Source organism: Pseudomonas sp. Leaf48, assembly GCF_001421885.1.
Taxonomy (GTDB): Bacteria; Pseudomonadota; Gammaproteobacteria; order Pseudomonadales; family Pseudomonadaceae; genus Aquipseudomonas.
This window is the reverse complement of the sequence record NZ_LMLH01000012.1, coordinates 56,630-171,972: the sequence shown is the minus strand read 5'-3', so window position 1 is coordinate 171,972 and position 115,343 is coordinate 56,630. Positions and strand designations below refer to the sequence as shown.

The window sequence follows — 115,343 nt, the reverse complement described above, 5'->3', positions numbered from 1 at the left end:
ATACAGGTTGCCTGGCCGCTGGCCAACGAGGTGGAGTGCATGTTGGCGGCGCGCTTGCCCTGGCGTGTGAAGTCCATGAACTCGAAGTTATGGCAGTTGCGACACTCCCGCGAATCGTTGGCCTTGAGCCGTGCCCACTCGTGTTCGGCCAGCTCCCGGCGCATGTCCAGGAACTTGTCCCGGGTGCTGATAGTGCCGAACAGCTTACCCCAGACCTCCTTGGAAGCCTGCATCTTGCGGGCGATCTTGTGCGTCCACTCGTGAGGGACGTGACAGTCCGGGCACGTGGCGCGCACGCCCGAACGGTTGGTGTAGTGGATGGTTTCCTGCAACTCGACGAAAACGTTGTCGCGCATTTCATGGCAGGACGTGCAGAACTGCTCGGTGTTGGTCGCTTCCAGCGCGGTGTTGAATCCACCCCAGAAAATCACCCCGGCGATAAACCCGCCGAGGGTCAGAAAACCCAGGCTGTAATGCACGCTGGGCCGACGCAGCACACCCCAATAATCCTTGAACAAGGCAAGCAAAGATTTCATGGCCTCTCCTCAAGGTTTCGGCTGCTGGTGTATTTCATCTTGCAAGACCTGGTCGATGTTCTTGAAGCTGTTGTTCACCAGTGGCTTCACATCCTTTTGCGGCACGTGACACTGGTTGCAGAAGTAGCGGCGCGGCGACACCGCCGCCAGAGCCTGGCCGTCACGGTCCATGTAGTGAGTGATGCTGATCATCGGCGCCTGGGTACGCGCACTGTTGGCGCGACTGTGGCAGGTCAGGCACTTATTGCTGTTCATGTCGATGGCATACCCGCGAATACTGTGGGGTATGGTGGGCGGTTGCTCGGGGTAATTGCGCTCACGCTTGAGGTCCTTGTTCTCGTCTTCTGCGATAGGCGGTGCCGGCAGCTCCTGGGTCAGGGTCCCGCCGGCTCTGCGACCATCCGGTGCCGGTGCATCCAGGGGGTAAGCGGGCTCTGCGGCAAATGTCGTGGGCAGCCACGTCAGCAGCACGACAAGAAAGGACAGCGAACGATAATTCATGAAAGCTCTCCTTATGCCGTCGCGATCAACTCAATCCTGATCGCGCATTTCTTGTAATCGGTCTGTTTTGAGATCGGGTCCGTTGCATCAAGCGTGACTTTGTTGATCAGCTTGTTGGCATCGAAAAACGGCACGAACACCAGGCCTTGGGGCGGCTTGTTGCGCCCCCGGGTTTCAATCCGCGCACGCATCTCGCCGCGCCGACTGATCAGCTTCACTTCGCTGCCACGCCGGGCATTCAAGGCCCTGGCATCGGCCGGGTGCATGTAGACCAGCGCATCGGGGATCGCTTTATGGAGCTCCTCGACACGCTGGGTCATGGTCCCGGTGTGCCAATGTTCAAGCACCCGACCGGTGCTCAGCCAGAACGGGAAGTCCGCGTCCGGGGCTTCTGCAGGAGGCTCGTAAGGCAGTGCGAAGATGATCGCTCTCTTGTCGGGGTAGCCGTAGAACTGCACGCCACTGCCCTTCTCGACATACGGGTCGTAGCCTTCGCGGAAGCGCCAGAGCGTTTCCTTGCCTTCGACGACGGGCCAGCGCAAGCCGCGCTCGGAGTGATAACGATCAAAAGGCGCCAGGTCATGACCATGTCCACGGCCGAACTGGGCATATTCTTCGAACAGGCCTTTTTGCAGGTAGAAACCGAAATCCCGGGCCTCGTCGTTCTGGTAGCCCTGCGCCATTTGTTCCACCGGGAACTGATCGACCTGGCCATTCTTGAACAGCACCTCATACAGGGTCTTGCCCTGGTATTGCGGTGAACTGGCCAACAGCTCCTGCGGCCAGACTTCGTCGGTTTTAAAGCGTTTGGAAAACTCGACCAATTGCCAGAGGTCCGACTTGGCGTCACCCGGCGCCGAGACCAGTTGATGCCAGAACTGCGTACGCCGCTCTGCGTTGCCGTACGCGCCCTCTTTCTCCACCCACATTGCCGTTGGCAAAATCAGATCGGCCGCCTGTGCCGAGACGGTGGGATACACATCCGACACCACCACGAAGTTCTCCGGGTTGCGCCAACCCGGCAATACTTCCTGCATGATGTTGGGCCCGGCCTGCATGTTATTGCTGGCCATGGTCCAGTACACATTGAGCACGCCGTCCTTGAGCATGCGACTTTGCTGCACGGCGTGGAACCCGACCTTTTCCTTGATGGTGCCCGCCGGGAGTTTCCAGATTTTTTCCGCGGTGGCGCGGTGCGCCGGGTTGGTGACCACCAGGTCGGCCGGCAAGCGATGGGAGAACGTGCCCACTTCACGTGCCGTCCCGCAGGCCGAAGGCTGGCCCGTCAGGGAGAACGGACTGTTGCCAGGCTCGCTGATTTTCCCGGTCAGCAGGTGGATGTTGTAGATCAGGTTGTTGGCCCAAACACCGCGGGTGTGCTGGTTGAAACCCATGGTCCAGAACGAAACCACCTTGCGCTTGGGGTCGGCGTACAGTTCGGCCAATGCCTTGAGGCGCTCGGCTGGTACGCCGGTTTCCTTCGCGGTGCGCTCAAGGGTGTAGGGCTTTACGAAAGCAGCGAACTGCTCGAAGTCGATGTCGGTCCAGGTGTTCGCCTTGTCGGCATTCTTGGCTTTCATCTCCAGCGGATTATCGGCACGCAAACCGTAGCCGATGTCATCGGTGCCTTTGGCGAACTTGGTGTGTTTGCTGACGAAGTCTTTGTTGACCGAACCGCTTTCAATGATGTGATTGGCGATGTAATTGAGAATGAGCAGGTCCGTCTGCGGCTTGAACACCATCGGAATGTCGGCCAGTTCAAAACTGCGGTGTTCGAACGTAGAGAGCACCGCCACTTTCACATTCGGCTGGCTCAACCGCCGATCGGTCACCCGACTCCAAAGAATCGGATGCATTTCCGCCATGTTTGAACCCCACAAGACGAACGCATCGGTGACCTCGATATCGTCATAACAACCCATTGGCTCATCGATACCAAAAGTGCGCATGAACCCCATGACCGCCGAGGCCATGCAATGGCGTGCATTGGGGTCGATGTTGTTGGAGCGAAACCCCGCCTTCATCAACTTGTTAGCCGCGTAGCCTTCCCAGACCGTCCACTGTCCGGAACCGAACATGGCGACGGATTCCCCGCCCTTGTTCTTCAGCGCCTCCTTGTACTTCAACTCCATTACATCGAACGCCTGTTCCCAGGACACCGGGTGAAACTCGCCTTGTTTGTCATATTGCCCATTGGTCATGCGTAACAGCGGCTGGGTCAGCCGATCCACGCCGTACATGATCTTGGATAAAAAGTAGCCTTTGACGCAGTTCAACCCGCGATTGACCTCGGCTTTTACGTCACCGTGGGTTGCAACAACCTTATTGTCCTTGGTCGCCACCATGACGCTGCAACCGGTGCCGCAAAATCGACAGGGCGCTTTGTTCCAGTCCAGGGTCGCCATGTCTTGTTCGGTGATCAGGTTGCTGGCAGAGGTAAACACCGGGAGGCCCGCAGCGGCAGCCGCGATCCCGGCCGCCTGGACTTTGACAAACTCTCGCCGCGTCATAGGCATGTGCTTTCTCCCGTTATATCGAGAATCTCGTGATAAACCAGGGCCGCATTGAGCACGCCTGGCAAGCGATTGATCTGGTCGATTCGCTGAAGAATCTGGCTTTCGTGTTCGGTTTCCAGCACTACCACCAATTTGCCGGCGGGGCTTTCCTGGTGAAGCTCGACGCCCGTGAGCAAACGCAGGTTGGCTTTCACTGCTTCGAACAGGGCCGGACGGGCATGTACTACCAGACTGGCAATGTGCAGCGTCTTTTCCATGACCCGGACTCTCTGCTGAATTAGAGATAGATGACGATCAGTTTCAGTTTGGGGGGCCTGGCGGACCGAGGAGCATTTGCAGAAACCAGACGAAAAAGCCGTAACCACCGACTATCGCCACCGATAACAGTGGAAACAGGACGATGATCAGGAAATAGAACAGGCGAGTTTCTTTGCGAACTCGCCGGGTAGAGTCATCCATTGATGACATGGTCAGCGCTCCTGCCAAACGTTGAGAAGAGCATAGATGGCCTATTGGGTAACTTCCATGATTTGGATCAATGGCAGGGGGTAACTGCTTAAATAGGAACTGGAATCACTAGTGAATCACTAGCATCTAGTAACAGCTCTTAATTAAATATTTCCTCAACGCTCAAGTTTGCCTATTTCATATTCGCGCAACTTGTTGGCAATCGTTGTATGAGAGACGCCCAGTCGCTTGCCGAGCAAGCGGCTACTGGCATGTTCCGAATACAGCCGTTCCAGCACCGCCTTCTCGAAACGCCCGACGATCTCGTCCAACCCACCGTCCAGGGAAAAATCGCCAAGGGGCTGGCGCACACCATAATCCGGCAAACGAATGTGCTCGGCCTTGACCGTGCCGCCGTCGCACAGGGAAACCGCCTGGAACAACACGTTCTCCAGCTGCCGCACGTTACCTGGCCAGTGGTAGTGACTGAGCCGCTCCATGGCCGCCGGGGCGAGCTTGGGCAGCGGGCAGCCAATCTGCCGGCTGGCCTGGTCGAGGAAGTGCTCGACCAGAGGTGGCAAACCGTCGAGGCACTCGCGCAACGGTGGGATGTGCAGCGACAACACGTTCAAACGGTGATACAGGTCCTGACGAAACTCGCCCCGGGCGCACAATTCGGACAGGTCGACCTGGGTCGCGCAGATCACGCGCACATCGAGGTAGACCTCTTCATCACTGCCCACCCGACGGAAGCAACCGTCCTGCAGGAAGCGCAGCAATTTCACCTGCAGGCGCGGGCTCATTTCCCCCACGCCATCGAGAAACAGTGTGCCGCCCGCCGTCAGCTCAAGCAGCCCGAGCTTGCCTTCGGCACGCGCGCCCTCGAAGGCACCAGGCCCGTATCCGAACAGCTCGGTCTCGGCCATGGACTCCGGCAGTCCGGCGCAATTGAGCGCCATCAAGGGTGACTGTCCGCGCGGGCTGGCCAGATGACAGGCGCGCGCGAGCAATTCCTTGCCGGTGCCGGTTTCGCCTTCTATCAATAGCGGCGCATCCAGCGGTGCCATCCGCCGCGCCTCGCGCACCACTGCGGCCATGACTTTCGAACTCTGAAAAATACTGTCGAAGCCGCGCAGCTCCTGCTTGCGCACGTTATAAATGCGCTCGCCGACGCGGTCGGCACGGTGCAAGGTCAGCACCGCACCCGCCATGGCTTCGCTGTCGTCATGCTCTGACTGCAGTGGCGCGATATCGGCGAGAAACACATCGCCCCTGACCTTGACCCGCAGCCCGTTGATCCGCGATTTATTGGCGCGCACCAGCTCCGGCAAATCGAAATCCTCGGCATAACGCGACAAGGGAATCCCCGGCACTTCGTCGACCCGCACCCCGAGCAGTTGCGCCGCCGCACGGTTAGCCGCAACGATGGAGCCGCCCATGTCGATCGACAGCACCGGAAACTCCAGGGCGCCGAGCAGCGCATTGAGCTCCATGTGTCGGCGTTCGCTGGGCATCAGGCCTACGCGCTTGACGCCGAAGACCCCGGCGATCGCTTCGAACTTGGGGCGCAACGCCTGAAACTGGATGTTGATCAGGTTCGGGCAATGCAGATAGATGGCGTTGCCATGCTCTCCGCCCACCTCGCCGCGAGCGACATTGATGCCGTATTCCACCAGCAGGTTGAGAATGTCGCGCAGGATGCCGATGCGGTTCTGGCAGTGGACTTTGATACGCATATGAAAGACCCGAAAAAGCGGTGATGGAGTTGATGCCTGGCGCAGCCCCCTGTGGGAGCGGGCTTGCTCGCGAAGGCTTAGACGCAGCCAACATTGATGTATCAGACAGACCGCTTTCGCGAGCAAGCCCGCTCCCACAGGGGGCGGCGGCGCCTTTGAGGCGGAGATTTCTGCAGAAGCACCCAAATAGTCGTCAAGATTATGTGACAGACAAAGCGTTTTTCAAACTAGAAACACTCAATAGCTGCGCGACCCCGGCCGCTTCGTAACGAAAACTTTACAAATATCAGCGAATTTTCCTACGCACACCACGAATCACCTGCTGCAACAACGCAATCCTTGGGGTATTCCTAGGTCCATAGCAGCACATAACAAGAACGAAATCCCCTAGCAGGAGAGCAGCATGAAGCAGACGCAATACGTGGCTCGCGAGCCCGATGCGCATGGTTTTATCGACTACCCCGCCGAAGAACACGCGGTGTGGAACACGCTGATCACTCGTCAACTGAAAGTGATCGAAGGGCGTGCGTGCCAGGAATACCTGGACGGTATCGAAAAACTCGGTCTGCCCCACGACCGCATTCCTCAACTCGGCGAAATCAACAAAGTCCTCGGTGAAACCACCGGCTGGCAGGTTGCCCGGGTACCGGCACTGATTCCCTTCCAGACTTTCTTCGAATTGCTGGCCAGCAAGCAGTTTCCAGTGGCGACCTTTATTCGTACCCGCCAAGAGCTGGATTACCTGCAGGAACCGGATATTTTCCACGAGATTTTTGGCCACTGCCCGCTGCTGACCAACCCGTGGTTCGCCGAGTTCACCCACACCTACGGCAAACTGGGTCTGAAGGCCTCCAAAGAGGAGCGCGTCTACCTGGCGCGCCTGTACTGGATGACCATCGAGTTCGGCCTGGTCGATACCCCGCAAGGCCAGCGCATCTACGGCGGCGGCATTCTGTCTTCACCGAAAGAAACCGTGTACTGCCTCTCGGACGAGCCTGAGCATCAGGCGTTCAATCCGCTGGAATGCATGCGCACGCCCTATCGCATCGACATCCTGCAGCCGTTGTATTTCGTTCTGCCGAACCTCAAGCGCCTGTTCGACCTGGCCCACGAAGACATCATGGGCATGGTCAAGCAAGCGATGCAGATGGGTCTGCACGCACCTAAATTTCCGCCAAAACCAAAAGCGGCGTGATCCGCTGCTTTTAAAATCAAGTGAACCTGTCAGGAACCGACGCTTTGCTTTAGCGTGGTGTTACTGATGGCCGATTTCCCATTATTAGATTTCAGGAAAACATCATGTCCACATTGAACCAAGCCCATTGCGAAGCCTGCCGCGCCGACGCCCCTCAAGTGAGCGACGAAGAACTGCCGGTACTGATCAAACAGATCCCGGACTGGAACATCGAAGTGCGCGATGGCGTGATGCAGCTCGAAAAGGTTTTTCTGTTCAAGAATTTCAAGCACGCGCTGGCGTTCACCAACGCCGTCGGTGAAATCTCCGAGGCCGAAGGTCACCACCCGGGCCTGCTGACCGAGTGGGGCAAAGTCACCGTCACCTGGTGGAGCCACTCGATCAAGGGCCTGCACCGCAACGACTTCATCATGGCCGCGCGCACCGACGAAGTGGCCAAGGACGCCGAGGGCCGCAAATAATGCATTTCGACGCCATCGGTCGAGTACCTGGCGACCCGATTCTGGGGTTGATGGAGGCGTATGCGCAGGACACAAACCCGCGCAAGTTTGACCTTGGCGTGGGCGTCTACAAAGACGCCCTGGGCCTGACGCCGATTCCCCAGGCGGTGAAGATTGCCGAACAGCGTCTGGTTGATCGTCAGGCCACCAAGACCTACATCGGCGGTCACGGAGAGCCGGCGTTTGGCAAAGTCATCAATGCGTTGGTGCTTGGCGCCGACTCTGCGCTGATCGCCGAACAACGGGCCGGCGCCACCCAGACGCCGGGCGGTACCGGTGCGCTGCGCCTGAGCGCGGATTTCATCGCCCAGTGCCTGCCGGGGCGTGGTGTGTGGCTGAGCAATCCGACCTGGCCGATTCACGAAACCATTTTCGCCACGGCCGGGCTCAAGGTTAACCACTACCCCTATGTCGGCAGTGACAACCGCCTCGACGTTGAAGCCATGCTGGCAGCGCTCAACGAAGCGCCCAAAGGCGATGTGGTGTTGCTGCACGCCTGCTGCCACAACCCGACCGGTTTCGATTTGTCCCATGACGACTGGCGCCGGGTGCTGGAAGTGGTGCGCCATCGGGATCTGGTGCCGCTGATCGACTTCGCGTACCAGGGTTTCGGCGATGGCCTGGAACAGGACGCCTGGTCGACCCGGTTGTTCGCCGCCGAACTACCGGAAGTGCTGATCACCAGTTCCTGCTCGAAGAATTTCGGGCTCTACCGTGATCGCACCGGCGCATTGATTGTCTGCGCGAAAACCGCCGAGAAACTGCTGGATATCCGCAGCCAACTAGCCAACATCGCCCGCAACCTGTGGTCGACGCCGCCGGATCACGGGGCTGCGGTAGTCGCAACCATCCTCGGCGACCCGGAGCTGAAAAGTCTCTGGGCTGACGAAGTGGAAGCCATGCGCTTGCGTATCGCCCAATTGCGCAGCGGTCTGGTCGAAGCACTGGAACCTCACGGCTTGCGCGAGCGCTTTGCGCATATTGGTGTGCAGCGCGGAATGTTCTCCTACACCGGTTTGTCGCCGGAGCAGGTCAAACAGCTGCGCGATCATCACAGCGTGTACATGGTCGGCACTGGCCGTGCAAACGTGGCCGGGATAGATGCGACGCGCCTGGATCTGCTGGCCGAAGCAATCGCCGAAGTCTGCAAGTAATTTAAAGCACTGGCCGCCCCCCTGTGGCGAGGGGGCTTGCCCCCGTTGGGCTGCTCAGCAGCCCCACATCCAGCAGCCGATACCTGTCGGGTAAAACGGCGGCCGCTTCGCGACCGAACGGGGGCAAGCCCCCTCGCCACAGTGGGTGAGCGTTGCTCCTGCTGACCTGTCTAGACAATCCCATCCGTCGAAACTAATGGATATAAAAGTCCGTTTGTCATTTTTACTGCTGTATCCTGCCCATGCTTTTTTCAAAGCGCGGATCTACCAGATCTATCAACAGACTTAGCGAGGAGCGCGACTATGCACGAGATCCCTAATCTCCCCTTCCCAAGCCTGCACGAAACTGAGCAGACAACCACGCAACAAGCCGGCGCCCAACAGCCCGAGCCGAAACAAGCCACTGACAGTCGCCAGGCTGACAGCGAAGACTGAGTAACGCGCCGTACAGACCGTGTGGAAAGCGCTAACATGCGCTTTCCACACTGCCTGAACCATGAGCCCTACCATGACCGAAGACTTCAGCGAAGCTCAAGCCAGCGCTCTGATCGGCACCGCCGAGAAAATGATCGAGATCTGGAATCGCCTCTCCCCTGAGAAACAAGCCGCATTGCTCGCACGTTTCGGCACTGAAGAAAATGCCCTGGCCGCCCTGGTCACCACGCAACTGGTCGCTCCCGCCAAACCCGACTGATGCCATCCGGTAAATAGTTATACTTTTGCACGACCGGTAAGCGTTCACGCCGTTATCATAAGCAGCCTATCTATCCTGCTGTCCCGTGGACCTTTACCCATGTCAGAAACCCGGCGCCCCCTGGCGGTCACGCTGCAAGTCGTCTCCATCGTCCTGTTCACCTTTATCGGTTACCTGAATATCGGCATTCCCCTGGCTGTACTGCCAGGCTACGTCCACAGCGACCTGGGTTTCGGTGCGGTGATCGCTGGCCTTGTGATCAGCGTGCAATACCTGGCCACCCTGCTCAGCCGCCCGTATGCCGGGAAAATCATCGACAACAAGGGCAGCAAGCTGGCGGTGATGTATGGCCTGGCCGGTTGCGGCCTGAGCGGTGTGTTCATGCTGCTGTCAGCCTGGACCCAAAGCTTGCCGACCCTGAGCCTGATCAGCCTGCTGATTGGCCGCCTGGTATTGGGCAGCGCGGAAAGCCTGGTGGGCTCGGGCTCGATCGGCTGGGGCATCGGCAGGGTTGGCGCGGCGAATACCGCCAAAGTCATCTCCTGGAACGGGATCGCCAGCTACGGTGCACTGGCCGTGGGCGCGCCTTTGGGCGTGCTGATCGTCCATCAACTGGGCTTGTGGAGCATGGGCGTGAGCATTGTCTTGCTGGCCGTGCTCGGCCTGCTGCTGGCCTGGCCGAAAACCGCCGCACCGATCGTGGCCGGTGAACGCCTGCCGTTCATGCACGTGCTCGGGCGGGTCTTCCCCCACGGTTGCGGCCTGGCCCTGGGTTCCATCGGATTTGGCACCATCGCCACTTTCATCACCCTGTATTACGCCACTCAACACTGGGACAACGCGGTGCTGTGCCTGAGCCTGTTCGGCGCCAGTTTTATCGGCGCGCGCCTGCTGTTCGGCAGCCTGATCAACCGCCTCGGCGGCTTTCGCGTCGCCATTGCCTGCCTGTCAGTGGAAACCCTGGGACTGCTGTTGCTGTGGCTGGCACCGGACGCGCATTGGGCGCTGGCGGGCGCGGCGCTGAGCGGTTTCGGCTTTTCGCTGGTGTTTCCGGCGCTGGGGGTGGAAGCCGTCAACCTGGTCCCGGCCTCCAGCCGTGGTGCCGCCGTCGGCGCGTACTCGCTGTTCATCGACTTGTCGCTGGGGATCACCGGGCCACTGGCCGGGGCCATTGCAGCCGGGTTCGGTTTCGCTTCGATCTTCCTGTTCGCCGCCCTCGCCGCGTTTTGCGGCTTGATGCTGAGCGTATATCTGTACCGACAGGCGCCAAGCCAGCGTGAAGCGCGCGCGTCGCGCTAGAAGTCGACCTTGCCGCGCCCGGCCTTGATATTGCCGCGCTTGCTCTTGGATTCGAGCCTGCGGGTCTTCGAGCCGAGGGTCGGCTTGGTCGGACGGCGTTTTTTCTCGACCTTGGTGGCGCTGAGAATCAGCTCGGTCAGCCGCTCCAGGGCATCGGCCCGGTTCTGCTCCTGGGTCCGATATTGCTGGGCCTTGATGATCAGCACCCCTTCGCTGGTGATGCGACTGTCACGCAGCGCCAGCAGGCGCTCCTTGTAGAACTCGGGCAAGGACGAGGCCGGAATATCGAAACGCAGGTGCACGGCGCTGGAGACCTTGTTGACGTTCTGCCCACCGGCGCCCTGGGCGCGAATGGCGGTCAACTCGATCTCGGCATCGGGCAGATGCACGTTGTTGGAAATCACCAGCATGGAAAAGCGTCCGTATTCAGAGCGTGCAGGATACCGCGAATGGCCTAACGTTGATGCAGACCGATGTGGGAGCGGGCTTGCTCGCGAATGCAGAGTGTCAGTCGACTTGAACGCTGGGGGTTAAACCGCTTTCGCGAGCAAGCCCGCTGCCACAGGGTTATGCATGTATCCCATAAATGACAAACCCGGCACATGGCCGGGTTTGTCGTTTATGCATCAAGCGTTACTTGGCGATGGCAGCCGAAGTCTGCAACGCACGCTCTGCACTGCGCTTGTTCTTGAACCAGTAGCAGACCCACATGAATACCAGCCACACCGGAATCGCGTACACCGATGTCTGGATCCCCGGAATCAGCAGCATCACGCCAAGGATGAACAACACGAACACCAGGCAGACGTAGTTGCCGTACGGGTACCACAGGGCCTTGAACAGCGGCGTCTGTTTGGTCTTGTTCATGTGCTGGCGGAACTTGAAGTGCGAGTAGCTGATCATCGCCCAGTTGATCACCAGGGTAGCCACCACCAGCGACATCAACAGTTCCAGCGCGCTGTGCGGGATCAGGTAGTTCAGCAACACCGCGATCAGGGTCACGGCAGCCGAGGCCAGGATCGAACGCACCGGCACGCCGCGCTTGTCGATCTTCGCCAACGCTTTCGGCGCGTCGCCCTGCTCGGCCATGCCCAGGAGCATCCGGCTGTTGCAGTAGGTGCCGCTGTTGTACACCGACAAGGCAGCGGTCAGGACCACGAAGTTGAGGATGTGCGCGGCGGTGTTGCTGCCCAGCATCGAGAACACTTGCACGAACGGGCTGCCGCTATAGGAATCACCGGAGGCGTTCAGGGTGGCCAGCAAGCTGTCCCACGGGGTCAACGACAGCAGGATGACCAGGGCACCGATGTAGAAAATCAGAATCCGGTAGATCACCTGGTTGATGGCTTTGGGGATCACGGTTTTCGGCTTGTCAGCTTCGGCAGCGGTGAAACCGAGCATTTCCAGGCCACCAAAGGAAAACATGATGAAAGCCATGGCCATCACCAGCCCCGAGACACCGTTGGGGAAGAAACCACCGTGGGACCAAAGGTTGCTGACCGCTGCCTGCGGGCCGCCATTGCCGCTGACCAGCAGGTAGCTGCCCAGTGCAATCATGCCGACGATCGCCACGACCTTGATGATCGCGAACCAGAACTCGGCCTCGCCAAAGACTTTGACGTTCGCCAGGTTGACCAAGTTGATCAGCACGAAGAAAGCCGCTGCGGAGGCCCAGGTCGGGATATCCGGCGCCCAGTAATGGATGTATTTGCCGACCGCGGTCAGTTCGGACATGCCCACCAGAATGTACAGAATCCAGCAGTTCCAGCCCGACAGGAAGCCGGCGAAACCGCCCCAGTACTTGTGCGCGAAGTGGCTGAAGGAACCGGCCACCGGATCTTCGACGATCATTTCGCCCAGCTGGCGCATGATCAGGAAGGCGATGAAGCCGCAGATGGCGTAGCCGAGGATCATCGACGGGCCGGCGGATTTCAGTACCCCGGCCGAGCCGAGGAACAGGCCGGTACCGATCGCGCCACCGAGGGCGATCAATTGAATGTGGCGATTTTTCAGGCCGCGTTTCAGCTCACCTGATTGCGAGTTTTGGCCAGTCATTAAAGGGGCCTCACGTTCAACGTATTTACAACGGTCATGCGTCACCTGTTTGTTTTTATCTGTGACGAAATCGAACCCGACGCGCTCGTGACGCGACGGAGTGAAAAAGGCGGATAGCCTCGATGTTTGCGCAGGTGCGCAGGAGGTCACAGGTAAAACGCGGCGCATTGTACACCGGTAACCCCCTGCTGCCAGAGCCGCTGGATCAGCGTATCTGTTACCGGGATTGCCTGTGTCCGCCACGAGAGGCTCGGGCGGCTGCAAAAACTGAGTCTGACCCTTGCGGATCATGGACGGCGACGCCAGAAAACACGCGCCCCGAAGAGAGATTTAGATAGGTAACGGCGTTCATTGCGCCTCCTTTTTGTTATGCACCTGCACGACAGGCATGACGCGCATGACACCTTGCATGGAGCGGGGAAACAAGCGGGTTAGAGCGGCGGGAGATGGACGCAAGACAATGAAGCGTAAGAGTTTTCTTACAGTATTGAGTGGTCGGCGAATTCATGGGGTTAATCAGTGAATTTCGTCATGAATTATTTACAGTATGTAATTTTGGCTTTCCACTTCAGGATCTCTGGTGCTGCGACTGGCGCTTTCGCGAGCAAGCCCGCTCCCACCGGAGACCTGGTCGGCACGGATAAATGCGATCCACTGTGGGAGCGGGCTTGCTCGCGAAGGCGCCCTCAAAAACACTACCGGACTAAAACCAGCCCAAAAAAAACGCCAACCCGAAGGTTGGCGTTTTTCATCAAGCGCTTACCGATTACTCTGGCTTGCGACGACCAAAGCCCGGACGCTGGCCGGAACCTGCCGGTGCGCCACGACGGCTGCCCGACGGCTTGTCACCGTCGACCAGCTTGATCCCCGGACGCTTCGGCGCAGGCTTGGCCGGACGCTTGGTGTCGGCTGGACGATCCGCCACTGGCGTGCCACGACCTTCACCACGCTCGGTACGGCCATTGGCCGGACGCGGCGTACGCGGGCCGCGCTCACCGTCTTGACGGGCCGCTGGCTTGCGACCCGGGCGCTCGCCTTCGATCTGCGGCTCACGGTTTGCACGTGGCGCGGCAGGAGCGCCGGCAGCCGGACGCAGGGTGCGCACGCGCTCGGTCTTGGCCATTGGACGCGACGACTTGCGCTGCATCCGGTCAAGCTTGTCTTTGCTCTTGGCGTTCATCTGCGGCATCGCGACCGGCGTCAGGCCGACCTCGGCACTCAGAATGTCGACTTCGTACTGGCTCATTTCGCGCCAGCGGCCCATCGGCAGGTCGGAGTTGAGGAACACCGGGCCGAAACGCACGCGCTTCAGGCGGCTGACCACCAGGCCCTGGGATTCCCACAGGCGACGAACTTCGCGGTTACGACCTTCCATCACCACGCAGTGATACCAGTGGTTGAAACCTTCACCACCTGGCGCCTGCTTGATGTCGGTGAACTTGGCCGGGCCGTCTTCGAGGACCACGCCGGCTTTGAGGCGCTCGATCATCTCGTCATCGACTTCGCCACGCACACGTACCGCGTATTCACGGTCCATTTCGTAGGAAGGGTGCATCAGGCGGTTGGCCAGTTCACCGTCGGTGGTGAACATCAGCAGACCGGTGGTGTTGATGTCGAGGCGACCGATGTTGATCCAGCGGCCTTCTTTCGGCTTTGGCATCTTGTCGAACACGGTCGGGCGGCCTTCCGGGTCGACGCGGGTGCAGATTTCGCCGTCGGGCTTGTTGTACATGATCACGCGGCGCACCGACTCGGCAGCCTCTTCGCGCTTGATCACCTTGCCATCGATGGTGATGGCGTCGTGCATGTCGACGCGCTGGCCAAGGGTGGCGTCTTTGCCGTTGACCTTGATGCGGCCGTGGCTGATCCAGGCTTCCACGTCACGGCGCGAGCCGACGCCGATACGGGCGAGGACTTTCTGCAGCTTTTCGCCTGCTGGGCCGATTTCCTGGTCGTCTTTCTGGTCGTTGATACTCATCTGGGCACCTCCCGGTGTGGTCTGAAAACTGGGTACTTGGGCGAAGGGATCGCCGAAGGGTCGCGAATCATACGCTCATGCGGGCGTTTGCGCATCAGAGACTAGTTGATCAAACGGGACTTAACGGTTTTTCCGCCGACCGGTGATCGTGATGGCCAATCACATCCCCTGGGTGCGGGCTTGCTCGCGAAGAGGCCGTGCCAGTCGCCATCGTCGCTGACTGACCCACCGCATTCGCGAGCAAGCCCGCTCCCACAGGGATCTTCTAAGCCGCAAACATTGCAATCAGTCTTCGAACTGGCGGCGTTCGGCTTCGATGGCTTCGGCGAGTGCCAGGGCTTCAGCCTCTTCATCGCTTAGCTCTGGTTTGGGCTGTTCAAGAGCAGCAACAGCAGCGAGCAGTTTTTCTCGGGCCTCGGCCACGCCAAGGATGTCGTCTTCTGGCTCTGGCTCTGGCTCGTTTTCAAGTTCCGGCTCGGCCTCGATTGGCGCAACCCCGGCTTCCGGCTGAATATCAGCACGCTCCGAATCCGCTCCGGACTCCACCCCATCACGCAACAAATCATCGAAATCGGTCTTGATCCCCTCCTCCATGCTGTCCAGTTCCAGCAACAGCGTATGGAAACTGGTTTCTTCCTTGGGCTCTTCCGGTTCGGCGCTGGCGTCCGCCAATTCTTGCAGCGCTGCCGGCACCGGCGCGTCGTCGAAATCGAGCACCGGATCAGGCTCCAACTCGCGCAGTTCGGCCAGCGGCGGCAGATCGTCGAGGTTTTTCAGGTTGAAGTGATCGAGAAACGCCTTGGTGGTGGCAAACATCGCCGGTTTGCCGGGCACATCGCGGTAGCCGACGATGCGGATCCATTCGCGCTCCATCAGGGTTTTGACGATGTTGCTGTTGACCGCCACACCGCGCACGTCTTCGATCTCGCCCCGGGTGATCGGTTGGCGATAGGCAATCAGGGCCATGGTTTCGAGCATGGCGCGCGAATATCGCTGCGGGCGCTCCTCCCACAGGCGTCCGACCCAGGGTGAAAACTTCTCGCGAATCTGCAGGCGATAACCCGAGGCCACCTCCTTGAGTTCAAAAGCGCGGCCATCGCAGGACTTGGCCAGAATCGTCAGGGCCTTCTTGAAAACCGGCGGCTCCGGCCGTTCGCCTTCTTCGAAGAGTTCGAACAGGCTTTCCAGGGATTGCGGCTTTCCCGAGGCCAACAGAAAGGCTTCAAGCAATGGCGCCAGCTCGCGGGGTTCAGTCAGGTTCATGATTCAACTCGTTATTCGGCTCGGGCTCGCACATGGATCGCCGCGAACGGCTCATTCTGCACCAGTTCGACCAGGGATTCCTTGACCAGCTCGAGGACCGCCATGAAGGTGACCACCACCCCCAGCCGCCCCTCTTCAGCGGTGAACAGCTCGACGAAGGGCACAAAACCGCCGCCCTTGAGCCGCTCCAGCACGTCACTCATGCGTTCGCGCGTCGACAGTGCCTCGCGGCTGACCTGATGGCTTTCAAACATGTCGCCACGGCGCAGTACCTCGGCCATGGACAGCAACAGTTCGGACAGACGTACATCCGGCAACAGCTTGCGCACCCGGGCTTCGGGGGCATCGAGCTTGGGCACCACCACGTCGCGACCAACCCGGCTCAGGCCATCAATGCCTTCGGCAGCGGCCTTGAAGCGCTCGTATTCCTGCAAGCGGCGGATCAATTCGGCGCGCGGGTCGTCCTCTTCTTCCTCGACGGTTTCGGCCCGGGGCAGCAGCATGCGCGACTTGATCTCGGCCAGCATCGCGGCCATCACCAGGTACTCGGCGGCCAGCTCCAGGCGCACCGACTGCATCAGCTCGACATAGCCCATGTACTGACGGGTGATTTCCGCCACCGGGATGTCGAGGATATTGATGTTCTGTTTGCGGATCAGATACAGCAGCAAGTCCAGCGGGCCTTCGAAGGCTTCGAGAAACACCTCCAGCGCATCCGGCGGGATGTACAGGTCCAGCGGCATTTCCAGGACTGCCTGGCCATAGACCATGGCGAAGGGCAGCTCTTGCTGGGCTCCGGCCTGACTGTCGACGGGTTCTACTGCGGACATCTAGGCCTCGGCCATGAACGGCGCAGGGTCGCCGCAACCGACGCGAATCACTTCCGGCTCGCCATCGGCGAGGTTGATCACGGTGGACGCCTTGATCCCGCCGTAACCGCCGTCGATGATCAGGTCGACCTGATGTTCGAGCAACTGACGCATCTCGTACGGGTCCGTCAGCGGCTCGCTATCACCGGGCAGGATCAGGGTCACGCTCATCAGCGGTTCGCCGAGCTGTTCGAGCAGCGCCAGGGCAATTGGATGGCTTGGCACCCGCAGGCCGATGGTGCGTTTTTTCGGGTGCAGCAACAGCCGCGGGACTTCGCGGGTGGCGTTGAGAATGAAGGTGTAGGGGCCAGGCAGGTGAGCCTTGAGCAAGCGAAAGGTGCCGGTGTCGATCTTGGCGAACAACCCCAGTTGCGACAGGTCGCTGCAAATCAGCGTGAAGTTGTGCTTTTCATCCAGCCCGCGCAAACGGCGCACGCGATCCACGGCGTTCTTGTCGCCGATCTGGCAACCAATGGCGTAGGAAGAGTCGGTGGGATAAATCACCACCCCGCCGTTGCGGATGATCTCAACCGCCTGTTTGATCAGGCGCGCTTGCGGGTTTTCCGGATGAATCTGGAAAAATTGACTCACATTCTCTACCTGTTCAGACGGCGGCAATAATTGGGTCATGTTTGAATCGACACCACAAAGGTGGCAGATCCTCCGGGAGCGGGCGGTATTCACCGATCTCCGACCAGCCCCCTGGGCCATGAAAATCACTGCCGGCGCTGACCAGCAGACCGAACTCGCGAGCAAGAATGGCCAGGCTGCCCACTTGCTCGGCGGGCTGATGGCCATTGACCACTTCGATCGCGTGGCCCCCTGCTTGAATATAGTCGGCAATCAGGCGGCGACGCTTGCTGCGAGTGAAATCGTAATGCCACGGGTGCGCCAGGCTGACCCAGGCTTTCGCCGCGCGCAGGGTTTCGACGGTTTCCTCCAGGGTCGGCCAGTGCTGCTTGACGTCGCCCAGTTTGCCGGCACCCAGCCATTTGCGGAACGCTTCGGCGCGATCCTTGACGAAACCTTCACGCACCATCCAGTCGGCGAAGTGCGGGCGCGCCGGTGCATTTCCACTGTCGCCCAGCGCCTGCTGGATCTGTCGGGCGCCGTCGAGCGCACCCGGCATGCCCTTGAGCGCCAGTTTGCGGCTTATCTCTTCCGACCGTAGCCAGCGGCCATCGTGCAATTTGCCGATTGCCTCGACCAACGGTTCGGCGTTGACGTCAAAACCGTAACCCAGCACATGGATGGTCGCGCCGCCCCAGGTGCAGGACAGTTCGACGCCGTTGACCAGTTGCATCCCCAGCCCGATCGCGGCGCAGCGCGCCTCGGCAAGGCCTTCCAGGGTGTCGTGATCGGTCAAGGCCAGGACTCGCACGCCTTTCTCGAACGCACGCGCAACCAGTACCGCAGGCGCCAAGGCGCCGTCGGAGGCCGTGCTATGGCAGTGCAAATCAACATTCACGGGGCTTTGTAACCTCAAATCAGCTGGCGCTATCGCGCGCCCATATGTTTGTTATTATGCCGACACATCCTGCTTCTGGCTGCCACTGTGAAACAATTCATCGATTTCATCCCGCTCCTGCTGTTTTTCATCGTTTTCAAAACCGATCCACGCGTCGTCGACATTGCCGGTCACGAGGTCACTGTAGGCGGTATCTACAGTGCCACGGCGATGCTCATCATCAGCTCACTGGTGGTCTACGGCGCCCTGTTCTTCAAGCAGCGCAAGCTGGAGAAGAGCCAGTGGCTGACCCTCATCGCCTGCCTGGTCTTCGGTAGCCTGACCCTGGCGTTCCACAGCGAGACTTTCCTGAAATGGAAAGCCCCGGTGGTCAACTGGCTGTTTGCCCTGGGCTTCATCGGCAGTCACTTCATCGGTGATCAACTGCTGATCAAGCGCATCATGGGCCACGCCCTGACCCTGCCGGAGCCGGTGTGGACGCGCCTGAACATCGCCTGGATCGTGTTTTTCCTGTTTTGCGGTGCCGCCAATCTGTTCGTCGCGTTCACCTTCCAGAGCTACTGGGTCGACTTCAAGGTCTTCGGCAGCCTGGGCATGACCCTGCTGTTCCTGATCGGCCAGGGCATCTACCTGTCCCGTCATCTGCACGATAGCGAAACCACCACGCCAAAAACCGAGGACTGACATGCTTTACGCAATTATTGCCACAGACGTCGCCAACTCCCTGGAAGCCCGCCTGGCCGCACGACCTGCGCACCTTGAGCGTCTGCAGGTTCTCAAGGGCGAAGGCCGCATTGTACTGGCCGGCCCGCACCCGGCGGTCGACAGCAATGATCCAGGCGCAGCGGGTTTCACCGGCAGCCTGATCGTTGCCGAGTTCGATTCCCTGAGCGCCGCAAAGGACTGGGCCGACGCCGACCCGTATATCGCTGCAGGCGTCTACGCCAATGTTCTGGTCAAGCCGTTCAAGCAAGTCCTGCCGTAATTTTTCCCCTCGCGATGAACCTTATGGGTTCATCGCGCTCTCAATCGCTCATCATTCCCGTTTGCCGGCCGACAAACTGCCCAATACTTGTATTGGAACCAGGAGTCGCGATGCGCAAAGGTCCGTTGTGTCTGATGTTGGTCACGTTGTCGGTCGTGGCGCCCGCCCACGGTGAAGAAAGCGACGAAGGCGGCAATTCAACGCCGCTGTCTCTGAGCGCTGGCAGCCAGATCAACGAGTTGCAACAGCGCTTGAAAGAAAGCGAACGGCAACGAGAAGATCTGAGCAAACAATTGCAAACTGCCGATGGTGAACGTGAAAGCGCCCTGCTGGCCCGGTTGCGCCAGGACAATCAGCGCCTGAAACTGCAACTCAAGGAAATCCAGGCCAGCAACCCGTTGCCACGCTTGTTGACCGACCAGCAACAATGGTTCGTCATCGGCGCCGCAGTAGCACTGACAGCTCTGCTGTGCGGTATTTTCGCCAGTGGGGCCAATCGAAGACGTCGACAATGGCTAAATTGAGTGAGTCATGAGCGAGCTGTTACTTATTGATGATGACCAGGAGCTGTGCGAGCTTCTGGTCACCTGGCTGAGCCAGGAAGGTTTTCAGGTACGCGCCTGCCATGACGGCCAGAGCGCCCGTCGGGCGCTGGCCGAAACCTCCCCGGCGGCGGTGGTGCTGGATGTGATGCTGCCCGATGGCAGCGGCCTGGAACTGCTCAAGCAACTGCGCAGCGATCACCCGGACTTGCCGGTGTTGATGCTTTCCGCCCGGGGCGAACCCCTGGACCGTATCCTCGGCCTGGAACTTGGTGCCGACGATTACCTGGCAAAACCCTGCGACCCGCGGGAACTGACCGCTCGCTTGCGTGCGGTGCTGCGCCGCAGTCACCCCGCGGCGGTGTCCAGCCAGATCGAACTGGGCGACTTGTGCTTCAGCCCGGTGCGCGGCGTAGTCAGTATCGACAACCAGGAATTCACCCTCACCGTCTCCGAAAGCCGTATTCTGGAAGCTTTGCTCAAGCAGCCCGGCGAGCCCCTGGACAAACAGGAACTGGCGCAAATCGCCCTCGGCCGCAAGCTGACCCTGTACGACCGCAGCCTGGACATGCACGTCAGCAACCTGCGCAAAAAGATCGGCCCGCACCCTGACGGGCGTGCGCGTATCGTCGCCTTGCGTAGCCGTGGTTACTACTACAGCCTCTAAAACCTGAGTCTGACACTACGCGGTCCCTACAGGATTCGTCAGTTTTGTCAGCTCGATGGAAAGCCGTCTTTACCTAAGCTTTACGCTTCGCTGACCGCGGCTGACCTTGATCTGCGTAATCTGAACTCATCCGGAACGTACCGGGAATGAGACAAGGAGATACACCATGCGCAAGACTCTTATCGCTCTGATGTTCGCTGCTGCCCTGCCGACCGTTGCCATGGCCATGCCTGAAGGCGCGGGCCCGATGGATGGTGCGCACCACGGCGGTCAGATGCACGGCATGCACGGTAAAGGCCCGTACAGCCAACTGGACCTGAGCCGCGAACAGCGCGAGCAGATCCGCAAGATCATGGGCGAGCAGATGCATGAGCGTAAGCAACTGGTCGACAAGTACCTGGAAAAACTCTCGCCGGCCGACCAGAAAGCCCTGAAAGACGAGATGGCGGCCAAGCACCAGAAAGCCGAAGCCGACGTCCGTGCCCTGTTGAAACCGGATCAACAGAAGAAATTCGACGAAATCCAGAAAAAACGGGCTGAACGTCGCGCAGAATGGGCCGAATTCAAAGCGTGGAAAGCGCAACAGCCGCAAAAAGCGCAATAATGCGTTGATCCCGGACCCAATGGTCGATAACCGTTGGGTCTGATGCCACTCAATCAAAATGTGGGAGCGGGCTTGCTCGCGAAAGCGGAGTATCTGGCAGTAATGATGTCGCCTGACACTCCGCTTTCGCGAGCAAGCCCGCTCCCACATGGATTTGGGTCAGATTGATAGTGGTTAGCCGTCTGTCTTTATTCGAGGATTTTCTGTGCGTTCACTGTTCTGGCGAATCCTGGCCAGCTTCTGGCTGGCCATCGCTCTGGTCGCAGGGCTTTCCATACTGCTCGGGCACATGCTCAACCAGGACGCGTGGATCCTCAGTCGCCACCCCGGCCTCAACACCCTGGCCGAACAATGGACGCAAACCTATGAATCCCAGGGCGAGGAAGCCGCCCAGGCCATTCTTGAGCAGCGCAAGCGCGATTATCACTTCGACGTTCAGGTGCTCAACGAAAGCGGTGACCCGGTGGTGCGCGGCACCTTCCCACGGCGCGCTGCGGCATTTGAAGCCAGGCAGAACAGCGACGACCGGCGCCTGCCATGGCGGCGTCTGACCGATGAGTACACCAGCGAAAAAACCGGTGACACCTACCTGCTGATCTATCGCATCCGCCATCCGGAACTGGATGCATGGCACCGTGAAAGCCTGCTGTGGCCGCTCAGTGCACTTGGGATCGCCTTGGTGGTACTGACCCTGTTCAGTCTGCTGGTGACCTTTTCCATCACCCGCCCGCTCAGCCGCCTGCGCGGTGCGGTGCACGACCTCGGGCAAACCACCTATCAACAGAACAGTCTGGTCAAACTGGCCAGTCGCCGGGACGAGTTCGGCGTCCTGGCCAACGACTTCAACCGCATGGGCGCACGCCTGCAAAGTCTGATCGGCAGCCAGCGGCAATTGCTGCGCGATGTGTCCCATGAACTGCGCTCGCCCCTCGCCCGTCTGCGCATTGCCCTGGCCCTGGCGGAACGGGCCGGTCCGCAGGAACGGGAACAACTCTGGCCGCGCCTGACCCGCGAATGCGACCGGCTGGAGGCGCTGATCAGCGAAATCCTGGTGCTGGCACGGGTCGATTCCGATAATGCCAGTGCTGAACCGGTCGACCTCAATGCGCTGCTGGGCAACCTGCAAAAGGATTCACAACTGAGTTCGCCGGAGCAAAGCGTCGAACTGAAGGCCGAGCCGCAGCTGAATCTCACCGGCTGGCCGACCATGATTGAGCGGGCGGTCGACAACCTGCTGCGCAACGCCCAGCGCTTCAACCCGGTGGGGCAGGCAATCGAGATGCAGGCTTCGCGGCAGGGCGAGCGAATTGTGGTCAGCGTGCGCGACCATGGGCCTGGCGTCGGGAAAGAGTATTTGAATCAACTAGGGGAGCCGTTCTATCGCGCCCCCGGCCAGACAACCGCAGGGCATGGCCTGGGCCTGGCCATCGCCCGGCGGGCGGCGGAGCGCCATGGCGGCAGCCTGGTGCTGGCCAATCATTCGGAAGGCGGCTTCATCGCCAGCCTGGAGTTGCCATTGGTACCCGGCACTATCGTTTAACCCTGATCCCTTGTGGGAGCGGGCTTGCTCGCGAATGCGGTGCGTCAGCCGCATTCATCGTTATCTGACACACCGCATTCGCGAGCATGCCCGCTCCCACAGGGAATTGTGGGCTTAGCGACTACCTGGCCAGGCGCTGACAAACTCGGCCAGATCAACCTTCTCCGCCACCCGCGGTTCTTTCTGCGGCGTGCCAAGGTACAGAAACGCAATCACCTCTTCCCCTTCGGCCAGTCCCAACCCCTTGGCCACGTGCGGCGAATAGGCCAGATCACCCGTACGCCACACCGCTCCGATACCCTGCGCATAGGCGGCCAGCAAAATCCCGTGGGCCGCACAGCCGGCTGCCAACAGTTGCTCGGACTTCGGATACTTGACGTGCTCCTGCACCCGCGCGATCACGACCACCACCAGCGGTGCCCGCAGAGGGCCGTTTCGCGCCTTGTCGATCGCCGCTTCAGTGACTTCGCCGTCCTGCAACTTCGCCGCTTCGGCGAGCAACTCGCCCATTTGCTCGCGCGCTGCACCTTCTACCGTAAGGAAGCGCCAAGGCTGCAAGTGGCCGTGATCCGGTGCACGCATGGCAGCGGCAAACAGCACTTCGCGCTGCTCGGCGGTGGGGGCCGGATCGAGCAGTCGGGGAACGGAAACACGGTTGAGCAAAGCGTCGAGAGCCTGCATCGGCCACCTCCAGAAAAAATTGTGCAGCTATTCTAGCTGTAACTACCGTTGCAGTGCGGTTTACATGGCCTGCCTCGCGGGTAGAATGGCGCCCTTCCCTATTTCAGCCCGAGCGGACTTCATGGCGTTGCCGACCTTACGGATCATTGGTTTCATCATCGGCATCTTCTTGGTCACGCTGGCGATCGCCATGGTCGTGCCCATGGCCACGCTGGTCGTTTTCGACCGCACCAGCGACCTGCCTTCGTTCCTCTGGGCGAGCATGATTACCTTTGTTGCCGGGCTGGCGCTGGTCATACCGGGGCGTCCCGACCATGTGCACCTGCGTCCGCGGGACATGTACCTGCTGACCGTCAGCAGTTGGCTGGTAGTGTGTATCTTCGCCGCGCTGCCGTTCCTGTTGACCCAGCACATCAGCTACACCGACTCTTTCTTTGAAAGCATGTCCGGCATCACCGCCACGGGGGCGACCGTGCTCACGGGCCTGGACAATATGTCCCCGGGTATTCTGATGTGGCGCTCATTGTTGCACTGGATCGGCGGCATCGGCTTTATCGGCATGGCGGTCGCGATCCTGCCACTGCTGCGCATCGGCGGCATGCGGCTGTTTCAGACCGAGTCGTCGGACCGCTCGGAAAAGGTCATGCCCCGCTCACACATGGTGGCGCGCCTGATCGTGGTGGCCTACGTCGGCATCACCATTCTCGGCAGCCTGGCGCTCTGGTGGGCCGGGATGAGCCCCTTCGATGCCATCAACCACGCGATGTCAGCCATTTCCACCGGCGGCTTTTCCACCTCCGACCAGTCCATGGCCAAGTGGACTCAACCCGCCGTGCACTGGGTGGCGATCGTCATCATGATTCTTGGCAGCCTGCCGTTCACCCTGTACGTGGCGACCATGCGTGGCAACCGGCGTGCTCTGATCAAGGACCAGCAGGTACAAGGCTTGCTCGGCATGCTGCTGGTCACCTGGCTGGTGCTCGGCACCTGGTACTGGTGGACCACCCAGCTGCACTGGCTGGAGGCTCTGCGGCACGTGGCGTTCAACGTGACTTCGGTGGTCACCACCACCGGCTTCGCCCTGGGGGACTACAGCCTGTGGGGTAACTTCTCGCTGATGTTGTTCTTTTATCTGGGTTTTGTCGGTGGTTGTTCCGGTTCGACGGCCGGTGGTATCAAGATTTTCCGTTTCCAGGTCGCTTATATCCTGCTCAAGGCCAACCTTAACCAGCTGATTCACCCCCGCGCGGTGATCAAGCAGAAGTACAACGGGCACCGCCTCGATGAAGAGATCGTGCGCTCGATCCTGACCTTTTCATTTTTCTTCGCCATCACCATCTGCGTGATCGCATTGTTGCTTTCGCTGCTTGGCGTCGACTGGATGACCGCACTCACGGGCGCGGCCAGTACCGTGTCCGGTGTCGGCCCCGGGCTGGGCGAGACGATAGGCCCGGCGGGCAATTTCGCCACTCTGCCGGATGCCGCCAAGTGGATTCTCTCGTTCGGCATGCTGCTCGGCCGACTGGAGATCATTACGGTGTTCGTGCTGTGTATTCCGGCGTTTTGGCGTCACTGACAACCGCTGGCGCCTGCATCAGCCGCATCCGGAACTCACCGGGTGTGGCGTCGAACCAGCGCCGGAATGCACGAAAGAAATTGCTCGGATCGGCAAACCCCAGCAAATAGGCAATCTCCAGCAGGGTCATATTCGGCTGTGCGAGGTATTGCTCGGCCAGTTCACGTCGGGTGTCGTCGAGCAGGATCTGAAAACTCGTGCCCTCTTCCTGCAAGCGGCGCTGCAAGGTGCGCTGGGACAGGTGCAACGTCTGTGCCACGGTGTCGCGCTTGGGCTCGCCCTGGGGCAACAGTCGACACAGCACCTGTCGCGCCTTGTGGGTCACCCGGCTTTCGGAAAAGCGTGCCAGGTATTCACCGGCAAACCGGTCATGCAGCAACGCCATGGCCTCGTTTGCAGTCGGTAGCGGTGCTTCCATGTCCGCACGTTCGAAAATCAACGCATCGTAAGGCGCGTTGAACACCAGCGGCGCATGGAAGGCAAGTTTGTACGGTTCCGGATTGGCCGGTTCGCTGCCCTGAAACATGACTTTTCGCGGTTGCAGCGTACGCCCCGTCAACCAGCCGCACAGCGCCAAGGCACAGGCCAGCGACGCTTCGGCGCTTTGTCGGGTGGGCGGCAGGTGATCGCCGTGGACCGTCAGAATCAGCGCGTAACCCTCATCCACCAGGCGAAAACTCAAATCGGCGCTTTCAGCAATGATCCGCTGATAGCGCACCAGCCGCTCGAAACCTGCGGCCAGGGTCTGGCTGGACATCAATGCATAACCGGCCACATGGAAAGAGGCCGGGCGCACTACCTTGCCCATGTTCAGGCCAATGGCCGGGTTGCCGGACAACTCGACCGCACGTTGCCACAGCCGCGTCATGGAATCTTGCGTGAAGCGCGCATCCGGATCGTCCAGTGCCGCGTAGTCGAGCCCTAGCTGTCTAAACAGAACCCGGCAGTCCAGGCCCTCCATCTCCAGCGCTTTTACAATCCCCATCGCCCAGCTTGCAGAAGTCGTTCGTTCGCTCATGGCGGTTACTGTCTGGTTGTGCCGTCTGACGCGGCTGATTTGCGAAGGATACTAAAGTGGCGCCTATTGTCACTGGCTGGCACCAATGATCACTCTAGACTCAAATAAGCTTCCCGCAGAACAACTTGCCGTCAGAACAATAACCACAGAGATCGCAGTCGTGGAAAACATCAAACGATTCAACAGCTTCGCTGAGTTCTACCCGTACTACCTCAGCGAACACAGCAACAGTACCTGCCGACGATTGCACTTTATCGGCACCACCCTGGTCATATTTATTCTGGCGCTGACCATTGGCCGTGGTGCATGGACGCTGTTGTGGATCTTGCCAGTGGCAGGCTACAGCTTTGCCTGGGTCGGACACTTCTTCTTCGAGAAAAACCGCCCGGCAACCTTTCAACATCCCCTCTACAGCCTGCTCGGTGATTTCGTCATGTACCGGGACATGATTCTGGGGCGTGTTCCGTTCTAGTCACCCTGCGTCACAAGAGAACTGCCGATGAATGCCACCGCCGGTTTCACCCACATGAAGGATGGCACGCAGGAAGACTGGGCGATCATCGCCGCAGACTTCAGTGCCTACGCCCGACAATTGCCGACGCGGATTGTCGCGCACCTGAAGCTGCTGGAGGGTGATTTTGGCGGTTTCCCGGTCGATCGTCTGACCCACTCCCTGCAAACAGCCACCCGTGCCTGGCGCGATGGCCGCGACGAGGAATACGTGGTCTGCGCCCTGCTCCACGACATTGGCGATACCCTGGGTTCCTACAACCATCCGGACATTGCGGCGGCGATCCTCAAGCCGTTCGTCAGTGCCGAGAACCTATGGATGGTGGAGAAACACGGGATTTTCCAGGGTTACTACTTCTTTCATCACCTGGGCATGGACCGGCATCTGCGTGAGCAATTCAAGGATCACCCGCAGTATCAGGCGACCGTCGAGTTTTGTGCGAAGTACGATGCGGCGGCGTTTGATCCGGCGTACGACACACTGGCGTTGAGTTTCTTCGAGCCGATGATGGAACGCGTGTTTGCGCAGCCGAAGAATTCGATCTACAAGGCGGCGATGGAAGAACACACGCCCGCGTGACTCGTTCAAACGGTCCGACAGGTTTTGCGATGTCGACTGTGCTGCCGTCTTCGCGGGCAAGCCCGCTCCCACAGTGATTTGTGTCGTATGCAGATTTCGAGTTCAACACGCAACCCTGTGGGAGCGGGCTTGCTCGCGAAGAGGCCCGCCGAAACACACCCCCCTCAAGCCGGTTCTGCAACGTTCCCTGTTTTCAACTGCACCTCCCGCGCCTGGGCATCCGCCAACCGATACAACTCGATCGAGCCATCCCAGTGCTCGATCAACGCCGTGCAGGACTCCACCCAATCCCCGCAGTTGAGGTAGTCCACCTCGCCGACCTTGCGGATCTCGGCATGGTGAATATGCCCGCACACTACCCCGTGCAGTTCGCGCTTGACGCATTCGTGGGCGATGGCTTCCTCGAAGTCGCTGATAAAGCTCACCGCCGTTTTCACCTTGTGCTTGAGGTACGCCGACAGCGACCAGTAGCCGTAGCCATACCGGGCGCGCCAATGGTTCAGCCAGCGATTGAGGGTCAGGGTGAATTCGTAGGCTGAGTCGCCGAGAAAGGCCAGCCAGCGATGGTAGCGGGTGATTACATCAAACTGGTCGCCGTGGATGACCAGGAGATGACGACCATCGGCGGTGACGTGCACAGCTTCGTCCACCAACTGGATATTGCCCAGAATCAGCTTCGAATAACGGCGCAGGAATTCGTCGTGGTTGCCGGTGACGTAGATCACCTCGGTGCCGCGCTTGCTCATGGTCAACAGGCGGCGGATCACGTTGGTGTGAGCCTGGGGCCAGTACATGCCGCCGCGCAGTTTCCAGCCGTCGATGATGTCGCCGACCAGATAGATCCTGTCGGCGTGATAACCCTTGAGAAACTGCGACAGGTGTTCCGCCTGACAATCCCGGGTGCCCAGGTGCACGTCGGAAATCCATAAAGTCCGCACTCGTTGCTTACGGGTGGGTTTGGCGAGCTCGGCGCTGGTCATGGGCAACCCTCTGGGCAAGTTTCGCCAATTTTGCTGCGACCCGGTTAATGCGCCATGACAGCGTCAAGTCAGTCTTGTGACAGCGATTTCGGCCGAGCCCGGTGTAGACTGGCAACCTGATCCGGGAGAGCTTCGATGAGACCGATCCTCACGCTACGCCAATACAGCCAGGACCTGATCGTCCACAGCCACGACCACGCGCAATTGGTGTTCGGGTTGTCGGGTGCGCTGGATTTCGAGGTCGACGGCCGGGGCAGTCAGGTGGTCCAGCAGAGTTTTTTGGTGGTGCCGTCCGGTGCTCACCATGCGTGCGGCAGCGCCAATGGCAGCCGTTGCCTGGTGCTGGATGTGCCCGATGATCAATGGGTTGCCGAGTCATTGGGCGATCACGCTGAATCGAGCCGCCGCTTGCTCGACACCGCCGGCCGGCTGGCCCTGGATGCCGGGCAAAATCAATTGGTCAATTGGCTGGCGAGCAGCCCGGTCGATGATCCGCTGATTGCGCAACAAGGTGCGGTGCTGCTGCTGGCCAGCCTCAACCATGCCAGGCCCGACGCCATCGGCGGTCGACGCTTGCCCTATGCGGCATTGAATGCGCACATCGACCAGTACGCGGCGTATCCATTGCAAGTGGCTGACCTGGCCCGTGTCGCAGGCCTCTCCAGCGCTCGTCTGCATGCACGATACATGGCCGAATGCGGGCAGACACCGATGGATTACATCCGCAGTCGGCGCCTGCACCGGGCCGTGGAAATGTTGCGTGACTCAGCGCTGCCCATCGGCGAGATCGCCGTTCGCGTCGGATACAGCTCGCAAAGTGCCTTTGCAGCGGCTGTGCTTCGCGAATTCGGGGCATCGCCGGGCAAACTGCGACGCGAGGCTGGCGACAAAAAACGCTAGTTTGCCGACAGACTTGGTGATTGGTTACGCGCTTCAATGATGCATCTGTTCGTTTGTCATCAAGGAATGCAATGACTCCCCGTACCGCCCTCGGCGCCCTGCACATCGGCGCACTCATGTTCGGCCTGACCGGAGTGTTCGGCAAGCTCGCCGCCGCTTCGCCGGCGATCATCGTTTTCGGCCGTGCCGCCTTCGCGGTGCTGGCGCTGGCGTTTTTCGCCCGGTTCGCCAGCCAGACTCGCTGGCAGCCCCTTGCCGCGGTGGACAGGCGCCGCCTGTTGCTCAGCGGTTTGTTGCTGGCTGGGCACTGGGTGAGTTTCTTCATAGCCGTGAAGGTTGCGGGCGTGGCGATTGCGACCCTGGGCTTTGCCAGCTTCCCGGCGTTCACGGTGATCCTCGAAGGCTTGATCTTCCGCGAGCGGATTCGCGCCAACGAAATACTGCTGGTAGTACTGGTGAGCGTCGGGCTGGTGCTGGTCACACCTGACTTTGACCTGGCCAGCGGTGCCACCACCGGCCTGCTATGGGCGATAGCCTCCGGCCTGCTGTTCGCCTTGCTGTCGCTGACCAACCGCGCCAGCTCCGGGAGAATCCCACCGGTGCAGGCAGCCCTGTGCCAGAACGTGGTAGTCGCCCTGTGCCTGCTGCCGGTCGCGGCCCCACAATTGAGCGAAGTGCGCGCCCTCGACTGGCTGTGGATCGGCCTGCTCGGCGTGTTCTGCACCGGGGTTGCCCATAGTTTATTCGTCGCCAGCCTCGCCGTGATCAAGGCGCGCACCGCCGCCGTGGTGTTTGCCCTGGAGCCGGTTTACGGCATCACCGTGGCTTGGCTGCTGTTCGATGAAAACCCGACCGTACGCATGTTGATCGGCGGTGCATTGATCATTGTGGCGATCGTGGTCTCCAGCAGGCTCGCCGGCAGCTCCAGCAAAAAGGCCGTTGCCGCGGAAGCAGCTTCTCACTGAGTACGGTCGTTGTGCCCCAGGTCGCGGTCCGGATCGATTTGATCGCGGACCCGCTGCTTGAGCACCTTGGCTTCAGGAAAACCGCCGTCGGCCTTGCGCTCCCAGATCTGCACACCGTCACAGAAAACATGAAAAACCCCGCCAGTGCCCGGCACAAGGGAGACTTTACCCAGATCGTCAGTGAAGGTACTGAGCAGTTCCTGGGCCAGCCAGGCCGCGCGCAATAACCATTGGCATTGCGAGCAATAGGTGATGACGATTTCCGGTTTGCTTGCAGTCATGATGAGGTCAGATTCCAGAATCCCAGGGCGCGACCATGATAGCCCGGCCAGCAGCGCTTGAGCGGTTCACCTGCGGGCATCGCCTGCTGCGCCCGGTTCAAGGTTCAGTGAGTCCAGGCTTAAAGGTTCAAGGCTCAGCGACAGGCCGGCAATGTCGACTCGGCCAACCTTGGGTGACTGCTGGGCAGATTCAGGGCTCTGACTGGTATGCATGGACAGGTCATCCAGGTTCAATTGATATTCTTCGTCCGGGCACGTATCGGGTATTGCCACCGGGGTCGCAGCGACCACCGTCGTAACCACCGGGCTGCAAAGGCCCTGCTTCGCAATGCTGCTGCGAATGTCCTGCAGGCTCTGCTCGTTGAACGCCGTTTCGGTAAAACCCTGGTGATGGTCTGCATGGTTTGAAGCATCCCCCCATGGCAATGGTGCCGCTGGTTCAGGGTGAGTTCGTTGGCGCTGACGACGAATCAACCAGGCCAGCATCAGCAACGCCACAATTGCCGGCATGCCGACCACCAGCCGCCAGTCCGTCGAGGGGGGTTGAGCGATGACAGGAGCGGCTCCCGCCGCCTCCCTGAGTTCCAGCCATTGGGTGTGCAGTTCGGCCAGCTGCTTTTTCTGCTCGACGATTTGCTCGTCCTGCCCCTCAAGCCTGGCATTGAGCTTATCGATGGAGGCTTGCAGCTGCCGGTTGTGCAGATCAATTTCGGCCAGTTGTCCGGCAGAGGAGTCGGCCATGGAGGCTTGCGTCGATGGAACGGGGCCCGCACTCGTGGTCGCAGTCTTTGTCGTCGCCGGCGGGACAACGGCAGGCTGCACGCTCGGGAAGGCGGACGACGGGGTAACCGGTTCATCATCGACCGGAACAATGTCCGCAGAGCCCGGCGGATCAATCAGGACCGTGTATTCACGCAGCAACCGCCCGTTAGGTTGGTTGAGCTGCACAAGGAAATTCAGGAAAGGTTCATTGACCGGTTTGCTCGATGTCACCTGGATCAGGCGGCGATTGCCCCTCAGGATCGGGGTGAACTTCAGGCTGCTGAGGAAGGCCGCCCGCTCGACGCCCGCGCGGCTGAACTCCTCTGCGGACGCGAGACTGACCGTCAGCTCACTCTGCTCAAGGCCGGCGGCATCCACCAGGGCAATATCAGCGCGAAATGGCTGGTTCAGCGCCGAATGCAGGGTGATCTCACCCAGGCCCAGCGCGGGCGCCAACGCCGAATAAGTGACAACGCCTCCAGCCAGAAAAAACCGCGCACAACTGCGCAATACCAACTGCCAACTCTTGAGCATGAGCATCCCTTGGAGAACCAGAACCAACCGGCACGTGTTTGTGCATCCGGTACGAACACGTTTTTGCCGAGTAGTTCTTATAGTCCGCCCAACAGACCTTCTCAAAAGCCTGGCGGTCGGTTATGCCTCAAGGTTTTTCAAGGTTGCCAAGGATGTGCCCGTGAACTCGCATGCAGACCGCCAGATCCGCCTCGTCGACGCCGGCGAACAGTTCGAGGCGCAACTGCGTGGCAATGGTTTCAATTTGTTCGATCAGAGGGCGCGCCGGAGCACAGAGGACGATTTTCTTCGCCCGGCGATCTTCCAGCACCGATTGGCGTTGCACCAGGCCCTGGCCTTCAAGGCTATCGAGCAAACGAGCCAGGGTCGGCCCTTCGACGCCCACGCTTTGTGCCAGCTCGCGTTGGGTCGGTGCTTCGTCGAAGCGCGCCAGGTGCAACAGCACCAGCCAGCGCGCCTGGGACAGCCCGAGGCCGGCCAGACGACGGTCCAGTTCGGCACGCCAGCCGCGCGACATCTGGGCCAGTTGCATGCCAAAGCGGTGTTGATCGGTTAACGGCATAAAACACTCATGGTTAGACTGAAAATAGAGAAATACTAATTATTAGTCAGCTAAGCATGAGCCTTGGCTGTAGGCAAGGCTTGATCTGTACTGAATCGTTACATCATCAGCACAGTTTTCTCAAATCTCGAACTCCGACTGCAAGGCAGCCCGCACGCAATACAAAACCCCTTCCGGCACCCGGCCCGCGAACTGCGCGGCGATCTCGGAAACCGGAGGCAATTCGCCTTCGCCGTCGAGGAAGGCGTCCTGGACTTCGCCCAGCAAGTCTTCGGGCAGATCCAGGGCCTGTTCGAGCGACAATTGCTGCTTGCCGATCGCCTCCGCAAGCATGGTGTAGACGTTCTTTTCCGAGCATTGCAACTGCCCGGCGATCTGCAGCGGAGTCATGCCGGCCCGAGCCAGGGTGATCATCTCGTGGCGCACATCGGCCACCACTTTCGGCGCTTCGACCTGACCACCGAGGACTTCGAGGAAGGCCTGGCCATAACGTTCCAGCTTGCGTGCGCCGACGCCACTGACCCGGGCCATTTCCGCCAGCGAGGTCGGCTGGCTGCGCAACATTTCAAGCAGGGTCGAGTCGGGAAAAATGACGTACGGCGGCACGCCATGTTCCTCGGCGAGTTTGCGCCGCAGGGCGCGCAAGGCTTCCCACTGTTCGCGCTCTTCGCCACGGACCAGTTGGCTGGCCTGGCTCTTGCTGCTTTTCACCGAGGTCTGCGCCTTGAGGTCGCGTCGCAGTTCCAGGGTCACTTCGCCTTTGAGCAGCGGCCGGCAGCTGTCGCTCAAGCGCAAGCCGCCGTAGCCTTCCAGATCGATGTCGGCCAGGCCACGCGCCACCAACTGGCGGAACAATGAGCGCCATTCGCCCTCGGCCATGGCCTTGCCAACACCAAAGACCGACAGGTGCTGATGGCCGATGCCGCGCACCTTCTCGTTGTCCTTGCCCAGCAATACATCCACCAGATGGCCGACGCCATAGCGCTGGCCGGTGCGGTAGATCGCCGAAAGCGCCTGGCGCGCAGGCTCGGTGGCGTCCCAGGTCTGCACGCCATCGACGCAGTTGTCGCAGTGGCCGCAGGGCTCGGGCATGTCTTCGTCGAAATAGGCCAGCAGGGTCTGACGGCGGCAGCGTGTCTCTTCGCACAGCGAGAGCATGGCATCGAGCTTGTGCTGCTCCAGACGTTTGTGGCGCTCATCGCCTTCGGAGTTCTGCAACATTTGCTTGAGCATCACCACGTCCTGAAGGCCATAGGCCATCCAGGCATCCGCCGGCAGGCCGTCACGGCCACCACGCCCGGTTTCCTGGTAATAGGCTTCCAGGGATTTGGGCAGGTCGAGGTGGGCGACGAAGCGTACGTTGGGCTTGTCGATGCCCATGCCGAACGCCACGGTGGCGACCATGATCAGGCCTTCCTCGTTGAGGAAGCGCTTCTGGTGGTAGGCACGCAGATCATTAGGCAGCCCGGCGTGGTACGGCAGCGCCGGGAAACCCTGCTCGCTGAGGAATGCTGCGACCTCCTCGACTTTTTTGCGCGACAGGCAATAAACAATGCCGGCATCGCTGCGCCGTTCGGCGAGGAAAGCCAGCAACTGCTTGCGTGGCTGTTCCTTGGGCACGATGCGATAAAAGATGTTCGGCCGGTCAAAGCTCGACAGGAAACGCTCGGCATCCTGCAGGTGCAGACGGGTGACGATTTCCTCGCGGGTGCGCTTGTCGGCGGTGGCGGTCAGGGCGATGCGCGGCACGTCGGGGAACATTTCCGCCAACTGGCCCAACTGCAGGTATTCCGGGCGGAAATCATGCCCCCATTGCGACACGCAGTGCGCTTCGTCGATGGCGAACAAGGCAATATTCAGCCCCTGCAGGAAGGCCAGCATGCGCGGCTGAACCAGGCGCTCGGGGGCGAGGTAAAGCATTTTGACTTCGCCGCGCTTGATGCGGGCCGCAAGGTCACGCTGCTGCTCGGCGCTGAGGGTGGAGTTCAACGCAGCGGCAGCCACCCCCAGCTCTTCGAGGGTGGCGACCTGGTCGTCCATCAACGCGATCAACGGCGACACCACCACCGCCAGGCCATCGCGCAGCAGCGCCGGGACCTGGAAGCACAGGGACTTGCCGCCGCCGGTAGGCATCAGGACCAGGGCATCGCCGCCACTGGCCACGCGCTCAATGATTGCACCCTGACGGCCACGGAAACTGTCGTAGCCGAAGATGTCCTTGAGGACGCGTTGAGCCTGTTCGAGCATAAAAACTCCAAAAATCACCGAAACATCCCTGCAAGGCTGGTTCAGAACCCGCAACACTGCACCGACAAATCGTAAGTGCACATTGCATGACGCTTCACATTTCAGCCGTGAAGCCAGCAGGGCATCACAAAACGCGCGAGTATACCCGAGGCCTCCCTTGCGCAGGGCACCGCTGATAAGACACAGCCCATGGAACACCAAAACTGTGGGAACGAGCCTGCTCGCGATGGACGGCAACGATGACGCGGGCTGTCTGAAGGCCCGCGGTGTCAGGACGTTTTTCGCGAGCAGGCTCGCTGCTACAGGGAATACGCTGCAAATATGCCGCGCGGCTGGCCTGAGCGCTCAAGAAGGCCTAGAATTCCCGCATCGAACATTCCCCAAGGTAGTCCTTTAATGTCCTTCGCTGAGCAACTAACCCGCCTGCAAGTCTTCCTCGACGCCGACGAACTGCATGACGAGGCGCTGGACTACGTGGCCGCCCACGGTTACCTCACCGCCCTGTCGATCTGTTCCGAAGTCGTTCCGGACCGTGAATGGATCGATGCGCTCTTCGCCGAAGAGCCGCACTACAGCAGCGAAGCCCAGCGCGAAGAAATCGAAGCCACGCTGATCGGCCTCAAGGCTCACATCGCCCGCCAACTGGCCTCCGATGAAGAGTTCGAGCTGCCGTGCGACCTGGACCTGGGCGAAGACCCGGATGATTCGGAATTGCGCGGCTGGTGCATCGGTTTCATGGAAGGCGTGTTCCTGCGCGAAGAAGCCTGGTTCGAAACCGCCGAAGACGAAGTCAGCGAAATGCTGCTGCCGATCATGGTCGGCTCGGGTCTGTTCGACGAGCAGCCAGAGTTCTCCGACATCGCCGCAGACGCCAATCTGATGGACGACATGATCGTGCAGATCCCGGAAGCCCTGACCGCGCTGTACCTGCTGTGCAATGCGCCAGACGAAAAACCGGCGATCCTCAAGCCACGTCACCACTAAGGTTCTGCCTATGGACAACCCCATAGGCAACCGCTCCCTGATGTTGCGCTACGTGCTGCTGGCCATCGGCTGGCTGAGCGTGGCATTGGGGGTGATCGGAATTTTCCTGCCGGTGCTGCCCACCACCCCCTTCCTGCTGCTGGCGGCCGCTTGTTTCGCCCGCAGTTCGCCACGTTTCTATCAATGGCTGGTGGGTCATCCACGACTTGGCCCGTGGATACGCGACTATCTCGATGGCCATGGCATTCCGCTCAAAGGCAAGGTCTACGCCATTGGCCTGATGTGGCTGAGCATTCTGTTTTCCTGCTATCTGGTGCCGTTGCCATGGGCACGGCGCTTCATGCTGACCAGTGCGGTGCTGGTAACCCTCTACATCCTGCGGCAGAAAACCCTGCGTTAGGAGCTTCCGCTGGAGGCGATCTTTTGCCTTGTTGCCGACGATCTGCCCTGCCCCGCTTCAAACACCACCTAGACTTCACCAATCCGCACTCGAGCAGCCAGGCATGTTCCGCAGTCCGCGTAGTCCAGGAAGGTCAACGCCCCGACTTCGGCTCGGCGGATGGCTGTTGCTGGCGGGATTGCTGTTGTTCGGGCTTGGCACTGTCCGGGCCGACTGGGACTTTGCGCAGATTCTGCTATCGGCCGAAAAACGCTACGGCTCCCTGGGTCCGGCGCGCGCGCGGATCGAAGCCTGGAGTCATATGCTCAATGAAGAGCGCAGCGCGGATGAGCGCGAACAACTCAATGCGGTCAATCGCTTCTTCAATCAGCAACTGAATTTTCAGGACGATACTCGCATCTGGCGCCAGACCGACTACTGGGCCACCCCCGTGGAAGCCCTGGTCCGGGGTGCCGCCGACTGCGAGGATTATGCGCTGGCGAAATACTTCAGCCTGCGCCAGCTCGGTATCCCCAGTGAAAAACTGCGTATCACCTACGTCAAGGCGCTGGCTCAGAACCAGGCGCACATGGTGCTGACCTTCTACAGCAGCCCCACGGCCGACCCTCTGGTTCTGGATAACCTGATCGGCGACATCCGCCCCGCCTCCCAACGTAAAGACCTGCTGCCGGTATATGCCTTCAACGCCGAAGGCTTGTACCTGCCAGGCAAGAACGGCGGTCAACGCAGCAGCGACTCGAAAAAACTGTCGCGCTGGCAGGACGTGCTGAAAAAAATGCAAGCCGAAGGGTTCGATGTAGGCGACGGTTAGTCGCACCTGCAAGGAGCGTTTCATGACTTTGCGCAATCAACTGTTTCTGGCCATCTGCCTGTTTTTGCTGGTGGCCTTCAGCGGCAGCTTTTTTGTCAGCCTGGAAAGCTCTCGCGAGCAGACGCTCAGCCAATTGCGTGCCCACGCCCAGGATGCCGCTACCGCGCTGGGCCTGTCATTGTCCGCGCAGCCCGATGATCCGGCCAGGATGGAATCGATGGTCAGCGCGGTCTTCGACAGTGGCTACTTCAGCAGCATCCGCATCATCGACATCGCGAATGAGCAAACGCTGCTGGAGCGCAGTGCACCGGCGAAATCGGCCCATGTGCCGCGCTGGTTTATCCGCCTGGTCAAGCTGCGCCCCGAAGGTGGTGATGCCCTGATCATGCGCGGCTGGCAACAGGCTGCACGCATCGAGGTGGTGAGCAATCCTCAATTTGCCCTGGACAAACTCTGGGACAGCACCGTCGGCAGCCTGATCTGGTTGCTGTTGTGCGGTCTGCTCAGCGCGGTAATTGGCGGCTGGATGTTGCGCCGACAATTTCGCCCGCTCGACAAAATGGTCCGTCAGGCCGAAGCCATCAGCAAACGCGAGTTCCTCAGCCAGTCCAAGCTGCCGCGCACTCCGGAGTTGAAACGGGTGGTGCTGGCCATGAATCAGATGGTGGAAAAGCTCAAGGGGCTGTTTGCCGAAGAGGCCGTTCGCAGTGAACAACTGCGCGCCGAATCCTACCTGGACAGCCTGACCCAACTGGCTAACCGGCGCTTGTTGGATGAGCAACTTGCCGACCAATTGCAGGTATGCGAACAGAGCCGCGACGGTCATTTGCTGATGCTGCGGATCAACGATCTGGCCGGCCTGAACCAGCGTCTGGGTGGCCAAGGCACCGACGAGTTGATCGGCGCAGTCGCAGAGTTGCTCAAGCGTCTGACCCAGTTGCCTGAGCGCCGCACCTGGCTGGCGGCGCGAAACCGGGGGGGTGAGTTCAGCCTGCTGGCGCCGGGCCTGGACATCCCGGGCGCCGCTCGCCTGGTGGCCGAGATCAGCGTCACCCTGGAAAACATGCGCCTGAGCGGTGCCAGCGACTGCATGCCGGTCGCCCATCTGGGCATCGTTGCCTACCATCCAGGTGAAGCTGCCAGCGATGTACTGCTGCGCCTCGACCAGTCGCTGACCGAGGCCGCGCAGCATCCCGAGCGGCCCTGGGTTCAACTGAGCCGCAGCGACAGTATGGTCAACCATTCACAGCACGAATGGCGGACCTGGATCGATGACGCGCTGACCCAAGGCAAACTGCAGCTGTATTTCCAACCGGTGGTGCAATGTTCGGATACCCGCCAGGTACTGCATCACAAAGTACTCGCGCGCCTGCTCGATCCCGAGGGCGAGGCGATTGCAGCCGGACATTTCCTGCCCTGGATCGAGCGCCTCGGCTGGTCAGCGCGTTTCGATCTGGCGATGCTCGAGGCGACACTCGATTACCTGGTGATCAACCGCTGGCCGCTGGCTTTGAGTCTGTCCGGCAGCACGCTGCGCGATCAGGCGCAAGTACGGCAAATCGTCGACCTGCTGCAATCGCTTCCGGAACTGGCGCCGTTGCTGACGCTGGAAATCGACGAGCGCCAACTGCCGTCCCCACAAGAGCTGCAACGTCTGACCCATAGCGTGCTCGACACGGGTTACAGCATTGGTCTGCAACACTTCGGTGGGCGTTTCAGCCAGATCGGCAACATCACCCAACTGGGACTGGCTTACCTGAAAATCGATGGTGCCTACGTTCGCAGCATTGACCAGCAACCGGACAAGCGATTGTTTATCGATGCCATCTTTCGCGCGACCCACAGTATCGATCTACCGCTGATTGCGGAGATGGTCGAGACCCAGGGCGAATTGGAGGTCATTCGGGAACTGGGCATATTCGGCGCGATGGGACGCCTGATCGGGGCGCCGGAGCCGATGTGATTCTGGCAGGTTAATCGCGTCAGCGCTCATCGAAGGCAAGCCACACTCCTGCAGATCTACGCCATCTTGTGTGCGTGGCTGGCCCGCGAAAGCGATTTGATATTCAACGGCGACAGTGACTGCCCCCAGCTTTCGCGAGCAAGCCGGCACACTGATGAACTGCGTACACCAGCAGGAGATGGGTTGGCTGTCAGGCCGCCTTCGCTAGCAAGCCAGCTCCCACAATTGGATCCTGGTGTATCCGAGAGAGATTGGTCGGCTGGCAGGCCGCCATCGCAGGCAAGCCGGCTCCTACAATTTGAACTGTGTGCATCAGCAGGAGATTGGTCGGCTCGTAGGCCGCCTTCGCTGGCAGGCCAGCTCCCACAGGGATTGGGGGCAACCTGGAGCTTAGGTCGGCTGTCAGGCCGCCATCACTGTCAGGCCAGTTCTCACAGAAGAGCAAAAGCAAAGTTGCGCACACCCGCCGCCGCTCTTCACCACTCAACAGGCCGAGCGTTAGCTCGCCTGCAGATTTTGATCTTGATCCACCGGCCCCTTCGGGAGGCTGAGTGGAGGTGTTCATCCGGGGGGTAGGCGCGCAGCGCCGTTCGACGAAGTCGAACACATCGAGAGGAGGTCGAAGCGAAGCCGACCGGAGGCGATGCCCCCGGATGGACACCGGAGCGAAGGAACACCGAGCCTAAGCGAGGGGCCGGACGCTGGGGCAAGCATTTTTGGTTACTTTTAAGGCGTTTGTTAAAAGTGACTCGCCGTAAGGGCGAAACCATAAGCCGCCGTTACCGCAGCAACGGATATGTACTCATTCAGTTGAGGGATTGCCCTCAACCATAGAATCTCCCACAGTTGAACCGGGCACAACTGGAAGGGATTGGTTGGCTGAGTCCCACAGTTGAGATCGCAACCTGCCGCAACGTTGCGGCAGGCTGCGATTCTTTGCGCTTAGCCCCCCTTATTCACACCGTATCCACCTTCAACGAATGATCATTGAGCATGCCGTTGATGATGGTCGCGGTATCCGCCCCGGCCACCACTCCACCTGCCCCCGGCGTCACGCCGTAGTAGCTGGCCAGGTTGACGCCGGTCAGGTCGATGGTCTGGTTCGACGCGGCGCCGGCCATGGCGCTGACATCGATACTGGTGGTCACGGCTGCGCCGCTGCCAGTGACCGTGAAGTGCAGATAGTCATCCAGCGAGGCCGATGTGCCGTTCTCCCCTTGCAGCAGTTGCGACAGGTCGAGCTTATCGGTGCCAGGGGTGAAGTCGGCGATGACGTCATGGCCGCTGTTGCCCTTGAGCCACTGGAAGGTATCTGCCCCGGCCCCACCGGACAGGCTATTGTTGCCCAGACCACCAATCAGCAGGTCATCGCCACCGCCGCCACTGAGCACATCGTTGCCCAGGCCTCCGGTAATCACGTTGTTACTGTTATTGCCGGTCAGGGTGTCATTGAAGTTGGAACCGGCAAGGTTTTCGATACCCGTCAGGATGTCTGTACCCGCGCCGAGCGTATTTTGCGCAACAAGCGTACCGAGGTTCACCGTCACGGCGGCGGTGGCATGGGCATAGCTGGCAGTGTCGCTGCCGGTTCCGCCGTCGAGTATGTCGTTGCCCGGGCCGCTGTAGAGCAAGTCGTTGCCGGCATCGCCGTGCATTTCATTGTTGCCCGAGCCGCCGGTCAGCACATCGTTGCCGTCCCCGGCATTGATGATATTGGTGCCAGTGCCCGCCACCAGCACGTCATCTCCACCGGTGCCAGTGAGCGTCTGGCCTTCCTGATAGCTGATGGTCACAGCCGCACTGTCACTGCCGCCGTGGCTGTCGTTGGCGGTGTAAGTGCCGTGATAGTCCGGGGTGGTCTGGGCTCCGGCGTAGTTGACTGTCATGGTCAATACATAGTTTTCGGCATCGTTGACACCACTACCACTCGAGCCATTGGGCGTATTGATGAGATGGATCTGGTAGATCCCATCCGCAGCCGCGGTAATGGTCTGGCCGTCGGCGATGCCAATGTAGCTCCCGCCGTCGATCGAATACTCCATGCCGATCTGCCCGGTCGCCTGGTCGTGATTCAGGTTGAGAGTTTCGCCCTTCTTCAGGTGGACGGTGATGCGGTCTTCATCGTTGGCATTAGAGCCGGAGATCTGGCCAAGGTAACCGGTGACCAACAATACCGCCGTCATGGTCGAGCCATTGACCTTGAAAGAATTGCGCACATTGGCGAGGTTCTGGTTGAGCGGGTTATTGGCGTTGCTGCCAGTGAAAGAGACAGCACCGGAGCCCGTGAAGTCCGCGCCTTTGGCTTTCCATCCGGTGTCGAAGCTGGTTGGCGATGCATTGAGCGGGTCGCCATTGGCGTCGGTGTCGTTGGCCAGCAGCAGTTCACCCGGCACCACGATGTTGCCCGACAGCACGTTGGTGATGATGTTATCGTCCATCGCCACAGGTGGTGCGTTAGGAATCACTTTGATGGTCAGGTTCGAGCTGGCGAAATCGCCGTCATTGTCGCTGACGGTGTAACCGATGTTCTCGGTGAGCACTACCGATGTGGTTTTCTGCGAGATGTAGGTGTAGTCGCCGGTGTCGAGGTTGATCAGCAAGGTGCCGCTGTTGTTGGTAGCGATACTGAGGGAGTTGCTTGCGGTAATGAAGGTGCCGTTGTTGGCGCCGCCGCTGAAACTCAGGGAGCCCTGATTGCTGTTACCGTGCGGGTCATAGGTGTACGTGGTGCCGTCCACCGTGATGGTCTTGATGAAACCACCGTCGGCACCGAATGTACCGCCCTGGCCCAGCAGCGAACCGGTGACCGGCGCGCCGACCACGGTACCGGACAGTACCGAGTTGAGCTGATTGAGGTCGGTGACCACCACGCCATTGGTATTGGTGTGGCTGATGCCGTCATAGGACAGCGGATCAAGGTTGGCGTTGCTCACGCCGCTGCCCAGGCCGATCGCGTAGTTCTTGATGTTGTTGGCATCGAGGAAGGTTTTGAGCGAGGCCTCGTCAGTGGTGCCAATCTCCTGTCCGCTGGTGGGTTTGCCGTCGGAGAAGAAGTAGCCGACGTTCTGCGCTCCGGTGAGCTTGCCCGAGGTGTTGAACGCCGTTTTCATCATCGCCACGGCCGCGTCGTAGTTGGTACCGCCGTCCGCTATGAGGCCGGCGAGCAGCGATTTGGCGGTTGCCACATCGGTCCACACCGAAGTCCTGTCAGTGGCGCTGCTGCTGAAGGTGACGAGCTGCACTTTCACATCGCCGAGGTCGTCGTACTTGTCGAGCAAGGCGCTGATCGCCTGCTTGGCCAGGGCCAGCCGCGACAGGCCCGGTACGCCGGAAGGGTCGACCATACTGCCGGAGACATCGAGCACGATCAGCAGATTGGAGTCGATCTCCACCGCCGTCACCGAACGATCCGAAGCCACTGCCTTGGGCACGTCGTCGACGATGTTGACCACTATGGTGCTGGTGGTGCTGTTGCCTGCCGCATCGGTGGCTTTGTAGGTGAAACTTTCGCTGAGGGTATTTGGGCCGTCGTTGGCGTTTGGCGAAGTGCTCGCTGGTTTGGTCAGGGTGTAGGTGTAGCTGCCGTCGGCGTTGAGCAGGATTTGCCCGTAACTGCCGGTTGCGCTGCCGACCAGGGTATAGGTGATCGCCCCGCTGGCACCGGTGACCGAGCCAACCAGCGTGCCGGACGCGGTTTCCCCAGTGTTGCCCGGATCGCTGCCGATGACTGTGCCGGCCGCCAGGTCCAGGCCGCCCTTGCTCAGGTCCAGGGCTTTTTCGTAAACGGTCACGTCAGTGTCCACAACGGCTTTGATATTGCTGTTGGCAACATCGATGGTGATGGTGGTGGTGCTTTCGTCGCCGTCACCGTCACGAATGGTGTATGTGAAGGTATCCGTAGCCCCCGCAGCCCCGACCGAGTTCGGGTTGCTGTGATAGACCGCGTTACCCGCCGCATCCAGCGTCAAGTAACCGTAAGTACCGTTGATGTTGCTGTTGAGTCCACCTATGGCTGATGTCGAGGTGTTGGCGCCGGCACGCACGCCGACCACCGCTCCACTGGCAGCAGCGCCGTCTGCACCGGTGGCGTCGTTGAGCAACACGTTGCTGCTGACGATATTACCTTCGATTACCGAGCTCGTGTCGGCTTTGGCCAGCGGCAAGTCGTCGACGATGTTGACGTTGATCTGCCCGGTTGCACTGTCGCCGTCGGTGTCGGTAGCGACGACGCTGAAGTTCTCTACGACGCTGTTGGCGCCGTTGGCGTTCGGGTGGGTTTCGTTATCGACCAGGGTGTAGCTGTAGCTGATCACGCCCGTGGCCGGGTTGTAACCGGTGATGGTCAGGGTGCTGCCCAACGACGACGCTGTTGGCGCCGTTGGCGTTCGGGTGGGTTTCGTTATCGACCAGGGTGTAGCTGTAGCTGATCACGCCCGTGGCCGGGTTGTAACCGGTGATGGTCAGGGTGCTGCCCAACGGGGTAGGTGCCGATTGCGGGAAGCCCGCCGCCACGCCGTTCCGCTCTGGGTCAGCGCCGAGGTGGCTGGGTTGCTGCCGTCGCTGAGGTTTTTCTCGTAGACGGTCAGTTCTCCGCCATAGACGTTMAGGCCGTCGAGAGTGACGGTGTCGTCGTTGTTGTGGATCTGCAGCACCAAGTTGGCGGTGCTGGTGTCGCCGTCCGCGTCGGTGATGGTGTATTGGAAGCTTTCACTGCCATCACCGCCGCCGTGCAGGGCTTTGAAGTCGGCGTCAGTGGTGTTCAGGGTGTAGGTGTAGGTGCCGTTGGCATTCAACACCAGGGTGCCGTAGGTACCGGCGAAGGTGCCGGGGGTGATCGGGCCGGCGTTTTCGCCAGTCGGTACGCGGTCGGCGCCCTGTACGTCGTTGGTCAGCACATTGCCACTAAGGCTCAGCAGGGATTCAGAGGCGGTGCCGTTGCTGTCGTTTACGCCCTTCGGCAGGTCGTCGACGATGTTGACGTTGATCTGCCCGGTCGCACTGTCGCCATCGGTGTCGGTGGCGACGACGCTGAAGTTCTCGACGACGCTGTTGGCGCCGTTGGCGTTCGGGTGGGTTTCGTTATCGACCAGGGTGTAGCTGTAGCTGATCACGCCCGTGGCCGGGTTGTAACCGGTGATGCACGGTGAAAGTGCCGCTCTGGGTCAGCGCCGAGGTGGCTGGGTTGCTGCCGTCGCTGAGGTTTTTCTCGTAGACGGTCAGTTCTCCGCCATAGACGTTCAGGCCGTCGAGGGTCACGGTATCGTCGTTGTTGTGGATCTGCAGCACCAGGTTGGCGGTGCTGGTGTCGCCGTCCGCGTCGGTGATGGTGTATTGGAAGGTCTCGCTGCCGTCACCACCGCCGTGCAGGGCTTTGAAGTCGGCGTCCGTGGTGTTGAGGGTGTAGGTGTAGGTGCCGTTGGCATTGAGTACCAGGGTGCCGTAAGTGCCGTTGAAGGTGCCGGGGGTGATCGGGCCGGCGTTTTCGCCAGTCGGTACGCGGTCGGCGCCCTGTACGTCGTTGGTCAGCACATTGCCACTGAGGCTCAGCAGGGATTCAGAGGCGGTGCCGTTGCTGTCGTTTACGCCCTTCGGCAGGTCGTCCACAACGTTGACGTCGAGACTGGCATTGCCGGTGGTGCCGTTGTCATCGACCACGGTCACGGCGAATTGCTCGGACAAGGTGTTGGCGCCGTTGGCCGTTGGATGCGCTTCGTTATCGGTGAGGGTGTAGCTGTAACTGACCACGCCGGTAGTGGCATTGAACCCGGTGATGGTCAGGGTGCTGCCCAAAGGCGTAGTGGTCGACTGCGGGAAGCCCGCCGCCACGCCATTGGTGACCACGGCAATACCGCCCACCGTCAGGGTCGTCACACCGTCCAGCGCTGTGATGGTAAAGGTGCCGTTCTGGGTCAGGGCATTGGTATCCGGTGCACTGCCGTCACCAAGGTTTTTCTCGAAGACGGTGAGTTCGCCACCGGCAACGTCCAGGCCGCCGATGGTCACGGTGTCGTCGTTGTTGTGGATCTGCAGCACCAGGTTGGCGGTGCTGGTATCCCCGTCTGCGTCGGTAATGGTGTACTGGAAGGTCTCGCTGCCGTCACCGCCGCCGTGCAGTGCTTTGAAGTCGGCGTCAGTGGTGTTCAGGGTGTAGGTGTAAGTGCCGTTAGCATTGAGCACCAGGGTGCCGTAAGTGCCGTTGAAGGTGCCGGGGGTAATCGGTCCAGTGTTCTCACCGACAGATACGCGGTCAGCGCCCTGCACGTCGTTGCTCAGCACATTGCCATTGAGGGTCAGCAANTCACCGACAGATACGCGGTCAGCGCCCTGCACGTCGTTGCTCAGCACATTGCCATTGAGGGTCAGCAAGGTCTCCGAGGCGGTACTCGCATTGCTGTCATTCACCCCGGCAGGCAGGTCGTCGACAACGTTGACATCGAGGCTGGCGTTGGCAGTGGTGCCATTGTCGTCTACCACTGTCACGGCGAATTGCTCGGACAACGTGTTGGCGCCGTTGGCGGTTGGGTGCGCTTCGTTATCGGTCAGGGTGTAGCTGTAGCTGACCACGCCGGTGGTGGCATTGAACCCGGTGATGGTCAGGGTGCTACCCAACGGGGTGACTGCCGATTGCGGGAAGCCCGCCGCCACGCCATTGGTGACCACGGCAATGCCACCCACCGTCAGGGTCGTCACACCGTCCAGCGCTGTGATGGTAAAGGTGCCGTTCTGGGTCAGGGCATTGGTATCCGATGCACTGCCGTCACCAAGGTTTTTCTCGAAGACGGTGAGTTCGGCACCGGCAACGTCCAGGCCGCCGATGGTCACGGTGTCGTCGTTGTTGTGGATCTGCAGCACCAGGTTGGCGGTGCTGGTGTCGCCGTCCGCGTCGGTGATGGTGTACTGGAAGCTTTCGCTGCCGTCACCGCCGCCGTGCAGTGCTTTGAAGTCGGCGTCAGTGGTTTTCAGGGTGTAGGTGTAAGTGCCGTTGGCATTCAACACCAGGGTGCCATAAGTACCGTTAAAGGTGCCGGGGGTAATCGGTCCAGTGTTCTCACCGACAGATACGCGGTCAGCGCCCTGCACGTCGTTGCTCAGCACATTGCCATTGAGGGTCAGCAANAAAGGTGCCGGGGGTAATCGGTCCAGTGTTCTCACCGACAGATACGCGGTCAGCGCCCTGCACGTCGTTGCTCAGCACATTGCCATTGAGGGTCAGCAAGGTCTCCGAGGCGGTACTCGCATTGCTGTCGTTCACCCCGGCAGGCAGGTCGTCGACAACGTTGACATCGAGGCTGGCGTTGGCGGTGGTGCCGTTGTCATCGACCACGGTCACGGCGAATTGCTCGGACAGGGTGTTGGCGCCGTTGGCCGTTGGGTGCGCTTCGTTATCTGTGAGGGTGTAGCTGTAGCTGACCACGCCGGTAGTGGCATTGAACCCGGTGATGGTCAGGGTGCTGCCCAATGGAGTGACCGCTGATTGCGGGAAGCCCGCCGCCACGCCATTGGTGACCACGGCAATGCCGCCCACCGTGAGGGTCGTCACACCGTCCAGTGCGATGATAGTGAACGTTCCGTTCTGGGTCAGGGCGCTGGTATCTGTAGCGCTGCCGTCGCCAAGGTTTTTCTCGAAGACGGTGAGTTCGCCACCGGCAACGTTCAGGCCGCCGATGGTCACCGTGTCATCGTTGTTCTGGATCTGCAGCACCAGGTTGGCGGTGCTGGTGTCGCCGTCCGCGTCGGTGATGGTGTATTGGAAGGTCTCGCTGCCATCACCGCCGCCGTGCAGGGCTTTGAAGTCGGCGTCCGTGGTGTTGAGGGTGTAGGTGTAAGTACCGTTGGCATTCAACACCAGGGTGCCGTAAGTGCCGTTGAAGGTGCCGGGGCTGATCGGGCCGGCGTTTTCGCCAGTCGGTACGCGGTCGGCGCCCTGTACGTCGTTGGTCAGCACATTGCCGTTGAGGGTCAGCAGGGATTCCGAGGCAGTACTCGCATTGCTGTCGTTCACCCCGGCAGGCAGGTCGTCCACAACGTTGACGTCGAGACTGGCATTGGCGGTGGTGCCGTTGTCATCGACCACGGTCACGGCGAATTGCTCGGACAGCGTGTTGGCGCCGTTGGCCGTTGGATGCGCTTCGTTATCGGTGAGGGTGTAGCTGTAGCTGACCACGCCGGTAGTGGCATTGAACCCGGTGATGGTCAGGGTGCTCCCCAACGGAGTGACCGCTGATTGCGGGAAGCCCGCCGCCACGCCGTTGGTGACCACGGCAATGCCGCCCACCGTGAGGGTCGTTACACCGTCCAGTGCGGTGATAGTGAACGTGCCGTTCTGGGTCAGGGCATTGGTATCCGGTGTACTGCCGTCACCGAGGTTTTTCTCGAAGACCGTCAACTCGCCACCGGCGACGTCCAGACCACCGATAGTCACGGTGTCGTCGTTGTTGTGGATCTGCAGCACCAGATTGGCGGTGCTGGTATCCCCGTCCGCGTCGGTCAGGGTGTAGCTGAAGGTCTCGGTGCCGTCACCGCCGCCGTGCAAGGCTTTGAAATCAGCGTCAGTGGTGTTCAGGGTGTAGGTGTACGTGCCGTTGGCGTTGAGCACCAGGGTGCCGTAGGTACCATTGAAAGTGCCGGGAGTGATCGGTCCGGAGTTTTCACCGACAGGTACGCGGTCAGCGCCCTGCACATCGTTGGTCAGCACGTTGCCGTTGAGGGTCAGCAGGGTTTCAGTGGCGATACCATTGCTGTCGTCGATCGCCTGGGGCACGTCGTCGGTGATGATGACGTCCAGCGATCCTGTGGCCGTATCGCCATCGCTGTCGACGGCTACTGCGGTGAAATGTTCGCTGACGGTGTTGGAGCCATCACCGTTGGCATGACTTTCTCTGCCGTTGAGGGTGTAGCTGTAACTGACCACACCGGTGGCCGGGTCGTAACCGGTGATGGTCAGCGTGCTGCCCAATGGCGTGGTGATCGACTGCGGGAAGCCGGCGGGTACGCCACCACTGATCACGTTGATCCCACTAATGTTCAGACTGCTCAGCCCGTCTGGGGCGGTGATGGTGAAGGTGTCGCTTTTGGTCAGCGCCCCGAGATTCCTCGCCGAACCACCGTCCAGGTTGGCTTCATTGACAATGGCGTTGCGCTCGATGTTCTGCACCGTGAGCCCGTCGAGGGTTACCGGGTTATCCTCAACCACTGGCGGCAGCAGTGTCGTGTCATCCGCCAGGAGGTCGTTATCCGGGTCCCCGGCCAGGCGCTCCAGGGTTATCTCCGGAATGCCATTGAAACCGGCGGTAGGAAAACCGAGAGTCGGATCAACCCTGCCACCCACTTCTTCGAGCATCACAAAACTATGACCACCGCCCTGTGCACCACCCGGTGTCCCGCTCGGTGTTCCGGTTGGCCCGGCTGCAGTGGCTTCAGCAGTTTGGGTCGGGTCATCACCGGCCGCAATGGCTTTTTGCAGTTGCTCGACATCAGTCAGTTGCGCCTCGCTGGGCGTCACTGCTTCCGGCGTCTGCACATGTGGCGTCTGGTTCGCGAGCAACTGGGGCGTCATCTGCAGGCTACTGCCACGACCGAGCGTCAGCTCCTGGCCATTTTGCAGATGCACTGCCACCGCGCCTTCAGCGCCAGTGTTCAGTTGATCACCAGCGAACAATCGGTCGCCCTCGACCAAAGCGCGCCGCGTGCCATCGCTCGCCACGGCGAATACCTGACCAATGACCTTACTGACGATTCCGATGAGCGTAGCCATGTGCACTTCCTCCGCTGCCAACCGCTGTCGGCATCCTGTTTGTGCGAAAAACGTGCTCATGGCTCAAACGGGAGACTGGTGGATTCTCCAGGGTGCCGGTTACCTGACGTAAACCGGGGCCCTGGCGACAATCGCGCCCAGCCGGTCACTCACCGATGACGTCTGCGGTTCGGGAAAAATCCCATGCAATCAATGGGATCTGATCCAGTCCGCGACAGTTCGTCTGCGAGCAAAGCGTAACGATCTTGAACCACTTAAGTGACAAAAAACCGTCACCAATAGATCGACGCGTCCCTCCCCTCTAGCAGTTCTCCGCCCTCTGTCGATAAGTGGATTGGAACTTTCCTTAAACCCTCGATGAGCGCCCTAAAGCTCATAAATCAAAGGCTTTCGTATTGAACAATGTGCTGGATTTTACGGAGCGCATAAGTTTTTTTTGGCATAAGCCTTATGAAAAATATTTCTTAGCTATGCTCTAGAATGTTCTTAGCTGTGTTGTTACAAGCATGAAACGGTTTTACCTATAAATGTCGTCAAATATTTGGCGACTCAGAAAGCGCCATCAGTTATCAGGGAGATGCACCCATGCGCCTTTTAACCCCCCTCTGCAGCGCGGTTCTTTTGGCCATGGCCTGCACGAACCAGGCTCACGCCATGTCGTTGACCGACGCGATCCAGAGCACCATCGCGACCCATCCGGAACTCGCCTCACGGGTCGACGGCCGTCTGTCGGCCGACGAAGACGTGAAAGTCGCCAAGGGGGGCTTTTATCCGTCAGTAGACCTGAATGCCGGCTACGGGCGCGGCTACAGCGATAACACCAATACCCGGGCACTTGGCAATCACCACACCGAAATTCTCAATTACACCCAGTCGGAACTGCGCCTGCGGCAAATGCTCTTCGACGGGTTCAATACCGCCAACGAAGTCGAGCGCACCAAAGGCGTGGTCAACTCCCGGGCCTATTACGCTCAGGGTACCGCCCAGGATCTGGCGCTGCGCACCACCGAGGTCTATCTGGAAGTGCTCAAGCGTCGTGAACTGGTGACCCTGGCCACGAACAACCTGCAGGCGCATTTGCGGGTCAACGATCAGATCGGCCTGCGTACCCAGCGCGGTGTGGGCAGCAACGCCGACGCCGACCAGTCCACCGCCCGTCGGGCGTTGGCGGAAAACAACCTCGACACCGCTCAGGTCGATCTGGCCGACGCCGAGTCGAATTTCTACAGCGTCGTGGGACGCTTGCCGGATGAACTCGAAGTCCCGCCCTCGATCCGCGGCGAGCTGCCAGGCTCCCTGCCGGAAGCCCAGCAGAGCATGGTTGAAAACAACCCATACCTGAAATCCGCCCAGGCCGACGTGCAATCCGCCGAGAGCCAGTACGAAGTCGCCAAGTCGCCATTCTATCCGCGCTTCGACGCCGAGGCCGCAGTGGGCGCAAACAACAACATCGGGGGCGAAGAAGGCCATGACAACGAATGGCGGGTCGGCGTGGTAATGAACTACAACCTGTTCCGCGGCGGCAGCGACAAGGCACGCCTGGCTTCCGACGCGCACAAGATCAACCAGGCCATGGACATCCGCAACAATGCCCTGCGCCAACTCAACGAAAACATTCACCTGGCCTGGAACGCCATGGTCAACGCCAAGAAGCAAACCCCGACCGCCCGCGAATACGCCGATACCAGTAAGCGCGTGCGCGTGGCGTACCAGGATCAGTTCGGCCTCGGCCAACGGACCCTGCTCGACCTGCTGGACAGTGAAAACGAGCTTTACAACGCCAACCGTCGCTACACAGAAGTGCGCTACACCGAAGAGTATTCGATGTACCGTGTACTGGCGAACATGGGCCAGTTGCTGAGCAAGCAACGGGTGGTACTGCCCGCCGATGCGATTGCCCAGACCGAAGTGAAGAACGAAGCCCGCTTGCCTGAAATGAAGTAGTCCACGGAGCGATCAATGTGACCAGCATGGAACCCGGCAACACCGGTGTCGATCCGCGCCTGAGCTTCGATGATCCGCTTCTGGATGGCCTGCTGATCCTCTGCAAACTCCACGGCGCGACGGTCAGTCGCGCCAGCCTGAGTGCCGGGCTGCCAATGGCACACCAACGCCTGAGCCTGGAGCTGCTGCCACGCGCAGCAGCCCGGGCTGGTTTGCAGGCGCGTTTACTGCGTCGCGACCTCAAAGACATCTCCCCGCTCAACCTGCCCGTGCTCCTGTTGCTCAACAACGGTCGTACCGCGGTATTGCGCCGTTACGGCGAAGATGGCCAGGTACTGATCCTGCCCAGCGAGGCCGACGGTGGCGAACAGTGGATAAGCCCCGAGGAACTCGCCACAAACTACAGTGGCCAGGCCTTGTTCGCCCGGCCACGCCATGAACTCGAAGACCTGCGCTCGCCTCTGGTGCCGCGGGTCCAGGCCTGGTTCCGCGATACGCTGAAACTGTCGAAATGGCTGTACAGTGACGCGATCCTGGCAAGTTTCCTGATCAACCTGCTGGGCCTGATGGTGCCGCTGTTCGTGATGCAGACCTACGACCGCGTGGTGCCCAACCAGGCCACCTCGACCTTGTGGGTCCTGGCCATCGGCCTGCTGATCGGCACCGCTTTCGAACTGGTGCTGCGGGTGGTGCGCGCGCATTTGCTCGACACTGCCGGCAAGAAAACCGACGTGATCCTGTCGGCGACCCTGTTCGAGCGCATCACCGGCATGGCGATGAAAGCCCGGCCGGCCACCATCGGCGGATTCGCCCAGAGCATTCATGACTTCCAGGGCCTGCGCGAATTTCTCACCGCCGTGACCCTCACCAGCCTGATCGACCTGCCCTTCGCCCTGCTGATGCTGGTGGTGATCGGCTTGCTCGGCGGCTGGCTGGTGGTGATCCCGGTGCTGGCGTTTCCGATCACCATCATCTTCGCCATGGTGATTCAGGCGCGCCTGCGCGACACGGTACAGAAAAGCCTCAGCCTCGGCGCCGAACGCCAGGCGCTACTGATTGAAACCCTCAGCGGCCTGGAAACCCTCAAGGCTTGCAGCGCTGAAAGCGAGCGCCAGCACAAATGGGAAAGCACCCACGGCGCCCTCACCCGCCTCGACAGCCACGCCCGTAATCTCTCGGCCCTGGCGACCAACGGCACGCTGTTCATCCAGCAGTTCTCCGGCATGGCAACCATCGTCGCCGGGGTCTACAGCATTATCGCCGGCAACCTCAGCGTCGGCGCGCTGGTGGCGACCTACATGCTCGGCAGTCGGGTACTTTCGCCCCTGGGGCAGATCGCCGGACTGATCACGCGCTACCAGCAAGCACAACTGACCATGAAGAGCACCGACGCGTTGATGGGCCTGCCCCAGGAGCGCGACGCCAGACAACGGCCACTGGAGCGCACGCAACTGCAAGGCGGGCTGGATGTCGTTGGCGTGACCTTCCACTACAATGGCCAGAGCGCTCCGGCGCTGGGCAATGTCAGTTTCAGCGTCAAACCCGGCGAACGTATCGGCATCATCGGGCGCAGCGGCTCCGGCAAAAGCACCCTGGCCCGCCTGGTAATGGGTTTCTACGAACCGGATGAAGGCCAACTGCTGCTCGATGGCCTGGACCTGCGGCAACTGGACGTCGCCGACCTGCGCCATCAGATCGGCTATGTCGCCCATGACCTTCCGCTGCTGGCCGGCAGCCTGCGCGACAACCTGACCCTCGGTGCGCGCTACATCAGCGATGCACGCATGCTCGAAGTCGCGGAACTCACCGGCGTCACTGAACTGGCCCGGCAACACCCGCAGGGCTTCGACCGGCCCGTGGGCGAGCGCGGACAACTGCTGTCCGGCGGCCAGCGTCAGGCGGTATTGCTGGCCCGGGCATTGTTGCTCGACCCGCCGATCATGCTGCTCGATGAACCCACCAGCGCCATGGACAACAGCAGCGAAGACGTCCTGCGGCAAAAACTCCACGGCTGGGTGCAGGGCAAAACCATCCTGCTGGTCACGCACCGCACCTCGATGCTCAGCCTGGTAGATCGGTTGGTGGTGCTGGACAACGGAAGGATCGTCGCCGACGGGCCGAAAGAATCGGTCATCGATGCACTGCGCAAGGGCCGCGTCGGCTCTGCGGCTGTCTAGGAGTGGTCCATGTCTGACTCCCCGCCTGTCACGTCAAAAGCACGTGGCTACTTCGACAGTTTCAGCAAAAGTGCCGAAACCGAATTCATGCCGGAAACCGCCGGCGCTTCGTTGCAGGACTCCCCGCGCGGGTCGCGCATCACCGTGTGGCTGGCGGCCGGGCTGATTGTCAGTGCGCTCGTCTGGGCCAAATTCGCCGTGCTGCAGGAAGTCACCATGGGCGAAGGCAAGGCGATCCCGTCGAGCAAGGTGCAAGTGATCCAGAACCTGGAGGGCGGCATCGTCACTGAAATCTTCGTACGCGAAGGGCAAATGGTGAACAAGGGCGATACTTTGCTGCGCCTGGATGACACCCGCTACCTGTCGAACAAGGGTGAAAGCGAAGCCGATCGTTATGCCCTGACCGCGCAGGTCGAACGGCTCTCCGCCGAAGCCGAGGGCCGCCCCTTCAAGCTGTCAGAAGAAGTTATCGCCAAAGCCCCGCAAGTGGCCGAAGACGAGCGCTCGCTGTATGAGCAACGGCAACGTCGACTGGCCAGTGAACAGAGAACATTGAGCGAACAACTTCGGCAAAAAACCCAGGAACTGGCGGAGTTCAGGTCGAAACAAGGGCAGTTCAGTTCCAGCCTCGCGTTGTTGCAGCAAGAGATGAACATGTCCACGCCACTGGTGGGCACCGGGGCGGTGTCGCCGGTGGAGATCCTGCGCCTCAAACGCAGCGCGGTGGAGATTCGCGGCTCGCTGAATGCCACGACCCTGGCTATTCCCCGGGCCGAATCGGCGATCAACGAGATCAAGAGCAAGATCGATGAGTCGGAACAGACCTTTCGCTCGGAAGCGGCGAAAGAATTGAATGAGAAACGCACCGACCTGTCGAAAATAACGGCATCGAGCATCGCTATCGATGACCGCGTGACACGCACCACGGTGGTTTCACCGGTACACGGCATCATCAAGGTGCTGAAGGTCAATACCATCGGTGGCGTGGTCCAGCCGGGCAGCGACATGGTGGAGATCGTGCCGCTGGAAGACAACCTGCTGATCGAAGCCAAGGTGCGCCCACAGGACGTAGCGTTCCTGCATCCGGGCCAGAAAGCCATGGTCAAATTCAGCGCCTACGACTACACGATCTACGGCGGCCTGAGCGCGAAGCTGGAACTGATCGGCGCCGACACCATCACCGATGACAAGGGCAACAGCTTCTACCTGATTCAGGTGCGCACCGACAAAAACCACTTGGGCGGGGACGCGAAACCGCTGCTGATCATTCCAGGGATGGTGGCGACGGTGGACATCATTACCGGGGAGAAGACGGTGCTGGATTACCTGCTCAAGCCGGTGTTGAAAGCGCGGACCGAGGCGATGCGCGAGCGCTAGTCACTATTCAGGATCTCTTGTGATCGTTCCACCGGCATCGCGAGCATCCTCGCTCCCGCAGTGTCCGTGTCGTACACAAACACTGTGAACACGAAAAACCTGTGGGAGCGGGCTTGCCCGCGAAGGGGTCAGCAAAAGCGCCGACTATTTCGGCCCATGATTACGCTGAAAAACCTCCTCCCCCATCGCCGCAATCTGCCCCTCGATCAATGCTTCGAAAGGCTTGAGCAACGGCGCAAAAGAAGCTGGCGCCTCAAGGCTTTCCAGCGCCTGCACAATCGCCTCCACCGTCGACAGCGCCCCAGGTCCTGGTGCCTTGCGCAGTCGATAACGGGACACGCCGCCTTCAGCCAGCGTCACCCTGGGTAACGCGGCCAGCAGCGGATTGAGGTGCAGCATCTTGCGCGCCTTGCGCCAGGTGCCGTCAGGAACCACCAGCAACAGTGGCTCACTCGTGGCGCCATAGGCCTGCATGGGTTGCGCATCCTCACCGGGAAACAACAATCGCGCCTGATACCCCGGCTGATTCAACAGCCTCGGCAGATCCTCGAACACCTCGCCTACGATCAGCTCGGCATTGTTCAAGCCCCACGCGGCCAGGCGCGCGGTATTCAAGGCATGACTCACTTCACTGGGATGTTGCAACAGCAACACCCGGGTGCGGCTGTCGAGGCTCGGGATCAGCGGGCACAGGCAATGGCTTTGTGGGCGCAGGCAACGGGGGCATTCAATTCTGGACATCGTCAGGCCTGATTCAGTTGGGCTTTGAGCAAATCGCGGAAGGTCTGGATCAGCGGCTCACGGCTGCGACCACGGCGCATGATCATCGAAAATGGCGCCTGATAGCCGAAAGTCGCCGGCAGCAATACGCGCAAATCGCCCTTGTCCGCCCAAGACTGGGCATAGTGCTCAGGCAGGTAGCCGATGTAGGCGCCGGACAACACCAGGATCAACTGCGCCTCCATACTTTCCACGGTGGCGGCACTGTGCTTGAAGCCGTGGCGGGCCAGTTCGGCCTGACTCCAGTAGCCGCGCCCGACCATGCGCTGCTGGGTAATGACCTGCTCGGGAATGCGCCGCTCGTTGAACAGCGGGTGACGGCTGCTGCAATACAACCAGTGCTGTTCGCGGTACAGCGGCATGTACACCAGACCACTCATACGCGTGGAAAACGCACCGATGGCCAGGTCGAGGCGATTGTCCTGCACGCCCAGCTGCAATTCGTAAGGGCTCATCACCGACAGGTGCAAGTGCACGGCCGGGTGCTCCTGGCTGTAGGCGCCGATAGCTTCGGCAAAGGGCAAGGCCTTGTCGCTTACGGTGGAGTCGATCACCCCCAGGTTCAGCGTGCCGCGCAACTCGCCCTTGAGGGCGGCGGCGTACTGTTCGAACCCTTCCAGCTCACCCAGCAGCCGTAAGGTTTCCTGATGAAACAGCTCGCCCTTGCTGGTCAGGCTGAAACCACCCCGGCCGCGATGGCACAGGACCAGGCCCAGCGCGCCTTCGAGCTGACTCATGTAAGTGCTGATGGCCGACGTCGAGAGGTTGAGCTCCTGCTGGGCGTTGGCAAAACCCTGATGGCGCACCACGCTGACGAAGATGCGCAATAGTTTGAGGTCGGGTAAAGCGTTGGCCATGGGGGCTCCGTAACTTGTTCAGTGAGTCGGCGTTGTCGGATGGGCGGTTGCTGCGCAACCAATCGCCAGCAAGCCGGCTCCTACAGAATGATCGCTGACCCTTTAGGAACCGGCTTGCTGGCGATCGGCCCGCCCGGACAACGCATATCTCAAGCCGGGAAGTCTATCTCCCCCCTCCGCCATTAGTTTAGAAAAATCTGAACTAAGTATTTGCCCGTAGCGATTCTTCCCGGCCACTACATTTCGCAGAATCCGCCCAAACCGGTGCCCGTACCTCCCGTGAACGGCGCAACCGACATAAATAAAACAAACGACGATGAGGCCTTACCCGTGGACAAGTTTCTTCACCAACCACTGGGCGGCAACGAAATGCCGCGCTTCGGCGGCATCGCCACCATGATGCGACTCCCCCATTTGAATACCGCTGCCGGTCTGGACGCTGCCTTCGTAGGCGTGCCACTGGACATCGGTACCTCCCTGCGCCCAGGCACCCGTTTCGGACCTCGCGAAATCCGCGCTGAATCGGTAATGATCCGCCCATACAACATGGCCACCGGCGCTGCCCCGTTCGACTCGCTGTCGGTTGCCGATATTGGTGACATTGCGATCAACACCTTCAACCTGCTGGATGCCGTGCGGATCATCGAAGAATCCTACGACAACATCCTCGAACACGATGTGATCCCCCTGACGCTGGGCGGCGACCACACCATCACCCTGCCGATCCTGCGTGCCATCCATAAAAAGCACGGCAAGGTCGGTCTGGTGCACATCGATGCCCACGCCGATGTAAACGATCACATGTTTGGCGAGAAAATCGCCCACGGCACCACCTTCCGTCGCGCCGTCGAAGAAGGTCTTCTGGATCCTGAGCGTGTGGTGCAGATTGGCCTGCGCGCGCAGGGCTACACCGCTGACGACTTCAACTGGAGCCGCAATCAGGGTTTCCGTGTGGTTCAGGCCGAAGAGTGCTGGCACAAATCCCTGGCGCCATTGATGGCCGAAGTTCGCGAGAAAGTCGGCAATGGTCCGGTGTACCTGAGCTTTGATATCGACGGCATCGACCCGGCCTGGGCGCCCGGCACCGGCACCCCGGAAATCGGCGGCCTGACGACCATTCAGGCAATCGAGATCGTTCGCGGCTGCCAAGGCCTCGACCTCGTCGGCTGTGATCTGGTAGAAGTCTCGCCCGCTTACGACACCACGGGTAACACCTCGCTGCTGGCCGCCAACCTGCTGTACGAAATGCTCTGCGTACTGCCTGGCGTGGTCCACCGCTGAGGACTGCGCATTACCTGTGGTCAACGAATTACCTGTGGGTTCGTGGCGCCACAGCGGTTGATTTTCGCCTCACAATAAAAAAGACAATCGGAGACACGCCATCATGGCTTTGGATTTATTCGTCGTACTCATCTACGCCGCTGCGATGCTGATACTCGGCTACTACGGCATGCGCAAGGCCAAGACCAACGAAGACTTTTTAGTCGCCGGCCGCAATCTCGGTCCAAGCCTGTACATGGGCACCATGGCCGCCACCGTTCTGGGTGGCGCGTCCACCGTGGGCACCGTACGTCTTGGCTACGTCCATGGCATTTCCGGGTTCTGGCTGTGCGCGGCACTGGGTTGCGGGATCGTGGCACTTAACCTGTTCCTCGCCAAACCGCTGCTGAAACTGAAGATCTACACCGTTACCCAGGTGCTGGAAAAACGCTACAACCCGATGGCCCGCTCCGCGAGCGCGGTGATCATGCTGGCGTACGCACTGATGATCGGCGTGACCTCGATCCTGGCCATCGGCACCGTGCTGCAAGTGCTGTTCGGCCTGCCATTCTGGATTTCGGTACTGCTCGGTGGCGGCGTCGTGGTGATCTACTCGGCCATTGGCGGCATGTGGTCCTTGACCCTGACCGACATCGTCCAGTTCGTCATCAAGACTGTCGGCCTGATGTTCATCCTGTTGCCTATCTGCCTGTACCGCGTCGGCGGTTGGGATGAGTTGGTGTTGAAACTGCCGGCGGCGAGCTTCAGCTTCACCACCATCGGCTGGGACACCATCATCACCTACTTCATGATCTACTTCTTCGGCATCCTGATCGGTCAGGACATCTGGCAACGGGTGTTCACCGTCAAGACCGCCAAAGTCGCCCAGGTCGCCGGTACCGCAGCCGGTATCTACTGCATCCTTTACGGCCTGGCCTGCGCCCTGATCGGCATGGCCGCTCACGTGCTGATCCCGGATCTGGACAACGTCAACAACGCCTTCGCCGCTATCGTGAAACTGTCCCTGCCGGACGGTATCCGTGGCCTGGTGATCGCCGCCGCCCTGGCCGCCATGATGTCCACCGCCAGCGCCGGCCTGCTCGCCGCTGCCACCACCCTGACCGAAGACCTGCTGCCGAAACTGCGTGGCGGCAAACAGTCGAGCCTGGCCATCAACCGCCTGTTCACCCTGTTGACCGGCTGCGTGGTGCTGGTAATTGCTCTGATCGTGAACGACGTGATCAGCGCCCTGACCCTGGCCTACAACCTGCTGGTGGGTGGCATGCTGGTCCCGCTGATGGGGGCGATCTTCTGGAAACGCGCGACCACCGCCGGCGCCATCGCCAGCATGGGCATGGGCTTCGCCACTGCTCTGCTGTTCATGGTCAAGGACGGTCTGGATGCCAACACTCCGATCTACTACAGCCTTGGTGTAAGCCTTTTGAGCTTCGTGATGGTCAGCCTGCTGTCCCGCCGCCCCTTGCCACTGGCAAGCGCCGCCTAAACTGAAAAAAGTGGTTTAACTTTTTTCTTCGACGAGTGTGGCGTCGGTTGCCACACTCGTTTTTTTTCGCCTGCAGGAAAGCGCCCATGAAAATCGTAAGCCGCGATCAGTGGTTCGAGGTGCAACAGCTCAGCGATGGCATCCGCCTGATTCATGAGCCCTATATCCGCCCCTTCTACCGCTGCAACCTGTGGCACGTTCAAGGCCGCGACAAAGACCTGCTGCTGGACAGTGGCTCGGGCCTGGTCAGCTTGCGCGAGCAACTGCCCTGGATCACCGAACGGCCGCTGGTGGCGGTGGCCAGTCACTGCCACTTTGATCACATTGCCGGCCATCACGAATTTCCCGAACGCCTGGTACATCCCGCCGAAGCTGAAATTCTTGCTGCGCCAGATGGCGAAAACGACTTGAGCAGGGCATTTGTCGGTGACGACATGTTCGAGGCGCACCCGGACTGCCCGTTGTGCTACGCCGAATACCGGGTCAAGGCCGCCCCGGCCACCGGGATGATCGAGGATGGCGACGTGCTGGATCTGGGCAACAGGGTATTGCAGGTGATACACACTCCGGGACACTCCCCGGGTGGCATCTGCCTGTACGAAGCCTCGACCCAAACCCTGTTCAGTGGCGACATCATCTACGACGGTCCGCTGGTCGAAGACGCCTACCACTCCAACCTCGACGACTACACCCGCAGCCTGCAGCGCCTGCTGGGATTGTCGATCCGTACCGTGCATGGCGGGCATTTCGGCAGTTTTTCCGGGGAACACCTGCACCACATGATTGACCAATGGCAGCGTTGCCACGGCTGAAGCCTGCTGTACTGATCTTCAGGAAAAACACGCAGGGACTAAAAAATAACATTCACGATGAATTGCCATGAACAGACAAGCCGTTCGCGCCGTCGTGCACCGTCACATCAGCCGTCTGCTGGACGGCCGCAGTGACTTCGACGACAACACCAGTCTGGAGCAGTTGGGACTGGACAGGGAGGATATCGAAGAGCTGATCTTCCATCTGGAGGATGAACTGAAACTGACGGCCTTTACCGCCGAAGAGGACCGGTTGCTTAAATCCGCGAGGACGGTCAATGACTTGAGCCAGATCTTGCTGGAGATTGGACGGGATTGAGGGCTATGACAAAGCTGCTGGTATTGGCTGCCGGGAATATGGAGGTGAATTGCTTTTGTGGGGACTGGCGGATTGGGTAGCTCTGAGTGGGTCTGAAGACTTGAGGTCTGAGTGGCACTGAAGCTCTGAGTGGGTCTGAAGATTTGGAGCTCTGAGTGGCTCTGAAGATCTGAGTGGGTCTGAAGATTTGGAGCTCTGAGTGGCTCTGAAGATCTGAGTGGGTCTTAAGATTTGGAGCTCTGAGTGGCTCTGCATCTGACTAGGTCTTAAGATTTGGAGCTCTGAGTGGCTCTGCATCTGACTAGGTCTTAAGATTTGGAGCTCTGAGTGGCTCTGAAGATCTGACTAGGTCTGTGGCGAGGGGGCTTGCCCCCGTTGGGCTGCGCAGCAGCCCCAAAATGCTTTAATTCGGTGATGTCTGGCAGACGCATCAGGCGATTTATGGAGTACATACGACTGCTTCGCAGCCGAACGGGGGCAAGCCCCCTCGCCACAGAAGCCCTCTCGCCACAGAAGCCCCCCCACCTCAGAAGCCCCTTAGCCACAGAAGCCTCCACAGCGAGCCTTCGATCAAGCTTTTCGGACTGACGTTACCGGCGACGCTGCTGGCGTCGGCGTTGCTCGTCGTCGGTGCGGATAGGCACAGGTTGCAGAGGCGGTTCGATCAAACCGAGTGCGACACCCAGGTCATGCAGCCAGTTTTGGATTTTCTCTTTCATGGTGCCCCCTTCAGGGTAGTGCCGAGCGGCCAAAATTCAGTAGCCCCTTCGCACTGATAATAGTCCGAAGTCCTGCGCAATGCTCGCCCAAAGTGGCAACGATCTGTTACTGAATCCATCACAATCAGCCTGGGTTCAGGCAATTGCCCGTTCCTGAGCCATCGTGGAGGGAAAAATCGCCTGCTGTGTTAGTGGTGGCCCCCTCTTTACCCCTGTCAGTGCTGCCCGAGGGCTTTGCGCAAACGACGACGCAGCCACTGTTCAGCGCTGACAAAGGTAATGCCCAACAACACCAGCACCGCACCGATGATGAAGTTGATGCTCAACTCTTCGCCCAGCAGCACGACACCGAACGTGACGCCAAACAACGGCGTCATGAACGAGAAAACCGCCAGATTGGCCGCCAGGTAACGACGCAGCAGCCAGAACCACACCAGGTAACTGAAGAACGACACCACCACGCCCTGGAACAGCACGCTGGTCACCCCCGTGGAGGTCAGGCTGACGTGAGTGATCTGGCCGCTGAGCAGGGCAATCAGCAGCAGACCGACGAAGCCGATGATCAGTTGATAGAACAGGGTCAGCGTCACCGGCGCTTCCGAGAGCCGCGAGGCACGCACCACCACCGTGGTCGCGCCCCACGCCGCGCCCGCCAGGACGCCCAAGGCGTCGCCCAGCAACATGCGTCGATCAAGGTTGTCCCAGGACAGGCCGCCCGCAAAAGCGATGGCGATGCCGAAAAAGGCCAGGACAATGCCCAACCATTGCAGCGCCCTCAAACGCTCACTGGGCAACAGCCAGTGCACGCCCAATGCGGTGAAGATCGGCGCGGTATAAAGGAACACCGACATATGCGCCGCCGTGGTCAGCTGCAGGCCTTCGGATATGAAAAAAAACTCCAGGCCAAACAACGCGCCGGCCAACAGTCCGCCACGCCAGGTGTTGCCGACCTGATCCCAGCCACCCTTCCAGCAGATCAGCAGCCCGACCAGCAACGCTGACATGCCCGAACGCCCGACCGCCTGCATGACCGGCGCAATATCCGGCGCTGCCCATTTGATCATGACTTGCTGAATGCCCCAGATCAGACACAAGCCGATCATCACTTGCAGGGCGAAACCGTCGGCGGTACGCCGGCTGGCACTCACCGGAACACCTCAATGGCATAAGACATGGCAGTGGCTCACAGATTAAAAAGCAAAGCCCCGACTCGAGGCCGGGGCAAAGTTGATGCTATCGATTATTGATCAAATGGCCAGAAAAAGCCGCTTGTTGATGACGTTGACATACCTGGACGCGCCAAGTGCGCCGACGTCACCGTGCTGCAATCAAGTCCGGCCATTGGCGATAACGTGCGGCCAACCTGATCGATGCACGAGCTTACGCAGGGCTCAGCTCAGTTCAATGCGATCGGCATGAATGACAATCTGGCCATTCTTGTACAACGCGCCGATAGCTTTCTTGAAGTTGCCTTTGCTGACGCCGAACAGGCTGCTGATCAAGGCCGGATCGCTCTTGTCGCTGACTGCCAGCGTGCCGTTGTTGTCGCGTAATTTGGCGAGGATCTTCGAATTCAGGCTGGTGGCCGCTTCCTGACCGACCGGCTGCAGACTCAGGCTGATCTTGCCATCGGCACGAACTTCCTTGATGAAGCCCTTCTCTTCTTTACCGGCGCGCATGAACTTGAAGATTTCGTTCTTGTGAATCAGGCCCCAATGCTTGTTATTGATGATCGCCTTGAAGCCCATGTCGGTGGCTTCGGCAACCAGCAGGTCCACTTCCTGGCCCGGGGTGTAGTTGGCCGGGGTCTTGTCCAGATAGCGGTCCAGGCGTGCGGTCGCGGTGATACGACGGGTGTGCTTGTCGAGGTAGACGTGCACCACCACGTATTCGCCGGCCGTCATCTGGCGCTTTTCTTCGGAGTAGGGCAGCAACAGATCTTTTGGCAGCCCCCAATCGAGGAATACACCGATGCTGTTGACTTCAACAACTTTCAAACTGGCGAATTCACCGACTTGAACTTTCGGTTTTTCAGTAGTTGCGATGAGTTTGTCATCGCTATCCAGATAAATAAAAACGTTGAGCCAGTCTTCATCTTCAGTGGGAATATCTTTTGGAATATAACGATTCGGCAAAAGGATCTCGCCATCCGCGCCGCCATCCAGATATAAACCGAAGTTAGTGTGTTTAACTATTTGTAAACTGTTGTAACGCCCGACTAAAGCCATGTCCAATACCCTCATTGCGTGGGTGACATTCTACCCGGTTTTATGCGTCACGTTGGGGGCCCGGCACGCCTGCGCGCAATTATCCGCCTGGAACCATGGATTTGCGGGGTCCGCAGGCTCCACGCCCGGCCGCTCGTCAGATCAATCCGGCTATTTGCGCCCGACCCGGGCCAGTAACAAGCATTAACTCAGCCAGTGATGTTCTTATTTAAAACAGCAGCTTAGGCACATATTTCGAGTATTTTCCGGCCATTGACCCGATCCTTTCCCTGCACATTTCGAGGGGATATTTGCCAAGCAATCGGCAGGTATTTCCTGTACTATGCTTGGCCAAGTTAATTTTCTACAGGTTAATGGCCGCCATGCGCGTAAAAGCATCCACCAGCAAAGCAAAGCCAGCTCCAGCCGTCGAAACCAGCGAATCGATCAACAGCCAGATCGCTGCATTCTTGAAGTCCGGCGGTGAAATCCAGCAAATTGCCAAAGGCGTCAGCGGCCAGACGTTCGGCCCGTCCAAGCAGATCACCCTGGGCAAAAAGTAATACCCCCGCCACACCTGGTCCCAAAGCGCTTTGAGCTTCGAAGCGCTTGGACTGGAACCCTCGCAATCCCCTCCGTCATTCCAGCAATCAGATAAAAATCGACGAACGGCCCCCGATGCCGATCATTCGCCGTTATCCTTGCACGCGTCTGGATCAAGCGTTTCAGCCCGACACGGCTGCCTTCGCTGCTCATGGAGTGATGCATGTTCAAATTTTCCTGCATATCGGTATGCCTCGCCAGCCTGCTGGCATGTTCGGTGGTGCACGCGCAGATTTTCCAGCGCGAACTGGGTGATTTCGACCTCAAGCTCGGCACCAGCCCCACACGCAGCATGGCCCAGGGCCTGGTCAAACCCTCGGCGGTCGGCTCGTTCCACGGCGGTCTGGACCTGAGTCACGGCAGCGGTTTCTATTTTGGCCAATGGTCGCCGAGCATGGGCATCAGCCCGGGAAAAAATCTCGAAATCGACTCCTACCTGGGCTTCAAACAACCCTTTGACCGAACGCTGGGCTACGAAGTGGGGATGATCCGCTACAGTTACCCCGAAGTGGATACCCTCGACAGCCATGAACTTTTCGGTGGCCTGACCTTGCTTGGCAGCCGTTTCGGCGTTGCCTTCAGCAACGACCCGGACAGACAGAACAGCACCCTGTTCGCGGACCTGGCGGGTAATCAACCGTTCGGCATCGGCGTCAGCATGAAATACACCAGCCACCAGTTCAACGCACCGGTCGCAGTGGATGGCGGGTATGTCGGCAGCTTCACCGATTGGTCGCTGAAACTGTCCCGACCGTTCATGGGCATCGATGTGGATTTGATCTACAGCGATTCCAGCCTGCGCGGCAACGATTGTTCGGCTTACGTCGGGCATAACAGCCAATGCGACGGGCTGGTTACCCTCAAGGCCGAGCGCGCGTTTTATTGATCGGCTGAACTGCCGGGCTCATCCTGGGATCAAACGACAATCAAATCCCGAAGGCAGACTTTCGCAAGGATTCGCCTATGTCACGCTGGCTTAAACCCGTAGCCTTTGCGCTCACCTTTGCCCTCGCCCTTGGCGCATGTAGCCGCGTGGGCGTGGCCTACCGCAACCTCGACGTGATAATTCCCTGGACGCTCAGCGACTATCTGGACATGAACGGCGAGCAGAAAAACTGGCTGAACGAACGGCTGAAGGAACACCTGACCTGGCACTGCACCACACAATTGCCCGGTTATCTTGATTGGCTGGACCGCTTGCAGGGCATGATCGAAAGCAACCAGATCACCGATACCGCCCTGCAGGAACGTACCCGGGAAGCCGAACAGGCGATCGCTGAAACCGCCCGGGCAATCACCCCATCGGCCATCGAGTTGTTGCAGGGGCTGGATGACAAGCAAGTGGCCGAGATGAACGACGCCTTCGCCAAGGACCAGCGCAAACGTCAGGAGGAATACCTCAAGCCGCCCCTCGATCAGCAGATCAAGGAACGTGGTGAGCGCATGAGCAAGCGTCTGAATGACTGGCTCGGGCCGCTCAGCCCTGCTCAGCAACAGCGAGTGGTTGCGTGGTCCACGGCCTTGGGCGACCAGAACACTCAGTGGATTGCCAACCGCGCGCATTGGCAGAAGCAGTTCAGTGCCGCTGTTGCGCAACGCCAAAGCCCGCAGTTTCCGCAGCGCATCGAGACACTGTTGGTCAATCGCGAGAGTTTGTGGACGCCCGAATACCGTCAGGCCTTCGCCAATACCGAGGCCCAGGCTCGCTCGCTGATTGTCGACCTGATGGCTCAAAGCACACCGATGCAACGCCAGCGCTTGCTGACGAAGATCGAGGGCGTAAGGAAGGACTTCAGCGATCTAAAATGCCTGAAGGCGGCGAAACAAGGTTGATGCCATGCCGCCCGCTCCCTGTAGGAGCGAGCATGCTCGCTCCTACAGGGGCGTGACTATGAACGGCTCAGGCAATCTGCGCCTTGGATGCCACCTCATCGAACGTCGCCTCATCCAGGGCATCTTCCTGCTCGTCCAGTACCTGCCGCGGATGATCATTGCCCGGAATACTGCTGTCGAGCAGGCTCAACAGGCACGACCCCCTGGGCGTCAACACGAAGTTCTCGCCGTTGCCGCCTTCATCCTCGGGCCGTGAAGCAATGTAGCCTCGCAGCAGCAGTAACCTTTCATAATCACTGGCCACTGTTTTCAGGTGGTCAAGATTCTCGATCGGCTCACCTTCCGCAGCTTTCTGCGCTGCGTGCTGCTCGGCATAAGGCCGGGGGGTGAAGCTGTGGCCGGCGCTGTTCTGCGCTTCATGCAGCAAGCGCTCGATTAAATCCCAGTTATAAGTCGTCATCCTGATTCAACCTCCGGTGCCCGTGTGATTGAGAGGGGCCTTAAAGGTTGTGACCTGTGCACTCGACAGCCGTTCAGCCTGGCGTGCAGGGATGACCGACCGGCGGTATGTCGAATCCCACACCAGCCAAACGACTAGCCTGTGTAAGCCGACTCCCAGCCCCTCGCAGGAGAAAACCACCATGAGTATTCAGAATCATCCCGTCGTGTCTCGGGAAGAATGGCTAGCGGCCCGCAAGGAACACCTGGCCCATGAAAAAGCCTTTACCAAAGAACGGGACAGGCTCAGTGCCGAACGCCGCGCCCTGCCCTGGGTGAAAATCGACAAGGATTACCATTTCCAGGGCGCAGAGGGTCAATTGAGTCTCGCGGACCTGTTCGGCGGTCGCAGCCAGCTTGCCATCTACCACTTCATGTTTGCCCAAGGCTGGGACGAAGGTTGCCCCGGCTGTTCATTCCTATCGGACCACATTGACGGTGCCAACCAGCATCTGGCCCACCATGACGTGGCAGTGGTGGCCGTTTCCCACGCTCCGTTTGCCGAATTCCAGGCGTTCAGGCGTCGCATGGGCTGGAAGTTCGACTGGGTGTCGTCAGAGGGCTGCGACTTCAACTACGACTTTGGCGTCACGGCCCGGGCCGAAGATGTCGCAAACGGCAAGGCCACCTACAACTACGAAAAAACCGACGGTTCAGAAGAAGAACTCCCCGGCCTCAGCGTGTTTTATCGCAACGAAACCGGGGAAATTTTCCACACCTATTCCACCTATGCCCGAGGCCTGGACATGCTCGTGGGTGCCTACAACTACCTCGACCTGATGCCCAAGGGCCGTAATGAAGAAGAAATCATGGAATGGGTGCGGCATCACGATTGTTATGAGGAACAGGCCAAGTCCAGCTGTTGCCATGGTGGGTAACCCGCAGCAACCGAGTCGCGGTCATCGCCACTTAGTGAACTTTTGCCCAAGGGCAGCGCTCAACCGGTTAACCCGCCTTAACCGGAACTGAGGCCTGCCCCGATGAAAACACTGCTCAAACTTACCCTCGGCGTCGCCCTGACCTGTGCCCTGCCCGCCTGGGCCTGCACGCCCGAAGAGGCCACTGCCAAACGCGAACAACTGGCACAGGAAGTGACCAGGCTCACTGAACAGAACCCGGCCAAGGCCAAGGAGATCAACGCCGAACTGCAGAAGATGGATCTGGGCACCGCCGCCAAGGACTTGCCGGACAAGTGCCAGTTGATTGATCAGCGCTTGAAGGAGCTGGGATCGGCTGAAAAAAAAGCTGATAGCTGACAGCAAAGATCGCAGCCTTCGGCAGTTCCTACGGGACGTTGCGATTTTTTGATGTAAAAAAACCCGGACGCTGTCCGTAATACTGTTCACTTAAGCTGGGTCACACACTTGTGGCGAGGGGGCTTGCCCCCGTTGGGCCGCAGAGCGGCCCCAGAACCCACCACCGAGGTGTATCAGGTACACCGCGTGTAATGGTTTTGCGACTGCTTCGCAGCCGAACGGGGGCAAGCCCCCTCGCCACAAGGTGTATTGCCCCGCTTAAGTGAACAGCATTACNGCCCTAGGGAAGAAGTGCTGGAGAAATGTAGTGTGGATGACACATAAACCCCCTGTGGGAGCGCAATACTGTTCACTTAAGCCAGGTCACACCTTTGTGGCGAGGGGGCTTGCCCCCGTTGGGCCGCAGAGCGGCCCCAAAACCTGCCACCGAGGTGTATCAGGTACACCGCGTGTAATGGTTTTGCGACTGCTTCGCAGCCGAACGGGGGCAAGCCCCCTCGCCACAAGGTGTATTGCCCCGCTTAAGTGAACAGCATTACGGACGCTGTCCGGGTTTTTAATTTAACGCTTGAAACCGAATTACTCGGCGGCCGGTGCTTCCGGCTTGCGGCGCTTGAGCGGCGCCATGCCGTCGCTGCTCACCAGCGAATCGCTTTTTGGCCGGTTGGCGCTCTTGCGCTTGGTCGGGGTCTTGGCGGCAGTTTTCTTCTTGTCGCCCTTGGCGTCGGTCTTTTTCTTCTTCACGCCAACGGCCTTGCCCGAAGCCTTGACCTTTTTCGGTCCGCCGTAGGTGCCTTTGACTTCCTTGATGGTGCGGCGCTCGAAGCTCTGCTTGAGGTAGCGCTCGATGCTCGACATCAGGTTCCAGTCGCCGTGGCAGATCAACGAGATCGCCAGTCCATCGTTGCCGGCACGGCCGGTACGACCGATGCGGTGAACATATTCGTCGCCGCTGCGCGGCATGTCGAAGTTGATCACCAGGTCCAGGCCGTCCACGTCCAGGCCGCGAGCGGCAACGTCGGTGGCCACGAGAATTTTCACGCCGCCCTGCTTCAGACGGTCGATCGCCAGCTTGCGATCCTTCTGGTCCTTGTCGCCGTGCAGCACGAATGCCTTGTATTCCTGGGCAACCAGGCGGCCGTAGATACGGTCGGCCATGGCCCGGGTGTTGGTGAACACGATGGCCTTCTGATAGGTCTCGTTGGCCAGCAGCCAGTTCACGATCTGTTCTTTGTGCTGGTTGTGGTCAGCGGTGATGATCTGCTGACGGGTGGTTTCGTTCAGCTGGCTGACCGCGTTTAGCTGCAAGTGCTCAGGGTTGTTCAAGACCTTGGCAACCATTTCACGCAGGCCCGAACCGCCTGTGGTGGCGGAGAACAGCATGGTCTGCTGACGATTGGTGCACTCGTCGACCAGACGCTGTACGTCTTCGGCAAAGCCCATGTCGAGCATGCGGTCGGCTTCGTCGAGCACCAGCACTTCGACTTCCTTGAGGTCGAGGTTACCGGCGTTCAGTTGCTCGATCATCCGCCCCGGCGTACCGATCAGGATGTCCGGCACCTTGCGCAGCATGGCGGCCTGGACCTTGAAGTCTTCACCGCCGGTGATCAGGCCGGACTTGATGAAGGTGAACTGCGAGAAGCGTTCTACTTCTTTCAAGGTTTGCTGGGCCAGCTCACGGGTCGGCAGCAGGATCAGGGTCTTGATGCTGACACGGATTTTCGCCGGGCCGATCAAGCGATTGAGGATAGGCAAAACGAATGCAGCGGTTTTGCCGCTACCGGTTTGCGCTGTCACCCGCAGGTCACGCCCTTGGAGCGCCAGCGGAATGGCCGCTGCTTGCACTGGCGTTGGCTCGACAAATTTAAGCTCGGCCACGGCTTTGAGCAGGCGTTCGTGCAGGGCGAATTGGGAAAACACGGGTGCTACCTCGAAGAAATGCAAAAAAACAGCTGCATAGGGTACCGGTTTCGAGCGCGTAGGCCGAGTTTCTTTATGCAAAAGGCAGCAAACAGTGACTTTTTTGTTGCCTGATTTGTTAACGAACGTAATACAAAGCGTCTTAAATGCTCTAATTGCCCGTCGCGCCTTACAGAAGAATCGATTTAGCCCATGGATATGAAACAGCTCTGGCTCAACGCCCAAGACCTTTGGGGCACCCTCGACCAGCACCCGCTCCTGCATGCCGCCCTGGGGCTAATGGTGTTGCTGGTCATCGCATTGGCTCTCGGACGAGTGGCGCGCTACTTGATCCTGCACGCCAGCAAAATACTCGGCCGGCAGCCGGCGCTGCACTGGGTCAATGACCTGCGCCACAACAAGGTGTTCCAGAGACTGGCGCAGATCATACCGTCGCTGGTGATCCAGTTCGGCCTGTACCTGGTGCCGGAATTGAACAAAACCGCGACGTTGTTCCTCGGCAACGTGGCGCTGGCGTTCACGATTCTGTTCCTGCTGTTGGCTGCCAGCGCCTTGCTCAATGCGCTGCTGGACATCTATGCGCGCACCGAACACGCCCGCACCCGTTCGATCAAAGGCTATGTGCAACTGACGAAACTGGTGTTGTTCGTATTCGGCGCGATCATCATTGTCGCCACCCTGATAGACCGTTCACCGCTGCTGTTGCTGTCGGGCCTGGGTGCCATGTCGGCGGTGATTCTTTTGGTCTACAAGGACACACTGCTGTCGTTCGTCGCCAGCGTGCAGTTGACCAGCAATGACATGCTGCGGGTCGGCGACTGGATCGAGATGCCGCAAGTCGGCGCTGACGGTGATGTGGTGGACATCACCCTGCACACGGTCAAGGTGCAGAATTTCGACAAAACCATCGTATCGATCCCCACCTGGCGCCTGATGTCCGAGTCATTCAAGAACTGGCGCGGCATGCAACAGTCCGGTGGGCGCAGGATCAAGCGCAGCCTGTTCATCGATGCCAGCGGCGTGCGTTTCATTCGAGACGATGAGGAGATGAGGCTGTCCCAGGTGCATCTGCTGACCGACTACATCAGCCGCAAACAGGCCGAACTCAAGGCGTGGAACGAAGCACAGGGCAACGTGGCGGCGATGTCGGCCAACCGCCGGCGCATGACCAATATCGGCACCTTCCGCGCCTACGCGCTGGCTTACCTGAAGAGTCATCCGGACATCCAGCCGAACATGACCTGCATGGTGCGCCAGATGCAGACCACGGCCCAGGGCATTCCGCTGGAGATCTACTGCTTCACCCGCACCACGGCGTGGGCCGATTACGAGCGGATCCAGGGGGATATTTTCGACTATCTGCTGGCGGTGTTGCCGGAGTTTGGCTTGAGCCTTTATCAGCAGCCGAGCGGAACCGATCTACGAGCCGGACTGCTGCCGGCAGTGCTGGGCGCGAGCCATATCCCTGAGCCCGAAAAACACGTCATGTAACCTCCCCCCCTGTAGGAGCGAGCACGCTCGCGATGGACTTAAGGACGGCGCGTTTATCCAGAAATCACGCGTTATCGTTGACGTCCATCGTCGGAACGCCGCCCGGAGCATGCTCGCTCCTACAGGGGTTCAGCGTGCGATTTCGGGCCGGCGTATGCCCAACCGGCTGATCCATACTGCCAGCAGAATCACCGAGCCGCCGAGAAACAACCGCCCCAACTCCTCATGCTGGTTCCAGATCAGCAGGTTGATCAGCAACCCGACCGGCACATGCAGGTTGTTCATTACCGCCAGGGTGCCGCCATTGACCATGCACGCGCCCTTGTTCCACCAATACAGACCCAGCGCGGTCGAAACCAGCCCGAGGAAGAGCAGCACGCCCCATTGCAGCGGTGCTTCAGGCAGGAAATTGCTTTTACCGAACAGCAGGAAGGCCGGCAGGACAACGGCCAGCGCCCCCAGGTAGAAGTAACCAAAGCGCCGGTAGTGCGGCAGGTCGCTGGGATGACGCGCCACCAGGTGCTTGTACATCACCTGCCCGGCGGCATAGGTGAAGTTAGCCAGTTGCAGCAGCAAAAATCCGTAGAGGAAGTCCGGGCTGATGCGATCAAAACGAATCACCGCCGCCCCCGCCACGGCCACCAGTGCCGCGATCAATGCCCATGGGTTGAAGCGGCGATTCAGCGCGTCTTCGATCAGGGTCACGTGCAGCGGCGTGAGGATGGTGAACAGCAACACTTCCGGCACCGTGAGTACGCGAAAGCTCAGGTACAGACAGACGTAGGTCACACCGAACTGCAACGCCCCGATCAACAACATGCCACGCATGAATGCCGGTTCCACCGAGCGCCAGCGCGTCAGTGGAATGAACACCAGCCCCGCCAGCAGCACGCGCACCAGCACGGCGAAGTAACTGTCGACATGACCGGCCAGGTACTCGCCGATCAAACTGAAGGAAAACGCCTGGATCAGCGTGACAAAAAGTAGATAGCCCATGTTCGCCTCGTTTTGAATGGCGGCGAAGATAGCGGGTTTTGCCGGTGATCGCGAGACGCACAAATCACTGCAGGAGCCGGCTTGCTGGCAATAGCGGCGCCAGGCGACCTTGATGTTGCCGGTAATGCCTTCATCGCTGGCAAGTCAGCTCCTACAGAGGCATGCGTGCAACAACCAAATCCCGGGCAAAAAAAAGCCCGATCTCGCTAAAGCGTTCAATCGGGCCAGGGCACTTGGGAGCAACAAGTGCAAAGGGAGGTTCGATGCGCGTACAGGCTTGAAGGGTTGCGCCAGGTCACTAGACCATCAAGCGATTATCTGGCGATTAACGGGTCAAGCCACCTGGGCCAGCCTGGCGTTCGCCTGATTCAGGCCTTTTTCCTGGAAGTCGCCGCCCAGGTTCATGCCTTCGGCGTGAATGAACGTCACGTCATGGATACCTATGAAACCCATGACCTGACGCAGGTAAGGTTCCTGGTGATCCGCCGCGCTGCCGGCGTAGATACCACCGCGGGCCGTCAATACGTAGGCACGTTTGCCGCTGAGCAGGCCTTGCGGGCCGGTTTCGGTGTACTTGAAGGTCACACCGGCACGCAGCACATGGTCGAGCCAGGCTTTCAGGGTGCTGGGGATCGCGAAGTTGTACATGGGAGCCGCCATGACCAGCACGTCGGCGGCCAGCAATTCGTCAGTCAACTGGTTGGAGCGTTCCAGGGAGATCTGCTCGATATCGCTGCGCTGTTCGGCAGGTTTCATCCAGCCGCCCAACAGGTTGATATCCAGGTGCGGCACCGGATTGACGGCCAGGTCACGGACGCTGATCTGGTCATTCGGATGAGCCGCTTGCCACTGGCTGATGAACGTCTGGGTCAGTTGGCGGGAAACCGAATCTTGCTGACGGGCACTGCTTTCGATGATCAGAACGCGGGACATGGCTTGTAGGCTCCATCTGGGAATGTTGTCAGTCGATGGAGTGAAGGTTAAACGGAGTCATATCGATGAAAAAGCGCAAATAACTGCTACAACCTATCAACAAATTCGTTTATAACCTAGGCAAGCTACATGCGCTTCGCTCGTTGCTGTAGGAGCGAGCATGCTCGCGATGGACTCAAGAACACCGTGGGGTACCAGACTTCCCGCGTTTTCGTTGACGACCATCGCGAGCCTGCTCGCTCCTNCTGTAGGAGCGAGCATGCTCGCGATGGACTCAAGAACACCGTGGGGTACCAGACTTCCCGCGTTTTCGTTGACGACCATCGCGAGCCTGCTCGCTCCTACAGGGGAATGCGGTCGACTGCAGGAGCGAGCCTGCTCGCGATGGACTCAAGAACACCGCGGGGAACCAGACTTCCCGCGTTTTCGTTGACGACCATCGCGAGCCTGCTCGCTCCTGCAGGGGAATGCGGTCGACTACAGGAGCGAGCATGCTCGCGATGGACTCAAGAACACCGTGGGAGACCAGACTTCCCGCGTTTTCGTTGACGACCATCGCGAGCCCGCTCGCTCCTACAGGGGAATGCGGTCGACTGTAGGAGCGAGCATGCTCGCGATGGACTCAAGAACACCGTGGGGTACCAGACTTCCCGCGTTTTCGTTGACGACCATCGCGAGCCTGCTCGCTCCTNGCGATGGACTCAAGAACACCGTGGGGTACCAGACTTCCCGCGTTTTCGTTGACGACCATCGCGAGCCTGCTCGCTCCTACAGGGGAATGCGGTCGACTGTAGGAGCGAGCCTGCTCGCGAAGGACTCAAGAACACCGTGGGGGGCCAGACTTCCCGCGTTTTCGTTGACGACCATCGCGAGCCTGCTCGCTCCTACAGGGGAATGCGGTCGACTGTAGGAGCGAGCGTGCTCGCGATGGACTCAAGAACACCGTGGAGGGCCAGACTTCCCGCGTTTTCGTTGACGACCATCGCGAGCCTGCTCGCTCCTGCAGGGGAATGCGGTCGACTGTAGGAGCGAGCATGCTCGCGATGGACTCAAGAACACCGTGGGAGACCAGACTTCCCGCGTTTTCGTTGACGACCATCGCGAGCCTGCTCGCTCCTGCAGGGGGGATCACTTGGGGGTGCAGGTCAGGTTGATACGCAGCTTGATGATATTGCGGGTGAACTTGGCGGTGGCGTTTTTGTGCTTGCCTGCTGGCACGTCGATCTTGCGGGTGCGCGGCGCTTCCGGGCCATTGATGAACACCGCCTTGCAGCTCGCATCGACTTCGCCATAGTTGGCCACTTGAATGGAGCCCATGTCGTTGTCCGTGTCGTAGGTGAAGTAGTCGATCTTCATGCCGTTGAGGTCTTTCTGCACATCGATCGGGTAAGCAAACGCAGTCAGCGGCAGCATCGCCAGCACCACACAACAGAATTTTTTCATTCAGCAGGCTCCAATAGGGGCTGCCAGCTTAGGACAAGAGGAGCTCAACATGAAAGCGCCCCGCGTGACCCTTGATCAATGGCGAACGCTTCAGGCGGTGGTCGACCATGGCGGTTTCGCCCAGGCCGCCGAAGCGCTGCACCGCTCGCAATCATCGGTCAGCTACACCGTGGCGCGCATGCAGGACCAGCTCGGGGTGCCGCTGTTGCGCATCGATGGACGCAAGGCAGTGCTGACCGAGGCCGGTGGCGTGCTGCTGCGAAGATCCCGGCAACTGGTCAAGCAAGCCAGCCAGCTCGAAGACCTTGCCCATCATATGGAGCAGGGCTGGGAAGCCGAGGTGCGCCTGGTGGTCGATGCCGCCTATCCGAGCGCCCGCCTCGTGCGCGCCCTGACCGCGTTCATGCCGCAAAGCCGTGGCTGCCGCGTGCGCCTGCGCGAAGAGGTGTTGTCGGGTGTGGAGGAAGTGCTGCTCGAAGGCGTAGCGGACCTGGCCATCACCGGTTTCAGTATTCCCGGCTACCTGGGCGCGGAGTTGAGCGATGTCGAGTTCGTCGCAGTGGCCCATCCTGAACACTCGCTGCATCGCCTGAACCGCGGGCTGAACTTCCAGGACCTGGAAAGCCACATGCAGGTGGTGATTCGTGACTCCGGCCGCCAGCAGCCACGGGACGTCGGCTGGCTCGGTGCCGAACAACGCTGGACGGTCGGCAGCCTCGCCACCGCCGCGACCTTTGTCAGCAGCGGCCTGGGTTTCGCCTGGTTGCCCAGGCACATGATCGAGCGGGAACTGAGGGAAGGTACGCTCAAGCTGCTACCGTTGGATCAGGGCGGCAGTCGCAACCCGAACTTTTACCTGTATTCAAACAAGGAAAAACCCCTGGGCCCGGCCACGCAGATTCTCATCGAACTGCTGCGTACTTTCGACACCGCGCCACTGGACGCACCGTTCGCCGCCCCTGAACAAGCCTGACACGGAGTGTATGCATGGCCTATTTCGAACACGAAGGTTGCAACCTGCACTATGAAGAATACGGCCACGGCGCGCCGCTGCTGTTGGTCCATGGGCTCGGTTCCAGCACACTGGACTGGGAAAAGCAGATCCCCGCTCTGTCGACCCGCTACCGGGTGATTGTCCCGGATATTCGCGGCCACGGTCGCTCCGACAAACCCCGCGAGCGCTACAGCATCGCCGGTTTCAGTGCCGATCTGGTCGCGCTTATGGAGCACCTCCATCTCGCCCCGGCCCATTACGTGGGCTTGTCCATGGGTGGCATGATCGGCTTTCAACTGGGAGTGGAGCAGCCGCAATTGCTCAAGAGCCTGTGCATCGTCAACAGCGCGCCCGAGGTCAAACTGCGCAGCCGCGACGATTACTGGCAGTGGTTCAAGCGCTGGAGCCTGATGCGCGTACTCAGCCTGGGCACCATCGGCAAGGCTCTGGGCGGCAAATTATTCCCGAAACCCGAGCAAGCCGCGCTACGCCAGAGGATGGCCGAACGCTGGGCAAAAAACGACCGGCATGCCTATCTCGCCAGCTTCGACGCCATCGTTGGCTGGGGCGTCCAGGAACGACTTTCCAAAGTTACCTGTCCAACCCTGATCGTCACTGCCGACCATGACTACACCCCGGTGGCGCTGAAGGAAAACTATGTAAAACTGCTGCCCGATGCGCGGCTGGCGGTGATCGCCGATTCGCGACACGCAACGCCACTGGACCAGCCGGAAGAATTCAACCAGACACTGCTAGAGTTTCTCACCGCAGTCGACACCACCACTCAGGATCATTGACCCATGTTGAAAAAAATTGCCCTCGCCGCTGGCTCCGTTCTGTTTGCCGCCAACCTGATGGCCGCAACACCGGCAAAGGCGCCGCACGTTCTGCTGGAAACCACCAACGGCCAGATCGAAATCGAACTGGACCCGGTCAAGGCACCGATCAGTACCAAGAACTTTCTCGAGTACGTCGACAGCGGCTTCTACAACAACACGGTTTTCCACCGCGTGATCCCGGGCTTCATGGTCCAGGGTGGTGGCTTCACCCAGGCAATGCAGCAAAAGGAAACCAAGGCACCGATCAAGAACGAGCACAACAACGGCCTGGTCAACGTTCGTGGCACCTTGTCCATGGCCCGCACCTCGGTACCGGATTCGGCCACCAGCCAGTTCTTCATCAACGTCAAGGACAACGACTTCCTCGACCAGGGTGACGGCTATGCCGTATTCGGCAAGGTGGTCAAAGGTATGGACGTGGTGGACATCATCGTCAACTCACCAACCACCGTGCGTGCCGGCATGAAAGATGTCCCGGCTGACCCGGTGTTCATCAAGTCCGCCAAGCGAATCGACTGAAACCAGGCTGGACAAGGATGTCCGAGCCGTTGCTGGCACTGCCGGCAACGCTCAAACCGTTAAAAGGAGAGCCCGTACGCGGGCGAAAAACCGATGCTTTATCGCCGCTTTGAAAAACTGATCGATATCTTCCGTGACGCGCCGACGGCGACTCCGCCGGACCGGGTTTTTCCTTTCTACACCTACTACCTCAAGCAGGTCTGGCCGAGCTTTGCCGCCCTCTTGCTTGTCGGTCTGGTGGGTGCGTTGATCGAGGTGGCACTGTTCAGCTACCTGAGCCGCATCATCGACCTGGCCCAAGGCACGCCGAACGTCGACTTCTTCAAGGAACACGGCATCGAACTGGCCTGGATGGCGGTGGTTGCGCTGGTCCTGCGCCCGGTGTTCGTCGGCCTGCATGACCTGTTGGTGCACCAGACCCTCAGCCCCAGCATGACCAGCATGATTCGCTGGCAGAACCACAGTTATGTGCTCAAACAGAGCCTGAATTTTTTCCAGAACGATTTCGCCGGCCGCATCGCCCAGCGCATCATGCAAACCGGCAACTCGTTGCGCGACTCTGCCGTACAGGCGGTGGACGCCTTGTGGCACGTGCTGATCTACGCCATCAGTTCACTTGTGCTGTTCGCCGAAGCCGACTGGCGCCTGATGATCCCGCTGCTGACCTGGATAGTCGCGTTCATCGGTGCCCTGTATTACTTCGTGCCACGGGTCAAGGAACGCTCGGTCGTGTCGTCTGACGCACGCTCCAAACTCATGGGGCGCATTGTCGATGGCTACACCAACATCACCACCCTGAAGCTGTTCGCCCACACCAATTTCGAGCAACAGTACGCCCGCGAAGCGATCAAGGAACAAACCGAAAAGGCCCAACTGGCCGGCCGCGTGGTCACCAGTATGGACGTGGTCATCACCAGCATGAACGGCATGCTGATCGTCAGCACCACCGGCCTGGCCCTGTGGTTGTGGACGCAGTCGCTGATCACCGTGGGCGCGATTGCCCTGGCCACTGGCCTGGTGATTCGTATCGTCAACATGTCCGGATGGATCATGTGGGTGGTCACGGGGATCTTCGAAAACATCGGCATGGTCCAGGACGGCCTGCAGAGCATCTCGCAACCGGTGAGCGTCACCGACCGCGACCAGGCCAAACCCCTGGCCGTGGCCCGGGGCGAAGTGCGCTTCGAGAATGTGGATTTTCATTACGGCAAGCAGAGCGGGATCATTGGCGGACTCAACCTGACCATCAAGCCCGGCGAAAAAATCGGCCTGATCGGACCGTCCGGCGCGGGCAAATCGACTTTGGTCAACCTGCTGTTGCGCCTGTATGACGTGGAAGCCGGACGCATCCTCATCGATGGTCAGAACATCGCCGACGTCAGCCAGGAAAGCCTGCGCGAACGCATCGGCATGATCACCCAGGACACCTCGCTGCTGCACCGCTCGATCCGCGACAACCTGCTGTACGGCAAGCCCGATGCCTCTGACGCCGAACTCTGGGAAGCAGTGCACAAGGCCCGCGCCGACGGGTTCATTCCTTCGTTGTCGGACGCCGAAGGTCGCCACGGTTTCGATGCCCACGTCGGTGAGCGCGGAGTGAAACTCTCCGGGGGCCAGCGCCAGCGCATCGCCATTGCCCGGGTGCTGCTCAAGGACGCGCCAATCCTGATCATGGATGAAGCCACGTCGGCGCTGGATTCGGAAGTGGAAGCGGCAATCCAGGAGAGCCTTGAAACCCTGATGCAGGGCAAGACCGTGATCGCCATCGCCCACCGGCTCTCGACCATTGCACGGATGGACCGGCTGGTGGTGCTGGAAAACGGCAAGATCGCCGAGACCGGCAGCCATGCCGAGCTGCTGGCCCATGGCGGCTTGTACGCGCGCTTGTGGCAGCACCAGACGGGTGGGTTTGTCGGCATCGACTAAATCCCGGGCTCACACGGGTCCCCTGTGGGAGCGGGCTTGCTCGCGAAGGCGGTGTGTCCGTCAACATCTGTATTGACTGGCACACCGCCTTCGCGAGCAAGCCCGCTCCCACTCCCTGTCCTGACAACAAGCCACCATGCCCATCAACCACGGGCATCGACGGTTTTTCCTGCCCACTGGAACTTTGTAAAAATCGTGCTGTACTCACCCAAGGTTCTGGAGATGGTTCTGCAGTCCATCTGCTGGATGCACAAGGCAGCAAAATCTCGAAAGGACACTCGCTCATGTCTTTGCTCAAACGTTCCGCTACAGAGTTGGTAGGTACCTTCTGGCTGGTGTTGGGTGGTTGCGGCAGTGCGGTACTGGCCGCCGCTTTCCCGGATGTCGGCATCGGTCTGCTGGGGGTTTCATTCGCGTTTGGCCTGACGGTGCTGACCATGGCCTTTGCCATCGGCCACATCTCCGGTTGCCACCTCAATCCGGCGGTGTCCCTGGGCCTGGTGGTCGGCGGACGGTTTCCGGCCAACGAACTGCCAGCCTATATCATCGCCCAGGTTATTGGCGGTGTGGTTGCAGCCGCCCTGTTGTATTTCATTGCCAGCGGCAAGCCCGGTTTCGAACTGGCCTCGGGGCTGGCGTCGAACGGCTACGGCGAACACTCACCGGGCGGCTACTCGATGGTGGCGGGATTTGTCTGTGAGCTGGTGATGACCGCCATGTTCATCCTGATCATCCTCGGCGCCACCGATAAACGTGCGCCAGCGGGGCTTGCGCCGATTGCCATTGGCCTGGCATTGACCCTGATCCACCTGATCTCGATCCCGGTCACCAACACCTCGGTCAACCCTGCTCGCAGTACCGGCCCGGCGCTGATCGTCGGCGGCTGGGCCATCCAGCAATTGTGGATGTTCTGGGTCGCCCCCCTGATTGGCGCGGCAGTCGGCGGCGTACTCTATCGCTGGCTGGGCAAGGAAGACAGCTGACCGCGGGTACTGCGAAGATCAGCCTTGCCGGTAAGGCAAGGCGGTCTTCGCTTCCTCGGCGTAGGCCAGTACCCCGACTCGCTCCTGCTGCAAAAAATCCTTCACGGCAGCCTTCAAACCCGGATGACGCAGGTAGTGCCATGAATGGGTAATGACCGGCTCGAACCCGCGAATCAGTTTGTGCTCACCTTGAGCCCCGGCATCAAAACGCTGGAAACCGTTGGCAATCGCGTAGTCCATGCCCTGGTAGAAACAGGTCTCGAAGTGCAGGCGATCAAATTCCGCCAGGCAGCCCCAATAGCGTCCGAAGAAGCTGTCGCCCCCCACCAGACTGAACGCCATCGCCACCGGGCGTGAGCCTTGTCTGGCCAGCACCACACGAATCGCCTGCGGCATGCGCTCGGCCAGCAGGCTGAAAAACTCCCGCGTCAGATACGGCATTTGCCGACGCACCGCGTAAGTATTGGCGTAGCAGGCATAGACGAAGTCCCACTGCGCCTGGTCCAGCTCCCGCCCCTCCAGCCATTCGAACTCGATGCCCTGCCCCGCCACCTGCTCACGCTCCTTGCGCATCTGTTTGCGCTTGCGCGAACTCAATGCATCGAGGAAATCCTGGAAGTCCCGATAGCCGCGATTCTGCCAGTGGTACTGGCAGCCAACGCGCTGCAGCCAGCCCGGTTGTTCGCTCAATGCAGCGTCGGTAAACGGGTCGGTAAAGTTGATGTGCGCGCTGGAGAGTCCTTCGATCTCCAGATAACCCGGCAAGCTGTTCAATAATTCGAAACCGTCTTCGAGCGTGGCGGCCAGCAAGCGCGGCCCGCTGACCGGGCTGAACGGGACTGCGGTCAGCAGCTTGGGGTAGTACTCGATGCCGGCACGCTCGCAGGCATCGGCCCAGGCGTGATCGAACACGTACTCGCCATAGGAATGCCATTTGCGGTAACTGGGCAGCGCGGCAACCAGGCGATCGCCTTCGACGTGCAGCAAATGCTCTGCCCGCCAGCCGGAATGTGGGCCAAGACTACCGCTGTCTTCCAATGCGCTCAGAAAGGCATGACGCAGAAATGGCTGATTTTCCGGCACCAGGGCGTCCCACGTTGCCGGGGCGATTTCGGACAGACTTTGCAGGCGTTGCAACGGCATCACCGTCCTCTCTTCATGACTTGGCAGCCCCGCGAGTATCGCTCATCGCCATCCATTGCACACGTGCAAAGGCATTGCAGCGCTCTAGCTCAAGGGTTCAAGCGTCTTTATATCGTCATCGACTTGCCATCACATTGCCACCGCACTGTAATAATCGATCGCGATACTGGCGCCTGTTTTTAGAGCGCCGGGTTATACCCGGCCACTGTTTTCCGTCCCTTGTTGGTCGGTTGTGTCCTGGATGGCCCAGTCATCCTTTCTCATCTTCGGAGATTGATATGCGTCTTGTTTTCACGAAAACTGCGGCGGCCGTGTGTGGCAGCCTGTTGCTGGCCATGAGTATTCCGGCCAGCGCCGCAGTCGACGCCAAACTGCTCGACATGCTCAAGGCTAACGGTTCGATCACCAACGCGCAGTACAGCGAGTTGCAAGCGGAGCTGGCCAGGGATCAGAAGGACCAGCAGATTGCCCGCCAGGCTCAGCAAGAGACCAACGAGCAAATCGCGGCCACCACGAAGAAAACCAATGAACTGAGCACCTTCGACCAGAAGCTGGCCTGGGCGGCCAAGACCCAGTTCAAGGGTGATGTTCGCTTCCGCCAGGAAAACGTGCACAACGACGGCGTGTCTAACAACAAAGACCAGGATCGCCAGCGCATTCGCGCCCGTCTGGGGGCCTTCACTGAAATCAACTCGCAAGTCGACACCGGTATCCGTATCGCCACCGGCAGCAGCGACGATGCTCGCTCCACCAACCAGGACTTGAACAACTACTTCGACAAGAAGTCGATCTGGCTGGATCTGGGTTACATCGACTACCACCCGGACGCGATCAAGAACCTGCACCTGGTGGGCGGCAAGATGCCACAACAATGGGTGAGCATGGGCGACATCATCTGGGATAGCGACATCAACCCGGAAGGTCTGGCAGTGACCTACAAGTACCCGCTGAGCGGCAGCACCGAGTTGTTCGGCAGCGCCGGTCACTACACCCTCAAGGACAACGTCGACGGTGAAGGTGTGCAGTTCAAGCACGACTTGCGCCTGTACGCCGGCCAGTTGGGTGGGCGTTTCGCGCTTACCGACGACCTGAAAATGACCCTGGGCGGCAGTCTCTACGCCTACGATAACGATGACAGCAGCGCCTGCCCTACCAGCGGCACCGCAACTTCGCCGTGCGCACTGGCCGTCAACGGCAACAGCCCGGGCGAGCAGTTCAAGTTGTACGAAGGTTTTGGCCAGCTGGACATCGGCGGCCTGCCAATGCCGCTCTCGCTATACGGTCAGATCGTCAACAACAACGACGCCAGCAACGACCAGGACACTGCCTGGCTGGCCGGCGTCAAGACCAAGGTCTACGGCTTCGCACTCGACTACAACTACCGCGATGTACAGCGTAACGCGGTGGTCGGTGCCTTCACCGACTCCGACTTTGCCAATGGTTACACCGGTTCGCGCGGCCACAAGCTGAAAGCGAGCTACGAGCTGGACAAAAACTTCACCCTGGGCGCCACGTACTTCCTGGCTAACTCCGACTACACCAACGCCAGCAGCAACCAGAAAGATTCGGACATCAATACCTTGCAACTGGATGCCGAAGCGAAGTTCTGATTCACCCCGCTACATGACCCGGTCAAGGAAGCCCGGGTCGCACCCACAGCCTGACGTTGGTCTATCGGTCCCCATCATCCTCCGATAGGTCAACGCCGGGCTGTTTCTATTTGGGACAAACCTCTCCTGTAGGAGCGAGCAAGCTCCTACAACAACTCAGCGTTTACGCAACAACACGCTGCCAATCGAATAACCCGCGCCAAACGAACTCAGCACGGCCAGCGAGCCGGCGGCCAGGTCGTCCTGGTTTTTGTGGAACGCAATCACCGAACCTGCGGAACTGGTGTTGGCGTAGGTGTCGAGAATCACCGGCGCTTCCTGTTCGGTGGCGTCGCGACCGAGCAGTTTCTTCACGATCAGGTGGTTCATGCTGAGGTTGGCCTGGTGCAGCCAGAAGCGCTGCACGTCGCTGACGTTCAACTGGTTCTCTTCCAGATGGGTAGCGATCAGTTCGGCGACCATAGGGCAGACATCGCGGAATACCTTGCGGCCTTCCTGCACGAACAGTTTGTCCTTGGCACCAATGCCCTCTTCCGCAGCGCGGTTGAGGAAACCGAAGTTGTTGCGGATGTTGTTCGAGAACTTGGTCAGCAGCTTGGTGCTGACGATGTCGAACTGGTACTTGGACGTGGCCAGGTCGGCGCGCTCGATGATCACCGCCGTCGCGGCATCGCCGAAGATGAAGTGGCTGTCGCGATCGCGGAAATTCAGGTGGCCGGTGCAGACCTCCGGGTTGACCATCAGGATCGCCCGGGCCTGGCCCAGTTGCACGCTGTTGGCGGCGGTCTGGATGCCGAAAGTCGCCGAGGAGCACGCCACGTTCATGTCGAAACCGAACCCCTGGATGCCCAGCGCTTCCTGCAATTCGATGGCAATGGCCGGGTAGGCCCGCTGCAGGTTGGAGCAGGCGACGATGACGCCGTCGATATCCGCGGCAGTCTTGCCGGCGCGTTGCAAGGCTTGTTCGGCAGCGCCGATGGCCATCTGACAGAGCACCGACCACTCATCGTTCGAACGCTCGGGCAGGCGTGGGGCCATGCGTTGCGGATCGAGAATGCCTTCCTTGTCCATGACAAAGCGGCTCTTGATGCCGGAAGCTTTTTCGATGAATGCCGCACTGGACTCGGTCAAGGCCTCGACTTCGCCACGCGCGATGGCGTCGGCGTTGTCGGCATTGAACTGGGCGACGTAAGTATTGAAAGACTGCACCAGCTCTTCGTTGGAGATGCTATTGGCCGGGGTGTAGAGGCCGGTGCCGCTGATGACGACGTTATGCATGGTCGTGTCTCTAATCTGTTCAGGCAGAAAGCATTGGCACCGACGTACCAACACACAAGGGGTCTATTCCCATCCAGGGGACGCAAACCTGGCATCGCTTTATCCGACCTGCCCGCAGCCGCGAAGGCTCTAAACCGAGGGGCCGGTATTTATAGGCGCGAAGTTTGCCATAAACGTCAGGTTTTCGCCCCTTTTGCGCGAGCAAACACCTACTTGTGTGGACTTATTTGGTGAAGGCCGATATGGGGTGAAGGGGCTTGTGTGGCGAGGGGGCTTGTCCGACCGCCGCACCGCCCCGTTCGGCTGCGAAGCAGGCGTAAACCTGCGCACTCGATGAAACCGATACACCGACGTCACAGGTTTTGGGCCGGCTTCGCCTCCCGGCGGGGCGGTGCGGCGGTCGGACAAGCCCCTCGCCACAGGCCCCACTCCACAAGGGTTAAGGCTCGACTTGTGCCCACTGCTTGTTCAGACGCTTGTCGGAAATCGGCACCTTGGTCCCCAGTTGCTGGGCGAACAGTGAAACCCGGTATTCCTCCAGCCACCAGCGATACAGCTCCAGCTGCGGGTCGCGCTTGCCTTCCTGGGCGTGCTTGCTGGCGCGGGCCTGGTATTGGCTCCAGAGTCCGGACAGCTCGCCGCTCCAGACCCGGTCCCGCTGGACCTGAGCACCGATTTTTTCGAAACGCTGCTCGACTGCTTTCAGATAACGCGGCAACTCCTTGAGCCACTGCATCGGCGTTTCCCGGACAAAACCCGGATACACCAGATGACTCAATTGCTGCTTGATGTCGTTCAGGGCCACAGCTTGCGCCAGGTCGATCTTGCCCTTGAAGCGCTTTTGCAGACCGTGCCAGAGCTTGAGGATTTCCAGGGTCAGTTTCGCCAGCCGCTCGGCGTGCTCGGTCCAGGCCCCGCGCTTGCGCTCGGCCAATGACGCCAGTCCGGCACCGTCACGAGGCAGCGGATCTTCACCGTCGAGAATACAGCTGTCGAGGCTGGCCAGCAGAATGTCTTCCACCAGCGCATCGACACGCCCCATGTCGCGGTACAGCAGGCCCAGGTCAGTCAGGCCCGGTAACTTGCTACGCAGGAACTTCGCCGGTTCAGCCAACTGCTGCAGCAACAAGCGCTGCAAGGCGCGGCGATGCTGGAACTCGGCCTCGGCCGGCGTCGAGAAGCGTCCTTCCTTGACCGTGCCGGCCTCTTCCACCAGTGCCGGATACACCGTCATCGACAGCCCGGCAATCTTCTGTTGGGTTTTTTCCGCCACGGCGGCAAACACTTTCGGCTCGACCGGCTGCTGGCTTTTCGCGGTTTGCGGCACGGCCAAGGCGGCTTGGCTGGCTTCGGCGAAGCGCGCAGTGAGTTCGGCGAGGTCGCGGCCTTCGCCGAGGAACTTGCCCTGGGCGTCGACAATTTCCAGGTTCATCCGCAGATGGTTTTCCACCTGCTGCTCAGCTTCTGCCCAGGCTTCGTCGCTGACCCGTGCCCCGGTCATGCGCAGCAACTCGCGTCCCAGCGCCTGGGGCAGCGAACCCTCGGCGAAGGTCATGCGTTGCAAGGCGGCCTTGACGAAGTCCGGCACCGGCACGAAATTCTTGCGCAAGGCCTTGGGCAGGTTGCGCACCAGGGCGATGCACTTGGCCTCGATCACCCCCGGCACCAGCCATTCCAGACGCTCCGGCGGCAGCATCGGCAGCAGCGGCGCCGGTACCCGCAGAGTCACGCCGTCGCGCGGATGATTGGGTTCGAAGTGGTAGCTCAAGGCCAATTCCAGATCACCGATGTGCAGGGTGTCCGGGTAATGCAGGGCGGTGACTTCACTGGCTTCGCGGGCCAGCACGTCTTCCTCGCGCATGATCAGCAACTGCGGGTCTTTCTGGCTGTTGATCCGGTACCAGGCGTCAAAGGTCGCGGTCTGGTGGATCTCTGCCGGCAACCGTGCGTCGTAGAAGGCAAACAGGGTTTCTTCGTCGGCGAGAATGTCGCGACGGCGGGCCTTGGCTTCCAGTTCGTCGAGTTGCTCCAGCAACTGTTTATTGGCCGTCAGGCATTTGGCCTTGGACTGAATCTCGCCACGTACCAGGGCTTCGCGGATGAACAGTTCGCGCGACACCACCGGGTCGACCGGGCCGTAATGCACCGGCCGGCGACCGACAACGATCAGCCCGAACAAGGTGATCTGCTCGAACGCCACCACCTGCCCGCGCTTCTTCTCCCAATGGGGTTCGAAGTGGTTTTTCTTGATAAGGTGCCCGGCCAGCGGCTCGATCCAGTCGGCATCGATCTTGGCCACCATGCGCGCGTAGAGCTTGGTGGTTTCCACCAGTTCAGCGGTCATCAGCCATTGCGGGCGCTTCTTGCCGATTCCTGACGACGGGTGAATCCAGAAGCGTCGTTGACGGGCGCCGAGGTAATCGCCGTCTTCGGTTTTCTGGCCGATCTGGCTGAGTAGCCCCACCAGCACGGCCTTGTGCAGTTTCGGGTAGTCCGCCGGTTCCTTGTTGAGGCTCAGCTGCATGTCACGACAGATCAGGCTCAACTGGCGATGGGAATCACGCCATTCGCGCAGGCGCAGATAATTGAGGAAGTTCTTGCGGCACCAGTTGCGCAGCGGGTTGGCGGTCAATGCCTGGCGCTGTTCCTCGAAACCGCGCCATAGATTGACCAGCCCGGCGAAGTCCGAGTCGGCGTCTTTCCATTGGGCGTGGGCCTGGTCGGCCGCCTGCTGACGCTCCGGCGGACGCTCGCGCGGGTCCTGGATCGACATGGCGCTGGCGACGATCAGGACTTCCTGCAGGCTGCCGAGTTTCGCCGCTTCAAGCAGCATGCGGCCCATGCGCGGGTCTACCGGCAGCCGCGCCAGTTGCCGTCCGAGCGGGGTCAGCTGGCTGTTGCGGTCCACCGCCGAGAGTTCTTGCAGCAGGTTGAAACCGTCACTGATGGCCTTGCCATCCGGCGGCTCGATGAACGGAAACGCGGTGATTTCACCGAGGCGCAGATGCAGCATCTGCAAAATAACCGCCGCGAGGTTGGTACGCAGGATCTCCGGATCGGTGAATTCCGGGCGACCGAGAAAATCCTCTTCGCTGTACAGGCGCACGCAGATACCCGGCTCGACCCGCCCGCAACGGCCCTTGCGCTGGTTGGCGCTGGCCTGGGAAATCGCTTCGATGGGCAGGCGCTGGACCTTGGCGCGGTAGCTGTAGCGGCTGATGCGCGCGGTGCCGCTGTCGATCACGTAACGGATACCCGGCACGGTCAACGAGGTTTCCGCGACGTTGGTTGCCAAGACGACGCGTCGGCCGGGGTGCGACTGGAAAATCCGCTGCTGTTCGGCCGGCGACAAACGCGCGTACAGCGGCAGAATCTCGGTGTGCTTGAGCTGGGCCTTGCGCAGCATGTCGGCAGCGTCGCGAATCTCCCGCTCGCCGGGCAAAAACACCAGCACGTCACCGGGACTGCGGCGTTCGCTGCGCTCGAAAGCGGCGATTTCGTCGAGGGTGGCAAGGATCGCCTGATCCACGGTCAGGTCGTCCTCGACACGGTTGCCCTCTTCGTCCTGCTCCAGGGTCAGCGGGCGATACCAGGTGTCCACCGGGAAGGTACGCCCGGAGACTTCGACAATCGGCGCATCGTCGAAGTGCTTGGAGAAGCGCTCCAGGTCGATGGTCGCCGAGGTGATGATGACTTTCAGATCCGGACGGCGCGGCAGCAGGGTTTTCAGGTAACCGAGCAGGAAGTCGATGTTGAGGCTGCGTTCGTGGGCTTCGTCGACGATGATCGTGTCGTAGCGCTCCAGATAGCGGTCGTTCTGGGTTTCCGCCAGCAGGATGCCGTCGGTCATCAGTTTGATCAGCGTGTTGGAGTCGCTCTGATCCTCAAAGCGCACCTGATATCCAACCAGCGCGCCCAATGGCGTGCCCAGTTCCTCGGCAACCCGGCTGGCGACGCTGCGCGCGGCAATTCGGCGCGGCTGGGTGTGGCCGATCAGGCCATGCTGGCCGCGGCCGATCTCCAGGCAGATCTTTGGCAACTGGGTGGTTTTGCCCGACCCGGTTTCACCGGCAATGATCAACACCTGATGCTTTTCCAGTGCCTTCTTGATTTCGTCGCGCTTGGCGGCGATTGGCAGGCTGTCGTCGTAACGAATCACCGGCAGGCTGGCCTTGCGCGCCAGCACCTGATCACAGGAGGCTTGCATGCGCGAAACCCACTGGGCCAGCTTGGCGTCGTCGGGTTTCTTGCGCAGCTCAAGCAGTTGCCGCCGCAGCCGGTGGCGGTCGGCGAGCATGGCGTGATCGAGGTTTTTCAGCAGTTTGTCGATGGAGGGCGATTCGTCGGTCATCGGGTACGCAATTCAGTCGTCTAGTGGCGCAGGTTGCGGATTGTCGCAGATTTGGGGGATTTGTGGCGTGTCAGGGGGATTGCTACCCTCACCCCAGCCCTCTCCCGGAGGGAGAGGGGGCCGATTGTGGGTTGCTTTAGACGTGCATCGACCTGCGAGTGCTTTGTTGAATCCATTATTGCCAAGACTGCAGAAGCACATCGACTGTTGGGTGCTTTGTTGAATCCATTATTGCCAAGACAGCAGAGTACATCGCCCTTTGAGTGCTTTGCCGAATCCATTATTGCCAAGACTTCAGAAGCACATCGACTGTCCGGGTGCTTTACCGAATCCATAATCGCCAAGGTCTTTCAGGTCGATGTTTGACACAAGACGCCTCGGTCGGCCCCCTCTCCCCCCGGGAAAGGGCTGGGGTAGGTTGCTTTAGACGTGCATCGACCTGCGAGTGCTTTGTTGAATCCATTATTGCCAAGACTTCAGAAGCACATCGACTGTCCGGATGCTTTACCGAATCCATAATCGCCAAGGTCTTTCAGGTCGATGTTTGACGCAAGACGCCTCGGTCGGCCCCCTCTCCCCCCGGGAGAGGGCTGGGGTGAGGGGGGGTTCTTGAATACCTACTCGCTATCCAACCCCTTGCGCCGATAAGGAAACACATCAATCACCTTCCCTGCCCGAATCGCCTCTTGCAGGCTCTTCCAGTAATCGGCGTTATACAACTCGCCATGCAACTGATCGAACAACTTGCGCTGCCCCGAATCAGCAAACAAAAACGGCGGAAATTCCTCCGGGAACACATCCAGCGGCCCGATCGAATACCAGGGCTCAGAGGCCATTTCATCTTCCGGTGTACGCGGCTGCGGAATGTATCGGAAGTTGGCTTCGGTCAGGAAGCAGATCTCGTCATAGTCGTAGAACACCACGCGCCCATGGCGGGTGACGCCAAAGTTTTTCAGCAGCATGTCGCCGGGAAAGATGTTCGCCGCCGCCAGTTGCTTGATCGCCAGGCCGTAGTCTTCCAGCGCTTCGTGCACCTGCGCCTCGTTGGCGTTTTCCAGATACAGGTTCAGCGGGGTCATGCGCCGCTCGGTCCAGCAGTGGCGAATCAGCACCGTGTCGCCTTCCACCGACACCGTGGACGGCGCGACTTCCAGCAGCTCCTCCAGGCACGCCGGGTCGAACTTGCTCAACGGGAAACGGAAGTCGGCGAACTCCTGGGTATCGGCCATGCGCCCCACGCGGTCGACGCTCTTCACCAGGCGGTACTTCTCGATCACCGTGGCACGGTCGACGTTTTTTGACGGCGAGAAACGGTCCTTGATGATTTTGAATACGGTGTTGAAACCCGGCAGGGTAAACACGCTCATGACCATGCCGCGCACGCCGGGGGCCATGATGAACTGGTCGTCGGTGTTGGCCAGGTGGTTGATCAGTGCCCGGTAGAATTCGGACTTGCCGTGTTTGTAGAAACCTATCGAAGTGTACAGCTCGGCAATGTGCTTGCCCGGCAGGATGCGCTTGAGGAAGCCAATGAATTCCGCCGGCACTGGCACGTCCACCATGAAATACGAGCGGGTAAACGAGAAAATGATCGACACATCGGCTTCATCGGTGATCAGTGCATCGATCTGAATCCCGCGACCTTCGCGGTGCAACAGCGGAATCACCAGCGGCCACTGCTCATCGGCGGTGTAGATGCGCCCCACCAGGTACGCGCCCTTGTTGCGATAGAGTACCGACGAAAACAGCTCGACACTCAGCTCGGGGTCCTTGCACACCCAGTCCGGCAGGTTCTCGCGCAGCTGCGCTTCGAGACGGCGCAGGTCGCCGGACAAATCGGCGTACGCCTCGCTGAAACGGTAGTCGGCGAAGATGCTCGCCAGCATCGCCGACAGCTGGCCCTGGGGTTTATAGGTACGGGTTTGCGCAGCACGGGCACGACGCAGGCTCGGCCGGGTGGTGTGGATGAACATGCAGCCATCGCTGATCAGGTCGTGGCTGAACAGGCCGCAGAAAATCGAGTTGTACCAGGTTTCGGACAGCTCATCGTCGAAGCGCAGGTCGATCAGGGTGATGTAGGCGCTTTTGACCAGCGGCCAGCAGCTTACGTCCAGCGTATCGGCATCAAACGCGGTGCGCAGCCGCTCCACCGTTTCGCCGACTTTTTCTTCGTAAAGGTTGATCCGTGCCGCCGACGCCGATTGCGTCTCCTGCCAGAGAGCCTGCTCGAAGCGGGCCCGGGCGCCGTCGGTGATCTGACGGAAATGCTCGCGGTAATCGTCAAAGCCATCGAGAACCATTCGGGCGATGTCGGCGGCTGGCCATTGCTGCGCCATGGTGAGACCTCTGCGGGAATTCGGGAGCCCTGAGCTTAGCCAGTGAAGCGGGTGCAGGAGAAGCGTAATTTTTGTGCCTTCGCGTCGTCGACACCCTGAAGAGTTAAATGCCCGGATTTCGGTTGCCATCGATCACACACTCGGCAACACTTTCGCCCCTCCCCCCAGGAAGGACCGCGCAGTGAACCCCGTCGATATATTTCGTTTACTGTCCCTGGCGGCCATTTGGGGGGCGAGCTTTCTGTTCATGCGCATCATCGCCCCGGTGATCGGCAGCATTCCTACCGCTTTTTTCCGTGTATCGATCGCCGCCGCCGGACTGTTGGTGATACTGGGGCTGATGCGTGTCAGCTGGGATTTCAAGGGCAAACTCAAAACCGTGATGCTGCTCGGGGTGATCAACTCCGGGATTCCGGCGACCCTCTATTCGGTGGCCGCGCAGGTGTTGCCAGCCGGTTACTCGTCGATTTTCAATGCCACGACCCCCTTGATGGGCGTGCTGATCGGCGGCCTGTTTTTCCATGAAAGGCTCACTGGCGCCAAACTCGGCGGTGTGTTCCTGGGGCTGTTCGGCGTGGGCGTGCTGACCCGTGCCGGTCCGGTGGCGTTCGATATGAAACTGCTGATGGGTGCCGTCGCCTGCCTGCTCGCGACCACTTGCTACGGATTTGCGGGGTTTCTGGCCCGCCGCTGGCTCGATCAGGCCGGTGGGCTCGACAGTCGTCTTTCAGCGCTGGGCAGCATGCTGGGGGCAACCCTGTTGCTGCTGCCGTTGTTCGGTTACAGCGTAATCACCCAGCCACCGACGAGCTGGGGCGGCTGGAATGTCTGGTTGTCGTTGCTGGGCCTGGGCCTGGGCTGCACGGCGTTTGCGTACATTATTTACTTCCGGCTCCTGAGCTCGATTGGTCCGGTGAAATCGATGACCACGACCTTTTTGATTCCGCTGTTCGGCGTGTTGTGGGGAGCGCTGTTTCTCGATGAGCCACTGTCCATGGCGCATATTTATGGGGGGTTGTTGATTGCGCTGGCGTTGTGGATGGTGTTGAAGCCGACGGTGGTGAAAGTGGCTAAGGTATCGACCCGGTAGTGCTGCGGTGCTTGCGACATTGTCTTCGCGAGCAAGCCCGTTCCCACATTGGATCTCATGTGAACGCGATATCTGTGATCACTGAGATCAACTGTGGGAGCGGGCTTGCCCGCGAAAGCGTCAGCTCAGGCACTACAAAGCCGAAGCACTCATCTCCCCATCCACCAACCGCTCAATCCCCAGCGGATTGGCATCCTGCAATGCCTCTGGCAGCAGCGCATCCGGATAATTCTGGAAGCACACCGGTCGCAGGAACCTGTCGATAGCCAGCGTCCCGACCGACGTGCCCCGCGAGTCCGAAGTCGCCGGATATGGCCCGCCATGCACCATCGCCTCGCACACCTCGACCCCGGTCGGATAGCCGTTGAGCAGAATCCGCCCGACCTTCTCCTGCAATACCTCCGCCAACCAGCGGTACTCCAGTAACTCGTCGGCCTCGCCAATCAGCGTCGCCGTCAGTTGCCCGCGCAGGCCGTGCAGCGCCGCCGCCAACTGCGCCCGATCTTCAACTTCAATAACGATAGTGGTCGGCCCGAACACTTCCTCCTGAAGCAGATCATCGCCCTTGAGCAACAGACTGACATCGGCCTTGAACACCTGCGGTTGCGCCTGATTGCCCTGCTGCGGCTTGCCCGCCAGGTGCATCAGGCCCGGATGCTCGTGCAATTCACCCAGCCCCCGGCTGTAGCTGGCCAGTGTGCCGGCGTTGAGCATGGTTTGTGGCGGCTGCTGGTTCATGCTGGCGCAAAAGGTTTCGAGAAAGGTGCTGAACTGCGGCGAACGCAGGCCAATGACCAGGCCAGGATTGGTACAGAACTGCCCGCAGCCCTGGGTCACCGAAGCGGCCAGTTGCGCGGCGATCTGCTCGCCCCGCACCTTGAGCGCCTCGGGCAACAAAAACACCGGGTTGATGCTCGACATCTCGGCGAACACCGGAATCGGTTGCGCCCGGTTCGCGGCCATGTGGCTCAAGGCATTACCGCCCTTGAGCGAGCCGGTGAAGCCCACGGCCTGGATCGCCGGATGCTTGACCAGCCACTCACCCACTCCACCGCCATAGATCATGTTGAACACACCGGCCGGCATCTGCGTGCGCTCGGCGGCGCGAATGATTGCGTCCGCCACCCACTCGGCGGTCGCCATGTGGCCGCCGTGGGCCTTGAACACCACCGGGCAACCGGCGGCCAGCGCCGAAGCGGTATCGCCACCGGCGGTGGAGAACGCCAGCGGAAAGTTGCTGGCGCCGAACACCGCCACCGGCCCCAGGGCGATGCGGTACTGACGCAGGTCCGGACGCGGCAACGGCTGACGCTCCGGTAACGCCCGGTCGATGCGCGCGCCGTAGAAATCGCCGCGCCGCAGCACCTTGGCAAACAAACGCAATTGGCCGCTGGTGCGCCCGCGCTCACCCTGGATACGTCCGGCAGGCAACGCGGTTTCGCGGCAGACCGTGGCGACGAAATCATCACCGAGGGCATCGATTTCATCGGCAATGGCATCGAGGAATCGTGCGCGTTTTTCTGCGCTGAGGTTACGGTAGATCGGGTAGGCCGCAGCGGCGGCTTTGGCGGCGGCGTCCACTTCGGCTTCGGATGCCTGGAAGAATGTGCCGGGCAGTGGTTCACCGGTGGTAGCGTCGATACTTTGCAGTTGCGAGGTGCCGTTGGCGCTGCGACGGCCGCCGATGTAGTTGTGTCCGAGTGGCGTGGTCATGTGGAGATCCTTAGTCAGGTGACTGACCGAAGATTCGTGGGGTGTTCAAGAGTCACCCCTCACCCCAACCCTCTCCCCAAAGGGGAGAGGGGAAAGGGAGCCGATCTTCGTGTTGTTCAACATTGCGTTCGACTCAGAACCTGTGTTCAGAGCACGCGAACTTGTCCGATCGGCAGCGGCTGGGCGCTTTCGCCTATGCCGTTGATCAGCGGTGCACCGAACTCATCCAGGCTGATCTGGAAGCGATCCCCCGGCTGGGTCTTTACACCGTCGGCAAACGACAGCGTGGCAGTGCCGAAGTAATGCACGTGGACATCACCCGGGCGCAAGAACTGCGAGTATTTGAAGTGGTGGAATTCGAGGTTGGCGAGGCTGTGGCACATGTTGTCTTCGCCGCTGAGAAACTCCTTTTCCCAGATCGTTTCGCCGTTGCGTTTGATCCGGCTGGTGCCGACCAGGTGCCTGGGCAACTCACCGATGCGCAACTCCGGACCGTAGGAGCAATAACGCAGCTTCGAATGCGCCAGGTACAGGTAGTTGCGCCGCTCCATCACATGGTCGGAGAACTCGTTGCCCAGCGCATAACCAACGCGATACGGCTGGCCGTCATCGCCAATCACGTAGAGCCCGGTCAGCTCCGGTTCTTCGCCGGCGTCTTCGGCAAACGGCGGCACCGGAAAATCCTCACCGGGGCGCACGACGATACTGCCGTCGCCCTTGTAGAACCATTCCGGTTGCGCGCCTACCTGCCCCGCCGCCGGTTTGCCGCCCTCCAGGCCCCATTTGAAGATGCGCATGGTGTCGGTCATGCCGATTTCTACGGCGCCGTCCTGCTGGTGCATTTTGTCCCGTGCCGAGGCGCTGCCCAGGTGGGTCAGGCCGGTGCCGCTGATCAGGCAATGGGCCGGGTCTTCGTGATCCAGCGGTGGCAAAACGCAGCGCTGCTGCAATAACCGCGCGTAATCGGGCCCGGGCTCGGTGCCGCGCTGCGCGACTTCTTCTTGCAGGCTGCGTTTGCCGCGGATCGCCGCGAGTGCCAGTTCGCGGGTGCTGCGGGTGTCGCGCAGCACCTGGACCTGTGCCCCGTCGACGAGTCCGACCTGACGTTGTCCGGCAGTATTTTCGAATTGAATCAGGCGCATGTCGGCCCTCCATAGAGTCGCGAATTGGTGGCCACAGGGTCACTCGATGATGTTGAAGTCGCTCAGGTACTCATCGGAGATTTCCAGGCCCAGCCCGGGCTTGTGGTCGTCGAGTTGGATGTAACCGTTGACCGGCTGCGGCTCGCCCTTGAACACGTAGTAGAAGAGTTCGTTGCCGACTTCGACGTCGAATACCGGGAAGAACTCGGCCATCGGCGAGGCGGTGGTGGACATGGTCAGGTGGTAGTTGTGCATCTGCCCGGCGTGAGGGATCACCGGCACCGACCAGGCTTCGGCCATGGCGTTGATCTTGCGTGCGGCGGTGATGCCGCCGACGCGGTTGGTGTCGTACTGGATCACGTCGACGGCGCGACGCTCCAGCAGGTCCTTGAAGCCGTAGGAGGTGAACTCGTGCTCGCCGCCGGAGATCGGCATGATCCCCATTTTTTTCAGCTCGATGTAGCCCTCGATGTCGTCGGCGATCACCGGTTCTTCCAGCCAGCGCGGCTCGAACTCGGCCAGTTTCGGCAACATGCGACGGGCATATTCCAGGGTCCAGCCCATGTAGCATTCGAGCATGATGTCGACATCGGGGCCGGCCAGATTACGCAGGGCGCGCACTTGCTCGATGTTCTTGCGCATACCCGCCGGGCCATCTTTCGGGCCGTAGCCGAAGCGCATTTTCAGCGCAGTGAAACCCTGGTTCAGATAGCCCTGGGCTTCTTCGAGGAACAGGTCGAGGTTGTCGTTGGCGTACAGCTTGGAGGCGTAGGTCCAGATCTTTTCCTTGGTACGGCCACCGAGCAGTTTGAACACCGGTTTGTTGACCGCCTTGCCCATGATGTCCCAGATCGCGATGTCGATCGCCGAAATGGCCGCCATGCCGATGCCTTTACGGCCCCAGGCGTGGCTTTGGCGGTACATTTTCTGCCAGATGTATTCGTTGTCGAACGGGTCTTCACCCATCGCGATGGGTGCCAGGTAGGTGTCGATGATTTCCTTGGCCACACGCGGCGCCAGGGCGCAGTTGCCGATGCCGACCAGGCCCGTATCGGTCTCGACTTCCACCACCAGCCAGCCGTGGAAACGGAACGATCCCATGGCGTCGCCGCGCTCGAAAAGGATGTCACTGGCGTTGGTGCAGAAGTGCGCTTGAGGTGGAACGACTTTGCCTTTCCACTCGAAAACGCGGGTACGGATCGCTTTGATTTTCATGAATACAGTTCCTTGAGCTGCCGGCTTCTTGTAGTTGTCGGGTCGCGTGCCTGGAGCTGCTCGGTGACGGGTTCCAAGGCATTCGATGGGCCGACTTTAGCCAGCGCCCGGGGGCGGCGGATAATCACTTATGCGTATCCGGCGATAACCTGGGGTGATAGATGAATGCGTTTATTGCTCTGATCGAGTTATCAGGCATGACACAAAAAAATGTGGGAGCGGGCTTGCTCGCGAAGAGGCAATGTCAATCGACATAAATGCCGCCTGACACACCGCCATCGCGGGCAAGCCCGCTCCCACAGGGTTAAGTGTTGTCGATGGATCGGGAAATCAGTAGCTGTTGGCGCCCATCCGGCAGGCAATCTCGAACGCCTGGCGTATCGCCCCGACATTGGCCTTGCCCTGCCCGGCGATATCGAAGGCCGTGCCATGGGCCGGTGTGGTGATCGGGATCGGCAAGCCGCCCTGCACCGTCACGCCGCGGGAAAAGCCCATCAGCTTGATCGCGATCTGCCCCTGGTCGTGGTACATGGTCACCACTGCATCGAAGGCACTGGCATCGCCCTGGACCTTGAGGAAAATCGTATCTCCCGGGTACGGCCCTTCAGCCGCGATGCCCTTGGCCTGAGCCGCACGCACCGCCGGGCCGATGATGTCCAGCTCTTCACGACCAAACGACCCGTTGTCACCGTTGTGCGGGTTCAAGCCACACACGCCGATGCGCGGTTTTTCCAGACCGTTGCGCTTGAGCGCGGTATCGATCAACTCAATCGCTTCCACCACCCGCGCCTGGCTGAGCATGCCCGGCACATCGGCCAGGGCCACGTGGGAAGTCACCCGCGAGGTCCAGAGGTTGTCGAGCACGTTGAATTCGCAGAACGGTCCGTGGAAATCCAGCAGCTCGGCAAACCAGTGCAGTTCGTCGCTGTGGGCCATGCCGGCCATGTGCAATGAGGTCTTGTTCAACGGGCCGAACAGCACCGCATCAGTGGTGCCCGCTTCGGTCAGGCGCAGGGCCTGTTCGAGGGTGTCGAGGCTGTAGCGACCGCCCACCACACTGGCTTCGCTACGGGGGAACTCACCCATGGCATCGCCGCGAAAATCGTAGAACAGCGGCGTGTCATCGACAAAGTCCAGTTGCGCCAGGGATTCCACGCGACGAAAGGGAAACTCCACCCCGGCGATGCGCATGCCACGCCGCATTTCCGCCTCGTCGGCGATCAGGATCACATTGGCCTGGCTGCGCACCTGCGGCTCGCCGAGCAGTCGCGCGATCAGTTCCGGGCCGATGCCGGCAGGGTCCCCCAGGACCATCGCGATGGTAGTCTTGTTCATGCTTCACTCCTCAAGGGTTCAGGCTGCGCACGGTCAATGGCGCAAGGCTCGCAGCGATAAACCCGCTGCGCGTTGCTGCAGAAAAGTCGCTCCTGATCGGCCCGTGGCAGATCGGCGACGATGGATTTGAAACCGCTGTAGATGTCGTCGAACGAGCCGCACAGGCTGTCCACGGGGAAGTTGCTGGCAAACATCGCCCGCTGGCTGCCGAACATGGCGATCACCTCGCGCACGATCCAGGCGTTGTCTTTGGCACGCCAGCGCTGGCCACCCTGCCCCAGGCCGGAAATCTTCACCTGCACGTTCGGCCACTGCGCCAGCCGCGCCATTGCCAGGCGCCAGCTCGCCAGGCCTTCGGCACTGCGATCGCTGGGCAAGCCGGCGTGGTTGAGAATCAGCGTGATTCCGGGAAAGTCCCGGGCCAGGCGCTCGGCTTCGTGCAGGTTCCACCAGGGTGTCTGCAAATCGAAATGCAGCCCCAGGCCTTCGAGGGCGGCATAGCTGCGGCGCCAGTGCTCATCGCTCATCAGGCTGCGCAGATGCCCGACTTGCTGGGGCGTGGCCGGCCCACCGGGTTTGTGCCGGACACTGCGCACGTGCTTGAAACGCGCCTGTTCGTGCAATACATCGATGGCGTCCGGATGATCGAGCCAGGCTTGCGCCACAATGGCATTCGGCACGCCGTAACGGGCGGCCAATTGCTCGATGAACCTGGTTTCGCCAATCGGGTCCCCGGGGTTCCATTCGGTCTCGACGTACACCGTCTGCACGACGTCATGCGCGGCCGCATCGGCGAAATAGTCCTCAGGGAAATAACGCCGCTTGATTGCACTGTAGTCACCGTAACGAAACGGGACGCTGGCCTCAGGAGCGAGCCAGGGGTGGTCGTTGACGGTCGGGTCCCAGAAGTGATGATGGGCATCGACGATCGGGCCATCCCAAGTGGTACCGGCCAAGAGCTTAGACATGTCGCACCTCATCCAGACTGATGAACAACGTAGCCAGCACAAACACCGCCGAGCACACCGCGAAGAAGCCCAGCACCGGGGCAAAACCACCGGTCATCTGCAAAATCACGCCCACCAGGATCGGTACCGCAATGCCGCCGGTACTGCCCGCCATGTTCATCACGCCGCCGATCAGGCCAACCCGCGCCGGAGCCGCCAGCAGTGCCGGGAAGCTCCAGTAGAGGCTGCCCCACATCAGGAAAAACGCGGTCATCGCCAACAGCGCCACTGCTGCAAAAGGATTGCTAAGGGTCGGCAGCAGCAGGAAGGCGCCGAGGGCCACCAGCCCGGAAAACGCCAGCAGGCTCTTGACCGCCGTACCGCGGCTGACACCCTTGCGAATCAAACCGTCGCAAAGAAAACCACCGGTCAACGAGCCCAGCGCACCACAGAGGAAGATCACGAAAGTCGCAGCACCAATGCCCTTGATATCAAAGCCGCGGGCCTGGGACAGATAACTCGGGCCCCAGGTCAGCAACCCGAAATACACCATCGCCCAACTGGCACGACCGATCAGCAAGCCACTGAGGGAACGCGCGGCAATGCCCAGGCCTTTGACCGGCACCCGCGCCGCTTCGGCAGCCGGTGTGGCACGGCCGGCGTTGATCTGTTCAAGCTCGGCTTCATTGACCTGCGGGTGGCTGGCCGGGTCATCGCGCAGATAACGCCGCGCCAGCCAGGCCAGCGCCAGGGTGGCGATACCGGCAATCACAAAGGCCAGGCGCCAGGAATCCAGCGAAGCGATCAGGTAAGCAATGATCAACCCGCCCAGCGCCACACCCAACGGGCTGCCGCTGTCCATCAGCACCGCGCCGCGACTGCGTTCGCTGGGGGCCAGCCAAAGGGAAATCATCTTGCCGCCCGAGGGGAACAGCGGCGCCTCGGCGGCACCCAGTGCCACCCTGGCAAACAATAATGACAGGCCACCGGTGGCGAACGCCGCCAGTACCTGGAACGTGCCCCACAAGCCGGTCGACCAACTGATGACCCGGTGCGGGCCATATCGGTCGATCAACCAGCCACCGGGAATCTGCAACAGCGCGTAGGCCCAGAAGAAGCTGCTGAGGATCAGCCCCTGCAAACTGGGAGACAGGGAAAATTCGTGGGCAATGGTCGGCATCGCGATGGATAGCGAGACCCGGTCGATCAGGTTGATCATGGTCAAGGCGAAGATGATGGCGAAGATCCGCCAACGCACACTGCTGGCTTTGGCGGTGCCGGCCTGCGCGTTCGCCGCGGCCGGTGGCTGGATACCTGCGGCGGGCAGGTTCAGGGAAGCACTGGAACGAGCCATGGTGCGTACCTCGTTTTATTATTGTTGTGAACGTAACGACACCTTTCCTGGCGGCGTGGTGAGCACTATCGAAGGCTCGCTGATAACCGTCTAATCAATACTTGGAATCAGGCGATAGCCTCGGGTTATGCCATGCCCTGCTTTCAACGTCCTTTCAATGTTGGCGCTTTTTTCTGTAGGAGCGAGCCTGCTCGCGATGGACTTCAACGAAAACGCGTGTTTCTTGAAGAGACGCAGCGCCCATGAGTCCATCGCGAGCAGTCTCGCTCCTACATAAGTCCTGCTTCGTTTGCCGAGCTATAACTCCAGGCTATCGGTGTATGTATTGTTTTGACTAGACGTGGAGTCTGCGTGTTCACACACTCAGGCCAGGCTTGCGGCTTTAACGCTTAAACAAGTCGCTCATAACAATTACAAAAACACCGAAACGAGGCCCTTCCCATGCGAAATGCATTCGTCCGTCGCACTTCCCGTCTGTTTCTTGGCTGCACTCTGATCGCCGCCGGTGCCCTTCCCGCCCTGGCGCACGCCTGGCAGCCGGACAAGAATGTCGAAATCATTGTCGCCGGTGGCCCCGGTGGCGGCACCGACCAGCTCGGGCGCCTGATCCAGTCGATCATCACCACCCACAAGCTGCTCGACGTTAATACCATCGTCCTTAACAAGGGCGGCGGCAATGGCGCCGAAGCCTTCCTCGACATGAAGATGAACAAGGGCGATGCCGAGAAACTGGTGATCGGTACCAATAACATCTACCTGTTGCCGCTGGTGTCCAAGCTCGGCTATCAATGGCAGGAGCTAACACCGATTGCCGCCGTGGCCGAAGATGACTTCATCCTCTGGAGCTACAAGGACGCGCCCTGGAAAGACGCCAAGGGCTTCTACGCGGCGGTCAAGGCCGACCCATCGAGCCTGCGCATGGGCGGCAGCCAGTCCAAGGACGTCGACCAGACCCTGACCCTGCTGCTCAACCAGACCAACAACAGCAAACTGGTGTACATCCCGTTCAAGAGCGGCAGCGAAGCCGCGACCCAACTGGCCGGCAAACACATCGCCGCCAACGTCAACAACCCCAGCGAAAGCATCAGCCAATGGCGTGGTGACCAGGTCGAGCCGCTCTGCGTATTCAGCAAGGAGCGCATGAGCTACACCGAAAAAGTCGCCGGCGATAAATCCTGGGCCGACGTACCGACCTGCCACGAACAAGGCCTGGGCATCGATCAGTATCGCTTCCCGCGCACCGTGTTCATGCCTGGCGAAGTCACCGCCGAACAACGGGCGTTCTATGTCGAGCTGATGCGCAAAGTCACCGAAACCCCTGAGTTCAAGGCCTACGTGAAGCAGAACGCCCTGGTGCCGACCTTCCTCGAAGGCGAGCTGCTGACTGCCTACATCGAAAAAGACACCGCCCGCGTCACGCCAGTGTTCAAGGAAGCCGGCTGGCTGAAAAACTGAAGTCGCCACGGCCGCCTGCCTGCGGGCGGCCGTGCCCTGCTGGAGATATGTTCATGTCCCATTCCTCGGATTCACCGGCACTGGTCGGCACCCGTTGGGTCGAACTCGGCCTGGCGTTGTTCACTACCCTGATCGGCGCGGTGGTGATGTACGGTAGCCTCGAACAAGGCATTGGCTGGGGCGATGCCGGCCCAGAGCCGGGTTACTTCCCCTTCTATATCGGCCTGATGCTCAGTGCCGCCAGCGTGGCCAACGGCCTGTTGACCCTGGTGCGCTGGCAGGCGCTCAGTGTTGCGTTCGTCAGCGGCAGTGCATTCAAGCAAGTGATGTCGGTATTCATCCCTATCGCGCTGTTCGTCGGCGCCATGCCCTTGACTGGCATCTATGTGGCCTCGGCGTGCTTCATCGCCTGGTTCATGTGGCGTGACAAGGTGCGCGCCAAACCTTATGGCAAGTTGATGATCGCCAGCGTGTCCCTGGGCGCGGTGCTCGCCAGCTACCTGATTTTCGCGCTGTGGTTCAAGGTCCCGCTGGATGCCGGCCCGATGGGCGACTGGATTGCCCTGGCCGGGAGAAACTTCAAATGAGCGAGTTCGATTCCCTGCTGCAAGGCATGAACCTGATCCTGACCCCGGGCCATATCGGCCTGATGGTGATCGGCGTGCTGCTGGGCATTCTGGTCGGTGTGTTGCCCGGCCTCGGCGCCCCCAATGGCGTGGCGCTGCTGCTGCCACTGACCTTCACCATGTCGCCGGTATCGGCGATCATCCTGCTGTCGTGCATGTATTGGGGCGCGCTGTTCGGCGGCTCGATCACCTCGATCCTGTTCAACATCCCCGGTGAGCCCTCATCGGTGGCGACCACGTTCGACGGCTACCCGATGGCCCGCGAAGGTCGCGCCGCCGAAGCCCTGACCGCTGCATTCAGTTCGGCGCTGCTCGGTGCGTTGGCCGGGGTGTTGTTGCTGACCTTCCTGTCGACGAAGATTGCCGCGTTCGCCATGTCCTTCAGTTCGCCGGAGTTCTTTGCGGTGTACCTGTTGGCGTTCTGCACCTTCATCGGCATGAGCAAGAACCCGCCACTGAAAACCGTGGTGGCGATGATGATCGGTTTCGCCATGGCAGCGGTCGGCATGGACACTGTGTCCGGCAACCTGCGCCTGACCTTCGACCAGCCGACACTGATGACCGGCATCAGCTTCGAAGTGGCGGTGATCGGCCTGTTCGGCATCGGTGAAATTCTCTGCACTGTCGAAGAAGGCCTGGTGTTCCGTGGCGAACATGCGCGCATCACACCGATGGTGATCCTGCGCACCTGGGCCAAGCTGCCGCGCTACTGGTGGACCATCGTGCGCAGCACCCTGGTCGGTTGCTGGATGGGCATTACACCAGGCGGACCGACCGCCGCATCGTTCATGAGCTACAGCCTGGCGCGGCGCTTTTCGAAAAACCGCGACAATTTTGGCAAAGGTGAACTCGAAGGCGTGATCGCTCCGGAAACTGCAGACCATGCCGCTGGCACCAGTGCCTTATTGCCGATGCTGACCCTGGGCATTCCTGGTTCGGCCACGGCAGCGGTAATGCTTGGCGGCTTGATGATCTGGGGCCTGCACCCCGGCCCGACGCTGTTCGTCGAGCAGCATGATTTTGTCTGGGGCCTGATCGCCAGCATGTATCTGGGCAACGTGGTCAGCCTGATCGTGGTGTTGGTTACCGTGCCGCTGTTCGCTTCGATCCTGCGCATTCCGTTCTCGATCATCGCGCCGATCATCATCATGGTCTGTGCCATCGGTGCCTACTCGGTCCACAACTCGTTCTTCGACGTGGTGTTGATGCTCGGCTTCGGCGCCCTGGGTTATCTGTTCAAGAAACTCGGCTACCCGATTGCGCCACTGGTACTGGCCGCTGTGCTGGGTGACAAGGCTGAAGATGCATTCCGACAGTCAATGCTGTTCTCCGACGGCCACCTGGGGATTTTCTGGTCCAACCCACTGGTGGGCAGCCTGACCACAGCGGCACTGCTGATGCTGTTCTGGCCGCTGATTTCCAGGGCACTGGGCGCCCTGACAGGCCTGCGCAAACCGCCCGTCGCCAAGACCAAATCCGTGCTGTGATACAGCAATGCTGGCAACGCCTGACATTTGTTGTCAGGCTTGCCGCAGTCTTTCATGCGAGCGCGGCCCATGACCCGAATTCCTGATGCCAACGTAATCCACAGCCGACTGCGTCTGCGCCAACTGCGGCTGATGCTGGCCCTGCAGGAATTCGGCTCGTTGCGCCGCGCCGCCGACCACATCGGCATGACTCAACCGGCAGCGACCAAGATGCTGCACGAAGCCGAGGATTTGCTCGGCGTCGAACTCTTCGAACGCTTGCCTCGCGGCATGCGCTCCACCCCATTCGGCGAGACGGTCATTTACTACGCACGCATGGTGTTCGCCGAACTCAGCGGCATGCGTGAAGAACTGGTCGCCCTGCAGTCCGGCAACCTCGGCCGCGTCGCGGTGGGAGCGATTCCGGCTCTCGCTTCAGGACTGCTCACGCGTACCATCGCAACCTTGAAACAAAGCCATCCGCGTCTGTCCATGAGCATTCAGGTCGACACCAGCGACGTGCTGGTACAAGCATTGCTGCAGGATCAACTGGATATCGTGCTGGGGCGGATTCCGGCGGGTGCCCGGGCCGAAGAATTGCTCTTCGACAGCCTCGGCGAAGAAGCCTTGTGCGTGATTTCCGGCGCGCACAATCCACTGGCGAAAGCGACTCAATTGAGTTGGGCCGAACTGCAAAACATGACCTGGGTGCTACAACAACAACCCAGCCCGATGCGCGCGATCATCAATCAGGTGTTCCACAATGCGCGGGTCGATATTCCCAGCAGCATCGTCGAAACCACCTCGATCATGACCCTGCTCTCATTGATCCAGCAGACCGACATGCTCGGTGTCACGCCGGTGTCGGTGGTCGAGGATTATCCTGGCCGTGATTTACTGGCGGTGCTGCCGATCAAGTTCGAAGCGCGCTTGCCGCCGTATGGCTTGATCACCAGGCGCCATCGCATTCAATCCTCGGCGATGCAGGCGTTCATGAATTCGGTGCGGGCCGAGCATGCGCTGAGCAAATGAAACGGTTCTTCAGGGATAACGCAAAACCTGCGGTAGCCGGCTTGCTGGCGACGGCATTCTGCCAGGCATTATTGATCGCCTGACAGAACGCTATCGCCAGCAAGCCGGCTCCTACAAGGGGAGCGCGTTTTAACCGGTTTTACGGAACACGAACACCAGACCAATGATGATCAGCAACATGCCGAGAATGCTCAGCATCGCCAGGCGATTACCGAAAATCAGGTAGTCCATGACTGCTGTCACCGCTGGCACCAGGTAAAACAGACTGGTGACATTCACCAGATTGCCCCGGGCGATCAAACGGTACAGCAGCAAGGTCGCCAGTACCGACACCACCAGCCCCATCCACAGCACCGGCACAATGAAGCCGGAGCCCTGCTCGAAGTGAAATGGCTGGAACGGCACGAAAATCCCGCACAACAGTAACCCGGCGAGGTATTGCACCGGCAGCGTGCCGAGGGGATTGTCGGTGATGCGTTTCTGCATGATCGAGCCGAAGGTCATGCTCGCCAGCGCCAGCAAACCAAAGAGCATCCCGGCCAACGACATGCCAGCCAGGCCGATACCCTGATAGACCACCATGATCAAGCCGCCCAGCCCCAGGGCCAGACCGAACATCCGGCTCCAGGAACGCTGGCGCTCCATCAACACCACGGTGAGGATCGGCTGCACGCCCATGATGGTCGCCATCACCCCGGGCGTGACTTTTAGGTCGAGCGCCAGCAGATAGAAAATCTGATAGGCCCCCAGTAGCACCACCCCCGTGGCCATCGCATACAGCATTGGCTTGCCCGCTTTGGGCAGCCTCAGCTTGAGCAACGGCACCAGCAACACCAGGCCGCACAACGCGATGGCGAAGCGAAACAACAGAAAGGCAAAAGGTGATGCGTGGGCCAGGCCCCATTTGGAGAAGATCGCCCCGCTGCTCCACAGCAGGACGAACAGACTCGTGGAAGCCGCCGCGAGTGCGGACTGTTTCGAAAGGACAAACATGAATACCACCTGTAGTCAGGCAAATAGCCAACTCAGCCGAAGCTGAAATTCAGTAGTTTTTTTCAAGCGGGCGCTTTGCAGGCGGGCACGGGAACAGCAGGAAAAAGCTGATCAGCCCGAAACGCCAACGCCCGGCGGTGATACGACTGCGTACACCGGCGTGCTACTGACAGGTGGGGGGTAATGACTGATCTGCCCCGGTTGCTGATTCCCGCACGGCACGACGCCAGCGTTGACCGCTGAATCGACTACCGCGTTTATGAGGGATGCAGGCATTGGGCTGATCTTTTTTAAGGAGTGAATAAGTGAGTCACTGGAGCTCACTGTGCGCCGACTATAACCAGCGCTGGGTATGGAATGCAATCAATTGGTCAAAAGCGCCGGGAGCCTGTAGAAGCCGGCTGGCTGGCGATAGCGCGCTGAGCAAAAATCAATGATGACTGATAAACCGCGATCGCTGGCAAGCCAGCTACAGGTCTGCTTCCCGGACAGATAATCACCCGAACAACCAATACCCCAGAAACGTCAGCCCCACTACCGCCAACACCGGGCGCATCGCGCCCGGATCAACCAATCGCCTGAATGCCGCCTTATGCCTGGTTTTCCTTCTCGGTGAACAGGTCACTGAACAGCATGCTCGACAGGTAACGCTCACCGGAATCCGGCAGGATCACCACGATGGTCTTGCCCTGCATTTCCGGGGTCTCCGCCAGGCGCACCGCGACAGCCATGGCCGCACCGCAGGAGATACCGCACAAAATCCCTTCTTCCTGCATCAAGCGCAGGGCCATGGCCTTGGACTCGTCGTCGCTGACCAGTTCGACCCGGTCCACGATCGACAGATCGAGGTTTTTCGGCACAAAACCGGCACCAATACCCTGGATCTTGTGCGGGCTCGGCTTGATCTCTTCACCGGCCAGCGCCTGGGTGATCACCGGCGAGACAGCAGGCTCCACGGCCACCGAGATAATCGGTTTGCCCCGGGTATTCTTGATGTAGCGCGAAACGCCAGTGATGGTTCCGCCTGTTCCGACACCGGCCACCAAAACGTCGACCGCACCGTCGGTGTCGTTCCAGATTTCCGGCCCGGTGGTCTTTTCATGGATGGCCGGGTTGGCCGGATTATCGAACTGTGCCGGCATGAAGTATCGGGATGGATCCCCAGCGACAATTTCGCCGGCCTTCTCGATGGCACCTTTCATGCCCTTGGCCGGTTCGGTCAGCACCAGTTCCGCGCCCAGGGCCTTGAGCACTTTGCGTCGCTCGATACTCATGGACGCCGGCATGGTCAGCATCAACTTGTAACCACGGGCGGCGGCGACGAAGGCCAGGCCAATACCGGTGTTGCCGGAGGTCGGTTCGACAATGGTCATGCCAGGCTTGAGTTTGCCGGTGCTTTCGGCATCCCAGATCATGTTAGCGCCGATCCGGCACTTGACTGAGTAACCCGGGTTACGCCCTTCGATCTTGGCCAGGATGGTCACGCCGCGCGGGGCGATGCGATTGATCTGCACCAGCGGTGTATTGCCGATGGAATGGGCGTTGTCTGCGTAAATGCGGCTCATGGCTGGGTCCTTACTACAGCATTTGATAAGCGCACAAAGGTATGCCTGTTACCTGTAGTCGTCCAGTCAGGTCGAACGTCCAGTTGTTACAGGAGTCAATGGCTTTAGATCGCCAGAGATTTGCCACCATGAAACGTCGATACAGTTGGCCCCTATGGACCTTCGCCGGCCTGATTGTGCTGCTGATTGCCCTGCATTTCGCGCTGCCCTATCTGGTGCGCGACTACCTCAACGACCGCCTCGCGGACATGGGTGATTACCGCGGCCAGATCACCGATGTGGACCTGGCCCTGTGGCGCGGCGCCTACAAAATCAATGGCTTGAAGATCGTCAAGGTCGACGGCAAGGTGCCGGTTCCGTTCGTCGATGCACCGTTGATCGACCTCTCGGTCAGCTGGCACTCACTCTGGCATGACCATGCGGTAGTGGCCGAGGTGACATTCGTCCGGCCTGAAGTGAATTTCGTCGACGGTGGCGCCAACAAACAGAACTCTCAAACCGGCCAAGGCACCGACTGGCGCGCCCAGTTGGGCAAATTGCTGCCGATCACCCTGAACGAAGTAAAGATCGATGACGGCAAGATCAGTTTTCGCAATTTCAATTCCAAACCTGCGGTGAACATGAACGCCACCAAGGTCGATGCCAGCATTTACAACCTGACCAATGTCGTCGATACCGAAGGCAAACGTGACGCACGCTTCGAAGGCAAAGCCCTGTTGCTGGGGCACGCACCACTTGAAACAAGCGCCACTTTCGACCCGCTGAGCAATTTCGAAGACTTCGAGTTCCGCCTGCGCGCCCGGGACATTGAACTCAAACGCATGAACGACTTCGCAGCGGCTTATGGCAAGTTCGACTTCAACGCCGGCCACGGCGACGTGGTGATCGAAGCGCAGGCGAAAAAAGCCAGGTTAACGGGCTATATCAAGCCGCTGTTGAAAGACGTCGACGTGTTCAACTGGCAGCAGGACGTGGAAAACAAAGACAAAGGGATTTTTCGATCCATCTGGGAAGCTATAGTCGGGGGCTCTGAAACCGTGCTGAAGAACCAGGGCAAGAATCAGTTTGCCACCCGCGTCGAACTGAAAGGCAACGTACATCGGCAAGATATCAGCGCATTTCAGGCGTTTTTGCAGATTTTACGTAATGGTTTCATCCAGGCATTCAATGCACGGTATGAGAATCCCAAGCCGGATGCTGGCTGAGTCAGGATGTGACGCTCCATTCAGAGACTGAATAAGCCGTCTGCGTTCACAGTCGACCGGACAGCGCGTTATAGTCGGGGCTGACATTTTATTGCGCCCCGCCCTGCCTTTTCAGGTCGGCGTTACCGTTCGAGGATTAGCAGATGAAGTTCGAAGGCACCCAGGCCTACGTCGCCACCGATGACCTGAAGCTGGCGGTGAATGCCGCCATCACCCTGGAGCGGCCATTGCTGGTCAAGGGCGAACCAGGCACCGGCAAGACCATGCTCGCCGAGCAACTGGCCGAATCCTTTGGCGCCAAGCTGATCACCTGGCACATCAAGTCCACCACCAAGGCTCACCAGGGCCTGTACGAGTACGACGCGGTCAGCCGCCTGCGCGATTCGCAACTGGGCACGGAAAAGGTCCACGACGTTCGCAACTACCTGAAAAAGGGCAAGCTCTGGGAAGCCTTCGAATCCGAAGAGCGGGTGATCCTGCTGATCGATGAAATCGACAAGGCCGACATCGAATTCCCCAACGACCTGCTGCAAGAACTCGACAAAATGGAGTTCTACGTTTACGAGATCGACGAGACCATCAAGGCCAAGAAGCGTCCGATCATCATCATTACCTCCAACAACGAGAAAGAGCTGCCGGACGCATTCCTGCGCCGCTGCTTCTTCCACTACATCGCGTTCCCGGATCGCACGACCATGCAGCGGATCGTCGACGTGCATTACCCGGACATCAAGAAAGACCTGGTCAGCGAAGCGCTGGACGTGTTCTTCGACGTGCGCAAGGTGCCGGGCCTTAAGAAAAAACCATCGACCTCAGAGCTGGTGGACTGGCTGAAGCTGCTGATGGCCGACAACATCGGCGAAGCGGTCCTGCGCGAACGCGATCCGACCAAGGCCATCCCGCCGCTGGCCGGCGCCTTGGTGAAGAACGAACAGGACGTGCAATTGCTTGAGCGCCTGGCGTTCATGAGCCGTCGCGGCAGTCGTTGATCATCCGGGGCAAAGACCATGCTGCTCAACCTGTTCAATGAAATGCGCGCAGCCAAGGTGCCGGTCTCGGTGCGTGAGCTGCTGGACCTGATCAACGCGCTGAAACAGCGCGTGACCTTCGCCGACATGGACGAGTTCTATTACCTGTCCCGGGCGATCCTGGTGAAGGACGAAAAGCATTTCGACAAATTCGATCGAGCGTTCGGGGCCTATTTCAACGGCCTGGAAAAACTCGATGATCACTTGCAGGCGCTGATCCCCGAAGATTGGCTGCGCAAGGAGTTCGAGCGTTCACTGACCGACGAAGAGCGCGCGGCGATCCAGTCCCTTGGGGGCCTGGACAAGCTGATCGAAGAGTTCAAGAAGCGCCTGGAAGAACAGAAGGAACGCCATGCCGGTGGCAACAAGTGGATCGGCACCGGTGGTACCAGCCCGTTCGGTTCCGGCGGTTTCAACCCCGAAGGCATTCGGGTCGGCGATGCCGGCAAGCGTCAGGGCAAGGCAGTCAAGGTCTGGGACCAGCGCGAGTACAAGAACCTCGATGACACCGTCGAGCTGGGCACGCGCAATATCAAGGTCGCCCTGCGCCGCCTGCGCAAGTTCGCCCGCCAGGGCGCGGCCGAAGAGCTGGACATCGATGGCACCATCGACCACACCGCCAAAGATGCCGGTTTGCTGAATATCCAGATGCGGCCGGAGCGGCGTAACACCGTCAAGCTGTTGCTATTGTTCGATATCGGCGGCTCGATGGACGCTCACGTGAAGATCTGCGAAGAGCTGTTCTCGGCCTGCAAGACCGAGTTCAAGCACCTGGAGTACTTCTACTTTCACAACTTCATTTATGAATCGGTGTGGAAGAACAACATGCGCCGCACCTCCGAGCGCACCTCGACCATGGACCTGCTGCACAAGTACGGTGCCGACTACAAAGTGATTTTCATCGGTGACGCCGCGATGGCGCCCTACGAAATCACCCAGGCAGGCGGCAGCGTCGAGCACTGGAACGAAGAAGCCGGTTACGTGTGGATGCAGCGGTTCAAGGAGAAGTACAAGAAGCTCATCTGGATCAACCCGTACCCGAAAGACACCTGGGGCTATACCTCGTCGACCAATATCGTGCGGGACTTGATCGATGACCAGATGTATCCCCTGACCCTTCGCGGGTTGGAGGAAGGGATGCGGTTTTTATCCAAATAGGAATGTATTGCCGGTAAGGGCCTCTTCGCGAGCAAGCCCGCTCCCACATTTACTCTGTGCCTTGCACAACGCCAATGTGGGAGCCGGGCTTGCTCCGGAGCGCGTTCCGACGATGCTTTTAGGGGTTCTGAAACCTGCGCAAATATTCAATCTGCTCGCGATACGCCACCTCCTGCACCACCGGGCGCAGCCGCACCTGCTTACCCGGCAGGCATTGCGCCAAGCGCGCCAGCGCCAACGGCGTCAACGCCCCCAGACGCGGATAGCCACCAATGGTCTGCCGATCATTGAGCAGGACGATCGGTTGCCCGTCCGGCGGTACCTGAACCGCACCCAGCGGGATGCCTTCGGAAATCATCGGCTTGCCCTGATACTGCAGCGCAGGGCCCAAGAGACGAATGCCCATGCGGTCGGAACGGCTGTCCAGACTCCAGGTGCTGTTGAACGCATCGAACAGACTCTGCCCGCTGAACTCACCGATTTGCGCCCCCAGCACCAGGTCCAGCGGTGTATCCAGGTTCAGGTCCGGTCGCTGATCTGCCGGTACATCGCGCAGCAGCATCAGCGGATTCCCCGAATAGCTCAACGAAGCACCTTGGCTCAATGGGCGACCCATGCCATCCAGCCCCCCCAGTTCTTCGCGGACTACCGTGGCGCTGCTGCCCAACACCTTCGGTGCGGCAAAACCACCCGGCGCGGCCAGATAGGCTCGGGCCCCAAGCAATGGTTGAGTGAATTGCAAACGCTGGCCCTTGTGCAGTCTGAAACTGCGCCATGGCGCCAACGCTTCGCCATCGACCTGCGCGCCCAGATCCGCTCCGGCCAGTGCCAGCAGACATTCGTCTTCGGCCACCAGGGTCAGCCCGCCGAGGGTGATTTCGATCACCGCTACATCCAGTGCATTGCCCAGCAGCCAATTGGCCCAGGCCATCGAGCACCAATCGACCGCCCCGCCCTGGGTCACCCCCAGGTGCCGCACGCCAAAACGCCCCGCATCCTGCAACAAGCAAAGTGGCGTGCTCGCTTCAATACTCAGACGGCTCATGCCTGGGCCTCCAATGGCGTGTCATCCCCGCCCAGATTGATGAACTCGGCGTGGCCGACCGCTTCGAAGCGCACCGTGTCGCCCGGCTGCATCAGGCTGTAGCCATCGCGGTGGCGGTCGAACAATCTGGCCGGGGTGCGACCGATCAGGTTCCAGCCCCCGGGGGATACCACCGGATAGGCCGCCGTTTGTCGTTCGGCGATGCCGACGCTGCCGGCTGCGACTTTCTTGCGGGGCGTGTTCAGACGCGGCGCGGCGAGGACCTCCTCCACCAGTCCCATGAACGCGAACCCCGGCGCAAAGCCCAGGGCGAAAACCTGATACTCACGCTCGCTATGACGGCGGATCACCTCATCCACCGTCAAGCCGCTGCGCTGCGATAACAGGCTCAGCTCCGGGCCGACGCTCGGGTCGTACCACACCGGCAGCACATGGCAAGCGCCGCGCTTTCTGGCATTGGGCGAAAGATCGATCAATGCCTGGGCGATCAACTCCCGGGCCTGGGACGGGCTCAATCCGCTCAGGTCAAAGTGCACCATCAAGGTGGTGTAAGAAGGCACCAGATCGATCAAATGCCCGGCAAACGCACTGCGCAGGCTTTCGCTGGCAGCGAGCATCCACGGCATGTTGGCTTCGGCGATTTCATCGAACAGGCGCACCATCAGGCAATCGAGCGCTACCACTTCAACCCGCAGTTTCATGAGGCGCTCGGCTGATTCAAGGCTGCACGGATACGTTGCACGGCGGCGACCGAACCGGCGTTGTCGCCGTGCACGCAAAGGGTGTTGGCCTGCAAGTGCAAGGCGCTGCCGTCACTGGCGGTGAGATGATCGCCACGGGCAATGATCAGTGCCTGTTCGACGACTTGCTCGGGATCATGATGCACTGCTCCCGGCAATTGTCGCGACAGCAACCTGCCGGCGCTGTCATAGCCGCGATCGGCAAAGGCTTCGAACCACAGGGTCACGCCGTACTCCTCGCCCAACTGCCGGGCGGCGCTATTGTCGGCAGTGGCCATCAACATCAACGGCAGGCTACGGTCATAGGACGCTACAGCCTGGAGCACCGCGCGCAATTGCGCCGGGTTGGCCATCATGTCGTTGTACATCGCGCCGTGGGGTTTGACGTAGCTCACCCGACCGCCCTGGGCCCGGCAAATGCCGTCGAGGGCGCCGATCTGGTAATGCAGAATGTCCTGCAGTTCCTGGGCGCTGTAGGTCATGGACCGACGGCCGAACCCGACCAGATCCTGATAGGCCGGATGCGCGCCGATTTGCACGCCGTGGCTCAGGGCCAGGCTGACAGTCTTGCGCATGACGCCCGGGTCACCGGCATGGAAGCCGCAGGCGATGTTGGCGCAGTCGATGAAGGGCATCACCTCGGCGTCCAGACCCATGGTCCAACTGCCGAAACTCTCGCCGATGTCACAGTTCAATAGCAGGCGGCTCACAGTGAACACTCCTGTAGGTTTTATTCTTCTTCGCTGTAATGCATCTACCGCGCAGGTTATCAGTTACTGAGCGTCCAGTTGCTTGCCACGGGTTTCCGGCAGGCTGAGTGCCGCCAGAATCACCACGCCGTAGGAAACCGCCGCGAACGCGCCGATCCCCACGCTCAATGGCACCGTCTGGCTGAGCAAGCCAATCAGCAACGGGAACAGCGCCGCCAGCGCCCGGCCGATGTTGTAGCAAAAACCCTGCCCCGAACCGCGAATCCGCGTAGGAAACAGTTCGGTCAGGAACGCGCCCATGCCGCTGAAGATCCCCGAGGCAAAGAAGCCCAGCGGGAAGCCCAGCCACAGCATGACGCCGTTGCTCACGGGCAATTGCGTATACAGCAGGACGATGGTGAACGAGCCGACCGCGAACAGGATGAAGTTCTTTTTGCGCCCAAGGATGTCAGTCAAATACGCACTGATGACATAGCCAACGTAGGAACCGATGATCACCATCGCCAGATAACCGCCAGTGCCGAGTACGCTCAAGCCGCGTTCGTTCTTCAGGAAAGTCGGCAACCAGGAGGTGATCGCGTAGTAGCCACCCAGAGCACCCGTGGTCAACAACGAGGCGCGGAACGTGGTGAAAAGCATGCCGGGGGCGAAGATCTCGTAGAACTTCGAAGGGTTGCTCGGCGCTTCCTTGGCTTTGGCCTGACGGTAGATTTCCGGATCCTTGACCAGTCGGCGAACGAAAATCACGAAAATCGCCGGCACAATGCCGAGAATGAACAGTGCGCGCCAGGCGTCTTCCGGTGGCAGCAGCGAGAACAGCACTGCATACAGAATCGCCGTCAGCCCCCAACCCAGCGCCCAGCCGGATTGCACCATGCCAACCGCCTTGCCGCGATCCTGGGCGCGAATCACTTCACCGATCAACACCGCACCGGCTGTCCATTCGCCACCGAAACCGAAGCCCATCAGGGTGCGCGCGATCAGTAACTGTTCGTAGTTCTGGGCGAAGCCGCAGAGGAAGGTAAAGAAGGCGAACCACAACACGGTCAGTTGCAAGGTGCGCACGCGACCGATGCGGTCGGAGAGAATCCCCGCCACCCAGCCACCGATGGCCGAAGCGATCAGCGTACTGGTGTGAATCAACCCGGCCTCGCCTGTGGTGATGCCCCACATGGCAATCAGGGTCGGCACCACGAAGCTGAGCATCTGGGTGTCCATGCCGTCCAGGCCATAGCCGATCTTGCAGCTCCAGAAGGTGCGGCGTTCCTGCTGATTGATGTTGCGATACCAGTCGAAGGGTCCCGGACGGGCGGTGGCTTTGGGGATGTCGAGGGTGTCGGGCGCACTCATGGCAAATCTCCGCGCATATTTTATTGGTATTGTTCTGAGCCCCGACGACGCCTATCGTGGGAACCGGATGCGTCGATTCTTGGATGTCCGGCCCCTTTGCGTCCAACTAATAAAACCCCGCCCCAGCCATAAGAAAACTTTATCCCCCGAGCTGATGACATGAACCTGAAGTTTCTAGAGACCTTCGTCTGGGTTGCCCGCCTCAAGAGTTTTCGCCTGACGGCAGACAAGCTTTTCACCACCCAGGCGTCGATTTCCAGCCGCATCGCAGTGCTCGAGGGCGAGCTTGGAGTGAAGCTGTTTCTGCGCGATTCCCGGGGCGTGAGCCTGACCCCCGAAGGCTTGAAAGTGCTCGATTATGCCGAGCGGATGCTGGACACCATGCAGGCGCTCAAGCAGTCGATCGAGACCCGTTCGAGCAAGGCCGGACGGGTACGCATCGGCGTCATGGACACGGTGATCCACACCTGGCTCAGCCCCTTGGTGGCGCAGATGACCGACCACTACCCGCTAGTGGAAATCGAGCTGGTGGCCGATACCTCGCTCAACCTCTGCGATCAGCTGCAAAAAGGCTTTCTCGATGTGATCCTGCAAACCGATCTGTTGCGCCAGGAAAGCGTGCGCAGCCTGGAGCTGGCCAGCCACCCCATGGGCTGGATCGCCGCCAGCAATTCCCTGTACAACCGCGAGTACTCAGGCATCGCCGACCTGGCCGGTGAGCGCATCATTACCTACTCGAAAAACTCCCATCCGCATCAGGAAGTGCTCGCCCTGATGCAGGCCAACGGCGTCATGGCGCCGCGATTGAACTGCGTCAATTCGGTGTCGGCGATTACCCGGTTGTTGCGTGACGGTTTCGGCATTGGCGCGTTGCCACCGGTGCTAGTCGCCGAGGAGCTGGCACGGGGGGAATTGTCCTTGCTCGACATCGACCAGCGACCGCCGGACCTGCAAGTGGTGGTGTCGTGGCGAGTGGGTGTGGAGTGGGTCGAGGAGATTGTGGCGTTGTGTCAGCAGGTGCTTGAAGACTATGCGCAGAAGGTGGGTGACGCTTACGTCACCTTGAGCAAACCTGCGGCCAGCTGAAAGCTAAAGATCGCAGCCTCGTTGCACTCGACAGTTCCTACAGGGGATCGCGTTTTCTGTAGGAGCTGTCGAGTGCAACGAGGCTGCGATCTGTTGATCTTTTTACAACCCGCGCAAATCCCGCTCTTCGATCGGCCGGCTCTGGCGCAGGCGCTTGCCGCCCAGCACCACCCAGTCGATCAGGCGGAACAGGCACTCCAGGCCGAACGACAGCAGCAACGCGCCGCTCATGCCCCAGATCATCGCCTCGGGTGTCAGCAGAATCTGGTAGCTGTAGCCGTTCCAGGTCTCCTTGCGAATATCCGGGTCGGCGGCCAGGACCACTTGCAGGACACGGATGTACCAAGGTCCCTGCATCGCCTGGAACTGCTTGTCCAGCGCCATCTGGCGGGTCAGCAGATTGCTCAGGCTGTCGGCATCGCTGCGAAAGATCGGGTCGTCGCTGGCGCGGTAATGGGCGACCAGGGCCTGCATGTCACCCTTGAAGAACTGATTGGCCGTGCCCTGGAAACCGCTCAAGCCGGCTTGCGCCTCGATCAGGTGCGCTTCGACCCGCTTGGCGTAATCGCTGATGAACCCCGGCACCTGGACACCGATCAACAGGCCCGCCGCAAACAACACCAGCCGTAGATAACTGAGCAACATGGGAGATCCTTATTCGGTCCGGCCCTGGCTGACGCATTCGCCGCGTCGCCACAGGCTCCATTGACCCGGTTCGTAGCGAGTCCAGGTTTCGTTTTCGGTCAGGGGTTCGGTGGCGATCACCGTGACCACGTCGTTGGGCGTGGTTTCGGCCTGAAAGTCGACAATCACGTCGACATCCTTCAAGCGTGCCGGGCCGAATGGAGCGCGGCGCGTGATCTGCGCCAGCTTGGTCGAGCAATAGCAGAACAGCCAGTCACCGTCACTGAGCAGGCAGTTGAACACGCCTTTACTGCGGTATTCGGCGCAGGCCGCCACCAGGTCCGGCAGCAATTGTTCGACCTCGACCGGCTCGGGGAACGCTGCACGCACGCGGTTGAGCAAGTCGCAGAATGCCGCTTCGCTGTCGGTATCGCCAACGGGGCGGTAGAAACTGGCGGCCGGCTGGAAGTCCGCCAGTTGGCCGTTATGGGCGAAACACCAGTTGCGCCCCCACAGCTCACGGACGAACGGATGGGTGTTGGACAGGCAGACCTTGCCGACGTTGGCCTGGCGGATATGCCCGATCACCACTTCGCTCTTGATCGGATAACGCTGTACCAGATTGGCGACTTCCGACTCGCAGCTCGCGGCCGGGTCCTGGAACAGGCGCAGCCCGCGGCCTTCGTAGAAGGCGATGCCCCAACCATCGCGGTGCGGGCCTGTGCGGCCACCGCGCTGCATCAGCCCAGTGAAGCTGAACACGATATCGGTCGGGACATTGGCGCTCATGCCCAATAACTCACACATGCTCGGATTCTCGATGAAGGCAGGGCAAGGTTACAAACGCGGTTCGACTCGCATACGCTGGGGATTGGCCGGCACAGGCGCACGACCGTAACGATCATCGCCGGCACCGCCGAACGGTTGATCATTTTCCCGGTCTTCGGCGCGGGCGGCGGCGTTGGCGGCCGCTGCCTGTTCCTTGCGGGCATTGGCAGCACGCTCGATCGGAAAGCGGATCGCGACAAACACCAGGTAGATTGCGAACGCGATCATGCCGTACATGAACAGATCGGAAATCGCCCGCCAGGCGTTGTTGCCGACCTTGAACAACAGATCAAGGGCGGTGATGGCAATCGATGGAGCGACCTTGGCCTTGACCGGGTCGATGATGGTCGGGCTGAACAGCAGCACGGCGACCAGCAAACGCAACGGCTCACGCAGCCAACGCCACATCCAGCGGGTGATGCGCATCCACACCAACAGGCAGCCTATGGCGGCGAAGGCGTAGAGGCCCCAGGCAATCAGATAGTCGTTCTCGGTCATGGTGTCCATGGCAAGGCAGGCAAAGAGGCGCTTATGATAACGGCTTTTCGCCCTTCAGGCTGCCCAAATCCAGCCAGCAACGTGCCTCACCCTGTGGGAGCGGGCTTGCTCGCGAAAGCGGTGTGTCAGAAAACATAGTCTCGACTGACACCCCTCTTCGCGAGCAAGCCCGC

At 60.1% G+C, this 115,343-nt stretch carries 102 protein-coding genes and 1 pseudogene (1 of these 103 cut by a window edge); 49 read left to right on the top strand and 54 right to left on the bottom strand.

Features of this window, described 5'->3' with window-relative positions:
• The 6 genes from ASE98_RS10880 to ASE98_RS10855 form a co-directional block, all read right to left on the bottom strand.
• Positions 1-536, bottom strand: the 5' portion of a protein-coding gene (locus tag ASE98_RS10880; protein WP_060541371.1) for a cytochrome c3 family protein. The gene continues 61 nt to the left of window position 1, outside the view; the window shows 536 of its 597 coding nt (coding positions 1-536); it begins with the start codon at positions 534-536; its stop codon lies off the left edge, out of view.
• Positions 537-545: 9 nt separating this feature from the next.
• Complete coding sequence (locus ASE98_RS10875) at positions 546-1,037, bottom strand: nitrate reductase cytochrome c-type subunit (protein ID WP_060541370.1); 492 nt, start codon at positions 1,035-1,037, stop codon at positions 546-548.
• 11 nt (positions 1,038-1,048) lie between these two features.
• Complete coding sequence (napA, locus tag ASE98_RS10870; RefSeq protein WP_060541369.1) at positions 1,049-3,553, bottom strand: nitrate reductase catalytic subunit NapA; 2,505 nt, start codon at positions 3,551-3,553, stop codon at positions 1,049-1,051.
• Positions 3,544-3,810, bottom strand: a complete 267-nt coding sequence (locus ASE98_RS10865; protein ID WP_060541368.1) for a chaperone NapD — start codon at positions 3,808-3,810, stop codon at positions 3,544-3,546. Before ASE98_RS10865 ends, napA begins: the two co-directional genes overlap by 10 nt.
• 43 nt (positions 3,811-3,853) lie before the next feature.
• Entirely contained in the window at positions 3,854-4,021 is a 168-nt protein-coding gene (locus ASE98_RS10860) for a periplasmic nitrate reductase, NapE protein (RefSeq protein WP_060541367.1), read from the bottom strand.
• Positions 4,022-4,176: 155 nt separating this feature from the next.
• Positions 4,177-5,736 (bottom strand): sigma-54-dependent transcriptional regulator, encoded by a 1,560-nt coding sequence (locus ASE98_RS10855; protein WP_060541366.1) that lies wholly within the window; start codon positions 5,734-5,736, stop codon positions 4,177-4,179.
• A gap of 403 nt (positions 5,737-6,139) precedes the next feature.
• Here ASE98_RS10855 and phhA point away from each other — a divergent pair, with 403 nt between their 5' ends.
• The 6 genes from phhA to ASE98_RS10830 all read left to right on the top strand — a co-directional run bounded on the left by phhA (position 6,140) and on the right by ASE98_RS10830 (position 10,578).
• Positions 6,140-6,931: a phenylalanine 4-monooxygenase gene (gene phhA / locus ASE98_RS10850; RefSeq protein WP_060541365.1), complete on the top strand. Its 792-nt coding sequence runs from the start codon at positions 6,140-6,142 to the stop codon at positions 6,929-6,931.
• 104 nt (positions 6,932-7,035) lie between these two features.
• On the top strand, positions 7,036-7,392 hold the full coding sequence (locus ASE98_RS10845; RefSeq protein ID WP_060541364.1) for a 4a-hydroxytetrahydrobiopterin dehydratase: 357 nt from the start codon (positions 7,036-7,038) through the stop codon (positions 7,390-7,392).
• On the top strand, positions 7,392-8,585 hold the full coding sequence (locus ASE98_RS10840; RefSeq protein WP_060541363.1) for an amino acid aminotransferase: 1,194 nt from the start codon (positions 7,392-7,394) through the stop codon (positions 8,583-8,585). The genes ASE98_RS10845 and ASE98_RS10840 overlap by 1 nt, the downstream gene beginning before the upstream one ends.
• A 303-nt stretch (positions 8,586-8,888) precedes the next feature.
• Positions 8,889-9,020, top strand: a complete 132-nt coding sequence (locus ASE98_RS27480) for a hypothetical protein (RefSeq protein ID WP_256352728.1) — start codon at positions 8,889-8,891, stop codon at positions 9,018-9,020.
• Between the two features lie 73 nt (positions 9,021-9,093).
• Positions 9,094-9,279, top strand: coding sequence for a hypothetical protein (locus tag ASE98_RS10835; protein ID WP_060541362.1), 186 nt, complete (start codon positions 9,094-9,096; stop codon positions 9,277-9,279).
• A gap of 99 nt (positions 9,280-9,378) precedes the next feature.
• Positions 9,379-10,578, top strand: coding sequence for an MFS transporter (locus tag ASE98_RS10830; protein ID WP_060541361.1), 1,200 nt, complete (start codon positions 9,379-9,381; stop codon positions 10,576-10,578).
• Here ASE98_RS10830 and arfB read toward each other — a convergent pair.
• The 7 genes from arfB to ASE98_RS10795 all read right to left on the bottom strand — a co-directional run bounded on the left by arfB (position 10,575) and on the right by ASE98_RS10795 (position 18,211).
• The gene (gene arfB, locus ASE98_RS10825) at positions 10,575-10,988 is read right to left on the bottom strand and encodes an alternative ribosome rescue aminoacyl-tRNA hydrolase ArfB (RefSeq protein ID WP_060541360.1); all 414 of its coding nucleotides are present in this window, start codon (positions 10,986-10,988) and stop codon (positions 10,575-10,577) included. The genes ASE98_RS10830 and arfB overlap by 4 nt on opposite strands.
• Before the next feature lie 223 nt (positions 10,989-11,211).
• On the bottom strand, positions 11,212-12,633 hold the full coding sequence (locus tag ASE98_RS10820) for an amino acid permease (protein ID WP_060541359.1): 1,422 nt from the start codon (positions 12,631-12,633) through the stop codon (positions 11,212-11,214).
• Between the two features lie 766 nt (positions 12,634-13,399).
• Positions 13,400-14,611, bottom strand: a complete 1,212-nt coding sequence (gene rluB / locus ASE98_RS10815) for a 23S rRNA pseudouridine(2605) synthase RluB (protein ID WP_060541358.1) — start codon at positions 14,609-14,611, stop codon at positions 13,400-13,402.
• A gap of 285 nt (positions 14,612-14,896) precedes the next feature.
• Positions 14,897-15,874, bottom strand: coding sequence for an SMC-Scp complex subunit ScpB (gene scpB / locus ASE98_RS10810; RefSeq protein ID WP_060541357.1), 978 nt, complete (start codon positions 15,872-15,874; stop codon positions 14,897-14,899).
• A gap of 11 nt (positions 15,875-15,885) precedes the next feature.
• Positions 15,886-16,584: a segregation and condensation protein A gene (locus ASE98_RS10805; protein ID WP_177336966.1), complete on the bottom strand. Its 699-nt coding sequence runs from the start codon at positions 16,582-16,584 to the stop codon at positions 15,886-15,888.
• A 120-nt stretch (positions 16,585-16,704) separates the two neighbouring features.
• Positions 16,705-17,334, bottom strand: a complete 630-nt coding sequence (locus tag ASE98_RS10800) for an L-threonylcarbamoyladenylate synthase (protein ID WP_156465490.1) — start codon at positions 17,332-17,334, stop codon at positions 16,705-16,707.
• Between the two features lie 13 nt (positions 17,335-17,347).
• Positions 17,348-18,211: a PHP domain-containing protein gene (locus ASE98_RS10795; protein ID WP_060541354.1), complete on the bottom strand. Its 864-nt coding sequence runs from the start codon at positions 18,209-18,211 to the stop codon at positions 17,348-17,350.
• A gap of 87 nt (positions 18,212-18,298) precedes the next feature.
• Here ASE98_RS10795 and ASE98_RS10790 point away from each other — a divergent pair, with 87 nt between their 5' ends.
• From ASE98_RS10790 to ASE98_RS10765, 6 genes are all read left to right on the top strand, one after another.
• Positions 18,299-18,895, top strand: a complete 597-nt coding sequence (locus tag ASE98_RS10790; RefSeq protein ID WP_060541353.1) for a septation protein A — start codon at positions 18,299-18,301, stop codon at positions 18,893-18,895.
• Position 18,896: 1 nt separating this feature from the next.
• Positions 18,897-19,196, top strand: coding sequence for a YciI family protein (locus ASE98_RS10785; RefSeq protein WP_060541352.1), 300 nt, complete (start codon positions 18,897-18,899; stop codon positions 19,194-19,196).
• 110 nt (positions 19,197-19,306) lie between these two features.
• A complete protein-coding gene (locus tag ASE98_RS10780; protein WP_060541351.1) occupies positions 19,307-19,720 on the top strand; it encodes a hypothetical protein in 414 nt (137 codons plus the stop codon).
• Positions 19,721-19,727: 7 nt separating this feature from the next.
• On the top strand, positions 19,728-20,405 hold the full coding sequence (locus ASE98_RS10775) for a response regulator transcription factor (RefSeq protein ID WP_060541350.1): 678 nt from the start codon (positions 19,728-19,730) through the stop codon (positions 20,403-20,405).
• 166 nt (positions 20,406-20,571) lie between these two features.
• Positions 20,572-21,009 (top strand): Spy/CpxP family protein refolding chaperone, encoded by a 438-nt coding sequence (locus tag ASE98_RS10770; protein WP_060541349.1) that lies wholly within the window; start codon positions 20,572-20,574, stop codon positions 21,007-21,009.
• A gap of 205 nt (positions 21,010-21,214) precedes the next feature.
• Positions 21,215-22,549 carry a sensor histidine kinase gene (locus tag ASE98_RS10765; protein WP_060541348.1) on the top strand — a complete coding sequence of 445 codons (1,335 nt, stop codon included), beginning with the start codon at positions 21,215-21,217 and terminating at the stop codon, positions 22,547-22,549.
• Between the two features lie 114 nt (positions 22,550-22,663).
• On the opposite strand, the gene ASE98_RS10760 is transcribed toward ASE98_RS10765, so the two are convergent.
• A complete protein-coding gene (locus ASE98_RS10760; protein ID WP_060541347.1) occupies positions 22,664-23,230 on the bottom strand; it encodes an NAD(P)H nitroreductase in 567 nt (188 codons plus the stop codon).
• 121 nt (positions 23,231-23,351) lie between these two features.
• On the opposite strand from ASE98_RS10760, the gene ASE98_RS10755 reads away from it, so the two are divergent.
• Positions 23,352-24,806, top strand: coding sequence for a TrkH family potassium uptake protein (locus tag ASE98_RS10755; RefSeq protein ID WP_060541346.1), 1,455 nt, complete (start codon positions 23,352-23,354; stop codon positions 24,804-24,806).
• Here ASE98_RS10755 and ASE98_RS10750 read toward each other — a convergent pair.
• Positions 24,763-25,824, bottom strand: coding sequence for an AraC family transcriptional regulator (locus ASE98_RS10750; RefSeq protein WP_082457519.1), 1,062 nt, complete (start codon positions 25,822-25,824; stop codon positions 24,763-24,765). The two genes, ASE98_RS10755 and ASE98_RS10750, sit on opposite strands and share 44 nt — an antisense overlap.
• Before the next feature lie 160 nt (positions 25,825-25,984).
• Between ASE98_RS10750 and ASE98_RS10745 the strand changes: the two genes are divergently transcribed.
• Positions 25,985-26,296, top strand: coding sequence for a DUF962 domain-containing protein (locus tag ASE98_RS10745; protein WP_060541344.1), 312 nt, complete (start codon positions 25,985-25,987; stop codon positions 26,294-26,296).
• A 27-nt stretch (positions 26,297-26,323) separates the two neighbouring features.
• Positions 26,324-26,914, top strand: coding sequence for an HD domain-containing protein (locus tag ASE98_RS10740; protein ID WP_060541343.1), 591 nt, complete (start codon positions 26,324-26,326; stop codon positions 26,912-26,914).
• 164 nt (positions 26,915-27,078) lie between these two features.
• Here ASE98_RS10740 and ASE98_RS10735 read toward each other — a convergent pair whose 3' ends face one another.
• Complete coding sequence (locus tag ASE98_RS10735; RefSeq protein WP_060541342.1) at positions 27,079-27,894, bottom strand: UDP-2,3-diacylglucosamine diphosphatase; 816 nt, start codon at positions 27,892-27,894, stop codon at positions 27,079-27,081.
• Positions 27,895-28,029: 135 nt separating this feature from the next.
• On the opposite strand from ASE98_RS10735, the gene ASE98_RS10730 reads away from it, so the two are divergent.
• Complete coding sequence (locus tag ASE98_RS10730) at positions 28,030-28,794, top strand: helix-turn-helix transcriptional regulator (protein ID WP_060541341.1); 765 nt, start codon at positions 28,030-28,032, stop codon at positions 28,792-28,794.
• A gap of 71 nt (positions 28,795-28,865) precedes the next feature.
• Positions 28,866-29,759, top strand: coding sequence for a DMT family transporter (locus tag ASE98_RS10725; RefSeq protein ID WP_060541340.1), 894 nt, complete (start codon positions 28,866-28,868; stop codon positions 29,757-29,759).
• On the opposite strand, the gene ASE98_RS10720 is transcribed toward ASE98_RS10725, so the two are convergent.
• The 4 genes from ASE98_RS10720 to recQ all read right to left on the bottom strand — a co-directional run bounded on the left by ASE98_RS10720 (position 29,753) and on the right by recQ (position 34,145).
• Entirely contained in the window at positions 29,753-30,040 is a 288-nt protein-coding gene (locus ASE98_RS10720; protein ID WP_060541339.1) for a SelT/SelW/SelH family protein, read from the bottom strand. The genes ASE98_RS10725 and ASE98_RS10720 overlap by 7 nt on opposite strands.
• 66 nt (positions 30,041-30,106) lie before the next feature.
• On the bottom strand, positions 30,107-31,336 hold the full coding sequence (locus tag ASE98_RS10715; protein ID WP_082457528.1) for a type IV pilus assembly protein FimV: 1,230 nt from the start codon (positions 31,334-31,336) through the stop codon (positions 30,107-30,109).
• A gap of 127 nt (positions 31,337-31,463) precedes the next feature.
• Positions 31,464-31,898, bottom strand: a complete 435-nt coding sequence (locus tag ASE98_RS10710; RefSeq protein ID WP_060541337.1) for a MarR family transcriptional regulator — start codon at positions 31,896-31,898, stop codon at positions 31,464-31,466.
• A gap of 120 nt (positions 31,899-32,018) precedes the next feature.
• Positions 32,019-34,145: a DNA helicase RecQ gene (gene recQ, locus ASE98_RS10705; RefSeq protein WP_060541336.1), complete on the bottom strand. Its 2,127-nt coding sequence runs from the start codon at positions 34,143-34,145 to the stop codon at positions 32,019-32,021.
• A gap of 396 nt (positions 34,146-34,541) precedes the next feature.
• On the opposite strand from recQ, the gene ASE98_RS10695 reads away from it, so the two are divergent.
• The 4 genes from ASE98_RS10695 to ASE98_RS10680 all read left to right on the top strand — a co-directional run bounded on the left by ASE98_RS10695 (position 34,542) and on the right by ASE98_RS10680 (position 38,303).
• Positions 34,542-35,129 carry a UPF0149 family protein gene (locus ASE98_RS10695; protein WP_056853071.1) on the top strand — a complete coding sequence of 196 codons (588 nt, stop codon included), beginning with the start codon at positions 34,542-34,544 and terminating at the stop codon, positions 35,127-35,129.
• A 10-nt stretch (positions 35,130-35,139) separates the two neighbouring features.
• Entirely contained in the window at positions 35,140-35,529 is a 390-nt protein-coding gene (locus ASE98_RS10690) for a YbaN family protein (protein WP_060541334.1), read from the top strand.
• Positions 35,530-35,632: 103 nt separating this feature from the next.
• On the top strand, positions 35,633-36,340 hold the full coding sequence (gene lapG, locus ASE98_RS10685) for a cysteine protease LapG (RefSeq protein WP_060541333.1): 708 nt from the start codon (positions 35,633-35,635) through the stop codon (positions 36,338-36,340).
• Between the two features lie 22 nt (positions 36,341-36,362).
• The gene (locus tag ASE98_RS10680; RefSeq protein ID WP_060541332.1) at positions 36,363-38,303 is read left to right on the top strand and encodes an EAL domain-containing protein; all 1,941 of its coding nucleotides are present in this window, start codon (positions 36,363-36,365) and stop codon (positions 38,301-38,303) included.
• 956 nt (positions 38,304-39,259) lie between these two features.
• Here ASE98_RS10680 and ASE98_RS27730 read toward each other — a convergent pair.
• The 5 genes and pseudogenes from ASE98_RS27730 to ASE98_RS27185 form a co-directional block, all read right to left on the bottom strand.
• On the bottom strand, positions 39,260-42,661 hold the full coding sequence (locus tag ASE98_RS27730; RefSeq protein WP_442962704.1) for a beta strand repeat-containing protein: 3,402 nt from the start codon (positions 42,659-42,661) through the stop codon (positions 39,260-39,262).
• Positions 42,662-42,763: 102 nt separating this feature from the next.
• On the bottom strand, positions 42,764-43,414 hold the full coding sequence (locus tag ASE98_RS27725) for an Ig-like domain-containing protein (protein ID WP_442962703.1): 651 nt from the start codon (positions 43,412-43,414) through the stop codon (positions 42,764-42,766).
• Positions 43,383-44,564 carry a VCBS domain-containing protein gene (locus ASE98_RS27720; RefSeq protein WP_442962705.1) on the bottom strand — a complete coding sequence of 394 codons (1,182 nt, stop codon included), beginning with the start codon at positions 44,562-44,564 and terminating at the stop codon, positions 43,383-43,385. The genes ASE98_RS27725 and ASE98_RS27720 overlap by 32 nt, the downstream gene beginning before the upstream one ends.
• A gap of 37 nt (positions 44,565-44,601) precedes the next feature.
• Positions 44,602-45,419 (bottom strand): annotated as a pseudogene (locus tag ASE98_RS27190) (VCBS domain-containing protein); the annotation flags it as partial.
• A 1-nt stretch (position 45,420) separates the two neighbouring features.
• Positions 45,421-48,057 (bottom strand): retention module-containing protein (locus ASE98_RS27185; protein WP_156465493.1); only part of this gene is annotated, 2,637 nt, incomplete at its 3' end.
• Positions 48,058-48,642: 585 nt separating this feature from the next.
• Here ASE98_RS27185 and ASE98_RS10660 point away from each other — a divergent pair.
• Genes ASE98_RS10660 through ASE98_RS10650 form a run of 3 tightly spaced genes read left to right on the top strand, consistent with a single transcriptional unit; the run spans position 48,643 to position 53,555 of the window.
• A complete protein-coding gene (locus tag ASE98_RS10660; protein ID WP_060541331.1) occupies positions 48,643-50,001 on the top strand; it encodes a TolC family outer membrane protein in 1,359 nt (452 codons plus the stop codon).
• A 17-nt stretch (positions 50,002-50,018) separates the two neighbouring features.
• The gene (locus tag ASE98_RS10655; RefSeq protein ID WP_060541330.1) at positions 50,019-52,178 is read left to right on the top strand and encodes a type I secretion system permease/ATPase; all 2,160 of its coding nucleotides are present in this window, start codon (positions 50,019-50,021) and stop codon (positions 52,176-52,178) included.
• 9 nt (positions 52,179-52,187) lie between these two features.
• Positions 52,188-53,555: an HlyD family type I secretion periplasmic adaptor subunit gene (locus tag ASE98_RS10650; RefSeq protein WP_060541329.1), complete on the top strand. Its 1,368-nt coding sequence runs from the start codon at positions 52,188-52,190 to the stop codon at positions 53,553-53,555.
• Between the two features lie 144 nt (positions 53,556-53,699).
• On the opposite strand, the gene ASE98_RS10645 is transcribed toward ASE98_RS10650, so the two are convergent.
• Both ASE98_RS10645 and ASE98_RS10640 read right to left on the bottom strand, forming a co-directional pair.
• Positions 53,700-54,296 (bottom strand): tRNA-uridine aminocarboxypropyltransferase, encoded by a 597-nt coding sequence (locus ASE98_RS10645; protein WP_060541328.1) that lies wholly within the window; start codon positions 54,294-54,296, stop codon positions 53,700-53,702.
• 2 nt (positions 54,297-54,298) lie between these two features.
• Positions 54,299-55,192 carry a LysR family transcriptional regulator gene (locus tag ASE98_RS10640; RefSeq protein WP_060541327.1) on the bottom strand — a complete coding sequence of 298 codons (894 nt, stop codon included), beginning with the start codon at positions 55,190-55,192 and terminating at the stop codon, positions 54,299-54,301.
• Between the two features lie 330 nt (positions 55,193-55,522).
• Between ASE98_RS10640 and speB the strand changes: the two genes are divergently transcribed.
• The 4 genes from speB to ASE98_RS10620 all read left to right on the top strand — a co-directional run bounded on the left by speB (position 55,523) and on the right by ASE98_RS10620 (position 59,087).
• Positions 55,523-56,473, top strand: a complete 951-nt coding sequence (gene speB, locus ASE98_RS10635) for an agmatinase (protein ID WP_060541326.1) — start codon at positions 55,523-55,525, stop codon at positions 56,471-56,473.
• A 103-nt stretch (positions 56,474-56,576) separates the two neighbouring features.
• The gene (locus tag ASE98_RS10630) at positions 56,577-57,956 is read left to right on the top strand and encodes a sodium:solute symporter (RefSeq protein ID WP_060541325.1); all 1,380 of its coding nucleotides are present in this window, start codon (positions 56,577-56,579) and stop codon (positions 57,954-57,956) included.
• A gap of 86 nt (positions 57,957-58,042) precedes the next feature.
• Positions 58,043-58,768, top strand: coding sequence for an MBL fold metallo-hydrolase (locus tag ASE98_RS10625; RefSeq protein ID WP_060541324.1), 726 nt, complete (start codon positions 58,043-58,045; stop codon positions 58,766-58,768).
• Between the two features lie 67 nt (positions 58,769-58,835).
• Entirely contained in the window at positions 58,836-59,087 is a 252-nt protein-coding gene (locus ASE98_RS10620) for a hypothetical protein (protein ID WP_060541323.1), read from the top strand.
• 590 nt (positions 59,088-59,677) lie between these two features.
• Here ASE98_RS10620 and ASE98_RS27475 read toward each other — a convergent pair.
• The 3 genes from ASE98_RS27475 to ASE98_RS10610 form a co-directional block, all read right to left on the bottom strand.
• Entirely contained in the window at positions 59,678-59,806 is a 129-nt protein-coding gene (locus ASE98_RS27475; protein ID WP_007914492.1) for a PA1414 family protein, read from the bottom strand.
• Between the two features lie 215 nt (positions 59,807-60,021).
• On the bottom strand, positions 60,022-60,954 hold the full coding sequence (locus tag ASE98_RS10615; protein WP_060541322.1) for a DMT family transporter: 933 nt from the start codon (positions 60,952-60,954) through the stop codon (positions 60,022-60,024).
• 243 nt (positions 60,955-61,197) lie between these two features.
• Positions 61,198-62,034 carry a CvfB family protein gene (locus ASE98_RS10610; RefSeq protein ID WP_060541321.1) on the bottom strand — a complete coding sequence of 279 codons (837 nt, stop codon included), beginning with the start codon at positions 62,032-62,034 and terminating at the stop codon, positions 61,198-61,200.
• 353 nt (positions 62,035-62,387) lie between these two features.
• Here ASE98_RS10610 and ASE98_RS10605 point away from each other — a divergent pair, with 353 nt between their 5' ends.
• The 3 genes from ASE98_RS10605 to ASE98_RS10595 all read left to right on the top strand — a co-directional run bounded on the left by ASE98_RS10605 (position 62,388) and on the right by ASE98_RS10595 (position 64,449).
• Entirely contained in the window at positions 62,388-62,576 is a 189-nt protein-coding gene (locus ASE98_RS10605; protein ID WP_015096330.1) for a hypothetical protein, read from the top strand.
• 203 nt (positions 62,577-62,779) lie between these two features.
• A complete protein-coding gene (locus tag ASE98_RS10600; protein WP_060541320.1) occupies positions 62,780-63,502 on the top strand; it encodes a TorF family putative porin in 723 nt (240 codons plus the stop codon).
• A 77-nt stretch (positions 63,503-63,579) separates the two neighbouring features.
• Positions 63,580-64,449, top strand: a complete 870-nt coding sequence (locus ASE98_RS10595; RefSeq protein WP_060541319.1) for a DUF6279 family lipoprotein — start codon at positions 63,580-63,582, stop codon at positions 64,447-64,449.
• A 67-nt stretch (positions 64,450-64,516) separates the two neighbouring features.
• Here ASE98_RS10595 and ASE98_RS10590 read toward each other — a convergent pair whose 3' ends face one another.
• A complete protein-coding gene (locus ASE98_RS10590) occupies positions 64,517-64,909 on the bottom strand; it encodes a hypothetical protein (protein ID WP_060541318.1) in 393 nt (130 codons plus the stop codon).
• Positions 64,910-65,090: 181 nt separating this feature from the next.
• Here ASE98_RS10590 and ASE98_RS10585 point away from each other — a divergent pair, with 181 nt between their 5' ends.
• Positions 65,091-65,825: a DUF899 domain-containing protein gene (locus tag ASE98_RS10585; protein WP_060541317.1), complete on the top strand. Its 735-nt coding sequence runs from the start codon at positions 65,091-65,093 to the stop codon at positions 65,823-65,825.
• Positions 65,826-65,927: 102 nt separating this feature from the next.
• Positions 65,928-66,203 carry a hypothetical protein gene (locus ASE98_RS10580; RefSeq protein WP_060541316.1) on the top strand — a complete coding sequence of 92 codons (276 nt, stop codon included), beginning with the start codon at positions 65,928-65,930 and terminating at the stop codon, positions 66,201-66,203.
• Positions 66,204-66,782: 579 nt separating this feature from the next.
• Here ASE98_RS10580 and ASE98_RS10575 read toward each other — a convergent pair.
• Entirely contained in the window at positions 66,783-68,123 is a 1,341-nt protein-coding gene (locus ASE98_RS10575) for a DEAD/DEAH box helicase (protein ID WP_060541315.1), read from the bottom strand.
• 192 nt (positions 68,124-68,315) lie between these two features.
• Here ASE98_RS10575 and ASE98_RS10570 point away from each other — a divergent pair, with 192 nt between their 5' ends.
• Positions 68,316-69,614, top strand: a complete 1,299-nt coding sequence (locus ASE98_RS10570) for a mechanosensitive ion channel family protein (protein ID WP_060541314.1) — start codon at positions 68,316-68,318, stop codon at positions 69,612-69,614.
• Between the two features lie 129 nt (positions 69,615-69,743).
• Here the strand turns inward: ASE98_RS10570 and ASE98_RS10565 are convergent, their stop codons facing one another.
• The 3 genes from ASE98_RS10565 to ASE98_RS10550 all read right to left on the bottom strand — a co-directional run bounded on the left by ASE98_RS10565 (position 69,744) and on the right by ASE98_RS10550 (position 72,986).
• Positions 69,744-70,610 carry a carboxylate/amino acid/amine transporter gene (locus ASE98_RS10565; RefSeq protein WP_060541313.1) on the bottom strand — a complete coding sequence of 289 codons (867 nt, stop codon included), beginning with the start codon at positions 70,608-70,610 and terminating at the stop codon, positions 69,744-69,746.
• A 333-nt stretch (positions 70,611-70,943) separates the two neighbouring features.
• On the bottom strand, positions 70,944-71,543 hold the full coding sequence (locus ASE98_RS10560) for an FMN-dependent NADH-azoreductase (RefSeq protein ID WP_060541312.1): 600 nt from the start codon (positions 71,541-71,543) through the stop codon (positions 70,944-70,946).
• A gap of 1,128 nt (positions 71,544-72,671) precedes the next feature.
• Positions 72,672-72,986, bottom strand: coding sequence for a hypothetical protein (locus ASE98_RS10550; protein WP_060541310.1), 315 nt, complete (start codon positions 72,984-72,986; stop codon positions 72,672-72,674).
• A 49-nt stretch (positions 72,987-73,035) separates the two neighbouring features.
• Between ASE98_RS10550 and ASE98_RS10545 the strand changes: the two genes are divergently transcribed.
• The 5 genes from ASE98_RS10545 to aqpZ all read left to right on the top strand — a co-directional run bounded on the left by ASE98_RS10545 (position 73,036) and on the right by aqpZ (position 78,247).
• On the top strand, positions 73,036-73,959 hold the full coding sequence (locus tag ASE98_RS10545) for a LysR family transcriptional regulator (protein WP_060541309.1): 924 nt from the start codon (positions 73,036-73,038) through the stop codon (positions 73,957-73,959).
• A 14-nt stretch (positions 73,960-73,973) separates the two neighbouring features.
• Positions 73,974-74,777 (top strand): alpha/beta fold hydrolase, encoded by an 804-nt coding sequence (locus tag ASE98_RS10540; protein WP_060541308.1) that lies wholly within the window; start codon positions 73,974-73,976, stop codon positions 74,775-74,777.
• 3 nt (positions 74,778-74,780) lie between these two features.
• Complete coding sequence (locus ASE98_RS10535; RefSeq protein ID WP_060541307.1) at positions 74,781-75,338, top strand: peptidylprolyl isomerase; 558 nt, start codon at positions 74,781-74,783, stop codon at positions 75,336-75,338.
• A 93-nt stretch (positions 75,339-75,431) separates the two neighbouring features.
• The gene (locus ASE98_RS10530) at positions 75,432-77,264 is read left to right on the top strand and encodes an ABC transporter ATP-binding protein (protein ID WP_060541306.1); all 1,833 of its coding nucleotides are present in this window, start codon (positions 75,432-75,434) and stop codon (positions 77,262-77,264) included.
• Positions 77,265-77,548: 284 nt separating this feature from the next.
• Positions 77,549-78,247, top strand: a complete 699-nt coding sequence (gene aqpZ, locus ASE98_RS10525; protein ID WP_060541305.1) for an aquaporin Z — start codon at positions 77,549-77,551, stop codon at positions 78,245-78,247.
• 18 nt (positions 78,248-78,265) lie between these two features.
• Here aqpZ and ASE98_RS10520 read toward each other — a convergent pair whose 3' ends face one another.
• Positions 78,266-79,390: a GNAT family N-acetyltransferase gene (locus ASE98_RS10520; RefSeq protein WP_060541304.1), complete on the bottom strand. Its 1,125-nt coding sequence runs from the start codon at positions 79,388-79,390 to the stop codon at positions 78,266-78,268.
• 278 nt (positions 79,391-79,668) lie between these two features.
• Here ASE98_RS10520 and ASE98_RS10515 point away from each other — a divergent pair, with 278 nt between their 5' ends.
• On the top strand, positions 79,669-81,000 hold the full coding sequence (locus tag ASE98_RS10515; RefSeq protein WP_060541303.1) for a putative porin: 1,332 nt from the start codon (positions 79,669-79,671) through the stop codon (positions 80,998-81,000).
• Between the two features lie 156 nt (positions 81,001-81,156).
• Here the strand turns inward: ASE98_RS10515 and ASE98_RS10510 are convergent, their stop codons facing one another.
• The 3 genes from ASE98_RS10510 to aceK form a co-directional block, all read right to left on the bottom strand.
• Positions 81,157-82,278, bottom strand: a complete 1,122-nt coding sequence (locus ASE98_RS10510; protein ID WP_060541302.1) for a beta-ketoacyl-ACP synthase III — start codon at positions 82,276-82,278, stop codon at positions 81,157-81,159.
• Between the two features lie 439 nt (positions 82,279-82,717).
• Positions 82,718-86,629: an ATP-dependent RNA helicase HrpA gene (hrpA, locus tag ASE98_RS10505; protein WP_060541301.1), complete on the bottom strand. Its 3,912-nt coding sequence runs from the start codon at positions 86,627-86,629 to the stop codon at positions 82,718-82,720.
• A gap of 617 nt (positions 86,630-87,246) precedes the next feature.
• Positions 87,247-88,965, bottom strand: coding sequence for a bifunctional isocitrate dehydrogenase kinase/phosphatase (aceK, locus tag ASE98_RS10500; protein WP_060541300.1), 1,719 nt, complete (start codon positions 88,963-88,965; stop codon positions 87,247-87,249).
• 181 nt (positions 88,966-89,146) lie between these two features.
• Here aceK and ASE98_RS10495 point away from each other — a divergent pair, with 181 nt between their 5' ends.
• Positions 89,147-90,055: a DMT family transporter gene (locus ASE98_RS10495; RefSeq protein ID WP_060541299.1), complete on the top strand. Its 909-nt coding sequence runs from the start codon at positions 89,147-89,149 to the stop codon at positions 90,053-90,055.
• Positions 90,056-90,187: 132 nt separating this feature from the next.
• Here the strand turns inward: ASE98_RS10495 and ASE98_RS10490 are convergent, their stop codons facing one another.
• The 6 genes from ASE98_RS10490 to ASE98_RS10465 form a co-directional block, all read right to left on the bottom strand.
• Positions 90,188-91,768 carry an aldehyde dehydrogenase (NADP(+)) gene (locus tag ASE98_RS10490; protein ID WP_060541298.1) on the bottom strand — a complete coding sequence of 527 codons (1,581 nt, stop codon included), beginning with the start codon at positions 91,766-91,768 and terminating at the stop codon, positions 90,188-90,190.
• 146 nt (positions 91,769-91,914) lie between these two features.
• Positions 91,915-92,910, bottom strand: a complete 996-nt coding sequence (gene araD1 / locus ASE98_RS10485; protein ID WP_060541297.1) for an AraD1 family protein — start codon at positions 92,908-92,910, stop codon at positions 91,915-91,917.
• Between the two features lie 39 nt (positions 92,911-92,949).
• Positions 92,950-94,125 (bottom strand): L-rhamnonate dehydratase, encoded by a 1,176-nt coding sequence (locus tag ASE98_RS10480; protein WP_060541296.1) that lies wholly within the window; start codon positions 94,123-94,125, stop codon positions 92,950-92,952.
• 330 nt (positions 94,126-94,455) lie between these two features.
• Positions 94,456-95,460, bottom strand: coding sequence for a 4-hydroxythreonine-4-phosphate dehydrogenase PdxA (locus tag ASE98_RS10475; protein WP_060541295.1), 1,005 nt, complete (start codon positions 95,458-95,460; stop codon positions 94,456-94,458).
• A complete protein-coding gene (locus ASE98_RS10470) occupies positions 95,457-96,428 on the bottom strand; it encodes an amidohydrolase family protein (protein ID WP_060541294.1) in 972 nt (323 codons plus the stop codon). The genes ASE98_RS10475 and ASE98_RS10470 overlap by 4 nt, the downstream gene beginning before the upstream one ends.
• Complete coding sequence (locus tag ASE98_RS10465) at positions 96,421-97,761, bottom strand: MFS transporter (RefSeq protein ID WP_060541293.1); 1,341 nt, start codon at positions 97,759-97,761, stop codon at positions 96,421-96,423. Before ASE98_RS10465 ends, ASE98_RS10470 begins: the two co-directional genes overlap by 8 nt.
• A 441-nt stretch (positions 97,762-98,202) precedes the next feature.
• On the opposite strand from ASE98_RS10465, the gene ASE98_RS10460 reads away from it, so the two are divergent.
• The 4 genes from ASE98_RS10460 to ASE98_RS10445 all read left to right on the top strand — a co-directional run bounded on the left by ASE98_RS10460 (position 98,203) and on the right by ASE98_RS10445 (position 102,340).
• Positions 98,203-99,216: a Bug family tripartite tricarboxylate transporter substrate binding protein gene (locus ASE98_RS10460; protein ID WP_060541292.1), complete on the top strand. Its 1,014-nt coding sequence runs from the start codon at positions 98,203-98,205 to the stop codon at positions 99,214-99,216.
• A 53-nt stretch (positions 99,217-99,269) separates the two neighbouring features.
• Positions 99,270-99,803, top strand: a complete 534-nt coding sequence (locus ASE98_RS10455) for a tripartite tricarboxylate transporter TctB family protein (protein ID WP_060541291.1) — start codon at positions 99,270-99,272, stop codon at positions 99,801-99,803.
• A complete protein-coding gene (locus ASE98_RS10450; protein ID WP_060541290.1) occupies positions 99,800-101,329 on the top strand; it encodes a tripartite tricarboxylate transporter permease in 1,530 nt (509 codons plus the stop codon). Before ASE98_RS10455 ends, ASE98_RS10450 begins: the two co-directional genes overlap by 4 nt.
• Positions 101,330-101,398: 69 nt before the next feature.
• Positions 101,399-102,340, top strand: coding sequence for a LysR family transcriptional regulator (locus ASE98_RS10445; RefSeq protein WP_060541289.1), 942 nt, complete (start codon positions 101,399-101,401; stop codon positions 102,338-102,340).
• A gap of 129 nt (positions 102,341-102,469) precedes the next feature.
• On the opposite strand, the gene ASE98_RS10440 is transcribed toward ASE98_RS10445, so the two are convergent.
• Together ASE98_RS10440 and cysK are read right to left on the bottom strand one after the other, a co-directional pair.
• Positions 102,470-103,333 carry a DMT family transporter gene (locus ASE98_RS10440; protein WP_060541288.1) on the bottom strand — a complete coding sequence of 288 codons (864 nt, stop codon included), beginning with the start codon at positions 103,331-103,333 and terminating at the stop codon, positions 102,470-102,472.
• Between the two features lie 590 nt (positions 103,334-103,923).
• Positions 103,924-104,898 (bottom strand): cysteine synthase A, encoded by a 975-nt coding sequence (gene cysK / locus ASE98_RS10435; RefSeq protein ID WP_060541287.1) that lies wholly within the window; start codon positions 104,896-104,898, stop codon positions 103,924-103,926.
• A gap of 98 nt (positions 104,899-104,996) precedes the next feature.
• Between cysK and ASE98_RS10430 the strand changes: the two genes are divergently transcribed.
• From ASE98_RS10430 to ASE98_RS10420, 3 genes are all read left to right on the top strand, one after another.
• Positions 104,997-106,103 carry a DUF748 domain-containing protein gene (locus tag ASE98_RS10430; RefSeq protein WP_442962702.1) on the top strand — a complete coding sequence of 369 codons (1,107 nt, stop codon included), beginning with the start codon at positions 104,997-104,999 and terminating at the stop codon, positions 106,101-106,103.
• Positions 106,104-106,246: 143 nt separating this feature from the next.
• On the top strand, positions 106,247-107,092 hold the full coding sequence (locus ASE98_RS10425; RefSeq protein ID WP_060541285.1) for an AAA family ATPase: 846 nt from the start codon (positions 106,247-106,249) through the stop codon (positions 107,090-107,092).
• Positions 107,093-107,110: 18 nt separating this feature from the next.
• On the top strand, positions 107,111-108,289 hold the full coding sequence (locus ASE98_RS10420) for a vWA domain-containing protein (RefSeq protein ID WP_060541284.1): 1,179 nt from the start codon (positions 107,111-107,113) through the stop codon (positions 108,287-108,289).
• 118 nt (positions 108,290-108,407) lie between these two features.
• On the opposite strand, the gene ASE98_RS10415 is transcribed toward ASE98_RS10420, so the two are convergent.
• The 4 genes from ASE98_RS10415 to ASE98_RS10400 form a co-directional block, all read right to left on the bottom strand.
• Complete coding sequence (locus tag ASE98_RS10415; protein WP_060541283.1) at positions 108,408-109,334, bottom strand: biotin-dependent carboxyltransferase family protein; 927 nt, start codon at positions 109,332-109,334, stop codon at positions 108,408-108,410.
• Entirely contained in the window at positions 109,331-110,035 is a 705-nt protein-coding gene (locus ASE98_RS10410; protein WP_060541282.1) for a 5-oxoprolinase subunit B family protein, read from the bottom strand. The genes ASE98_RS10415 and ASE98_RS10410 overlap by 4 nt, the downstream gene beginning before the upstream one ends.
• Entirely contained in the window at positions 110,032-110,784 is a 753-nt protein-coding gene (locus tag ASE98_RS10405; RefSeq protein ID WP_060541281.1) for a 5-oxoprolinase subunit PxpA, read from the bottom strand. The genes ASE98_RS10410 and ASE98_RS10405 overlap by 4 nt, the downstream gene beginning before the upstream one ends.
• Positions 110,785-110,847: 63 nt before the next feature.
• Positions 110,848-112,134 (bottom strand): MFS transporter, encoded by a 1,287-nt coding sequence (locus tag ASE98_RS10400; RefSeq protein ID WP_060541280.1) that lies wholly within the window; start codon positions 112,132-112,134, stop codon positions 110,848-110,850.
• A 159-nt stretch (positions 112,135-112,293) separates the two neighbouring features.
• Between ASE98_RS10400 and ASE98_RS10395 the strand changes: the two genes are divergently transcribed.
• Positions 112,294-113,220 (top strand): LysR family transcriptional regulator, encoded by a 927-nt coding sequence (locus ASE98_RS10395; protein ID WP_060541279.1) that lies wholly within the window; start codon positions 112,294-112,296, stop codon positions 113,218-113,220.
• Positions 113,221-113,322: 102 nt separating this feature from the next.
• Here the strand turns inward: ASE98_RS10395 and ASE98_RS10390 are convergent, their stop codons facing one another.
• From ASE98_RS10390 to ASE98_RS10380, 3 genes are read right to left on the bottom strand one after another with little or no spacing between them, the layout of a single operon-like run.
• Positions 113,323-113,865 carry a DUF2937 family protein gene (locus ASE98_RS10390; protein ID WP_060541278.1) on the bottom strand — a complete coding sequence of 181 codons (543 nt, stop codon included), beginning with the start codon at positions 113,863-113,865 and terminating at the stop codon, positions 113,323-113,325.
• 9 nt (positions 113,866-113,874) lie between these two features.
• Complete coding sequence (locus tag ASE98_RS10385) at positions 113,875-114,651, bottom strand: class II glutamine amidotransferase (protein WP_060541277.1); 777 nt, start codon at positions 114,649-114,651, stop codon at positions 113,875-113,877.
• Between the two features lie 30 nt (positions 114,652-114,681).
• Positions 114,682-115,179: a hypothetical protein gene (locus ASE98_RS10380; RefSeq protein ID WP_060541276.1), complete on the bottom strand. Its 498-nt coding sequence runs from the start codon at positions 115,177-115,179 to the stop codon at positions 114,682-114,684.
• Between the last annotated feature and the right edge of the window lie 164 nt (positions 115,180-115,343).

What these genes read in the sequence shown, in the direction of transcription:
- ASE98_RS10865 (WP_060541368.1), bottom strand. Translation starts at nt 3,810, where the DNA reads ATGGAAAAGACGCTGCACATTGCCAGTCTGGTAGTACATGCCCGTCCG.
- napA (WP_060541369.1), bottom strand. Translation starts at nt 3,553, where the DNA reads ATGCCTATGACGCGGCGAGAGTTTGTCAAAGTCCAGGCGGCCGGGATC.
- ASE98_RS10390 (WP_060541278.1), bottom strand. Translation starts at nt 113,865, where the DNA reads ATGTTGCTCAGTTATCTACGGCTGGTGTTGTTTGCGGCGGGCCTGTTG.
- ASE98_RS10465 (WP_060541293.1), bottom strand. Translation starts at nt 97,761, where the DNA reads ATGGCTCGTTCCAGTGCTTCCCTGAACCTGCCCGCCGCAGGTATCCAG.
- ASE98_RS10540 (WP_060541308.1), top strand. Translation starts at nt 73,974, where the DNA reads ATGGCCTATTTCGAACACGAAGGTTGCAACCTGCACTATGAAGAATAC.
- ASE98_RS10475 (WP_060541295.1), bottom strand. Translation starts at nt 95,460, where the DNA reads ATGAACAAGACTACCATCGCGATGGTCCTGGGGGACCCTGCCGGCATC.
- rluB (WP_060541358.1), bottom strand. Translation starts at nt 14,611, where the DNA reads ATGAGTATCAACGACCAGAAAGACGACCAGGAAATCGGCCCAGCAGGC.
- ASE98_RS10630 (WP_060541325.1), top strand. Translation starts at nt 56,577, where the DNA reads ATGGCTTTGGATTTATTCGTCGTACTCATCTACGCCGCTGCGATGCTG.
- ASE98_RS10785 (WP_060541352.1), top strand. Translation starts at nt 18,897, where the DNA reads ATGCTTTACGCAATTATTGCCACAGACGTCGCCAACTCCCTGGAAGCC.
- ASE98_RS10550 (WP_060541310.1), bottom strand. Translation starts at nt 72,986, where the DNA reads ATGAAAAAATTCTGTTGTGTGGTGCTGGCGATGCTGCCGCTGACTGCG.
- ASE98_RS10490 (WP_060541298.1), bottom strand. Translation starts at nt 91,768, where the DNA reads ATGACCACGCCACTCGGACACAACTACATCGGCGGCCGTCGCAGCGCC.
- ASE98_RS10695 (WP_056853071.1), top strand. Translation starts at nt 34,542, where the DNA reads ATGTCCTTCGCTGAGCAACTAACCCGCCTGCAAGTCTTCCTCGACGCC.
- ASE98_RS10455 (WP_060541291.1), top strand. Translation starts at nt 99,270, where the DNA reads ATGTCCCATTCCTCGGATTCACCGGCACTGGTCGGCACCCGTTGGGTC.
- cysK (WP_060541287.1), bottom strand. Translation starts at nt 104,898, where the DNA reads ATGAGCCGCATTTACGCAGACAACGCCCATTCCATCGGCAATACACCG.
- ASE98_RS10610 (WP_060541321.1), bottom strand. Translation starts at nt 62,034, where the DNA reads ATGGCTTTAGTCGGGCGTTACAACAGTTTACAAATAGTTAAACACACT.
- ASE98_RS10860 (WP_060541367.1), bottom strand. Translation starts at nt 4,021, where the DNA reads ATGTCATCAATGGATGACTCTACCCGGCGAGTTCGCAAAGAAACTCGC.
- ASE98_RS10560 (WP_060541312.1), bottom strand. Translation starts at nt 71,543, where the DNA reads ATGTCCCGCGTTCTGATCATCGAAAGCAGTGCCCGTCAGCAAGATTCG.
- ASE98_RS10830 (WP_060541361.1), top strand. Translation starts at nt 9,379, where the DNA reads ATGTCAGAAACCCGGCGCCCCCTGGCGGTCACGCTGCAAGTCGTCTCC.
- ASE98_RS10410 (WP_060541282.1), bottom strand. Translation starts at nt 110,035, where the DNA reads ATGAAACTGCGGGTTGAAGTGGTAGCGCTCGATTGCCTGATGGTGCGC.
- scpB (WP_060541357.1), bottom strand. Translation starts at nt 15,874, where the DNA reads ATGAACCTGACTGAACCCCGCGAGCTGGCGCCATTGCTTGAAGCCTTT.
- ASE98_RS10755 (WP_060541346.1), top strand. Translation starts at nt 23,352, where the DNA reads ATGGCGTTGCCGACCTTACGGATCATTGGTTTCATCATCGGCATCTTC.
- ASE98_RS10660 (WP_060541331.1), top strand. Translation starts at nt 48,643, where the DNA reads ATGCGCCTTTTAACCCCCCTCTGCAGCGCGGTTCTTTTGGCCATGGCC.
- ASE98_RS10430 (WP_442962702.1), top strand. Translation starts at nt 104,997, where the DNA reads ATGGCTTTAGATCGCCAGAGATTTGCCACCATGAAACGTCGATACAGT.
- ASE98_RS10820 (WP_060541359.1), bottom strand. Translation starts at nt 12,633, where the DNA reads ATGACTGGCCAAAACTCGCAATCAGGTGAGCTGAAACGCGGCCTGAAA.
- ASE98_RS10845 (WP_060541364.1), top strand. Translation starts at nt 7,036, where the DNA reads ATGTCCACATTGAACCAAGCCCATTGCGAAGCCTGCCGCGCCGACGCC.
- ASE98_RS10510 (WP_060541302.1), bottom strand. Translation starts at nt 82,278, where the DNA reads ATGCATAACGTCGTCATCAGCGGCACCGGCCTCTACACCCCGGCCAAT.
- ASE98_RS10600 (WP_060541320.1), top strand. Translation starts at nt 62,780, where the DNA reads ATGTTCAAATTTTCCTGCATATCGGTATGCCTCGCCAGCCTGCTGGCA.
- ASE98_RS27475 (WP_007914492.1), bottom strand. Translation starts at nt 59,806, where the DNA reads ATGAAAGAGAAAATCCAAAACTGGCTGCATGACCTGGGTGTCGCACTC.
- ASE98_RS10835 (WP_060541362.1), top strand. Translation starts at nt 9,094, where the DNA reads ATGACCGAAGACTTCAGCGAAGCTCAAGCCAGCGCTCTGATCGGCACC.
- ASE98_RS10770 (WP_060541349.1), top strand. Translation starts at nt 20,572, where the DNA reads ATGCGCAAGACTCTTATCGCTCTGATGTTCGCTGCTGCCCTGCCGACC.
- ASE98_RS10450 (WP_060541290.1), top strand. Translation starts at nt 99,800, where the DNA reads ATGAGCGAGTTCGATTCCCTGCTGCAAGGCATGAACCTGATCCTGACC.
- ASE98_RS10515 (WP_060541303.1), top strand. Translation starts at nt 79,669, where the DNA reads ATGCGTCTTGTTTTCACGAAAACTGCGGCGGCCGTGTGTGGCAGCCTG.
- ASE98_RS27480 (WP_256352728.1), top strand. Translation starts at nt 8,889, where the DNA reads ATGCACGAGATCCCTAATCTCCCCTTCCCAAGCCTGCACGAAACTGAG.
- ASE98_RS10620 (WP_060541323.1), top strand. Translation starts at nt 58,836, where the DNA reads ATGAACAGACAAGCCGTTCGCGCCGTCGTGCACCGTCACATCAGCCGT.
- ASE98_RS10730 (WP_060541341.1), top strand. Translation starts at nt 28,030, where the DNA reads ATGAGACCGATCCTCACGCTACGCCAATACAGCCAGGACCTGATCGTC.
- ASE98_RS10425 (WP_060541285.1), top strand. Translation starts at nt 106,247, where the DNA reads ATGAAGTTCGAAGGCACCCAGGCCTACGTCGCCACCGATGACCTGAAG.
- ASE98_RS10680 (WP_060541332.1), top strand. Translation starts at nt 36,363, where the DNA reads ATGACTTTGCGCAATCAACTGTTTCTGGCCATCTGCCTGTTTTTGCTG.
- ASE98_RS10740 (WP_060541343.1), top strand. Translation starts at nt 26,324, where the DNA reads ATGAATGCCACCGCCGGTTTCACCCACATGAAGGATGGCACGCAGGAA.
- ASE98_RS10400 (WP_060541280.1), bottom strand. Translation starts at nt 112,134, where the DNA reads ATGAGTGCGCCCGACACCCTCGACATCCCCAAAGCCACCGCCCGTCCG.
- ASE98_RS10750 (WP_082457519.1), bottom strand. Translation starts at nt 25,824, where the DNA reads ATGAGCGAACGAACGACTTCTGCAAGCTGGGCGATGGGGATTGTAAAA.
- aqpZ (WP_060541305.1), top strand. Translation starts at nt 77,549, where the DNA reads ATGTCTTTGCTCAAACGTTCCGCTACAGAGTTGGTAGGTACCTTCTGG.
- aceK (WP_060541300.1), bottom strand. Translation starts at nt 88,965, where the DNA reads ATGGCGCAGCAATGGCCAGCCGCCGACATCGCCCGAATGGTTCTCGAT.
- ASE98_RS10605 (WP_015096330.1), top strand. Translation starts at nt 62,388, where the DNA reads ATGGCCGCCATGCGCGTAAAAGCATCCACCAGCAAAGCAAAGCCAGCT.
- ASE98_RS10545 (WP_060541309.1), top strand. Translation starts at nt 73,036, where the DNA reads ATGAAAGCGCCCCGCGTGACCCTTGATCAATGGCGAACGCTTCAGGCG.
- ASE98_RS10645 (WP_060541328.1), bottom strand. Translation starts at nt 54,296, where the DNA reads ATGTCCAGAATTGAATGCCCCCGTTGCCTGCGCCCACAAAGCCATTGC.
- ASE98_RS10565 (WP_060541313.1), bottom strand. Translation starts at nt 70,610, where the DNA reads ATGGGCTATCTACTTTTTGTCACGCTGATCCAGGCGTTTTCCTTCAGT.
- phhA (WP_060541365.1), top strand. Translation starts at nt 6,140, where the DNA reads ATGAAGCAGACGCAATACGTGGCTCGCGAGCCCGATGCGCATGGTTTT.
- ASE98_RS10590 (WP_060541318.1), bottom strand. Translation starts at nt 64,909, where the DNA reads ATGACGACTTATAACTGGGATTTAATCGAGCGCTTGCTGCATGAAGCG.
- ASE98_RS10470 (WP_060541294.1), bottom strand. Translation starts at nt 96,428, where the DNA reads ATGTCTAAGCTCTTGGCCGGTACCACTTGGGATGGCCCGATCGTCGAT.
- ASE98_RS10570 (WP_060541314.1), top strand. Translation starts at nt 68,316, where the DNA reads ATGGATATGAAACAGCTCTGGCTCAACGCCCAAGACCTTTGGGGCACC.
- ASE98_RS10460 (WP_060541292.1), top strand. Translation starts at nt 98,203, where the DNA reads ATGCGAAATGCATTCGTCCGTCGCACTTCCCGTCTGTTTCTTGGCTGC.
- ASE98_RS10650 (WP_060541329.1), top strand. Translation starts at nt 52,188, where the DNA reads ATGTCTGACTCCCCGCCTGTCACGTCAAAAGCACGTGGCTACTTCGAC.
- ASE98_RS10480 (WP_060541296.1), bottom strand. Translation starts at nt 94,125, where the DNA reads ATGAAAATCAAAGCGATCCGTACCCGCGTTTTCGAGTGGAAAGGCAAA.
- hrpA (WP_060541301.1), bottom strand. Translation starts at nt 86,629, where the DNA reads ATGACCGACGAATCGCCCTCCATCGACAAACTGCTGAAAAACCTCGAT.
- ASE98_RS10775 (WP_060541350.1), top strand. Translation starts at nt 19,728, where the DNA reads ATGAGCGAGCTGTTACTTATTGATGATGACCAGGAGCTGTGCGAGCTT.
- ASE98_RS10710 (WP_060541337.1), bottom strand. Translation starts at nt 31,898, where the DNA reads ATGCCGTTAACCGATCAACACCGCTTTGGCATGCAACTGGCCCAGATG.
- ASE98_RS10445 (WP_060541289.1), top strand. Translation starts at nt 101,399, where the DNA reads ATGACCCGAATTCCTGATGCCAACGTAATCCACAGCCGACTGCGTCTG.
- ASE98_RS10415 (WP_060541283.1), bottom strand. Translation starts at nt 109,334, where the DNA reads ATGAGCCGTCTGAGTATTGAAGCGAGCACGCCACTTTGCTTGTTGCAG.
- ASE98_RS10520 (WP_060541304.1), bottom strand. Translation starts at nt 79,390, where the DNA reads ATGCCGTTGCAACGCCTGCAAAGTCTGTCCGAAATCGCCCCGGCAACG.
- ASE98_RS10855 (WP_060541366.1), bottom strand. Translation starts at nt 5,736, where the DNA reads ATGCGTATCAAAGTCCACTGCCAGAACCGCATCGGCATCCTGCGCGAC.
- ASE98_RS10395 (WP_060541279.1), top strand. Translation starts at nt 112,294, where the DNA reads ATGAACCTGAAGTTTCTAGAGACCTTCGTCTGGGTTGCCCGCCTCAAG.
- arfB (WP_060541360.1), bottom strand. Translation starts at nt 10,988, where the DNA reads ATGCTGGTGATTTCCAACAACGTGCATCTGCCCGATGCCGAGATCGAG.
- ASE98_RS10595 (WP_060541319.1), top strand. Translation starts at nt 63,580, where the DNA reads ATGTCACGCTGGCTTAAACCCGTAGCCTTTGCGCTCACCTTTGCCCTC.
- ASE98_RS10585 (WP_060541317.1), top strand. Translation starts at nt 65,091, where the DNA reads ATGAGTATTCAGAATCATCCCGTCGTGTCTCGGGAAGAATGGCTAGCG.
- ASE98_RS10715 (WP_082457528.1), bottom strand. Translation starts at nt 31,336, where the DNA reads ATGCTCAAGAGTTGGCAGTTGGTATTGCGCAGTTGTGCGCGGTTTTTT.
- ASE98_RS10380 (WP_060541276.1), bottom strand. Translation starts at nt 115,179, where the DNA reads ATGGACACCATGACCGAGAACGACTATCTGATTGCCTGGGGCCTCTAC.
- ASE98_RS10530 (WP_060541306.1), top strand. Translation starts at nt 75,432, where the DNA reads ATGCTTTATCGCCGCTTTGAAAAACTGATCGATATCTTCCGTGACGCG.
- ASE98_RS10580 (WP_060541316.1), top strand. Translation starts at nt 65,928, where the DNA reads ATGAAAACACTGCTCAAACTTACCCTCGGCGTCGCCCTGACCTGTGCC.
- ASE98_RS10385 (WP_060541277.1), bottom strand. Translation starts at nt 114,651, where the DNA reads ATGTGTGAGTTATTGGGCATGAGCGCCAATGTCCCGACCGATATCGTG.
- ASE98_RS10735 (WP_060541342.1), bottom strand. Translation starts at nt 27,894, where the DNA reads ATGACCAGCGCCGAGCTCGCCAAACCCACCCGTAAGCAACGAGTGCGG.
- ASE98_RS10840 (WP_060541363.1), top strand. Translation starts at nt 7,392, where the DNA reads ATGCATTTCGACGCCATCGGTCGAGTACCTGGCGACCCGATTCTGGGG.
- ASE98_RS10760 (WP_060541347.1), bottom strand. Translation starts at nt 23,230, where the DNA reads ATGCAGGCTCTCGACGCTTTGCTCAACCGTGTTTCCGTTCCCCGACTG.
- ASE98_RS10420 (WP_060541284.1), top strand. Translation starts at nt 107,111, where the DNA reads ATGCTGCTCAACCTGTTCAATGAAATGCGCGCAGCCAAGGTGCCGGTC.
- araD1 (WP_060541297.1), bottom strand. Translation starts at nt 92,910, where the DNA reads ATGCGCCTGATTCAATTCGAAAATACTGCCGGACAACGTCAGGTCGGA.
- ASE98_RS10625 (WP_060541324.1), top strand. Translation starts at nt 58,043, where the DNA reads ATGAAAATCGTAAGCCGCGATCAGTGGTTCGAGGTGCAACAGCTCAGC.
- ASE98_RS10725 (WP_060541340.1), top strand. Translation starts at nt 28,866, where the DNA reads ATGACTCCCCGTACCGCCCTCGGCGCCCTGCACATCGGCGCACTCATG.
- ASE98_RS10690 (WP_060541334.1), top strand. Translation starts at nt 35,140, where the DNA reads ATGGACAACCCCATAGGCAACCGCTCCCTGATGTTGCGCTACGTGCTG.
- ASE98_RS10875 (WP_060541370.1), bottom strand. Translation starts at nt 1,037, where the DNA reads ATGAATTATCGTTCGCTGTCCTTTCTTGTCGTGCTGCTGACGTGGCTG.
- ASE98_RS10780 (WP_060541351.1), top strand. Translation starts at nt 19,307, where the DNA reads ATGCGCAAAGGTCCGTTGTGTCTGATGTTGGTCACGTTGTCGGTCGTG.
- ASE98_RS10720 (WP_060541339.1), bottom strand. Translation starts at nt 30,040, where the DNA reads ATGACTGCAAGCAAACCGGAAATCGTCATCACCTATTGCTCGCAATGC.
- ASE98_RS10535 (WP_060541307.1), top strand. Translation starts at nt 74,781, where the DNA reads ATGTTGAAAAAAATTGCCCTCGCCGCTGGCTCCGTTCTGTTTGCCGCC.
- ASE98_RS10440 (WP_060541288.1), bottom strand. Translation starts at nt 103,333, where the DNA reads ATGTTTGTCCTTTCGAAACAGTCCGCACTCGCGGCGGCTTCCACGAGT.
- lapG (WP_060541333.1), top strand. Translation starts at nt 35,633, where the DNA reads ATGTTCCGCAGTCCGCGTAGTCCAGGAAGGTCAACGCCCCGACTTCGG.
- ASE98_RS10640 (WP_060541327.1), bottom strand. Translation starts at nt 55,192, where the DNA reads ATGGCCAACGCTTTACCCGACCTCAAACTATTGCGCATCTTCGTCAGC.
- recQ (WP_060541336.1), bottom strand. Translation starts at nt 34,145, where the DNA reads ATGCTCGAACAGGCTCAACGCGTCCTCAAGGACATCTTCGGCTACGAC.